The 115,343-nt window shown below is 45.6% G+C and carries 106 protein-coding genes (2 of these 106 cut by a window edge); 42 read left to right on the top strand and 64 right to left on the bottom strand.

The annotated features are described in order from the left end of the window. The 8 genes from ABMY42_RS15890 to ABMY42_RS15855 form a co-directional block, all read right to left on the bottom strand. Window positions 1-340, bottom strand: the beginning of a protein-coding gene (locus ABMY42_RS15890) for a ketoacyl-ACP synthase III (RefSeq protein WP_050932724.1). It extends 728 nt beyond the left edge of the window; the window shows 340 of its 1,068 coding nt (coding positions 1-340); its start codon is at window positions 338-340; its stop codon lies off the left edge, out of view. Between the two features lie 3 nt (window positions 341-343). Beyond that, complete coding sequence (locus tag ABMY42_RS15885; RefSeq protein WP_161782023.1) at window positions 344-538, bottom strand: phosphopantetheine-binding protein; 195 nt, start codon at window positions 536-538, stop codon at window positions 344-346. Window positions 539-575: 37 nt separating this feature from the next. Then, complete coding sequence (locus ABMY42_RS15880) at window positions 576-2,111, bottom strand: amino acid adenylation domain-containing protein (RefSeq protein WP_256902009.1); 1,536 nt, start codon at window positions 2,109-2,111, stop codon at window positions 576-578. A gap of 27 nt (window positions 2,112-2,138) precedes the next feature. Then, window positions 2,139-3,224 carry a DegT/DnrJ/EryC1/StrS family aminotransferase gene (locus ABMY42_RS15875; protein ID WP_322851252.1) on the bottom strand — a complete coding sequence of 362 codons (1,086 nt, stop codon included), beginning with the start codon at window positions 3,222-3,224 and terminating at the stop codon, window positions 2,139-2,141. A gap of 30 nt (window positions 3,225-3,254) precedes the next feature. Next, entirely contained in the window at window positions 3,255-4,127 is an 873-nt protein-coding gene (rfbA, locus tag ABMY42_RS15870; RefSeq protein ID WP_050936155.1) for a glucose-1-phosphate thymidylyltransferase RfbA, read from the bottom strand. Then, the gene (gene rfbB / locus ABMY42_RS15865; protein ID WP_009698947.1) at window positions 4,127-5,191 is read right to left on the bottom strand and encodes a dTDP-glucose 4,6-dehydratase; all 1,065 of its coding nucleotides are present in this window, start codon (window positions 5,189-5,191) and stop codon (window positions 4,127-4,129) included. Before rfbB ends, rfbA begins: the two co-directional genes overlap by 1 nt. A 146-nt stretch (window positions 5,192-5,337) precedes the next feature. Further along, a complete protein-coding gene (locus ABMY42_RS15860; protein ID WP_349266534.1) occupies window positions 5,338-6,048 on the bottom strand; it encodes a 3-deoxy-D-manno-octulosonic acid kinase in 711 nt (236 codons plus the stop codon). Between the two features lie 24 nt (window positions 6,049-6,072). Beyond that, complete coding sequence (locus tag ABMY42_RS15855) at window positions 6,073-6,477, bottom strand: diacylglycerol kinase (protein ID WP_005449346.1); 405 nt, start codon at window positions 6,475-6,477, stop codon at window positions 6,073-6,075. Window positions 6,478-6,581: 104 nt separating this feature from the next. Between ABMY42_RS15855 and ABMY42_RS15850 the strand changes: the two genes are divergently transcribed. Genes ABMY42_RS15850 through ABMY42_RS15840 form a run of 3 tightly spaced genes read left to right on the top strand, consistent with a single transcriptional unit; the run spans window position 6,582 to window position 9,258 of the window. After that, the gene (locus tag ABMY42_RS15850; RefSeq protein WP_349266533.1) at window positions 6,582-7,667 is read left to right on the top strand and encodes a glycosyltransferase family 9 protein; all 1,086 of its coding nucleotides are present in this window, start codon (window positions 6,582-6,584) and stop codon (window positions 7,665-7,667) included. Window positions 7,668-7,705: 38 nt separating this feature from the next. Next, the gene (locus ABMY42_RS15845; RefSeq protein ID WP_009698950.1) at window positions 7,706-8,473 is read left to right on the top strand and encodes a glycosyltransferase family 2 protein; all 768 of its coding nucleotides are present in this window, start codon (window positions 7,706-7,708) and stop codon (window positions 8,471-8,473) included. Next, a complete protein-coding gene (locus ABMY42_RS15840; protein ID WP_005535598.1) occupies window positions 8,470-9,258 on the top strand; it encodes a glycosyltransferase family 2 protein in 789 nt (262 codons plus the stop codon). The genes ABMY42_RS15845 and ABMY42_RS15840 overlap by 4 nt, the downstream gene beginning before the upstream one ends. Window positions 9,259-9,306: 48 nt before the next feature. Here ABMY42_RS15840 and ABMY42_RS15835 read toward each other — a convergent pair whose 3' ends face one another. The 9 genes from ABMY42_RS15835 to ABMY42_RS15795 form a co-directional block, all read right to left on the bottom strand. After that, window positions 9,307-10,242, bottom strand: a complete 936-nt coding sequence (locus tag ABMY42_RS15835; RefSeq protein WP_069686759.1) for a glycosyl transferase family 90 — start codon at window positions 10,240-10,242, stop codon at window positions 9,307-9,309. Continuing rightward, window positions 10,229-10,711, bottom strand: coding sequence for a pantetheine-phosphate adenylyltransferase (gene coaD / locus ABMY42_RS15830; RefSeq protein ID WP_005449352.1), 483 nt, complete (start codon window positions 10,709-10,711; stop codon window positions 10,229-10,231). Before coaD ends, ABMY42_RS15835 begins: the two co-directional genes overlap by 14 nt. Before the next feature lie 96 nt (window positions 10,712-10,807). Next, a complete protein-coding gene (gene mutM / locus ABMY42_RS15825; RefSeq protein WP_349266532.1) occupies window positions 10,808-11,617 on the bottom strand; it encodes a bifunctional DNA-formamidopyrimidine glycosylase/DNA-(apurinic or apyrimidinic site) lyase in 810 nt (269 codons plus the stop codon). A gap of 103 nt (window positions 11,618-11,720) precedes the next feature. Further along, complete coding sequence (locus ABMY42_RS15820) at window positions 11,721-12,197, bottom strand: hypothetical protein (RefSeq protein WP_349266531.1); 477 nt, start codon at window positions 12,195-12,197, stop codon at window positions 11,721-11,723. A gap of 69 nt (window positions 12,198-12,266) precedes the next feature. Beyond that, complete coding sequence (locus tag ABMY42_RS15815; protein WP_017817195.1) at window positions 12,267-13,799, bottom strand: phosphoethanolamine transferase; 1,533 nt, start codon at window positions 13,797-13,799, stop codon at window positions 12,267-12,269. An 87-nt stretch (window positions 13,800-13,886) separates the two neighbouring features. Continuing rightward, entirely contained in the window at window positions 13,887-14,057 is a 171-nt protein-coding gene (gene rpmG, locus ABMY42_RS15810; RefSeq protein ID WP_004410866.1) for a 50S ribosomal protein L33, read from the bottom strand. A gap of 13 nt (window positions 14,058-14,070) precedes the next feature. Further along, the gene (gene rpmB / locus ABMY42_RS15805) at window positions 14,071-14,307 is read right to left on the bottom strand and encodes a 50S ribosomal protein L28 (protein WP_005384783.1); all 237 of its coding nucleotides are present in this window, start codon (window positions 14,305-14,307) and stop codon (window positions 14,071-14,073) included. A gap of 303 nt (window positions 14,308-14,610) precedes the next feature. Further along, a complete protein-coding gene (radC, locus tag ABMY42_RS15800) occupies window positions 14,611-15,285 on the bottom strand; it encodes a DNA repair protein RadC (protein WP_005449356.1) in 675 nt (224 codons plus the stop codon). 113 nt (window positions 15,286-15,398) lie between these two features. Continuing rightward, window positions 15,399-17,072 carry a methyl-accepting chemotaxis protein gene (locus tag ABMY42_RS15795; protein WP_029788917.1) on the bottom strand — a complete coding sequence of 558 codons (1,674 nt, stop codon included), beginning with the start codon at window positions 17,070-17,072 and terminating at the stop codon, window positions 15,399-15,401. A 207-nt stretch (window positions 17,073-17,279) separates the two neighbouring features. Between ABMY42_RS15795 and coaBC the strand changes: the two genes are divergently transcribed. The 3 genes from coaBC (at window position 17,280) to ABMY42_RS15780 (ending at window position 20,185) form a co-directional block, all read left to right on the top strand. Beyond that, a complete protein-coding gene (coaBC, locus tag ABMY42_RS15790) occupies window positions 17,280-18,482 on the top strand; it encodes a bifunctional phosphopantothenoylcysteine decarboxylase/phosphopantothenate--cysteine ligase CoaBC (protein ID WP_005449360.1) in 1,203 nt (400 codons plus the stop codon). Between the two features lie 156 nt (window positions 18,483-18,638). Then, the gene (slmA, locus tag ABMY42_RS15785) at window positions 18,639-19,229 is read left to right on the top strand and encodes a nucleoid occlusion factor SlmA (protein WP_005449362.1); all 591 of its coding nucleotides are present in this window, start codon (window positions 18,639-18,641) and stop codon (window positions 19,227-19,229) included. 5 nt (window positions 19,230-19,234) lie between these two features. After that, window positions 19,235-20,185: a Kdo(2)-lipid IV(A) acyltransferase gene (locus ABMY42_RS15780; RefSeq protein ID WP_009701742.1), complete on the top strand. Its 951-nt coding sequence runs from the start codon at window positions 19,235-19,237 to the stop codon at window positions 20,183-20,185. 188 nt (window positions 20,186-20,373) lie between these two features. Here ABMY42_RS15780 and pyrE read toward each other — a convergent pair whose 3' ends face one another. Beyond that, window positions 20,374-21,015, bottom strand: coding sequence for an orotate phosphoribosyltransferase (pyrE, locus tag ABMY42_RS15775; protein WP_005379384.1), 642 nt, complete (start codon window positions 21,013-21,015; stop codon window positions 20,374-20,376). 224 nt (window positions 21,016-21,239) lie between these two features. After that, complete coding sequence (gene rph / locus ABMY42_RS15770) at window positions 21,240-21,956, bottom strand: ribonuclease PH (protein ID WP_005430192.1); 717 nt, start codon at window positions 21,954-21,956, stop codon at window positions 21,240-21,242. 174 nt (window positions 21,957-22,130) lie between these two features. Here rph and ABMY42_RS15765 point away from each other — a divergent pair, with 174 nt between their 5' ends. From ABMY42_RS15765 to ABMY42_RS15755, 3 genes are all read left to right on the top strand, one after another. Next, window positions 22,131-22,997, top strand: a complete 867-nt coding sequence (locus ABMY42_RS15765; RefSeq protein WP_009698958.1) for a YicC/YloC family endoribonuclease — start codon at window positions 22,131-22,133, stop codon at window positions 22,995-22,997. A 126-nt stretch (window positions 22,998-23,123) separates the two neighbouring features. Next, on the top strand, window positions 23,124-24,542 hold the full coding sequence (locus tag ABMY42_RS15760) for a winged helix-turn-helix domain-containing protein (protein WP_349266530.1): 1,419 nt from the start codon (window positions 23,124-23,126) through the stop codon (window positions 24,540-24,542). Between the two features lie 186 nt (window positions 24,543-24,728). After that, window positions 24,729-25,205 (top strand): hypothetical protein, encoded by a 477-nt coding sequence (locus tag ABMY42_RS15755; RefSeq protein ID WP_009698961.1) that lies wholly within the window; start codon window positions 24,729-24,731, stop codon window positions 25,203-25,205. Between the two features lie 54 nt (window positions 25,206-25,259). On the opposite strand, the gene ABMY42_RS15750 is transcribed toward ABMY42_RS15755, so the two are convergent. From ABMY42_RS15750 to ABMY42_RS15715, 8 genes are all read right to left on the bottom strand, one after another. After that, window positions 25,260-26,213, bottom strand: a complete 954-nt coding sequence (locus ABMY42_RS15750) for a DMT family transporter (protein ID WP_349266529.1) — start codon at window positions 26,211-26,213, stop codon at window positions 25,260-25,262. A gap of 199 nt (window positions 26,214-26,412) precedes the next feature. Continuing rightward, window positions 26,413-26,784: a hypothetical protein gene (locus tag ABMY42_RS15745; RefSeq protein WP_005449376.1), complete on the bottom strand. Its 372-nt coding sequence runs from the start codon at window positions 26,782-26,784 to the stop codon at window positions 26,413-26,415. Window positions 26,785-26,958: 174 nt separating this feature from the next. Next, window positions 26,959-27,384, bottom strand: a complete 426-nt coding sequence (locus ABMY42_RS15740) for a phosphate-starvation-inducible PsiE family protein (protein ID WP_005449378.1) — start codon at window positions 27,382-27,384, stop codon at window positions 26,959-26,961. Between the two features lie 161 nt (window positions 27,385-27,545). Further along, complete coding sequence (locus ABMY42_RS15735) at window positions 27,546-28,385, bottom strand: ABC transporter ATP-binding protein (protein WP_005449380.1); 840 nt, start codon at window positions 28,383-28,385, stop codon at window positions 27,546-27,548. 36 nt (window positions 28,386-28,421) lie between these two features. After that, a complete protein-coding gene (locus tag ABMY42_RS15730) occupies window positions 28,422-29,279 on the bottom strand; it encodes an ABC transporter ATP-binding protein (RefSeq protein ID WP_005449382.1) in 858 nt (285 codons plus the stop codon). A gap of 9 nt (window positions 29,280-29,288) precedes the next feature. Continuing rightward, on the bottom strand, window positions 29,289-31,115 hold the full coding sequence (locus tag ABMY42_RS15725; protein ID WP_017817187.1) for an extracellular solute-binding protein: 1,827 nt from the start codon (window positions 31,113-31,115) through the stop codon (window positions 29,289-29,291). Window positions 31,116-31,153: 38 nt separating this feature from the next. Continuing rightward, window positions 31,154-32,197, bottom strand: coding sequence for an ABC transporter permease subunit (locus ABMY42_RS15720; RefSeq protein ID WP_005449386.1), 1,044 nt, complete (start codon window positions 32,195-32,197; stop codon window positions 31,154-31,156). A gap of 1 nt (window position 32,198) precedes the next feature. Next, a complete protein-coding gene (locus tag ABMY42_RS15715; protein ID WP_005434432.1) occupies window positions 32,199-33,224 on the bottom strand; it encodes an ABC transporter permease subunit in 1,026 nt (341 codons plus the stop codon). Between the two features lie 821 nt (window positions 33,225-34,045). On the opposite strand from ABMY42_RS15715, the gene ABMY42_RS15710 reads away from it, so the two are divergent. The 14 genes from ABMY42_RS15710 to ABMY42_RS15645 all read left to right on the top strand — a co-directional run bounded on the left by ABMY42_RS15710 (window position 34,046) and on the right by ABMY42_RS15645 (window position 51,903). Further along, window positions 34,046-36,529 carry a TonB-dependent receptor gene (locus ABMY42_RS15710; protein WP_005448453.1) on the top strand — a complete coding sequence of 828 codons (2,484 nt, stop codon included), beginning with the start codon at window positions 34,046-34,048 and terminating at the stop codon, window positions 36,527-36,529. Window positions 36,530-36,598: 69 nt separating this feature from the next. After that, window positions 36,599-37,363 carry a DUF3450 domain-containing protein gene (locus tag ABMY42_RS15705; RefSeq protein WP_005448454.1) on the top strand — a complete coding sequence of 255 codons (765 nt, stop codon included), beginning with the start codon at window positions 36,599-36,601 and terminating at the stop codon, window positions 37,361-37,363. A 3-nt stretch (window positions 37,364-37,366) separates the two neighbouring features. Further along, window positions 37,367-38,728, top strand: a complete 1,362-nt coding sequence (locus tag ABMY42_RS15700; RefSeq protein WP_005448456.1) for a MotA/TolQ/ExbB proton channel family protein — start codon at window positions 37,367-37,369, stop codon at window positions 38,726-38,728. A 9-nt stretch (window positions 38,729-38,737) separates the two neighbouring features. Next, entirely contained in the window at window positions 38,738-39,265 is a 528-nt protein-coding gene (locus tag ABMY42_RS15695) for a MotA/TolQ/ExbB proton channel family protein (RefSeq protein WP_005448458.1), read from the top strand. Window positions 39,266-39,290: 25 nt separating this feature from the next. Continuing rightward, complete coding sequence (locus ABMY42_RS15690) at window positions 39,291-39,698, top strand: biopolymer transporter ExbD (RefSeq protein WP_005430119.1); 408 nt, start codon at window positions 39,291-39,293, stop codon at window positions 39,696-39,698. Between the two features lie 4 nt (window positions 39,699-39,702). Continuing rightward, on the top strand, window positions 39,703-40,332 hold the full coding sequence (locus tag ABMY42_RS15685) for an energy transducer TonB (RefSeq protein ID WP_005430078.1): 630 nt from the start codon (window positions 39,703-39,705) through the stop codon (window positions 40,330-40,332). A gap of 11 nt (window positions 40,333-40,343) precedes the next feature. Continuing rightward, window positions 40,344-41,558: a hypothetical protein gene (locus ABMY42_RS15680; protein ID WP_005448461.1), complete on the top strand. Its 1,215-nt coding sequence runs from the start codon at window positions 40,344-40,346 to the stop codon at window positions 41,556-41,558. Between the two features lie 364 nt (window positions 41,559-41,922). Continuing rightward, window positions 41,923-42,546, top strand: coding sequence for a guanylate kinase (gene gmk, locus ABMY42_RS15675; RefSeq protein WP_005430186.1), 624 nt, complete (start codon window positions 41,923-41,925; stop codon window positions 42,544-42,546). Window positions 42,547-42,709: 163 nt separating this feature from the next. Then, entirely contained in the window at window positions 42,710-42,982 is a 273-nt protein-coding gene (rpoZ, locus tag ABMY42_RS15670) for a DNA-directed RNA polymerase subunit omega (RefSeq protein WP_005379346.1), read from the top strand. Window positions 42,983-43,021: 39 nt separating this feature from the next. Next, window positions 43,022-45,142 carry a bifunctional GTP diphosphokinase/guanosine-3',5'-bis pyrophosphate 3'-pyrophosphohydrolase gene (gene spoT / locus ABMY42_RS15665; RefSeq protein ID WP_005434453.1) on the top strand — a complete coding sequence of 707 codons (2,121 nt, stop codon included), beginning with the start codon at window positions 43,022-43,024 and terminating at the stop codon, window positions 45,140-45,142. A 53-nt stretch (window positions 45,143-45,195) separates the two neighbouring features. Further along, window positions 45,196-45,879 (top strand): tRNA (guanosine(18)-2'-O)-methyltransferase TrmH, encoded by a 684-nt coding sequence (gene trmH / locus ABMY42_RS15660; RefSeq protein WP_005448464.1) that lies wholly within the window; start codon window positions 45,196-45,198, stop codon window positions 45,877-45,879. Between the two features lie 131 nt (window positions 45,880-46,010). After that, the gene (gene recG, locus ABMY42_RS15655; protein ID WP_349266528.1) at window positions 46,011-48,092 is read left to right on the top strand and encodes an ATP-dependent DNA helicase RecG; all 2,082 of its coding nucleotides are present in this window, start codon (window positions 46,011-46,013) and stop codon (window positions 48,090-48,092) included. 205 nt (window positions 48,093-48,297) lie between these two features. Beyond that, window positions 48,298-50,259 (top strand): S9 family peptidase, encoded by a 1,962-nt coding sequence (locus ABMY42_RS15650; protein WP_272759136.1) that lies wholly within the window; start codon window positions 48,298-48,300, stop codon window positions 50,257-50,259. 252 nt (window positions 50,260-50,511) lie between these two features. Then, the gene (locus ABMY42_RS15645) at window positions 50,512-51,903 is read left to right on the top strand and encodes a uracil-xanthine permease family protein (RefSeq protein WP_349266527.1); all 1,392 of its coding nucleotides are present in this window, start codon (window positions 50,512-50,514) and stop codon (window positions 51,901-51,903) included. A gap of 243 nt (window positions 51,904-52,146) precedes the next feature. On the opposite strand, the gene envZ is transcribed toward ABMY42_RS15645, so the two are convergent. Further along, a complete protein-coding gene (gene envZ / locus ABMY42_RS15640) occupies window positions 52,147-53,439 on the bottom strand; it encodes a two-component system sensor histidine kinase EnvZ (protein ID WP_010445027.1) in 1,293 nt (430 codons plus the stop codon). A 125-nt stretch (window positions 53,440-53,564) separates the two neighbouring features. Continuing rightward, window positions 53,565-54,284, bottom strand: coding sequence for a two-component system response regulator OmpR (ompR, locus tag ABMY42_RS15635; RefSeq protein WP_005430151.1), 720 nt, complete (start codon window positions 54,282-54,284; stop codon window positions 53,565-53,567). 476 nt (window positions 54,285-54,760) lie between these two features. Here ompR and greB point away from each other — a divergent pair, with 476 nt between their 5' ends. After that, complete coding sequence (gene greB / locus ABMY42_RS15630; RefSeq protein ID WP_005448472.1) at window positions 54,761-55,246, top strand: transcription elongation factor GreB; 486 nt, start codon at window positions 54,761-54,763, stop codon at window positions 55,244-55,246. 72 nt (window positions 55,247-55,318) lie between these two features. Here the strand turns inward: greB and ABMY42_RS15625 are convergent, their stop codons facing one another. Then, the gene (locus tag ABMY42_RS15625) at window positions 55,319-57,202 is read right to left on the bottom strand and encodes a RimK/LysX family protein (RefSeq protein ID WP_009698971.1); all 1,884 of its coding nucleotides are present in this window, start codon (window positions 57,200-57,202) and stop codon (window positions 55,319-55,321) included. Window positions 57,203-57,411: 209 nt separating this feature from the next. Here ABMY42_RS15625 and ABMY42_RS15620 point away from each other — a divergent pair, with 209 nt between their 5' ends. Continuing rightward, complete coding sequence (locus tag ABMY42_RS15620; protein ID WP_258455677.1) at window positions 57,412-59,733, top strand: Tex family protein; 2,322 nt, start codon at window positions 57,412-57,414, stop codon at window positions 59,731-59,733. Window positions 59,734-59,837: 104 nt separating this feature from the next. Here the strand turns inward: ABMY42_RS15620 and ABMY42_RS15615 are convergent, their stop codons facing one another. Together ABMY42_RS15615 and bioH are read right to left on the bottom strand one after the other, a co-directional pair. Then, window positions 59,838-60,302 carry a hypothetical protein gene (locus ABMY42_RS15615; protein ID WP_009698973.1) on the bottom strand — a complete coding sequence of 155 codons (465 nt, stop codon included), beginning with the start codon at window positions 60,300-60,302 and terminating at the stop codon, window positions 59,838-59,840. A 136-nt stretch (window positions 60,303-60,438) separates the two neighbouring features. Next, window positions 60,439-61,203, bottom strand: a complete 765-nt coding sequence (bioH, locus tag ABMY42_RS15610) for a pimeloyl-ACP methyl ester esterase BioH (protein WP_005448476.1) — start codon at window positions 61,201-61,203, stop codon at window positions 60,439-60,441. An 84-nt stretch (window positions 61,204-61,287) separates the two neighbouring features. Here bioH and ABMY42_RS15605 point away from each other — a divergent pair, with 84 nt between their 5' ends. The 4 genes from ABMY42_RS15605 (at window position 61,288) to cysQ (ending at window position 64,312) form a co-directional block, all read left to right on the top strand. Continuing rightward, window positions 61,288-62,013 (top strand): ComF family protein, encoded by a 726-nt coding sequence (locus ABMY42_RS15605; protein ID WP_033007443.1) that lies wholly within the window; start codon window positions 61,288-61,290, stop codon window positions 62,011-62,013. A 97-nt stretch (window positions 62,014-62,110) separates the two neighbouring features. Then, window positions 62,111-62,695: a Fe-S biogenesis protein NfuA gene (gene nfuA, locus ABMY42_RS15600; RefSeq protein WP_005448480.1), complete on the top strand. Its 585-nt coding sequence runs from the start codon at window positions 62,111-62,113 to the stop codon at window positions 62,693-62,695. A gap of 175 nt (window positions 62,696-62,870) precedes the next feature. Continuing rightward, on the top strand, window positions 62,871-63,437 hold the full coding sequence (nudE, locus tag ABMY42_RS15595; RefSeq protein ID WP_009698975.1) for an ADP compounds hydrolase NudE: 567 nt from the start codon (window positions 62,871-62,873) through the stop codon (window positions 63,435-63,437). A 47-nt stretch (window positions 63,438-63,484) separates the two neighbouring features. Next, window positions 63,485-64,312, top strand: coding sequence for a 3'(2'),5'-bisphosphate nucleotidase CysQ (gene cysQ / locus ABMY42_RS15590; RefSeq protein WP_349266526.1), 828 nt, complete (start codon window positions 63,485-63,487; stop codon window positions 64,310-64,312). A gap of 289 nt (window positions 64,313-64,601) precedes the next feature. Here cysQ and ABMY42_RS15585 read toward each other — a convergent pair whose 3' ends face one another. Genes ABMY42_RS15585 through gspC form a run of 12 tightly spaced genes read right to left on the bottom strand, consistent with a single transcriptional unit; the run spans window position 64,602 to window position 75,969 of the window. Beyond that, a complete protein-coding gene (locus ABMY42_RS15585; RefSeq protein ID WP_005448490.1) occupies window positions 64,602-65,363 on the bottom strand; it encodes a type II secretion system protein N in 762 nt (253 codons plus the stop codon). Between the two features lies 1 nt (window position 65,364). Beyond that, the gene (locus ABMY42_RS15580; RefSeq protein ID WP_005448492.1) at window positions 65,365-65,856 is read right to left on the bottom strand and encodes a type II secretion system protein M; all 492 of its coding nucleotides are present in this window, start codon (window positions 65,854-65,856) and stop codon (window positions 65,365-65,367) included. A 7-nt stretch (window positions 65,857-65,863) separates the two neighbouring features. Further along, entirely contained in the window at window positions 65,864-67,066 is a 1,203-nt protein-coding gene (gspL, locus tag ABMY42_RS15575; protein ID WP_050902608.1) for a type II secretion system protein GspL, read from the bottom strand. Continuing rightward, window positions 67,035-68,045 carry a type II secretion system minor pseudopilin GspK gene (gspK, locus tag ABMY42_RS15570; RefSeq protein WP_009702503.1) on the bottom strand — a complete coding sequence of 337 codons (1,011 nt, stop codon included), beginning with the start codon at window positions 68,043-68,045 and terminating at the stop codon, window positions 67,035-67,037. The genes gspL and gspK overlap by 32 nt, the downstream gene beginning before the upstream one ends. After that, window positions 68,038-68,757, bottom strand: coding sequence for a type II secretion system minor pseudopilin GspJ (gspJ, locus tag ABMY42_RS15565; protein WP_009702504.1), 720 nt, complete (start codon window positions 68,755-68,757; stop codon window positions 68,038-68,040). Before gspJ ends, gspK begins: the two co-directional genes overlap by 8 nt. Next, window positions 68,744-69,139, bottom strand: a complete 396-nt coding sequence (gene gspI, locus ABMY42_RS15560) for a type II secretion system minor pseudopilin GspI (protein ID WP_017189958.1) — start codon at window positions 69,137-69,139, stop codon at window positions 68,744-68,746. Before gspI ends, gspJ begins: the two co-directional genes overlap by 14 nt. Continuing rightward, entirely contained in the window at window positions 69,120-69,725 is a 606-nt protein-coding gene (locus ABMY42_RS15555) for a prepilin-type N-terminal cleavage/methylation domain-containing protein (protein WP_005448497.1), read from the bottom strand. Before ABMY42_RS15555 ends, gspI begins: the two co-directional genes overlap by 20 nt. A gap of 31 nt (window positions 69,726-69,756) precedes the next feature. Then, entirely contained in the window at window positions 69,757-70,200 is a 444-nt protein-coding gene (gspG, locus tag ABMY42_RS15550; RefSeq protein ID WP_005434493.1) for a type II secretion system major pseudopilin GspG, read from the bottom strand. Between the two features lie 60 nt (window positions 70,201-70,260). Then, the gene (gspF, locus tag ABMY42_RS15545) at window positions 70,261-71,481 is read right to left on the bottom strand and encodes a type II secretion system inner membrane protein GspF (protein ID WP_009698980.1); all 1,221 of its coding nucleotides are present in this window, start codon (window positions 71,479-71,481) and stop codon (window positions 70,261-70,263) included. Next, a complete protein-coding gene (gene gspE / locus ABMY42_RS15540; protein WP_005448500.1) occupies window positions 71,481-72,983 on the bottom strand; it encodes a type II secretion system ATPase GspE in 1,503 nt (500 codons plus the stop codon). The genes gspF and gspE overlap by 1 nt, the downstream gene beginning before the upstream one ends. Further along, window positions 72,976-75,009, bottom strand: a complete 2,034-nt coding sequence (gene gspD / locus ABMY42_RS15535) for a type II secretion system secretin GspD (RefSeq protein WP_239210475.1) — start codon at window positions 75,007-75,009, stop codon at window positions 72,976-72,978. Before gspD ends, gspE begins: the two co-directional genes overlap by 8 nt. A 36-nt stretch (window positions 75,010-75,045) precedes the next feature. Further along, window positions 75,046-75,969: a type II secretion system protein GspC gene (gene gspC / locus ABMY42_RS15530; RefSeq protein ID WP_009701537.1), complete on the bottom strand. Its 924-nt coding sequence runs from the start codon at window positions 75,967-75,969 to the stop codon at window positions 75,046-75,048. Between the two features lie 256 nt (window positions 75,970-76,225). On the opposite strand from gspC, the gene hslR reads away from it, so the two are divergent. The 4 genes from hslR to ABMY42_RS15510 all read left to right on the top strand — a co-directional run bounded on the left by hslR (window position 76,226) and on the right by ABMY42_RS15510 (window position 81,869). Then, window positions 76,226-76,612: a ribosome-associated heat shock protein Hsp15 gene (hslR, locus tag ABMY42_RS15525; RefSeq protein ID WP_005448506.1), complete on the top strand. Its 387-nt coding sequence runs from the start codon at window positions 76,226-76,228 to the stop codon at window positions 76,610-76,612. Between the two features lie 31 nt (window positions 76,613-76,643). Beyond that, window positions 76,644-77,519: an Hsp33 family molecular chaperone HslO gene (gene hslO, locus ABMY42_RS15520; RefSeq protein WP_017817173.1), complete on the top strand. Its 876-nt coding sequence runs from the start codon at window positions 76,644-76,646 to the stop codon at window positions 77,517-77,519. A gap of 337 nt (window positions 77,520-77,856) precedes the next feature. Then, window positions 77,857-79,485: a phosphoenolpyruvate carboxykinase (ATP) gene (pckA, locus tag ABMY42_RS15515; protein ID WP_005448514.1), complete on the top strand. Its 1,629-nt coding sequence runs from the start codon at window positions 77,857-77,859 to the stop codon at window positions 79,483-79,485. A 164-nt stretch (window positions 79,486-79,649) separates the two neighbouring features. Continuing rightward, entirely contained in the window at window positions 79,650-81,869 is a 2,220-nt protein-coding gene (locus ABMY42_RS15510; RefSeq protein ID WP_349266525.1) for an AsmA family protein, read from the top strand. Here the strand turns inward: ABMY42_RS15510 and ABMY42_RS15505 are convergent. The 3 genes from ABMY42_RS15505 to ABMY42_RS15495 form a co-directional block, all read right to left on the bottom strand. Next, window positions 81,855-82,772: a bifunctional GNAT family N-acetyltransferase/hotdog fold thioesterase gene (locus ABMY42_RS15505; protein ID WP_005448516.1), complete on the bottom strand. Its 918-nt coding sequence runs from the start codon at window positions 82,770-82,772 to the stop codon at window positions 81,855-81,857. The two genes, ABMY42_RS15510 and ABMY42_RS15505, sit on opposite strands and share 15 nt — an antisense overlap. 108 nt (window positions 82,773-82,880) lie before the next feature. Then, window positions 82,881-83,315: a D-aminoacyl-tRNA deacylase gene (gene dtd, locus ABMY42_RS15500; protein WP_005434513.1), complete on the bottom strand. Its 435-nt coding sequence runs from the start codon at window positions 83,313-83,315 to the stop codon at window positions 82,881-82,883. Continuing rightward, on the bottom strand, window positions 83,287-84,231 hold the full coding sequence (locus ABMY42_RS15495; RefSeq protein ID WP_005448517.1) for a virulence factor BrkB family protein: 945 nt from the start codon (window positions 84,229-84,231) through the stop codon (window positions 83,287-83,289). Before ABMY42_RS15495 ends, dtd begins: the two co-directional genes overlap by 29 nt. A 35-nt stretch (window positions 84,232-84,266) precedes the next feature. On the opposite strand from ABMY42_RS15495, the gene ABMY42_RS15490 reads away from it, so the two are divergent. Further along, window positions 84,267-84,908, top strand: coding sequence for a DUF2959 domain-containing protein (locus tag ABMY42_RS15490; protein ID WP_026138173.1), 642 nt, complete (start codon window positions 84,267-84,269; stop codon window positions 84,906-84,908). A gap of 97 nt (window positions 84,909-85,005) precedes the next feature. Here ABMY42_RS15490 and ABMY42_RS15485 read toward each other — a convergent pair whose 3' ends face one another. Further along, window positions 85,006-85,554 (bottom strand): AAA family ATPase, encoded by a 549-nt coding sequence (locus ABMY42_RS15485; RefSeq protein WP_349266524.1) that lies wholly within the window; start codon window positions 85,552-85,554, stop codon window positions 85,006-85,008. 75 nt (window positions 85,555-85,629) lie between these two features. Then, window positions 85,630-87,459, bottom strand: coding sequence for a translational GTPase TypA (gene typA / locus ABMY42_RS15480; protein WP_005448526.1), 1,830 nt, complete (start codon window positions 87,457-87,459; stop codon window positions 85,630-85,632). Between the two features lie 530 nt (window positions 87,460-87,989). Between typA and glnA the strand changes: the two genes are divergently transcribed. The 6 genes from glnA to add all read left to right on the top strand — a co-directional run bounded on the left by glnA (window position 87,990) and on the right by add (window position 96,630). Then, window positions 87,990-89,399, top strand: coding sequence for a glutamate--ammonia ligase (gene glnA, locus ABMY42_RS15475; RefSeq protein ID WP_005448527.1), 1,410 nt, complete (start codon window positions 87,990-87,992; stop codon window positions 89,397-89,399). Window positions 89,400-89,595: 196 nt separating this feature from the next. Then, window positions 89,596-90,177: a DUF4124 domain-containing protein gene (locus tag ABMY42_RS15470; RefSeq protein WP_009698989.1), complete on the top strand. Its 582-nt coding sequence runs from the start codon at window positions 89,596-89,598 to the stop codon at window positions 90,175-90,177. A gap of 166 nt (window positions 90,178-90,343) precedes the next feature. After that, a complete protein-coding gene (gene glnL / locus ABMY42_RS15465) occupies window positions 90,344-91,354 on the top strand; it encodes a nitrogen regulation protein NR(II) (RefSeq protein ID WP_230844640.1) in 1,011 nt (336 codons plus the stop codon). A gap of 60 nt (window positions 91,355-91,414) precedes the next feature. Continuing rightward, a complete protein-coding gene (gene glnG / locus ABMY42_RS15460) occupies window positions 91,415-92,818 on the top strand; it encodes a nitrogen regulation protein NR(I) (RefSeq protein WP_005448532.1) in 1,404 nt (467 codons plus the stop codon). Between the two features lie 112 nt (window positions 92,819-92,930). Further along, entirely contained in the window at window positions 92,931-95,477 is a 2,547-nt protein-coding gene (locus ABMY42_RS15455) for an EAL domain-containing protein (RefSeq protein WP_009698990.1), read from the top strand. A gap of 148 nt (window positions 95,478-95,625) precedes the next feature. Further along, a complete protein-coding gene (gene add / locus ABMY42_RS15450) occupies window positions 95,626-96,630 on the top strand; it encodes an adenosine deaminase (protein ID WP_005448535.1) in 1,005 nt (334 codons plus the stop codon). Between the two features lie 67 nt (window positions 96,631-96,697). Here add and hemN read toward each other — a convergent pair whose 3' ends face one another. The 5 genes from hemN to ABMY42_RS15425 all read right to left on the bottom strand — a co-directional run bounded on the left by hemN (window position 96,698) and on the right by ABMY42_RS15425 (window position 101,315). Then, entirely contained in the window at window positions 96,698-98,089 is a 1,392-nt protein-coding gene (hemN, locus tag ABMY42_RS15445; RefSeq protein WP_349266523.1) for an oxygen-independent coproporphyrinogen III oxidase, read from the bottom strand. A 185-nt stretch (window positions 98,090-98,274) separates the two neighbouring features. Continuing rightward, window positions 98,275-98,763, bottom strand: coding sequence for a DUF2489 domain-containing protein (locus ABMY42_RS15440; RefSeq protein WP_005448538.1), 489 nt, complete (start codon window positions 98,761-98,763; stop codon window positions 98,275-98,277). Window positions 98,764-98,770: 7 nt separating this feature from the next. Further along, complete coding sequence (yihI, locus tag ABMY42_RS15435; protein ID WP_005448540.1) at window positions 98,771-99,316, bottom strand: Der GTPase-activating protein YihI; 546 nt, start codon at window positions 99,314-99,316, stop codon at window positions 98,771-98,773. Beyond that, window positions 99,316-99,954, bottom strand: coding sequence for a class I SAM-dependent methyltransferase (locus tag ABMY42_RS15430; protein WP_050907069.1), 639 nt, complete (start codon window positions 99,952-99,954; stop codon window positions 99,316-99,318). Before ABMY42_RS15430 ends, yihI begins: the two co-directional genes overlap by 1 nt. 743 nt (window positions 99,955-100,697) lie before the next feature. After that, a complete protein-coding gene (locus ABMY42_RS15425; protein ID WP_005448544.1) occupies window positions 100,698-101,315 on the bottom strand; it encodes a c-type cytochrome in 618 nt (205 codons plus the stop codon). A gap of 159 nt (window positions 101,316-101,474) precedes the next feature. Between ABMY42_RS15425 and yihA the strand changes: the two genes are divergently transcribed. Further along, complete coding sequence (yihA, locus tag ABMY42_RS15420) at window positions 101,475-102,134, top strand: ribosome biogenesis GTP-binding protein YihA/YsxC (RefSeq protein WP_009698995.1); 660 nt, start codon at window positions 101,475-101,477, stop codon at window positions 102,132-102,134. Window positions 102,135-102,891: 757 nt separating this feature from the next. Here yihA and polA read toward each other — a convergent pair. The 3 genes from polA to hemB form a co-directional block, all read right to left on the bottom strand. Further along, entirely contained in the window at window positions 102,892-105,684 is a 2,793-nt protein-coding gene (polA, locus tag ABMY42_RS15415) for a DNA polymerase I (RefSeq protein WP_050907070.1), read from the bottom strand. Between the two features lie 606 nt (window positions 105,685-106,290). Then, complete coding sequence (locus ABMY42_RS15410) at window positions 106,291-106,725, bottom strand: GNAT family N-acetyltransferase (protein WP_009701602.1); 435 nt, start codon at window positions 106,723-106,725, stop codon at window positions 106,291-106,293. Between the two features lie 125 nt (window positions 106,726-106,850). Further along, window positions 106,851-107,912, bottom strand: a complete 1,062-nt coding sequence (gene hemB / locus ABMY42_RS15405) for a porphobilinogen synthase (protein WP_005448548.1) — start codon at window positions 107,910-107,912, stop codon at window positions 106,851-106,853. Window positions 107,913-108,098: 186 nt separating this feature from the next. Here hemB and ABMY42_RS15400 point away from each other — a divergent pair, with 186 nt between their 5' ends. Further along, a complete protein-coding gene (locus tag ABMY42_RS15400; protein ID WP_349266522.1) occupies window positions 108,099-108,863 on the top strand; it encodes a TatD family hydrolase in 765 nt (254 codons plus the stop codon). A gap of 779 nt (window positions 108,864-109,642) precedes the next feature. Here the strand turns inward: ABMY42_RS15400 and tatC are convergent. The 7 genes from tatC to rmuC all read right to left on the bottom strand — a co-directional run. After that, window positions 109,643-110,389: a twin-arginine translocase subunit TatC gene (gene tatC / locus ABMY42_RS15395; RefSeq protein WP_005448551.1), complete on the bottom strand. Its 747-nt coding sequence runs from the start codon at window positions 110,387-110,389 to the stop codon at window positions 109,643-109,645. Between the two features lie 68 nt (window positions 110,390-110,457). Continuing rightward, entirely contained in the window at window positions 110,458-110,856 is a 399-nt protein-coding gene (tatB, locus tag ABMY42_RS15390) for a Sec-independent protein translocase protein TatB (RefSeq protein WP_005430029.1), read from the bottom strand. Between the two features lie 3 nt (window positions 110,857-110,859). Then, window positions 110,860-111,108, bottom strand: coding sequence for a Sec-independent protein translocase subunit TatA (gene tatA / locus ABMY42_RS15385; protein ID WP_005429959.1), 249 nt, complete (start codon window positions 111,106-111,108; stop codon window positions 110,860-110,862). A 48-nt stretch (window positions 111,109-111,156) separates the two neighbouring features. Beyond that, complete coding sequence (ubiB, locus tag ABMY42_RS15380; protein WP_005434553.1) at window positions 111,157-112,791, bottom strand: ubiquinone biosynthesis regulatory protein kinase UbiB; 1,635 nt, start codon at window positions 112,789-112,791, stop codon at window positions 111,157-111,159. Further along, entirely contained in the window at window positions 112,788-113,423 is a 636-nt protein-coding gene (locus tag ABMY42_RS15375) for an SCP2 domain-containing protein (protein ID WP_349266521.1), read from the bottom strand. The genes ubiB and ABMY42_RS15375 overlap by 4 nt, the downstream gene beginning before the upstream one ends. A gap of 11 nt (window positions 113,424-113,434) precedes the next feature. Next, window positions 113,435-114,214: a bifunctional demethylmenaquinone methyltransferase/2-methoxy-6-polyprenyl-1,4-benzoquinol methylase UbiE gene (gene ubiE, locus ABMY42_RS15370; RefSeq protein ID WP_005434558.1), complete on the bottom strand. Its 780-nt coding sequence runs from the start codon at window positions 114,212-114,214 to the stop codon at window positions 113,435-113,437. Window positions 114,215-114,292: 78 nt separating this feature from the next. Continuing rightward, window positions 114,293-115,343: the 3' portion of a DNA recombination protein RmuC gene (gene rmuC, locus ABMY42_RS15365; RefSeq protein WP_005434560.1), read on the bottom strand. 482 nt of this gene lie beyond the right edge of the window; only the last 1,051 of its 1,533 coding nucleotides appear in the window; the start codon falls outside the window, past its right edge — the gene reads right to left on this strand; its stop codon occupies window positions 114,293-114,295.

The raw sequence follows: 115,343 nt of genomic DNA, 5'->3' as shown, positions 1-115,343 counted from the left end.
AGTAACAATCGGTTTTAAAGTCAAAAGCGCCATGTACTATCGAAGCTGTTGACGGAATAGGATAATCAGGTGTTTGAGTTACCACAAAAATACCATCAACATCCTGATAGTCACACCCAAGAGTAGTTGGCAGGTCCTCAAGCAGCGGAAAAATCATATCAGTAAGCGCCGTTTCTTTTGAAACAACATGATGTTGATTGTATCCCATCAGCTTCTTCAACTTTTTAGAGCTCTGCTCTGTGTGTGAGTAGTTTTTTATCTCATCATCAAAGTAAGAAATATGCTTTGGAACGGCTGCGACTATCCCTTTCAGTGAGATATTGCCAATATCACTTTTCATAAATTAACCTTGAATCGTTTTAAGATACTCACCAATAACATGCGGCGAAACAAAATTCTCAGGAACCAAACCTTCACCAGGAATTGAAATAGCTAGCTGAGCTTCAATCTCACTTACTAGGACTAACAAATCAAAAGAGTCCAGCAGACCTGATTCAAAAAGCTCAGTATCTTTAGCAAACTCATGTTCTGGTTTCATTGTGGTTAGGATTGCTATAATTTTTTCACACATACTACTATTTAACCTTTACAAATTCTTGTAGCGCTTTCTCTGAAAAAGCTTTTCTATTTAGCTTACCATTTGGCGTAAACAGCATTTCTTGTACAAAGCCAATCTTGCTTGGAATCATATACTTCGGTAAGCGTTTCGTCAGTGCAACTTTAAGCTCAACTTCACTCATCGAACTACTGCATTGAACAAAAGCATAAAGCACTTTATCTTCTGATAGATAACCAACAACACACTGCTCAACAGCATCTAATTCCATGACTTGAGACTCAATTTCACCAAGTTCTATACGGTAGCCATTGTGCTTAATCTGGAAGTCTTTTCGACCGATATAATAAATTAAACCATCAACAAATCTAACTAAGTCCCCAGTACGATAGATCATGTCAATGTATTTATCTTGAAGAGGGTTTTGACAAAATACCTCTTCCGTTTTCTCTGAGTTAGCCCAATACCCAAGCGCTAAGCTAGAACCTCGAACGCACAATTCACCTTCATCACTACGCTGGTCATTTTCATCTAGGATTAAAATACCTGAATTATGGCAAGGGAGCCCTATCGGTAAGCTATCACCCTCCCAGTCTGACGGCACATCATAGTAGGTACAATCAACAGTAATTTCTGTTGGTCCGTACAAGTTAGAGTAATGAGCTTTAGGATGCTTATCTAGCCAGTACTTAATCGTCTTCGCTGGCATTACTTCCCCAGCAAACAATACATTTTTCAAGTCTGGCAATTGAAACTGATCGAGTAACTTCAGATTAGCAATATTTACAAGCAATGAAGGAACCCAGAAGATCGTCGTTATTGCTTTTTCTTTTAAATATTCAAGTGTTTTCTGAGGAAAAATAAACACGCTTTCAGGGATAACGTGCAACTCTGCCGCATTCGACAGCGCCAAATAGATGTCTAGAGTCGAGTTATCAAAGAATAGTGGTGCTTGACTACCAATAATATCAACCTTGCTCACTTCATAGGCAGAATTAGCCCAGTCAATATAATCAATAACACTAGAATGGCAAATAGTGACACCTTTTGGTGTGCCCGTAGAGCCTGAAGTAAAAATTATATAGCATGGGTCTCTATCAATAACGGCTTGATTAAACTTTTCGATATCAACCCAAATATCTTGTGTAGGTAGCTTAGATGCCGGTATTTCATCGATATTAATAGTTGAAATTGAACTATCTAGTTCTAATGAATTTAATACATTTCCTGACGTTTCATCATAAAGAACAATACAGTCTTGAAGGTTAGATAAGATCTTTAGTAGTCGCTCTTTAGGCGAGTTAATGTCTACTGGACAGTAAATTCCTCCAGCCATTGTCGCAGAAAAGATCATGGACAGTGCGTTTACAGACTTTTTCGCAAACACGACAATCGGCTTGTTTAAACTTCCCTGTTCTCTTAGTTGCAATGAGATAGCATATGACTTTGCTGTACTTTCTGCATAAGTCAAAGAGTGGCTCGAATCCGAAACACAATTATTTTCTGGATATTTCAGCGACGATGCTTGTAGATACTTCAGGATGCTATTTCTCATCTTATACTCTCTTTTTGCAACCATTCATTATTTTTTAAGTATTTGTTTTATTGTACTTACCATTGATTCACGCAAATCAAAATATATAGGCAAGCATAAGATTCTTTTACTGATCGAGCGACTAACCTCACATGGAGTTCCTTCATGACCATAACTATCAACGAGATCTAAACTCGGATAAAAGTACCTTCTTGGAAAGATGTTATTCGCTTCCAAATCAGCCTTAGCTTTAAGTAATGACTGCTCCGAATCAAACACAATTGGTACATACGCGCCATTAGGTTTTGAGCTATCCAACCAATTTTGCATTTGGAAAACATCAGAAAGATGAGTTTGATAAGTTTGCCATAAGCTTCTTCGCTTGGTCATGATACTTTCTATGTCATCTAGAACACAGTGACCCATAGCTGCTTCAAACTCATTCATCTTGGCATTGGTTCCAACACCTTCTATCGAATCCGGTCCCGTTATTCCGAAGTTAATCATGGAGCGTACTTTCGCTGCTAGGTCATCACATTGCGTAATCACAGCCCCCCCCTCTATCGTGTGGAATAACTTTGTAGCATGGAAACTTAATGTACTAATATCACCGTACGTTAATACACTTTCATTATTTAGCTCCACACCAAAAGCATGAGCGGCATCATAGATAACTTTTAAACCATACTTGTTTGCGATAGCTTGAATTTCATTGACGTTACATGGGTTACCAAACACGTGCACTGGTACTATTGCAGACGTTTTTTCTGTAATAAGGGCTTCTATTAAATCAGGATTAATATTGAAGCTATCATTTTCAATATCGCAAAAAACGGGGGTTAAGTTTTCCCAACTAAGCGTGCTTGTAGTCGCAGCAAAAGAGAAAGGTGTTGTGATCACCTCTCCTGTAAGATTTAATGCTTTATAAGCAACCTGAAGTGCTAATGAGCCATTTGCGACTAATATAACATGCTTAACACCAAGGTATTCAGCTAGTCGAGATTCTAACTCATTAACAAGAGGACCACTATTGGTCAACCACCCACTCTCGTACACCCGGTCAACATACTGTTTATATTTATCTTTTGATGGTAAATATGGTTTTGTTACAGGAATAATTTCACTGCTCATCATTTAATATCTCATTGCAATTAGCGACCAGTATTATTTTTGCTCAATCACTAACTCGGAAAGGTAACGCCCGTAATCATTTTTTTGCATTGGTTTCGCAATAGCGAGTAGTTGGTCGTTTGTTAACCAACCATTACGCCACGCAATCTCTTCTAGACATGCAACTTTTAGACCTTGAACATTCTCAATGGTCTGAACGAATGAAGATGCTTCATGAAGGCTCTCGTGCGTCCCTGTATCTAACCAAGCGAAACCACGACCTAGTAATTGAACATTCAGGTTGCCTTGCTCAAGGTACATCTGGTTGAGAGTCGAAATTTCTAACTCCCCTCTCATGGATGGTTTCACCTTCTTCGCTAAGTCTACAACTTGGTTATCATAAAAATACAAGCCTGTAACGGCGTAGTTTGATTTCGGTACTGCTGGTTTTTCTTCAATCGAGATTGCATGCATATCAGCATCAAATTCTACTACACCAAAGCGCTCAGGGTCTTTGACTTGATAACCAAATACTGTCGCTCCATGATTTTTCATCGCAGCTTGCTGTAAGATCGGCGTGAAGCCCTGTCCATAAAAGATATTGTCGCCTAGTACTAAGCACACAGAGTCATCACCGATAAACTCTTCTCCAATAATGAATGCTTGAGCTAGACCATCTGGCGTGGGTTGGATTGCGTATTGCAGTTCGATACCAAAGTCAGAGCCATCACCAAGCAAGCGCTGAAAACCTTCTTGGTCTTCAGGAGTGGTAATCACTAAAATCTCACGAATACCAGCAAGCATAAGTACTGACAGTGGGTAGTAGATCATTGGCTTATCGTATACAGGCAGTAACTGCTTAGAAACGCCTCGTGTGATTGGGTATAAACGCGTACCAGAACCACCAGCAAGAATAATACCTTTCATTATTCACCCGCTCCTAGTCGTTCAAGACTGTATGAGCCATCAAGCACACGTTGCCACCATTGCTGGTTGTTTAGATACCATTCAACGGTTTTTCGAATGCCACTTTCAAATGTTTCTTCAGGCGTCCAGTTCAGCTCTCGAGCAATTTTTGTTGCATCAATTGCATAGCGTACATCATGACCTGGTCGATCTTTCACATACGTGATCAACGATTCATAAGATTCAACACCTGCAGGTTTGTTTGGTCGAAATTCTTCAAGTAGCGAGCAAATGGTTTTCACGACTTCAATATTCGCTTTTTCATTGTGACCACCGATGTTGTATGTCTCGCCAATTTCACCTTCTGTCACGACTTTGTAGAGTGCGCGAGCATGATCTTCGACGAACAGCCAATCACGGATTTGCATACCATCACCGTACACAGGCAACGGCTTGCCATCCAAGGCATTCAAAATCATCAGTGGGATCAGTTTCTCTGGGAAATGGTAAGGTCCATAGTTGTTCGAGCAGTTGGTCACCAACGTAGGAAAACCGTAAGTGCGTTGCCACGCTCGAACAAGATGATCGCTGGACGCTTTAGAAGCGGAGTACGGGCTACTTGGCGCATAGGATGTAGTTTCAGTAAACAAATCATCCGTACCTTCTAGGTCACCATACACTTCGTCGGTAGAAATATGATGGAAACGGAAAGCGGCTTTGCGAGTCTCATCCAGTGTCGACCAATATTGACGAGCCGATTCAAGAAGGTGATACGTCCCCATGACATTGGTTTCAATAAATGCCGCAGGTCCATCAATGGAACGATCTACGTGCGATTCAGCCGCAAGGTGCATCACGAGATCAGGTTGATGCTTTGCAAATACGCGATCAAGCTCGTCACGTTGACAGATATCAACATGCTCAAAATGGTAACGTTCACTATCCGATACTTCCGCTAAGGACTCTAAATTGCCAGCGTAAGTCAATTTATCTAGGTTAATGACGGTATCTTGGGTATCACGAATGATGTGTCTTATGACTGCAGAGCCAATAAAACCAGCACCACCAGTTACTAGTATTTTCATTATGAACGTTACCTGCTTAATATTGTGCTCACGTAAAGCACGAGAAATCTTGTTTAATTGTAGTTAAATGTGCGCTTAAACTACGCCACTTGGCTTACCTTAATAAGATAGCCAAGTCTAAATTTTTGATTGTTCGTCGTTGGCACCTAACGACTTAAAGAGTACGCATTTTCAAGCACAGCGAAGTCGCTTTCTTGCCAATGTATTTGACGTTTGTTCAGCTCTTTCAGAAACGAGCGCTTCAAACGCTCTAAGTTGCCTTGCTTCCAATCACCATCCGGTTGCTGAGAGCATTTATCAAAATCGATGATCCATACCTTTTCTTGCTCATCAATTAAGATGTTGTGAATGTTCAGATCGGTATGGTTCACGTTGACGTTGTGCATCTTGGCAATTTCTTGCCCTACCTTCTGGTACATCGCTTCCGGTAATGGGTTTTCTTGCAAAATACTGACCAAGTCTTTGGCATTGGGAATTCTTTCGCTCAAAAGATCCGCTTGGTAAGTTAAGCCAGTTTTAACTGCGCGCGCAGCAATCGGTCGAGGGACATTCACACCAGACTCAATCAGTACTCTGAGCAGATTAAACTCTTGTAGGCTACGAGTCTGCTCCCATCCAGTAAACCAATAGTGATCTTCAACCAACTTGCCAAATAAACCACCACGGCGATAATGACGCAAAGCAGCTTGCATAGTATCAAGTTGAACAAACCATGTGGTTCCACGTCCGGATGCGCTGCCCACCACTTTATCTTGCTCTTGCCAATATTGGGCATCAAACAACGCTTGGCTTGGGTCAGTGATGATTTCATCATCAAACCACACCATGCTATTGCCTTGTTGATAACTCTGAGTCATGTCTAAAGTTGCCGTTAGGTTTTATTAAAAGTAGTGGCTGATAAGAATATACAGCCATGTAAAGCCAGCAAAAAATAGCGCAACCATCACTGCGGCTGAGCCAATGTCTTTTGCTCGCCCACTCAGTTCATGATGCTCGACACCAATTCTATCAACAACGGCTTCAATGGCAGAGTTAATCAGTTCAACGATAAACACTAACACTACAACGCCTAACATGAGAATGCGTTCTACAACACTTAAATCAAATACACACACCAATGCAATCGCAAGTACCAGCATGGCTAATTCTTGCCTGATGGCTGCTTCATGTTTAAACGCCGCTTTCAGCCCTTTTGCAGAATATCCAGCCGCTTTGATGACGCGCGTCAAACCCGTGTTTCCAGGTTTACCTGAGTTCAATGATTGGTGTTGTTTTGTCTTTGACATTAAGAGGGGCTCGTCAGTACTCATTATAGAAGCGGTGTATTTTACATTTATTGGGGATGTCTGCATAATTTACCTGCATCTATTTATCTTATCAGACAATAACTATGTTCACTTCTGCCCCTTCTTCACTCTGTATATTACGTTTATCCGCCATCGGCGACGTTTGTAATACCATCGCGACGGTTCAAGCGATTCAAAAACAATGGCCTGATACCCATATCACTTGGATTACTGGCAAGCTTGAAGCTCAATTGCTGCAAGCGATAGATGGTGTTGAAGTGATTGTGTTTGATAAAAAAGCAGGTCTTGATGGTTATAAGTCATTGTGGAAGCAGCTCAAAGGACACAAGTTCGATGCTTTGCTTCATATGCAATATGCCATTCGAGCGAGCGTGGCGACGTTAGGTATTAAAGCGAAGTACAAACTTGGGTTCTCTTCTGACCGTAGCCAAGACTTTCAAACTTTGTTCACCAATGTCAAAGTTCCTTCACCAAGCTCTTTGCATGTTGCGGATGGTTTAATGGCGTTTGCCCATCAAATTGGTGTGCCTCAATCAGAACTTACTTGGTCATTGTCGTACTCAGAGCAAGATGCTCTCTGGGCAGAAACTAAGATTTCAGAAACTAAGGTCTCGAAAACTCAGCGCCAAGCTGATAAACCGAATCTATTGTTGGTCCCGGGGGCAAGCAAAGCTTATAAGAACTGGAACGCAGAAGGTTATGTTGATGTTATCAACCACGCTCGAGAGAAAGGCTGGAATGTCATCTTAGCGGGTAGCCCAGCGAAAGTAGAGGTCGACTTAGCTGAGCGCATTCAATCTTTACTTACAGAGCCTTGCTTAAACTTAGTTGGCGAAAGCTCCATCATGCAAATGCTGGCACTGATTGATAAGGTTGAGATGGTGATTGCACCAGATACTGGTCCTGCTCATATGGCAAGCGCGATGCAAACCCCGATTATTGGCTTGTATGCTCACCATAACCCTGTCCGTGTTGGTCCTTATAACTATTTGAAATACGCCGTTTCAGTGTATGAAGAGACCATTTTTGCAGAGACTGGAAAAACCAGCCAAGAGCTAAGCTGGCGAACGCGAGCAAAAGATGAAAAAGCGATGAACCGTATCACGAGTGATCGTGTCATGGTTATGTTTGATCAAGTCGTAGAAGATTTGTATCCCCAATATCAGTAAACTCCCCCTATATAAGATTGTTTAAGAAGGAAACCAACTTGTCTAAACCAACTTTAGCCGTTGCCTTAATCGTGAAAAATGAAGAGAAGCACCTACAAGCTTGTCTAGACACAGTGAAAGATTGGGCTGATGAGATTGTCCTTCTTGATTCAGGCAGTACTGATCGCACTGAAGAAATCGCCAGACAATATACCGACAAGTTTTACACCAACTTGGAGTGGCCAGGATTTGGCAAACAGCGCCAACTTGCTCAGCAATACGTAACCGCAGATTATGTGCTTTGGTTGGATGCCGACGAACAAGTCACGCCAGAGCTGAAAGAAAGCATTTTAAAAGCCGTTGAGAATGACGAGCCAAACACACTGTACAAAGTGAATCGTCTGAGTGCCGCGTTTGGTAAGTTTATCTACCACTCAGGATGGTCACCAGATTGGATCGTTCGTCTCTACCGCACCAGTTATACCCACTATAATGATGCTTTAGTGCATGAAAAAGTCGAAGATAAAGGCTTTGCAATCAAGAAACTGGATGGCAGATTACACCACTATACGTACGAACACCTCCATCATTACATCAACAAAACCACAGGTTACCTCAAAGCTTGGACAGACGAGCGAGAAGGCAGGAAAAAATCCGGTCTCAGCACGGCAATCATCCATGCATTAGCCAGCTTCTTGAAGATGTACATTCTTAAGCGTGGTTTTCTTGATGGTAAGCATGGCTTCATCCTTGCGTGGTTAAGCATGCATTCTACCTTCGTTAAATACATCGACTTATACTTACGCGAACAGGCGAAAAAACAATGAAAACGACTTTAATTATTACCACTTATAACTGGAAAGAAGCCTTAAAATCCGTGTTAGAAAGTGTAAAGCGCCAAACCGTTTTGCCTGATGAAGTTATTGTGGCAGATGATGGTTCTCGTGAAGATACCAAAGCAATGATTGACCAAATGCGTGAAGGTTTTCCGGTTCCACTGGTACACAGTTGGCATGAAGACAATGGCTTCCAGCTTTCTATGAGTCGAAACCGTGCAATCGCTAAAGCATCAGGCGATTACCTAATCATGATCGATGGCGACATGGTATTGTCACAAACCTTTATTGAGTCCCACAAACGCGTGGCAAAACCAAATTGGTTTGTTCAAGGTGGTCGAGTTCTGACTGACGAAGCGTGCAGCCGTGAAATTATGGAAAACGGATTGGTTCCTTCTGTATTTAGCAAAGGGATCCGCAACCGCAAGAACTGCATCACAAACTCGCTGCTATCGAACTGGTTCTCATACGAACGCAACAACGATAAGGCGACTCGCGGCTGTAATATGGCGTTTTGGCGACAAGATGTTATCGAGGTGAATGGCTTCAACCAAGATTTTGTCGGTTGGGGACGTGAAGACAGCGAATTTGTTCATCGCATGCTTAACTCAAACAAGTCACGTCTTTACCTAAAATTCGCCGGTGTGGGTTACCACTTATATCACGTAGAAAACTCTCGTGCGTCATTGGGTCAAAACGATGAGATCTTAGATAACACCATTAAAAACAAACTTAAGCGTTGCGAAAACGGTGTTGACCAATTTCTAGAAGCGTAAAAACTTTAGAAGCTTATAAAAATATGAAAGGGGCGTTTCGCCCCTTTTTTATTGTTGTTGAGATAAGGTGAAGTACTTATCGGCAACCATCAATGAGATCAAACGCTCTTTACGTTTATCTTTAAACTGCTCAACCCATTGGTGCGCATTCTCAATGATCGCTAATGCTTCTTGCTCATTCGCTAAGTAATAGTCCATCTTTTCAGGCAAATCCGAATAATCATCCTTCACTTCAACATAGTGGATGCCAGCTTCTAGCTTACCTTCCATAAACCATGTTTCGTACTTAGGCTTTGACATAATAACCAATGAGTTCGAGGACATTGCCCACTTCAGGTTGGTTGCAACATCATTGCCTTCAATACACAACAAGAACTTGTATTGAAGCTGCTCCTCAATACTCATAAAGCCTTTTTCCCAAGGCTGTCCTTCTTGTGGTCGAGTCTGACCAATATTGCACTGCGGATGATCGTAGAAAGCATGAATTACCGTTTGACGGTGAGGCTGAAAACCGACGCCTCGCCACGCCACCATGTCTTTCTTATCTCGGTAGCTCATTTCGTCATCCACAAATTTAAAGTGACGAATTTGATTCAGCTTTAAAACGATAGAATTCTGATTGTCACCATGGATAGGACGACTTTTAATAAAGCTCGGCACATTAGGAATATGCGTCACATCACCATTGATGTAGTTAAACGTAAACTCAGATGGGAAATAGCGTATAACTTGGCGCGTATCGAAAAAATAAGTCCAACCTTTTGTTTTTTTGAACTCACCAATCTTAGCGTAACTCTGCTCTCGGCTATCGACCGAAAACAACTGTTCACACTTGTTGTAATAATTCACTCGCTCAAGACAGTACTGCTTCTCCACTTCATTCAGAGTCGAAAGTAAACGCTTTGCTTGCGCTCGATAGACAAAACGAGGGATCAGCATCGAGAGAGCGTTTGAGAAATAATAAGGAAACTTACTGTCTTTCATTTACTTTCTTCTCGATAGCCTTAGCCACTGCCGCAGGAACAAATTGCTCAATACTGCCACCATGGATGGCAACCTCACGTACGATGGTCGACGATAAAAAAGCAAACTCTTCTTCAGGGGTCAAAAATACACTCTCAATCCCAGGCAATAACTTGCGATACATGTTGGTCAAGCCAAACTCATACTCAAAATCGACCGTCGTTCTTAACCCACGAATCAATACTTTAGCCTGCTCTTGACGAGCAAAGTCCACCAGTAACCCAGAAAAGCCTTTCACTGTTACACCAGGTAAATGCGCCACTACCTCTTCCATCAAAGCAACGCGTTCTTCCAATGTGAACATCGTATTCTTTGAAGGGCTTGCTGCGACTCCGATAACGACTTCATCGAACATTTCATGGGTGCGCTCGATAAGATTTAAGTGACCATTGGTAACTGGGTCAAATGTTCCTGGGTAAATGACTTTCATAGGATGTACTGATTTATTCAAAACTGTATGAATTATTGAAGGAAAGGTCGGCGATTACAACTGCTTGATAGAAATACACCGGAGACGATCTTATTTCTACTGCTGACACACATTGCAAAAGAAGGTATTACGTTGCCCTATTTTCTGCTCTTGGAGCACTTCACCGCATTCTGGACATGGCTCTCCGGCTTTTCCGTAAACTAATAACTCTTGTGCAAAGTAACCAGGTTTGCCGTCCGCTTGGGCGAAGTCTTTAAGTGTAGTTCCACCTTGCTGAATCGCGATTTCTAACGTAGCTTTGATGTTCTCCACCAGTAATCGCCACTCTTTCTTAGTTAGTTTTCCTGCTGGGCGAGTTGGGTGAATGCGGGTTTTAAACAAAGACTCATTGGCGTAGATATTCCCAACGCCAACCACCACTTTATTGTCCATAATGAACTGTTTAACCGCAACACGCTTACCTTTGGCTTTGTCTGCCATATATTCAGCGTTGAACTCCTCGGTTAAAGGCTCAGGTCCCATATGATCTAATACGGTGTGAGACTCATTAGGAGCGCTCCAAAGCCAAGCACCAAAACGACGCGGGTCGTTGTAGCGTAGCACTTTGCCATTGGTAAGTTTAAGGTCAACATGATCGTGCTTTGCCGCAGGGAAGTCAGCGTCGAGTACACGCAATGATCCAGACATGCCAAGGTGAACAATCGCTGTACCTTGGTCAGTATCAATCAATAAGTACTTGGCACGACGACGAATATTACGAATAACCTGCCCTTCCAAAAGCTTAAGCTCTTGAGGAATATCCCAACGTAGCTTCGGAGTACGAAAAACAAATGCCTTGATCGCCTGCCCAATCATATGAGGGCTGATCCCCATTCGGCTTACTTCAACTTCTGGTAATTCAGGCATTTAACTCTCCTTAACAGCGTCAGAAACAACATTAGTGAGCGCTTAGCATAATAGAAAAGCAGCATGACAAACACAGTTTCAGCGAAAGGTTATTACGCAACTTTTACTTAGGCATGATGTAGTTGCCATCAACAGAAATGGCGATCCACTTGTCTTGCCAATTTTTAAATAGCCAAAAATCGTCAAGGCGGTAAAAGGTGATACGTTGTGGCTCTTCCAAACCTTGATACCAGACTTCGATGCTTTCCGGCGATGAAAGACGAGGCTTTAACTGTTCATACTGCTGAGAGTTGAGTTCTGTGCCTTCAAGTGATTGCCAGCGAGTCACTATTTCTTGTACGGGGATATTGGCTTTAATGTTGGATTGCCACTGTCCATTTTGCTTGTCTAATTCCCAACCAGCATAGTAAATGGCACTGACATCATGATCGGAGCGCAACAAGTTTGGATACGGATCCACTTGTTCATCGATAAGGTAGGTTTTGATCCAAGTTGGCACATTAAGGATCACCATGAACACGATGATGCCTAAGATTAGAATATTGTTCCAACGACGGCGGCGGTGCACCTTTTTAGACATAATTCACCTCATCGCGTAAATCAGCAGCAGCTTAACCAAGCTGCTGCTATTTAGAGAATCTACATTAAACTATGATTGAATCGGATCATCTTTTAACGTACTTAGCGGAACCAATTTACCTTCTCCATTATTCACTTCCGGCACATCCGCATGTGAAGAGAAGAAAGAAGGTAACGCATCCAACCTCTGACTGGAGACACCCATCAATTCAGAGATTGCTTTGATCATTGTGAAGCCATTACGTGGATAATCAACTACTTTTCGTTCATTGAAGTCCGAACCAATGACAAACAAAGGCACTTCGTAAGATTGTTTTACCGATGGATCATGACGCAAGTTTTCACCACTATTGCGATGCCCAAGTCCGTGATCGGAAACATAAATCAAGTTGTATGGCAGCGACTGCTTCCCAGCAAGTTGGTTAATTTTCTCTAGCATTGTGTCTGTTTGCTTTATCGACTCAATGTAACAAGAGATCTTGCTGCCATTGAAGTCAAACTCAACATCACCTTCCACACGATCACAGAAACCTGGGTGTGAGCCAATTAAGTGGATCACAATCAATTTTGATTTATCGTCACTCGACAGCGCTTTTTGAATGCTTGGCAGCAGTGTGCTGTCATAAACGTTCGAGTCTCTAAAGCTACCGCTGCGTGTAAAGGAAACATGCTCAGCATAGTTAGCAATTGAACTGATCCCGGTATCGAATTCTCCCATTCGACCCTGGTTAGAAATCCAATAGGTTTCCACACCAGCCATTTGCGCTAAGGTGTTGATGTTGTTATTCAGCTCAATATCAAGACCATCATTCATGGTGACGTAGCGCATTACCGAAGTGAACGTGTTCGGACCTGGGGACAAAAAGTTTGTCCAAAGCTGCCCTTTAGCCGTCGACATAAACGGCGTGTTTTCCATCGGCAGACCATACGCATTCATGTAGTCTTTTCGTACGCTTTCACCAATCACAAAAATGGTGTTCTTAGCCTCGCTCGGTGTTTTAGTAATTTGCCAAGAGGCTGGGATTTCACGTTGAGCCATGATCTCTGCATTGTATTGATGGTACATGTTGTACGAATCAAACCAATCAAAGATAAATCGAACTGGTGGGTAACGCATGTAAGAGAGCAATGCATGCGTGTAGTCGCTATTAACATTACGGTCTTTAATGGTGCGAATAGGCTTATCTAAGAGTAAGAACGAAAACAAGATCAGACAGAACACTGATGTTTTACGACCTTTAAGTTGTGGTACCCATTTGAACAGATAAAAGGACGCTGCAGCAAAAAGTGCCGCGACTGCCAACGTTTTGAGCTCCAAGTCATTAAAGAACTCAAGCGCTTCTGAAGGGTTGGTCTCAATCAGTGAAGAAATGATGGTCAAATTAGGATGACCATAATTCCAAGAAACAGGAATATAGAAAGTCGCAGTCACAGCTAACAAGGCATATACCCAGTGACCAATACGATGAGCTTTAAGAAAAGCAATCGTAATCGACATTAAGATAAGACAGTCCGCTTTTATTTCATAACCCAGTGCGGCACTAAACATCACAGCTAAGATAATTAATGCAACAAACTTCAAGGCTTGTAACCCTAAATGCATACTTACTTTACTCCTATAACTACAGCAAATAATAAAAAACCCAGCTCGAGAGCTGGGTTTTTTAAATCGTCAAAGAGACAAAATCAATTATTTGATTTTCGCTTCTTTGTACATAACGTGCTGGCGTACAACTGGATCAAATTTCTTGATCTCAAATTTGCCTGGCATGTTACGCTTGTTCTTATCAGTTGTGTAGAAGTGGCCTGTACCTGCTGAAGATACTAGACGGATTTTCTCACGAACGCCTTTCTTTGCCATTGCCTATTTCCTCTTAAACGTTTTCGCCACGTGCACGCATATCAGCAAGAACAGTATCAATACCCTTCTTGTCGATGATACGCATACCTTTTGCAGATAGGCGTAGTTTAACAAAACGTTTTTCGCTCTCTACCCAGAAACGATGAGTTTGTAGGTTCGGCAGAAAACGACGCTTAGTAGCATTTCGTGCGTGTGAACGGTTGTTACCCGTTACTGGACGCTTACCAGTTACTTGGCATACTCGTGACATGAATGTCTTCTCCAAAATCGTTTCAGCTCGATATCAACCTTGGTGGCCGAACCTCTCTATTTCTTGGAAAGAAGTTAGAGGTTAAGAACCGCTATGGAAAATCCATACAAGGCTATCAAAGGTCGCGCATTATACTAACTTGATATGCATTGCTCAAGACCCGAACAGATCCTTTTTACAGGTTTTCGTGATCTTTTTTTAGACAGCAGGTTTTTTCTAGCAGTCCAAGCTGAATTCAGTTAAAAATTTAGTGGCGAGGATGATAGCAGATTTTTAGCAACTAACAACCTAAAAAACGCACAGTTATATCCAACCTCTTTCGGCAAAAGAGACGCTTTCCCCATCTCCGATAACGAAATGGTCCAAAATCCGAATATCCACCAGTGCTAATGCATCAACTAAACGCCGCGTAATCCTTCTGTCTGCTTGGCTCGGCTCCGCTACACCAGATGGATGGTTGTGTGCCAGAATTAACGCAGCGGCATTATGGTGCAAGGCGCGTTTGACCACTTCTCTTGGATAAACTGACGCCGCATCGAGTGTGCCTTCAAATAAAATCTCATCTTTTATCACTCGATGCTGGTTATCTAAGAAAAGAATGTAAAAAGCCTCTCTTTGACGGTCTCTTAATATAGAGGAAAGGTAAAGTTTGGTTTGTTCTGGACTGGTTAACGCATCACCACGCTTTAATGTCTCAGCTAAATAGCGTTGCGTCATTTCCAAAACAGCTTGCAACTGCACATACTTGGCTTGCCCTAACCCTTTATGCTGGCAAAACTCTTTCTCTGAAGCCGAAAACAACTGGCGCAGTGATCCAAAGTCTTGAATAAGAAAGTCAGAAAGCTCTATTACGTTCATGCCTTGCGTGCCTGTACGTAGGAAAATTGCAAGTAACTCCGCATCCGATAGCGCTTGCGGACCGCGTTGCAGCAACTTCTCTCTTGGCATGGACTCATTAGGCAAGGTTTTCAGTGTCATTAGTCGGCTCGATTGATGAGTGAGCGCCTATTGCACAAAATAAAAAGCGAAAGTCGAACCTGACTTTCGCTTTTTTCGTTAGTTACTGCTTTTCTATGTAATCAAGCGATCCATCAAAGCTTGAAATTTCCAACCAGATCGTGAATTTCAGATCCTGACTGTGACAACTGAGTACTGATGCCTTCCGCATGCTGAAGTGTGTCATTAATACGATTCACGATTTGCTGAATCGCCACTAGATTCTGGTTGATGTCTTCAGCAACAGCACTTTGCTCTTCAGCCGCAGAAGCGGTTTGAATGCCCATATCTCGAATTGTTCCGATAGAATGGTGCACGCCGGACAGCGATTGCTGAATCATTGATGACTCTTCAACGGTCTTCGCGCCGCGCTCTTGGCTAGCCGACATAGTGGTCACCGCTCTCGAAACACCAGTTTGTAGTTGCTTGAGCATATCGCCAATTTCATGGGTGCTGTTTTGCGTTCGACTAGCTAACGAGCGAACCTCATCAGCCACCACAGCAAAACCTCGACCTTGCTCGCCAGCACGTGCAGCTTCAATCGCAGCATTCAATGCGAGTAAGTTGGTCTGCTCGGCAATTTCACCAATAACATCGAGCACCTTAGTAATCTGCTCAGTTTGTTGGCTCAGTTCTGCAATCGCATCAGAAGTACTGTTCACTTCATCGACCAGCTTGCTAATGCCATCAATCGCTTGATCGACTTCGCGCTGCGCCTCGGTCACTTGTTCGTTCGCATCGTCAATCGCCTGAGCAGTAGCATTGGTATTACTTGCGACCTCTTTTGCCGTCATGCTCATTTGTGTTACTGCTGTTACCACCTTATCAGTTTCGAGGCAGTGGTTTTGCATTTGAGCACTGGCTTGAGACGTTTGCTGATCCAATTGTCCAGAGACGCTTTGTACTGTATTGGCAGAGCGCTGAATGTCCTGCATTAGCGGATGAAGCTTATCCATAAACTCATTAAATGCCGATGCCACCTCACCGACTTCATCTTTACTTTCAATTTTCAGACGAGCCGTCAAGTCGCCGCCACCGGCAGCCACGTCTTGTAAAGAAGCGGCAATGTGTTGCAACGGAAGAATTCCTTTGGAGACGATGATGCTGGTAAGTACGCTAGTAATAATAAGCCCGATAACCGAGATTGTTACCGCTGAGATCGTATGTTCATTCAACTCTTGTGTACGCAGTTCACGCTGCATTGCCACTTGCTGATCAATATCATCAATATAGATGCCCGTACCAAGCACCCAGTCCCACTTAGACAAGTACTCGGCATAACCTAATTTTGGAGCTTGCGCATCAATAGTTGGTTTATGCCAAGAGAAATAAAGGAAACCATCTCCGTTCTTAGATGCATCAATCAGTCCGCCAATCACTGCTACGCCATTTTCATCTTTCAAGCCGATAAGGTTTTTACCTTCTAGGGATGGCTTAATCGCATGCAGCGTGTTGACCCCTTTCGAATCATAAGCAAAGAAATAACCGTCGCTTTCAAAACGCATCGCTTTGAGAATTTCTTTTGCCGCTTCTTTGTTATTGCCGTTTACGTCCGTATCGTAAAGCGGCTTTATCGCTGTAACACCCATCATCATGTAGGCTTGCAGCTCTTTTTTACGTGTATCAATCAGCTCTTGTCTATCTCGAGCTAATTCCGCTTCTAAGCTATTACTACCATTGATGTAATACACCACCGAGATCAATGTGGTGATCAACAACAAAGGGATCAGAGTCACCAGCAGCAATTTACTTCGACTTTTCAACACCATCTTATTCCACTACCTCATTATTGTTATTTTTCCCTTTCTATCTTGCAGAGCAAACAGAGATTGTCTGTGAAGTAAGCAAAAGTTTTATATAAGGCTCAGCAATTAATATTCGGTAGTTTGATATGGATTAGCTTCTGATCAGATTTGCGTGGGCGGTGAGAGATTCAGTTGTGCTAAACTCGTCGCCAGAAAAATTGGAGATCTCACATGCAAACACTAGCAGGAAAGAAAATTCTACTCGGCATCAGTGGCGGTATTGCCGCGTATAAATGTGCGGAGCTAACCCGTCGCCTAATAGAAAGAGGCGCACAAGTTCAAGTAGTGATGACCAAAGCGGCGAAGGAGTTCATTACTCCCTTAACCATGCAGGCAGTCTCTGGGCGTCCGGTGTCGGACAGCTTGTTAGACCCTGCGGCAGAAGCATCAATGGGTCACATTGAACTGGCAAAATGGGCAGATTTGGTTCTTCTTGCACCTGCAACTGCAGATTTGATTGCACGTATGTCGGCAGGCATGGGCAATGATTTGCTCACTACGTTAGTACTTGCGACAGATTCTCCTATCGCTGTTTCACCAGCAATGAATCAGCAGATGTACCGTAACGTCGCAACCCAAGAAAATATCGCAACACTGGCACGCCGTGGTATGCATATCTGGGGACCTGCGGCAGGTGAACAAGCATGTGGTGACATTGGTCCTGGTCGTATGCTAGAGCCAATGCAACTTGTCGGTTTGTGTGAACAGTTCTTCCAACCAAAACTGTTAGCAGGAAAATCAGTACTGATCACCGCGGGTCCAACTCGTGAAGCGATTGACCCAGTACGATACATCTCTAACCACAGCTCAGGAAAAATGGGCTTTGCATTAGCGAATGCCGCAGCACAGTTGGGAGCCAAAGTAACGCTTATCAGCGGACCTGTAAGCTTGAATACGCCAGCAGGTGTTGAGCGTATCAACGTTGCGAGTGCTCAAGAGATGCATGCTGCTGTGACAACTCACGCGCCTAACCACGATGCTTTCATTAGCTGTGCGGCAGTGGCGGATTACCGCCCAGAAAATGTAGCGTCTCAAAAGTTAAAAAAGACTGAAAACAACGACCAGATGACCATCAATATGGTGAAAAACCCTGATATCGTAGCGACCGTTGCCAATATGACTGAGCAACGTCCATTCACGGTTGGCTTCGCAGCCGAAACCAACGATGTCGCTACCTACGCTCGTGGCAAACTGGTGAAGAAGAACCTCGACATGATTTGTGCGAACGATGTATCAGTTGAAGGTCAAGGCTTTAACAGTAACGACAACGCCATCACCCTGTTCTGGTCGCAAGGCGAACTGGCGTTAGCATTGGAATCAAAAGAAGCATTGAGCTTCAAAATCTTAGAAAAGATGCATGATTTAATGCAATAACCCTTTCGTTTTCATCGAAAACTGGCACAAATTTGGTACAAACATGACAACTGAGGGTGTTAAAGCTCCCATTACACCCTCGCTAGTCTAGTTTGATGCCAAATAGCGTCTTATAATCCCCTCCGCTCAACTTTGTATTTTGAAAGGAAGTAACTAATGGCCGGCAGTAAAAAATCCAATCGTCGTGAAGAAATCTTGCAAGCTCTCGCACAGATGCTTGAATCTACAGAAGGCGCTTCACGCATTACTACGGCAAAATTGGCTAAGCAAGTCGGTGTTTCAGAAGCGGCACTTTACCGTCACTTCCCAAGTAAAGCTCGCATGTTTGAAGGCTTGATTGAGTTCATTGAAGAAGCACTCATGACACGTATCAACCGTATTTTGGATGATGAGAAAGACACGCTAGAACGCATTCGCTTGGTTATGCATCTTATCTTGGCATTCTCAGAACGTAACCCAGGTTTGACACGCATTCTTTCTGGTCATGCTCTAATGTTTGAAAATGAGCGCCTACGCGATCGCATCAACCAGTTGTTTGAGCGCATCGAAACGCAACTTCGTCAAATCCTGCGTGAACGTAAGATCCGTGAAGGTAAATCTTTCCCCGTTGAAGAGCGCATTTTAGCCGCTCAGATCCTAGGGCAAGTTGAAGGTAGCTTGAACCGCTTTGTTCGCAGTGACTTCAAATACCAACCAACGGCAAACTTTGACGAGTACTGGGCACTTCTTAGCGCACAAATTAAGTAGAGATTATGAGTAAAGACAAATTCACTAAGCCGGAGTTTTCTCTTTCCCTTCTCCACCCTCGCAACTGGGGCGTTTGGCTCGGCTTTGGCTTTTTGGCTATCGTAGTTAATATTCTTCCATACCGCATGCTACTATCGTTAGGTCGTACGCTTGGCCACATCGGCATGCGCTATGGTAAAAAGCGTGTGCATGTTGCAACGCGTAACCTAGAGTTGGCATTTCCAGATAAGCCAGCAGAAGAGATTCAACATATTGTTGAAGAGAACTTCAAAAACACCGGTATGGCGTTAATTGAAACGGGCATCACTTGGTTTTGGCCAACGTGGCGTTTCAAAACGCTGATCATTGAGAAAGACCTAGTCGCACTTCGTGAGAAAGCCGCAGAAGGCAAAGGTGTCCTACTGTGCTGTGTTCATGCTCTTAACCTTGAGATCACAGCACGCGCTTTTGCGGTTCTTGGCGTGGCTGGGTACGGTGCGTTCCGTCCACATGACAACCCTGCGTACAACTTCATCCAGTATTGGGGGCGCACACATAACGGCAACAAACTGATTGACCGTAAAGACGTTAAACAGATGATTCGCGTTCTACGCAGCGGTGAGCGCTTGTTCTACCTGCCGGACCACGATTACGGTCGCAACAAATCTGTATTTGTGCCGTTCTTTGCGGTCGAAGATGCATGCACAACAACTGGCACTAGTATTTTGGCTTACACATCTAAGTGCTCGATTATTCCGGGTTCTGGTTTCCGCAATAAAGATGGCAAGTATGAAATCATTGCTGATAAGTGCATTGAAGCCGACTATCCGAAAAAGGATGAAGTCGCAGCAGCGGCTTATATGAACACCTTTGTAGAAGAAGTGATTCTGCGCGCACCAGAGCAATGGATGTGGCTACACAAACGCTATAAAACAATGCCTGACGAAAGCACGCCGAAGGGCATTCGCTACAAATAGGCAACGTCGACAGATTAAAAAGGGGCTGATGGATAACCACCAGCCCCTTTTTCTTTCAGGTCAAACCAGACTCCCAATTCATCGTTCTTCCTCTTGAAAATGACGATGAACAATGAACAATCTCATTAACGTCATTTCCTACAGTGAGGAGCAAACGCGATAGGAAATCTCGCTTTCCAAATTCAGAATTAAATGCCGTATTCTGCGCGGTACGCTTTGACTGCTTCTAGATGCTCTTTGTCTGTACCTTTCTCTTCAAGGAAAGTCACAAGGTCAGTCAGGCTAACGATTGAGATGATTGCACAACCAAAGTCACGCTCCACTTCTTGAATCGCAGACAGCTCACCTTTGCCTTTTTCTTGGCGGTCAATCGCAACCAACACACCAGCAAGGTCAGCGCCATTTGCTTGAATGATTTCCATCGATTCACGAATCGCAGTACCTGCTGTGATTACGTCATCCACTAGCATAATACGACCTTCAAGCGCAGAGCCTACAAGGTTACCGCCTTCGCCGTGGTCTTTCGCCTCTTTACGGTTGAAGCAGTAAGGCGTGTCGATATCGTGGTGATCCGCTAGCGCTACTGCTGTTGTCGTGGCGATTGGAATACCTTTGTACGCTGGACCAAACAGCACATCAAACTCAATGCCTGAATCCGCAAGCGCTGCGGCATAAAAACGACCAAGACGCGCTAGGTCACGACCAGTATTGAAAAGACCAGCGTTAAAGAAGTACGGGCTTTTACGGCCAGATTTCAAAGTAAACTCACCAAACTTAAGAACTTCTTTCTCAAGTGCAAACTCAATAAATTCACGCTGGTATGCTTTCATTATTTTCTCTCTAAATGCAGGCTTGGTATCCATATTCCCAAGCAGTTAATAAACACTAATGCGTTATCTCCTAAGTAGATGGATTTACAGCTAGGCAGCAAGTTTTTCTATCCCTATGAGCATAGTTTTCTATGTGATTAGGGTAGAAAAATGAAGCGAACAACGCTGTAGATTCATATACGACGGAGATAAAAAAATAGCCCCCATAATGGGAGCTATCTAAATCAATTGGCTAACGCCGCCTTCTGCGCTGCGACAATTTCCGTAATGCCGACTTTCGCCGACTCTAACAGAGCCATCAGTTGCTCATGACTGAACGGTTCACCTTCTGCGGTGCCCTGAATTTCAATCATCTTGCCTTCTTCTGTCATCACAACGTTCATGTCTGTGTCTGCCGCTGAATCTTCAACGTACTCAAGGTCACACAGAACATCATCGCCTAGCAAACCAACTGAAACTGCCGCTACGTGACCTTTCATTGGGTTTGCTTTCAGCTTGCCGCTATCCACTAGGTGTTGGAACGCGTCTGCCATTGCAACGCTTGCGCCGCTGATAGATGCAGTGCGAGTACCGCCGTCTGCTTGGATAACATCACAGTCAACCGTGATCATGAACTCACCCATCGCTTGTAGATCAACCACTGCGCGTAGGCTACGTGCGATCAAGCGTTGGATTTCCATTGTACGACCACCTTGCTTACCGTTTGCCGCTTCACGACGAGTACGCGAGTGAGTTGCACGAGGTAGCATGCCGTATTCAGCCGTTACCCAGCCTTTACCTTGACCTTTTAGCCAACGAGGCACAGATTCTTCAACGGTCGCATTACACAACACTTTGGTGTTACCAAATTCAACTAACACTGAGCCTTCAGCGTAAGCTGTGTAGTTACGAGTAATTTTGATTGGGCGAACTTGGTCCGCCTTGCGATCGTTTGGACGCATGGGCATCTACCTTAAGTAATGAGGAGAAGACGATTTGGTTGGGCGCAGATTATAACGGAATCGATTAAATAAAGCTATCTGGACAATCTCGACTCAGAATAGCAAAGCCACTGCCATTTGGCTGTGCTACTATTGCGGGGTAATTTTCAGCAAATTAGAAGACAGGAAAATTCAATGATTTACAGTATGACAGCGTACGCGCGTAAAGAAGTGAAAGGCGATTGGGGTAGCGCAGTGTGGGAAATCCGCAGTGTAAACCAACGCTACCTAGAAACTTATTTCCGTATGCCAGAGCAGTTCCGTGCTCTTGAGCCAGTACTGCGTGAGCGTTTTCGTAAGCGCCTAGCACGCGGCAAAGTAGAATGTAGCCTGCGTTTTGAAGCTAACCCAGCAGCAAAAGCTGAACTAAGCATCAATGAAGCACTGGCAAACCAAGTGATCAAAGCCGCTGAGCAAGTGATGCACATGACTGGCGAGCTAAGCCGCATTAACCCATTCCAAGTAATGCAATGGCCAGGTGTGATGGAAACACCAGAGCAAAACATGGATGAAGTAAACAAAGAACTGCTTGCTGCTTTTGACGAAGCAATCAACGAGTTCATCGACGCGCGTGGTCGTGAAGGCGACAATATGAAAGCGCTTATCGAGCAACGCCTAGAAGCGATCACTGCAGAAGTTGTAAAAGTTCGTGCACGCATGCCAGAAATTCTTGAGTGGCAACGTGAGCGTCTGTTCTCGAAGTTTGAAGATGCAAAAGTAGAGCTAGACCCATCTCGCGTTGAACAAGAACTTATCCTTCTGGCACAAAAATCAGACGTAGCAGAAGAGCTAGACCGTCTTGACTCTCACGTGAAAGAAACCACAAACATCTTGAAAAAAGGTGGCGCAGTCGGTCGTCGTCTGGACTTCATGATGCAAGAGTTCAACCGTGAATCGAACACACTAGCGTCAAAATCTATCAGCACAGACATCACCGCATCAGGTGTTGAACTGAAAGTTCTGATTGAGCAAATGCGCGAACAGATCCAGAACATCGAGTAATAAAAGACCTTGATGAGATATCAAAAAGCCTCGCACTGCGGGGCTTTTTATTTGCTGATGCTGAACTTGCTTCCTATTTATAAAACCAATAGTCTTGTGTGGTTACTTCTAAACCATTGAATCGCTATGACTCGCTCGCATTGCTTCATCCTGCAACATGACTCCCCTATTTCTTTCTATCCTGATAAAAATCAGTTGATGATTGATAGTGAGGAGATTCATTTAGAACCATTGCAAGCAAAACTGCTGAGCTACTTTATCGAGAACCGTGGGAAAGTACTGAGTACCCAGCAAATAGCCGCCGATGTCTGGCAAAGAACGCAGGTTTCCGACAACTTGGTGAGACAAGTGATCAGTCTACTGCGCAGTCAGCTTCAGGACAAAACGCGTCCATATCGCATCATTCAAACCATTCCTAAGCAAGGTTACTTATTTGATATCGAAGTGACTGAGCCAAGCATAACGCCCACTCCAATCACTGAAGAAGCCGTTTTACTTACTCGTACCACTAAGCCTAAAAACAAGCGCTTAGTTTTAGCTGTAGCGACAATCCTGACTGTTGGAATTATTGCGGCTTGGGCAGTGCAAAATGGTGATACCATTGATGACACCACGGTAATCACAGCACAACAAAGCGACGTAGTGCCCGTTTATATTCATGATATTACGCTTGATTCCGCAAGCAACTTTGAAATGGCAGAAAGCGTATATAACTATCTCTTCTATGGGCTAAATTCAGCCAAAAACCTATCTGGTTATCACTATTCTCAGCTATCCCAACAAAGTAAGCAGTCTCTTGCCAACCACGGTGTTGAGCTCAAAAGCTGGATTAAGAAAGTAGATAGCAATTATGTGCTTAGCGTCTTGGTGCAAAACAACCATCAACCCAACCAGAGCCAAAAGGTAGAGAAGACGTTTAACCAAGATAACTTCTTCGATGCTATCGGCGATGTAATTTTAGAAATCAAAGCCATCATTGCACCAATGAGTTCCGATTACGAAGTGGCTAGCCATCGCGTGACTTCCATCAGTAACTATGACGATTGGAAAGTGATCTCTGAAGGGATTTCTCTTTTCTATCAAGGTAAAGGTGGTCCTGCTTTTTCGGATATTGCTCAGCAGCTTAATGCGATTCAACAACAAGGGCGAGACAGCTATTTGGTCAGCGCTTTGTTGTCTTACTCTGAATCTTTAGCTTACTTACGCGAGCACAAACAAGAAGATCGCGAACAGGCGCTTCACTCAGCTAAGCAGGCGTTCGAACTGAACCCACGCTGTGATATTGCCAACCTCACTTTGGGGCTTGCTTTGCTTATCAACCAGCACCCGAATCAAGCCTTCCCCTACTTGTTTTACGCAGCAGAAAGCACGCCAAGCCCAATCAGTTTTTACTTGCTCAGTTTGGCTGACAAACTCGCAGATAACCCGAAAGGCTCGCAATACAATTACCAACGCTATACGGAGATGAAAAAAGAGCATAACGGTCAACTGTTTGATCTTATTGAATCTTCACAAAAAGCAAACCTATTCCAAACAGCAGAATAGCCTCAAATAAAGCGAAGTGAAAAATCGCTGCTCTCGCCTATTGTAAAGTCAGCCTCCTCAATGCTGATGGGTATTCTGGATGTTTGATTTTTGTTTGGAGTTCAACTCGCTTGCCTTGCATCAAGCGTAAAAAACGCACCTTCCACATACTTGTAAACCAAATCATTCATTTCTTGGGATACACACATGTTGAAGAAGTTTGCTTTTCAGATCATTCCAATCCAGATCTTTCTGTTCGTCTTTTGGTTCAAAAATGGCTTTATCGATAAAGTGATGGGTGTGCTACTTGGCATCATCACGCCTGATACCGCCTATGCAGGTGATACTTGGGCTGGCTGGAAAGGTTATATCGTTGGAACGTGGGATAAGAGCCAAGTCGGTCATGCACTGCTGAGCCCAACGTTTGACTTTATGTTCCCGATTCTCATTGCTTTGCAGTGCTTACCGTTTTTATTGGTGATTCGCTCGGTGCTGGCAGGCGAGTTTATGGCTGGTAAAGAACGTCCGTGGCTACTCTATGCGGCTTTTGCATCTCTGTTCGTAACGGGTTGTATGGCTTTCACCCAAACCATTACGGGAGCAAGTGATGGGCAATATCTATGGCAATTTATTGGCTTTAGCATGGTTGCCATCATGTATCTGCGTAACGAGCAAGGTAAATAGCATTACGCCAAAAGCCCCAACTAAATGGGGCTTTTTCATGATGTTTAGCCTATGTTAGGCATTGATATTCTTCATACAATGTTCACATAGCACAGGCTTTTTCTCAGCAGGTTTTAGGCGAAAACGCTGCCAGAAAGCAGGCTCGGCTTTAGTCACAAAAATACCGCCCAGTAATGGCAGCAGCAGAGCAACGGAAACTAATGACAAACTGTTACCTGCAATCCATGTTGAAAGGCTAAGCGCTATCAACGGGAAGAACAGGAAACAGATCGAGGCGGTAAACGGCGTCGACACTTGTCCAAGCTTAAAGTACGCCACGATGCCACCGACGCTAGCAAACATACCGAGATAAATCACAGCAGTAATCGAATCCATCGAGAACTGAGAAAGATCCGGCTGTTCGACAATCAGTGAGGTGATAAAGAGCAACGCTGAGGCAACAAAGCTTGGAAAGGCGTTGTAAGTCAGCACTGGAATGCCTTTACAGAACTTTTCAACAAACACATACATCACCGCATGAATCGAGACCGCGCCGCCTAAAGCGAGAAAGCCCAGTATGTAATCCTCGCCACCTAAACTCATCTCTTTAGCCAGAATCAAAACTAAGCTCAGAACCGCCACCAAAAGACCAGCAATCTGAGATTTACGTAACCTAAGCCCAAGGAACAAGCTCGATGTCACCATGACTGCGATTGGCATATTGGCGAAGATGATCGAAGCAAGACCTGATGAAATATACTGTTCGCCAAAAATCATCAAGGTAAATGGAATCGCGAAATAGAAAATCGCGACCACGAACATCCAAAATACTTTTCCCTTAGGAAAGAACAGGGGTTGATTGAGGTGTTTCGCCAACATGATTAATAGCGGCGCAGCGATCAGGAAGCGCAGACCGGTGGCAAAGATGGGCGGAATAGTTTGCACTGCCACTTCCATCGCAAACCACGTGGTGCCCCAAATCAAGCACACAGACACAAACAAGATAATTAGTAGATGCTTATGCGTCATGGCGACCTCCCGCTTGTCGGTTGATAACAAGGTTTGGTAGGCACGCAGCAAGGTGCTCAGTACGAGCAATTAGATTGGTTTTCATTTTTTCATTCCCATCACAGGATGGTGCAAATAGAAAGCTATTTACACGCGTAACAAATTCGCACGGCATTACGTGCAGTAAAATTGTTGGCAGCGAAATGCTGCGAGATAGGAATTAAGCTATCGGAGGACGATAGTGAGAGTGCATGTCTGCACTGGTATAGAGCGCGATTTTGCTTATCGCCAGTTCATCTCTGTAAGGAGCTTCATAAGATCTTGGCTGAGTTTCAACAACAGCCGTCCCCGATGCGTGACCATGAGAACAACACTGCTTTTCAAAGCATGTTCCGCCCGGTTCACAGCAACCTGACTCGTTCTTTTCTACCGAGCCAAAGGTCAAATCACAGTAGCTAATATGCAGAGAATCAGCCATCGCCATGTGATTCGCCGTTGATGGTATTTCTGCACGAGCGATACCGCTTGAAAGCGCAAAAGCAATCAAGACACTCAGCAGAAAGTAAATTGTCGATGTGCTTTTCGCTAGCATCACAATATCTCATCAAACAGGCAGAAAAAAGAAAAGGTTAGTGTGAAGATACTCATCAATAGAGCAAGAAACAAGATGGCTTGAGATGACTTTACACTTTTTTACCCCCCAAGCCATTTGGATGTGATTTCCCTTCACGCAAAAATAAAGCCTCGCACTGAGCGAGGCTTAACATCATTCGTCTTTTTCGGCGGTTTGATTATCTATATACGGCCAATAATGGTGACCAACTCGAATAACCAAGGTTGCCGCAGCCAGAATAAACGCAGCTAAAGAGAGCCATACTATCATCACGGAATCGAGCTCTTTCATACCAAGCGTGATGTAGCGAGCAATGGCCATCATGGCAATATAAATTGGGTAACGAACTGGTATCTTACCATTCATCACAAACTGCCCGACCATGGCGAGCACTTCCAAATAAATAAACATCAATAAGATGTCATCAAGCGATACACGCTTTTGTACATAAATGTGGATAAACTCTTCCACCATCGCCCACACAGTTGCCAAAGTAATGGCGACCAGAAGCACGGCTTCAAGCACATGAAAGATTTTCAGAAATGGACGACTGAATGATTTAGGTAAATGCGACGGCATAGCCAACTATCCAAACAAATCAAAGGAATAAGTTTGCAGTGTAGCACGCTCTTTTCAAGAAGCTGAAGAGCACCCTCTCTCAGCGAGAAAAAACACACATAATAAAAACGCTCCAACCAAGTGGAGCGTTTTTCGATGATGATTTTACTCAGCGGATGGCGTTACGCCACTTGCTGCTTTTTTTCTGCTAAACGCTTTTTCTTGCGATATTTCGGGTGTGTAATCGGAATCGCGGACAAGAGTTTCTTGGTGTAATCATTTTGAGGGTTTGCGTAGATTTCCTTCGCCTTACCTGCTTCCACTACTTTACCAAAATACATCACCGCCACTTTATCAGACACATGTTTCACCACAGACAAATCATGAGAGATAAAGATGATTGCAAGGTTCATTTCTTGCTGAAGTTGCAGTAACAAGTTCAAGATCTGCGCCTGAACAGACACATCCAATGCAGAGACCGACTCATCACAGATTAGCAATTTAGGTTTTAGCGCAATGGCACGAGCAATACCGATACGCTGACGTTGACCGCCAGAAAATTCGTGTGGATAACGGTTTACAGCGGTTTCAGGTAAACCGACTTTTACAAGCAACTCCTTCACCCACTGTTTTCGCTCTGCAGATGTACCAATCTTATGAATCACATACGGCTCTTCGAGAATCATACCAATCGTATGACGTTGATTGAGTGACTCCATTGGGTCCTGAAAGACAATCTGCATGTCCTTACGTAACGAACGCATTTCTTTGACGGAAAACTTGGTAATGTCTTTACCTTCAAAGAAAATCTTACCTTCTGTCGGTTCGTACAGCTTTAGGATCGTACGGCCTAGTGTGCTTTTTCCACAACCAGACTCACCGACGAGCCCAAGGGTCTCGCCCTGACCTACTGACAACGACACACCATCAACAGCTTTAATGGTATATCCCTTCTTAAACAGTCCTTTACCAGATACAAAGTGCTGCTTAAGATTTTCAATTCTTAATACTTCTTTTGCCATAACATCCTCTTTTATGACTTGTTCACTTTGCACCAGTTAGCTAGCAAACATACTGGCATCAATCGGTTTAATGTCGATCATCTGCTTAGGTTCATTATCTAAACTTGGCATCAAGCCCATCAAACGCTCTGTGTACGGGTGTTGCGGGTTGTCAAACAGTTCGAAAATTTCAGCTTTTTCGACAATACGACCGCCATACATGACTGCCACGTCATCGCACACTTCCGCAACAACACCAAGGTCATGAGTAATGAAGATCATCGCCATACCCGTTTCTTCTTGAAGTTCATTCATTAGTTCAAGAATAGACGCCTGTACCGTTACATCCAATGCCGTAGTTGGCTCATCACAGATAAGAATGTCTGGTTTACACGCCAACGCCATCGCAATCATCACACGCTGACGCATACCACCCGATAGATTATGCGGGTACTCATTCAAGCGTTTTTCCGGCATCGGAATTTTCACTTTCGCCAACATTTCTATCGCGTAAGCTTCACGCTCTTTCTTACCAAGTTCAGGTCGATGCAGCTCTAACACTTCACAAAGCTGACGACCGATTGAATGAACTGGATTCAACGCTGTCATTGGATCTTGAAAGATGATTGAGATGCGGTCACCACGCATGGCATACATCTCTTCTGCTGGTAAGGTAACTAAATTAGTACCACGGTAGTCAATCTCACCATTGACGATATTGCCATAAGGTTTTGGCAACAGCCCCATGATAGACATGGAGGTAACACTCTTACCACTACCGGATTCACCTACTAGACCCAGCGTACGACCAGCGCGAACATCAAAATTCACACCATGCAGCACTTTTACCGGACCATCATCAGTAGTGAATTCAACCTCAAGGTCTTTAACACTCAGGATTACATCGTTTTCCATAACACATCCTTACAGCTTATACGTGTCATCAACGACAACAACAGGTTCAAAGGTTTTACCCGACTTCATCGCTTTCTGGGTTTCTTTCTTCACGTCTTTGTCGATCCAATACGTGCCATCACCGATAATTCCGCCACTAAACAACGCTTCTGTCATTCGATTCATTGGTTTCTCTGGCAATTTCAACCAACGCCAGTGTCCATACCGAACGTAAGGAACCATATAGCCAGAAACAATCACATGCGCATCAATAATGTCTCGCTGAATCTCATGACCTAGTTGGATCTTCTTATCCATGTCCATGTTAAAGCGATACGCAATGATCTTTTCATCTAACTCTGGCGTGCTGTAGTTGGTGAATGAGTTCGTTTGCGGTTTGTTGGCGTTCACGGAATGGAAGTATTCCCAGTAAGTTGGGATTTCCGAAGTACCCATATCAAAGAAAGCAAGTTCGTGTTTTTTCTCACGTACATACTTAAACATCGATGAACCATCAATCAGCTTCAGCTCAATATCTAACCCTGCCAATTTTGCCTGTTCACGTAAGAAAGCAATACGCGGTGTATGAACTGGAGAGGAGTACGTCAATTCAAAGCTCAAACGCTGACCTTTATCATTCACGCGAATACCATCGGAACCAATCTTATCGAAGCCTGCAGCTTCAAACGCTGCCGCCGCTTTTTCTGGTTCAAACTTGGGCGCTTTCACATCTGGTAAAGTGTACTTACCATGCCCAAAGCCTGTTGGGTTGGGTTTACGGCTGTAGTCTCCGCGCATAACATTCTCAATCATGCCGTCGAAATCTGTCGCGTAAGTGATCCCTTTGCGAATGTTTAAATCATCAAGTAGAGGCATAGCAGTGTTTATCCACACGCCACCTGCACCAACGGGATATTGGTTGTAACCCCAGAACTTCTCAATGTAACCCTTTTGGTAAGGGGCAGTATTGGATTTATCATGCCATAGACTTGGCAAAACCAACGCAAATGCGTCCAACTTACCTTTTTCAAAGTGCTTCATCGCAATATCACTATCGCGGATAACTGTGATACGAATTTTGTCGACGTTATAGCGATTCTCGTAGTACTTGTTGGTGTAACCCCACCAGTCCTCTCCTACATGCTTAAAGGTAACGCTTTTACCTTTTTTGATGTCCGCTAAGTAATAAGCACTGGTCGTTGGTTCACTTTTAAAGTTGTAGTAGCGCACAAAATCATCATGAATGCCGTCACCGTTCGCGTCTTTCTTCGGATTCGCATAGAAATGAGCAGGACGAGGACGTAGCGCCCCCATTCTCAACAACAACTCTTCTGGGTTGAGCTCTTTCGCAGCCTTCACGGCGAAGGTGTGATCGTCAAATTTGATAACATCAGCTACCGTTTTGTTGTAATAGTCGTTGTACCAAGGCTCTAAAATGTCTTTCGAGCGGTAAAACTTAAGCATAAAAACAAAATCGTCTGCCGTGACTGGCTTGCCATCCGACCATTTAGCTTGTGGGTTCAGTTTGAAATAAACCGTTTTATTGTCACCCGCTAATGCCCACTCATTGGCTAGCTCTGGGATGAATTCAAGCGTATCTGGATGGCGAACCACCAACCCTGGCGTTTCATCGAAGATGAAAGAGCGTAAGCCAGAGTTAGCATCAGGGCCAACACTGCGTAGAGTCTGGGGAAAGCTCGACATATAAGTGCGATAAGTCCCACCACGCTTTGCTTTAGGAGAGCCATATTGCGGCTCATCCCAGTTCGTTTGCCAGTTTAAGTCAGTCGGAAGCGTCGCTGACATCGCACCAAAACTTAGGGCGCTTAGCGTGGACGCTAAAATTATTTTTTTCATAAAACTTCCCTTTTTTATGTTTTGCTCACAATGCATGCTTAAACATAGCGTGTGAATTTTTTCGGGTCGAATGCTGCTCGAATCGCTTCACCGATAAAGGTCACCATAACCAGTACCAGAACAATCGAGCTCACTACTGATGCAACGATCCATGGCGAGTCTAGGTTCGACTTACCTTGTTGCAACAACTCACCCCAACTTGGCGTTGGAGGCATCAAACCAAGACCTAGGTAATCCAGTGCCGTCAGTGCAGTGATGTTTGCAGCGATAGTAAATGGTGCAAGAGTCACAATCATAACCATGGTATTTGGCAAGATGTGGTTGAATAGAATACGTCCAGTGGATGCACCAAGTGCGCGCGCAGCCATCACGTATTCACGAGCTGATTCTTTATAAGTCATGGTACGCATGTACCACGTCATCCCCATCCATCCAAAGAGTACGTTGATGGCAACGAATAAGGTGAATGTGGGCTGAACTATCGAAACTAAAATCATGATGACGTACAAAAACGGCACCATAGACCACACTTCGATCAAACGTTGAACAAACAGGTCAAACTTACCGCCCCAAAAGCCCATCGCACAGCCAACAGCAGTACCAATCGCATACGAGATTGCCATTGTCAGCAAGGCAAACCCCATCGCCGTTCGAAAGCCGTAAACCAATCGAGCTAAGATGTCTCGGCCAATCACGTCCGTACCAAGGTAGTGTTTACTCTCAGCATCTGGAGCCGTTGGCGGGAAGTCACCGCTAAAATCTTGCTCGTACGGGTTCCACGGCACAATCGGCAGAATAACGAAGTTATCACCACCTTCCGCTTCGAAGACTTTTTGCAGCTCGCGGTAATCCGCTTCACTGGAAGACGCTTGACCAAACTCGCTGCCTAAACGCACATCACTCACCACAGGAAAGTAAAAGCTACCGTCGTATTTGACGACAAGCGCTTTACTGTTGATCAACAACTCCGCAAATAGAGAAAGGATCAACATGGTCGATAAGATCACAAATGACCAGTAACCACGTTTGATTTCTTTAAAGTGGCGGATTTTCTTTTGAGTTAACGGGCTAACTTTAATCATATTACGCTCCAAACTTCACACGTGGGTCGACTAAAGCAACACAGATATCTGAAATGATATTACCGATCAGCAGTAATACCGCGTTGATAGCTACGATGCCCATTACTACAGGATAATCGCGCTCCATGATGGACTCATAGCCAAGCAGACCGATGCCATCAATGTTGAAAATTACTTCAATAAGGAATGCACCTGTCATAAAGAACAACAGAGAGTTACCGAAGTGAGAGGCGATAGGAATTAAGCTATTGCGTAGTGCGTGCTTACGTACCGCTTTCTTAAATGGCAAACCTTTCGCAATGGCAGTACGAATGTAATCAGATGATAGGTTTTCCATTAGGTTGTTCTTCATCGTCATCGTCAACGTTGCAAAATCACCGATGAGATAACAGATCAAAGGCAGCACCGCGTGCCACATAATGTCTTTCGCTCGCTCAAAAAAGGTCTCATAGTCATCAAAATCATCACCAACGAAGCCTCCCATCGGGAACCACTCTAGGTGATAACTGAACAAGGTAATAAGGAGGACACCTACCACATACCCAGGCAAGGCGTAACCAACGAAAATAAGAATAGAAGACGCGGAGTCAAACACGGAACCGTGCTTCAACGCTTTATAGTAACCAAGTGGGATAGAGATAAAGTAACTGATAAAGAAGGTCATCCCACCATAGAATAAGGAGACAGGTAAACGCTCCGCAATCATGTCTGATACTGGCTCGTAGTAACGTGTTGACTCACCTAGGTCCAGCGTCACTAAGCGGCTCAGCCATTCAACGTACGCTTCCATAACTGGCTTATCTAAACCGTAGAAAGCATTAAGCTCCGCGATTTGGTCATCGGAAAGAGCGGTGTTACCACCCGCAGAAGTCATTGATGCGGCACCATCACCTTGCGCTTGCATTTGAGACAGCATGCGCTCAACCGGACCACCAGGTACGAATCGCGTGATAGCAAAGATAAGAATGGTAATTCCGAGAAACGTTGGAATCACCAACGCCAATCGACGTAAAAAGTACGACAGCATATACAACTTGCTCCTTGTCTACTGTCCATTATTAGGCGGGGTTGGAGAGGAAAGATCCGGCCCAAAATGGTGCATTTCTATCCCGTAGTAACTAAAGCTGTTGAAACACACTCCCTGAGTTTCAAAAGTCAGTTTTTTCCACTACTGCAATAATTTCAGCGTCATATTTATCTTGAATCCGAGCAAGCTTCAAGTGTTTGAATCCAAAACATGACAAACTTCTTCCGATGTCGAAAAACAGAAATGTTTTTGTAAATAATTATAAAAAACCACAAAAACAATTCATACAGAATATCAATCTAGGCACTTTAGAGCCAAAAGCCTATATAAACATGCAGATATCCAGAATAAATAGACAAAACCACCTAAACGATATTTGACCCAAAAATACGAGTGAGCCCTTTGATAACGGTGGGTATCATATTCTGATACCATCCAGTGCGAGCGAGTTAACATACCTACCATTCCGTAAAAAGCATAGATCAGAATTATTCTCTAGATATACATCCATTTTCAGTGCTAATCGCCCACTTAAAATCCATAGGCGATATAAGTCATTAGTGTTTACAAGAAACACAAAATACGGTGTTTTATTAAGATTTGATCTCGATTTATAAACGTCATGCAGTAAATTATTCTGTGATTTAGGTCACTTTTGGTTTTTTACATCTTTTTTACATTTCTTTATCTCTGTTTACCACTGGTTTGACTTCCTTTTTTCATCTCAGGTATACATGTTCCGAACGTTAACGAAATATTAACGTCACAATTGGTCGTTATATGGCCAGACATAGGAAATAATAATAATCGGAGCAACAAGGATGTATAAAAACACAACCGCTTTATCTGTTGCGATCAGCCTTGCACTGGGAACCGCAGCAGTGGCACCTCTAGCAGCACAGGCAGAAGAGCAGCAAGTTGAACAACTTCAGAAGATGAAGGTAACAGGTTCACGTATCTCCACTACGGACATGGAAGGTCCAAACCCAGTAGACGTATATACAGCAGATGACATCGCTAAGATGGGTGCTGTAAGCGTAGATGATGTTCTACGTGGACTAACACAGAATGGTGCAGGCAGCTACGGCAGCTCATTTACTAACAGTTTTGCTGCAGGTACTTCTGGTGTTTCTCTTCGTGGTCTTGGTGCGAGCCGTACTCTAGTTCTACTTAACGGTCGCCGTGTAGCAAACTACGCGTTTGCACAAAACCTAAACGACACTTTCGTTGACCTAAACTCAATCCCACTTTCAGCTGTTGAGCGTATCGACGTTCTTAAAGATGGCGCATCAGCAATCTACGGTTCAGATGCTATCGGTGGTGTAGTAAACGTAATCCTTAAGCGTGACTACGAAGGCTTTGATGTTCGCCTAAACGGTGGTCAAACATCTTACAGCGATGGTGAAGACCTAGATGTTACGCTAACTGGCGGTAAAACATTCAATGACGCAACAAACATCATGGCGTCTCTAAACGTTGTCCAAAAAGGCAACATCATGATGAAAGATCGTCCAAACACGAAAACTGCTGACCACTCTTCTCAAGGTGGTTATGACTGGCGTAGCTCTGCAGGTACACCAGGTCGTGTTTACAAAGAAGATGGTACATGGGAATCACTATGTACTGGTGGTAGCGCAGAATGTAACTACAACTACAACGAAGAAATTGCAATGATCCCAGAAAGTGATCGTTACAACTTCCTAACTAGCCTTAACCACCAACTAAACGAAGATACCAACCTGTTTGCGGAGCTAAGTTTAAACCGAGTTGAGTCAACAACTATCTCGGCACCGACGCCAGACTTCCAAAACGTGACTATCTCGAAAGACAACCCGAACAACACGTACGGTGAAGACGTCACTATGCGTCACCGTATTCTTGAAGCTGGTAACCGTATCAACGAAATCACAACAGATTCTATCCGCGTTGTGGCAGGTGCAGAAGGTTACGCAAACTGGTTTGATACTGACGTAGACTGGACAGCTGATGCTGGTTACCACTACACAGAAACCGAAAACGTAGGTAAGAACTACCTAACAATCGCAGGCTACCAAGCGGCGATCGACAGCGGAGCTTACAACCCATTCGTTACGAACAACCCATCATCATCACTAGACGGTGCTCGCGTTGAAACAAAACGTAAGGGTGAATCTAAACTTGGCTTCATCAACGCTGGTGCTTCTTTCCCAGTATTCGAGCTATCAGGCGGTGACGCATACGTTGCTGTTGGTGGTGAGTTCCGTTACGAAGCAGGTTCTGATACGCCAGACGCAAGTGTTGAAGCAAACCAAATCGTTGGTAGTGGTGGTACAAGCTCTGATGGTGACCGTACTGTATTTGCAGGTTACGTAGAACTTGTTGCACCGGTTATCGAAGAAGTGGAAGTACAGCTTGCTGGTCGTGCAGAGCACTACAGCGACTTTGGTTCAGCATTCAGCCCGAAAGTGGCAGTTCGCTACCAACCAATGGATGAAGTGCTATTCCGTGCATCATACAGCCACGGCTTCAAAGCACCGACTCTACCAGAAGTTAACGCGGGTGCATCTACAAGCTACCAAACACTTTACGACCCGCAAACTGACACTCGTGGTCAATACCGCGTTGTTAGCCAAGGTAACAAAGACCTAGATGCGGAAACAGCACAGTCATTCAACATCGGTACTGTAATCGAGCCGCTTGAAGACCTATCTGTAAAAGTTGATTACTTCTACATTGTGAACGATGACAAGATCGACACACTAGGTGCACAGAAGCTTATCGACGAAAACAGCCCTAATGTTGTTCGTAAAGCGAACGGTGATATCGACTACATCCTAGATGAGTACGTGAACGTTGCTAAGCAACAAGTAAGCGGTATCGATAGTGAAGTGAAGTACGACCTATCAACTGATAGCTACGGTGACTTCCTAGTGAAACTAGCTGGTACTTACAACATTGAGTACAAGCAAAGTGACTCAGACGGCAACCTAGAAGATTACATTGGTACTTACTTCGGTGGTCCTCGCTTCAAAGGTAAAGCAACGCTTGGTTACGGCTACGAAGACTTCGCATTCACAAACATCGTGAACTACACGCACTCTTACGACACTCGTTACGAGACTGCAGAGCACTCTGAAGTTGACGCTCTAACAACTTGGGATACACAGCTTGCGTACACAGGTATCGAAAATGCAACGATTGCTGTTGGTATCCGTAACGTAACTGACGAATTGGCGCCATTCTACAATGAAGCAGAAGGCTACCACTTCGCATTCCACGACAACACAGGCCGTTTCTACTACCTACAACTTGAATACGGCTTCTAAAAACCTTTTTGGCGCGGGGCTTTCCCGCGCCCTTATCGACTGACTTTATACACTGACAAGGATGCTACTATGACGTTAAAGAGATTTGGCGTGAGTGCTATTACCGCTGCACTGCTGTCTGTAAGTGCTGGTTCTATAGCGGCAGATTCAGGTTCGGTAATTTCTACTCAAGCAAAAACCAACACCTCTGCACAAGTTTCTCAACAAAAAATCGACGGATATGCTGAAAGCGCGGAAAGCATGCTAGCTGAATACAAAGGCTTGCTTCGCCAAATCGACAGCATGAAAGTCTACAACGAGCAAATCAATCGTATGGTTCAATCGCAACAAGGCGAGTTGGATTCATTAAACAACCAGATTGCTCAAATCGACCAAACAGCGACAGAAGTTGTACCTCTAACGCTTAAAATGATCGATGCCCTAGATGAGTTCGTTACTCTTGATCTTCCATTTCAAAAAGAAGAGCGCACCAAACGTGTTACTGAGCTGCGTGACCTAATGGATCGTGCAGACGTAACGACTTCAGAAAAATTCCGTAAAGTGATGGAAGCGTATCAAATCGAAGAAGGCTTCTCTCGCTCCATTGAATCTTACAAAGCTAGCCTAGAGCGCAACGGTGAAACCGTGACTTACGACTTCCTACGTATTGGTCGTACTGCGCTTCTATTCCAATCTCCGGATGGCGGTGAAACAGGCATGTGGAATCAACAAACCCGTCAATGGGAATCACTACCTGAAAACTACCGTATCGCTGTACAGCAAGGCCTTCGTATCGCTAAGAAACAAGCGCCACCAGCGCTGATCAAACTGCCTGTATTTGCTGGGGAGGAATAAGAAATGAAAGGATTCAAAACTCTAGCCGCTGGTTTGCTAGCGAGCTTATTCATGATTTCTGGTGCGCAAGCTGAAGCACCTAAAAACCTATCTGAGCTACTGAAAAACGTAAAATCAGAAAGTATTGTTGAATCAAAAGAGAACAAAGCTCGTGAAGCTGAGTTCAAAAACAACCGCGACAAGCAAGCTGCATTGCTACAACAAGCTCGTGACGAGCTAGCTGCCCAACAAGCACTTGGTGATGAGCTAAAAGCAACATTTGATGAAAACGACAAGCAGCTAACTGAGCTAACTGAAACACTTCGCGTTCGTTCAGGGACTTTAGGTGAGATGTTTGGTGTGGTTCGCCAATATGCGGGGGAATTTAAAGGTCTATTTGCAGCTTCGCAAAACGCCGTTCTTTTCCCTGAGCGTGACGTACTACTTTCTAAACTAGCGGAAAGTAAAGAACTGCCATCTACGCAAGAACTTGAAGCGTTTTGGCACACAATCCTACAACAAGTAGTCGCATCAGGTGATACAACAACAGCTCAAGCGACCGTTGTATACGGCGAAGGTAAAGAAGCGGTACGTGACGTAACCCTAGTGGGTGAGTTTAACGCAATCGCAGATGGCAAATACGTAACTTACGTACCTCAAACTGGTAAGTTCGAAGAGCTATCACGTCAACCGAGCAAGAACATCACTCGCCTAGTTGGCGGTTTTGAAGCAGCAGAAGGCACATACGAACCACTATTTATCGACCCATCTCGTGGTGTGATTCTGTCTCTACTAGTACAAAGCCCTACCGTTCAGGAGCGTATTGACCAAGGTGGTATCGTTGGTTACGTAATCCTAGCTATGGGTGCAATTGGTGCACTGATCGCACTCGTTTGTTACCTACGCCTACTCGTTATCGGTGGCAAAATGCGTAAGCAAGCGAAATCAGACACTGTTATTCCTGGCAACCCTCTGGGTGAAGTTATCCAAGCTTACCAAGAACACAAAGGTGACAACCTTGAAGATCTTGAAGCGAAACTGGACGAAATCATCCTACGTAACGCACCGAGCATTGAACGCTTTATCAGCTCAATCAAACTGTTCGCTTCTGTAGCACCACTTCTAGGTCTACTGGGTACGGTTATGGGTATGATCGGTACGTTCCAAGCAATCACACTATTTGGTACAGGAGATCCTAAGCTAATGGCTGGCGGTATCTCAGAAGCACTTGTTACTACGATGCTTGGTCTGGTTGTCGCAATTCCTCTACTGTTCCTGTACACCATCGTACACAGTAAAGGTCGTCGTTTGGTTCAAACTCTTGAAGAACAGAGTGCAGGCTTCATCGCTCGCTATCAGGAAAAACTGCATAAAGCCGAAAGCTAAGGAGGCGTTATGTGGTGGTTAGTTGGAGAACTTGAATCAATCAGACGCTTCTTGGGAATGGGTGGTGATGTACTCGTCGCCATCTTTATCCTCAGCTTCATGTTGTGGGCAGTATTGCTAGAACGTTGGTTTTACTTCGCTGCCGTCGCTCCAAAAGCAATGAAAAAAGCCGTTGGCTTTTGGGAAGAGCGCTCAGAACATAAAAGCTGGAACGCTAAGATGATCCGACAAGAAATCGTTTCTCGTCAGGATATTGAGAATAAAAAGGGACTACCAATCGTTAAAGTACTGATTGCGCTTTGTCCCCTACTTGGTCTACTCGGCACCGTTGTCGGCATGATTCAAGTATTCGATATCTTAGCGGTTACAGGTACAGGAAGCCCTCGAGCAATGGCCTCGGGGATCTCAAAGGCAACAATCCCAACATTAGCGGGAATGGTGGCTTCACTATCAGGACTGTTCTTTAGTACTCGTCTTGATCATTTAGCCAAAGTCACCACGCAGAAGCTTGAAGACAAGCTAAAGCACATTGCCTGAGTAAACGGAATTAGAGGTATAGGTCATGAAGAGACGCTATAGCAATGACAGCAGTGATGAAGCTGCTATCGATATGACACCGATGCTCGACATCGTCTTCATCATGTTGATCTTCTTTATCGTAACAACATCGTTCGTTAAAGAAGCCGGTCTAGAAGTAAATCGCCCAACGGCTAGCTCAGCGCAAACCGTGAAGAAAGGTAACATCATGGTTGCCATTGGTGCCGCTGGTGACGTTTGGGTTGATAAACGTCGCATCGAAGTAGACGCCGTACGTGCAAACATCGAACGTTTACGTGCAGAAAGCCCAGATGGTGCAGTTGTTATCCAAGCGGATACTGAAGCTAACGCTGGTGTAGTCGTGAAGGTTATGGACCAGATTAAGATGGCAGGTGTAGAAAGCATCTCCATTGCCGCAACCAATAAGGATTAAGCCTATGCGGTATCTGGCCTCAATTGCACTGGCGCTCATTGTCTCCCTCGGATTGTTCTGGGGGATGGACAAGCTAGTAAACAAAGAGCGCCACGAGCTAGTGTCGAATGATGATCTACGTATGGTTGAATTCATTCGCATTAAACCGGACGAAAAAATACAGGAGAAAAAGCGCGAACTACCAAAACCACCACCGCCGAAGCGTCCGCCACCGCCACCTGAAATGAAGGTGACGTCAACGGTCAAACCGGTGATGGATCAAATCCCGATGGACATGCCGAAACTTGATCTACCAGTTAATGTTACGGGTGGCTCAGTACTTGGTCACTACTCTCAGGGCGGTGGTTCAGTTGCGGGATCGGGTGGTCCAGTACCATTGGCGACTTTCCAACCTCAAATGCCTCGTAAAGCGGCGAAGTCAGGTCTAGAGAAAGGCGTGGTATTGATTGAATTCACCGTTAACGCTCGCGGCGCGGTTGAAGACATCAAGGTAGTAAAAGAGACACCTCGTCGACTTGGTTTAGGTAAAGCAGCAAGAAAGACCGTATCGAAATGGACTTTCAAACCTAAGATGGTTGATGGACAACCGGTGGCCTCGCGCATGGCTCAAGAAATTGAGTTCACCACCAACTAGGGAGTCACAATATGAAATTACTCAAGACATTGCTGGCTTCTGTTGCGTTAACAATGGGTGTGCTTAGCACACCTGTTGTTGCCAAAGATTCGCCACAGCTTTCTGATAAAACATTTAAAGTCGTTAACAAAGTTCAAGAACTGATTGCGACTGAGAAATACTCTGATGCAATCGAAAGGTTGAACAAGGCACTCGGTAAAACTTCAAAGAAGTATGACCGTGCAGTACTGCTGCAACAGATGGGCTTCTTGTACTCAATGAGAGACGACTATGTAAAGGCATCTAAGTACTTTGCAGAAGCGCTTTCTCTGGATGCTCTTCCAGTACCCGTTGCACAACAAGTTCGTTACAGTCTTGCTCAGCTATATCTTGCTGAAGAACAGTTTAAGAAATCGGTTAAAACCATGGAAAAGTGGTTTGCCGTAGCTGAAACAACGAAAGAAAAGCCACAAGCACACGCTTACATCACGCTAGCAAGTGCTTACGTTCAAATGGAAGACTACCGTAAAGCAATCGCACCAACTAAAAAAGCGATTGCAATGACGAAGAATCCAAGTGAATCGTGGTACATGCTTCTGATGGCTTCTCATTACGAGCTAGGTCAAATGAAGAGCGTTGCAAGTGTTCTTAAGATCCTAACCACTAAGTACCCACAGAAAAAGCGCTACTGGATGCAACTTTCTGGTACTTACATGGAGCTGAACCAAGACAAGAATGCACTTTCTGCTTTAGAAATGGCGTACAAACTGGGCTTGTTTGAAGAAGAGAAAGAGTACTTACGTCTAGTCAACTTCCTTGCTTATCAAGAGATACCTTACCGCGCGGCGAAGATTCTAAAAGATGAAATGGCAAACGGTAATATCGAAACAAACCAAGAAAACTTAGAGCGTTTAGCGTCATTTTGGCAGCAGTCGAAAGAGCTTGATAATGCGATTGATACCTATCAAACCGCTTATCAATTGGCTCCTAAGACAAAAAGCCAGCTAAAAATTGCCCGTTTGATGATTCAAGCGAAGCAATACCAAGCTGCTTCTAAGTTTGCTGCGACGCCTGCCTCTGACGCATCGCGCTCGCAAGCCGCAGAATTGCAATACATCCGCGGCATGGCTTTCTTTGAATTGAATCAGCCAACTCAGGCGCTTAAATCAATGAAGAAAGCAGCACAATCGGATTCGATGAGACAAGTAGTGAGTCCATGGATCAACTACCTAGAGTCGCAAGGCTAATAGGCGCTCATCATCTGCAAAGTAGTAGCCAAAGTGGTTGTGGTTGCTCCGAAAATTAAGTGTGAGTCAGTCGCACGCCTGGGGAAGTGAAAGCTTCCCCTTTTTTCGCTTCTATATATAGAGGGGGAATTCATACCACACCTCAAAGATCCAAAAGATCGGCTAGCAACATCTGGGAGATCATGATACTCTTCGCCTCCATTTTTCTGGCGGGTTTATCACCAATCTCAAGCAGTTTGATGAAGAAATCATCAACGCCAGTGCTATCGTTATACCAATCTCGTGAATAAACGTCGTTGGCATGACAACAAGGTCGAGACTTCTTTCGGCATTCACTCAATCCAACCAAAAGTGGAACAGTACAATGGGCAAAGGTACTCTCTATATCGTATCTGCACCTAGCGGCGCAGGTAAATCTAGCTTGATCTCAGCAATGTTGGAACGTAACCCAACATATGCAATGAAAGTGTCTGTGTCTCATACTACTCGTGGCATGCGCCCTGGCGAAGAAAACGGTATCCACTACCATTTCGTTGCAAAAGAAGAGTTTGAAGCTCTGATTGCACAAGGCGACTTCCTAGAATACGCAGAAGTGTTTGGTAACTATTACGGCACATCACGCGTATGGATTGAAGAAACGCTAAACAAAGGCATCGACGTTTTCCTAGACATCGACTGGCAAGGTGCACGTCAAATCCGTGAGCAAATGTCAGAAGCGAAAAGCATCTTTATCCTGCCACCATCAAATGGTGAGCTAGAACGCCGTCTAAACACTCGTGGTCAAGACAGCGAAGAAGTGATCGCAAAACGCATGGCAGAAGCAAAATCTGAAATCTCACACTACAACGAGTACGATTACGTAATCGTAAACGATGATTTCGATACTGCATTAATGGACTTTAAAGCCATCCTACGTGCGGAAAGATTGAAGGAAGAAAAGCAAGCTGCTAAATATAAAGGTATGCTTGATGCGCTTCTAGCAGAGTAATTCTGCACTGAAACACAAATTTTCGCTTCTTTATTACGGTAAGGAAGCTTATATTGCTTATATAGAAAGTCATTGTTGTTGCACGTCTTATCGCTAGTAAATATTACGCTGAGACTGTATACTTTCTCGTCATTCAAAATTTAGTTAACTATTTGGAGTCCTCATGGCACGCGTAACTGTTCAAGACGCTGTTGAAAAAGTTGGCAACCGTTTCGACCTAGTACTGATTGCGGCTCGCCGCGCTCGTCAAATGCAAACTGGCGGTAAAGATGCACTAGTGCCAGAAGAGAACGATAAGCCAACGGTTATCGCTCTACGCGAAATCGAAGAAGGTTTAATTACTAAAGAAGTTCTAGACGCTCGTGAACGTCAAGAACAGCAAGAGCAAGAAGCGGCAGAGCTAGCGGCAGTAAGCAGCATCGCTCACAACCGTTAATTCTGACTTTAGAATTCAACAACCTCCCGGGCCTATAATTTGTATCTATTCGATAGCCTCAAAGACGTTGCCCAAGAATACCTAACAGAGCCTCAAATTGAGGCTCTGCGTCAATCTTATGTGGTAGCAAGAGATGCCCATGAAGGGCAAACCCGCTCAAGCGGTGAACCATACATCATCCACCCAGTCGCTGTGGCTCGAATCTTGGCCGAAATGCGCCTCGATATCGAAACCCTCCAAGCTGCTTTGCTGCATGACGTCATCGAAGACTGTGACGTTACAAAAGAAGATCTCGAAGAGAAATTCGGCAATACCGTCGCTGAGCTGGTTGATGGTGTATCTAAACTGGACAAACTCAAATTCCGCGATAGGAAAGAGGCTCAAGCCGAGAACTTCCGTAAGATGGTTCTGGCGATGGTGCAAGACATCCGCGTTATCCTGATCAAACTGGCTGACCGTACGCACAACATGCGCACGTTAGGTGCCCTGCGCCCCGACAAAAAACGCCGTATTGCTCGCGAAACACTGGAAATCTACGCGCCGCTGGCTCACCGTCTTGGTATTCACAATATCAAAACGGAACTTGAGGAGCTTGGCTTCGAAGCGCTTTACCCGAACCGCTACCGCGTTCTAAAAGAAGTGGTAAGAGCGGCACGTGGTAATCGTAAAGAGATGATCCAACGTATTCACAGCGAAATTGAAGGTCGACTCGAAGATGTTGGCTTGAATGCGCGCGTGTTAGGTCGTGAAAAGAACCTGTTCTCCATCTATAACAAGATGAAAACCAAAGAACAGCGTTTCCACACCATCATGGATATCTATGCTTTCCGAGTGGTTGTTGATACTGCCGATACTTGTTATCGCGTTCTAGGCCAAGTACACAGCTTGTATAAGCCACGTCCTGGTCGTATGAAAGATTACATTGCGGTACCAAAAGCGAACGGCTACCAATCGCTACATACTTCTATGGTTGGCCCACATGGCGTGCCAGTTGAAGTTCAGATCCGTACCGAAGATATGGATCAAATGGCGGACAAAGGTGTCGCTGCGCACTGGTCATACAAAGACAAGGGCGACAAGTCTGGCACAACAGCGCAAGTGAAAGCTCAGCGTTGGATGCAAAGCCTGCTTGAGCTACAACAAAGCGCTGGTAACTCATTCGAATTCATTGAAAACGTAAAATCGGATCTTTTCCCAGATGAGATTTACGTATTCACACCAAAAGGTCGTATCGTTGAATTGCCATTAGGCGCAACGGCTGTCGACTTTGCCTACGCCGTACATACTGATGTCGGTAACTCTTGTGTTGGTGCTCGTGTTGACCGTAACCCTTACCCACTAAGTAAGGCACTGAAGAACGGTCAGACAGTAGAAATCATCAGTGCACCAGGTGCGCGTCCAAACGCGGCTTGGTTAAACTATGTCGTGACTTCTCGCGCTCGCACTAAGATTCGTCAAGTATTGAAGACCATGCGTCGTGAAGAATCGATTACCTTAGGTCGTCGTCTACTGAATCACGCTTTAGGTCGTCATTCGATTGATTCAATCTACCCAGAAAACATCCAAGAAGTGCTGACTGATCTGCGCCTAGAAAGCGTCGATGATCTGCTAGCAGCCATTGGATTGGGTGAATTGATGAGTATCGTCATCGCACGTCGCTTATTGGGTGACACTGATGAATTGACCACCACAAGCTCGATTCCAAACGAATCTAACAAGAAACTGCCAATCCGTGGTGCAGAAGGTCTGCTACTGACTTTCGCAAATTGTTGTCACCCTATCCCGGATGACCACATTATCGCTCACGTATCGCCAGGTCGTGGTCTTGTGGTTCACCGTGAAACGTGTCCAAACGTACGCGGATACCAGAAAGAGCCGGACAAATACATGGCTGTCGCTTGGTCTGAAGAGTACGACAAAGAGTTCATCGCGGAACTGAAAGTCGATATGCTCAATAACCAAGGTGCGTTAGCGGAATTGACCAATGTGATTTCGAAAACCGGTTCGAACATTCACGGTCTTTCAACCGAAGAACGCGACGGTCGCTTGTACACCGTTACCGTTCTGCTAACCACCAAAGATCGTGTTCACCTTGCTGGCATCATGCGTAAGATTAAGACCATGCCACAGGCGACTCGAGTCAGACGAAGAAAGAACTAAACTCTATCGCCACCCACACTCTGGGTGGCGATTTTTTTATATCCCTATTTATTATGAATTTAGAACGTTACAACCGCATCCATCAGGTGTTAAAAGCACGCCAAACCGACCTCACCCTGTGCCTTGAAGAAGTTCATAAGCCGAACAACGTTTCTGCAGTGATCCGTACCGCTGACGCAACAGGCTTACACAAAGTTCATGCGATTTGGCCCGATAAAATGCGCACACTGACCCACACCTCAGCAGGGGCACGCAACTGGGTTGAAGTGGATACTCACGATTCGATTGAAACTGCGATTACCGAACTCAAAGCACAAGGCATGCAAGTTCTGGTCACCAACCTTTCGGACACCGCGGTCGATTTTCGTGAGATCGACTACACCAAGCCAACGGCAATCATTCTGGGTAGCGAAAAAATTGGCGCTTCAGAGCAAGCGAAGAAACTCGCAGACCAAGACATCATTATTCCAATGATCGGTATGGTGCAGTCTTTAAATGTCTCAGTCGCCAGTGCTGTGATTCTTTATGAAGCGCAGCGTCAGCGTGAAGCCGCTGGTATGTACGAACGTGATGAAAGCGCACTGCCAAAAGAGACCATCAACCGCATTCTGTTTGAGCGAGGACATCCGGTCTTAGCAAAAGTAGCGAAACGCAAAGGGCTAGAATATCCACAACTTGATGACGAAGGCCAAATTGTGGCTGACGAATCGTGGTGGAAAGAGATGCAAAGTAAATAATCAACTTTTGTTATCCTGAATAGCGGCGAAGGAGCGAAATTCGACTCCTCACGAAGCTGTATTTTTCCCTGTACAAAAACACAGCTTCGTGGTTAACATACTGCTATGTTAACTATTTTCTTGAGCCCGCTATGTCTGCCCAAATGTTATCTGCTATTCCTTTAACCTCTCTGTCTGGAGTTGGCGCCAAAGTCGCAGAAAAACTCGCCAAAGTTGGCTTGCATAGCGTTCAAGATCTACTGTTCCACCTTCCTCTTCGTTACGAAGATCGCACTCGCATTTACCCAATAGCCAAGCTGCATGCTGGGCTCTGGGCAGCGGTACAGGGCAAAGTCATGGCTGTCGATACTACTTTCGGCAAACGCAAAATGCTGACAGTAAAAATCAGCGACGGCAATGGCACCATTACTCTACGCTTTTTTAACTTTACTGCCGCGATGAAGAACAATTTCTCGAATGGTAAGTTAGTACACGCTTACGGTGAAATAAAGCGTGGTGGTATGGGCTTAGAGATTGTTCACCCTGACTACAAGTTTTATGTAAGTAAACAAAAGCCGGATGTGGAACAAAGCTTAACCCCCGTTTATCCAACCACCGATGGGTTACGTCAAATCACTTTGCGTAACCTGACGGAACAAGCCTTATCACTCCTCGATAAAGCCGCAGTGCAAGAGTTGCTGCCTTCCGGTTTGTACAATCACCAGATCACTATGTCGCAAGCGCTGCATACGATTCATCGACCGCCTCCAACCATTAATTTGGATGAATTTGATGAAGGTAAACACCCAGCTCAAATTCGTTTGATCATGGAAGAATTACTGGCGCAGAACCTCTCTATGTTGGCAGTGCGCAGCAAAGGACAACAGGACGTTGCATTGCCTTTGGCGTCGTGTGACTCGCTGAAAAAGCAACTACTGGCTCAATTGCCCTTCTCGCCGACCAATGCTCAAGCACGAGTCGTTAAAGAAATTGAAGCTGACTTAGAAAAAACGCACCCAATGATGCGCCTTGTTCAAGGTGACGTAGGCTCGGGGAAAACTCTAGTTGCTGCGCTTGCTGCCGTCAGAGCCATTGAACACGGCTATCAAGTCGCTTTAATGGCACCGACCGAGCTGCTCGCCGAACAGCACGCGATTAACTTCGCTAATTGGTTTGAGAAAATGGGCATTCAAGTCGGTTGGCTGGCGGGCAAATTAAAAGGTAAAGCCAAAGAAGCCGAATTGGCGCGTATTGCCAGTGGTGAAGCGCAAATGGTCGTGGGCACTCACGCCCTCTTCCAAGAACATGTTGAGTTCCATCATCTTGCTTTGGTCATTATTGATGAACAGCACCGCTTTGGTGTCCACCAGCGCTTAGAGCTACGCGAGAAAGGCGCAAAACAAGGCGCTTATCCACATCAGCTCATCATGACAGCAACGCCAATTCCGCGAACATTAGCCATGACTGCTTATGCCGACTTAGAAACGTCGGTGATTGATGAGTTACCGCCAGGTCGAACACCAATCCAGACCGTCGCGATTCCAGACACCAAACGCGATGATATCGTCGAACGAGTGCGCAATGCCTGCTTAAACGAAGGCAAACAAGCGTATTGGGTATGTACCTTAATTGATGAGTCCGAAGTCTTGGAGGCTCAAGCTGCTGCCGACACTGCAGAAGAGCTGCAACGTAAACTGCCTGACGTAAAAATTGGTCTCGTGCACGGACGAATGAAGCCAGCTGAGAAGCAAGCGGTGATGCAGGATTTCAAAGACAACAAGCTGCATTTACTGGTCGCAACGACAGTGATTGAAGTAGGCGTAGACGTACCCAATTCCAGCCTGATGATCATCGAGAACCCAGAGCGTTTAGGTTTAGCTCAGTTGCACCAGCTTAGAGGTCGTGTTGGTCGAGGTTCAGTGGCGAGCCATTGTGTGTTGCTGTATCACTCGCCACTATCAAAAACCGCCCAAAAACGTTTAGGCGTATTACGAGAAAGCAACGACGGCTTCGTGATTGCACAGAAAGACTTAGAGATTCGTGGACCGGGTGAGCTTCTTGGTACCAAGCAAACTGGCTTGGCAGATTTTAAAATTGCCGACTTAGTGCGAGATCAGCGCTTAATTCCGGAAGTTCAACGCATTGCACGTTACATTCATGACAACTACCCGACAAATGCGACCGCAATTATTGATCGTTGGTTAGGCGAGCGTGACATTTATTCTAAGGCGTAAACGGGCTGCGCCTTAGTAGTAAGACGTTTCTTTCACCAATTCGATAACTAAATCACATCTAAATTCCTATTCTATTGATTTTAAATATGTAAAATCAATAACGTTTTATTAACACAACACACAGATGCGTTGTGCTATCGGCTAGGTTAGTTAAGCACTACTGCTAACCTCCACTCTGATAATAAATACGTTTCAAGGAGTAGAAATGAAGAGTACCTGCCTTAGGCTGTTGGCTTCAGCCTGTATTCTAAGTAGTGGTTCAGCATTTGCTGACACCTCAGATATGGCGAAATTGTTCGCTAAAGGATCGAGCTTTTTTAACCCAAAACTCTCCCCTGATGGTAAATACCTTGGGGTCGAATCCAAAGTGGATGGTAAAGATGCGCTGGTTATTCTCGACGCACAAACAATGAAGCCAACCAACATGCTTCGATTCCCAGACAACGAGCAAGTCGCCGATTATTACTGGGTCAACAATGAGCGCGTTGTCGCTTCAAAAGAAACCTTCACGGGCTGGTTTACTCAACCCTCACCCACAGGTGAATTTGTTGCCGCGAATGTCGACGGTTCTAAAACCGCCTACCTGTTCGGTCCTCAACCACCACAAAGCGGCAGCAGCGTTTCTAAACGAGGCAAAGCAACTCGCGCCTTCGGCATCATGTTAGACCCAATGCCAAATGACGAAAAGCACATGCTGATTGCTGCGATTCCATACAACCGCTCATTTGACATGGAAGAGGAAAAAGACGTCTACAAAGTCAATATCTACAACGGTCGCACGACCAAGCAGATGTCCGCCCCTATCAGAAATAGCTATTTCCTAGTTAACCATGATAACCAAGTCGGCTTTGTAACGGGCTCTGGTGATGATCTCAAACTCAAGTCTTTCTATCGCAACGGCAACAAGTGGCAATCCATCGCGACATTAGACAAACTCAATTTAGAAGAACTAACCCCCATTTCCTTCGCCGAAAACAACCATTCGATTTATGCCGCAGCAAGTAAAGACGGCTCACCCCAAGCGATTTACCATGTTGATTTAAAAACAGGAAAATACAAAGAAGTGGTTGCTGGCGAAAAGGTTTCACCACATAACTTTTGGCTTGATCAGCAATCCAAGCAACTGTACGCCATTGAATATGAAAAAGACTATCCAACCTATGCCTTCGTGGACGACAAGCACCCGCTGAGCAAGCAGTTGAAGCAACTACTGGCGACATTTGAAGGTCATCAAGTCCGTATTCTTAGCCAAACAGAAAATGGCGATAAATTCATTGCTCTGGCATTTAATGACCGTAATCCCGGCGATTATTACCTATTCAACACCGATCCTGTCGAAGGTCGATACCTCTTCTCTGCACAGAAATGGCACGACCCGAAAAAAATGGCAGAAGTTCGTCCATTTGCTTTCACGGCAAGAGACGGGCAGGAAATCAATGCCTTGCTAACACTTCCACCGGGTAAAGCGGAAAAGGACCTACCTTTGATTGTGAACCCGCACGGTGGACCTCACGGACCGCGTGACTGGTGGGAATTCAATCCAGAGAACCAGTTCTTAGCTCAAAAGGGCTATGCTGTTCTGCAAATCAACTTCCGTGGTAGTGGTGGCTTTGGAGATAATTTTGAAGAACTTGGATACCGTAAATGGGGTACCAATATTCAATACGACATCATTGATGCCACTCGCCATATCATCAAGCAAGGTATTGCCGATGCCGATCGTATTTGTATTTCTGGCGGTAGTTTTGGCGGCTACAGCGCGCTTCAAAGTGCCATCGTCGAACCGGATCTATTCCAGTGTGCAGTAGGCAGCTTTGGCGTCTATGACCTTGAAATGCTTTACACTGAAGGCGACGTAAAAGACCGCAAGTCAGGCGTTAACTATCTAGAAGAAGTGATCGGTCGTGATAAGAAAGAGCTTCAATCTATGTCACCCGTTCATCATGTCGACAAGCTAAAAGCAGACATTATGTTGGTCCACGGAGCCAAAGATGAACGAGCACCAATTGAACAATTTGACGCCTTAGTGGAAGCGCTCAAAGCGATCAATTATCCGCACAAAACAATGGTGATCGGCGATGAAGGGCACGGATTTTATAATGATGAGCACCAAGCCAAGTACCTTACTCAAATTGGTGAGTTCTTCGATAAACACTTAAAAAACTAACCTCCCAACGTAAAACCTTAAAGGCGATAACCATTCCGTTATCGCCTTTTCTTTTTAGCCTAAAGCAAACGTTTGCTTTTTGAATAAATCCCTCTATAATCGCGCTCAAAATTTATGGTGTGCACCTTGTCACATCAAACCAACCTGAGTTGACACTGATTAACAGCAATCACAGGTCATAACGTCAACTCCACCCAGCACTCCCATTCAGCGAGCTCTGGGGCAAGAATTATTGCGACTAGCGAGACAAACATGACAACTTCAAACCGAACTTCGGAACTGGTCTATCAGTTAAACGATCGTCCACCACTACCGCAGACCATTTTTGCTGCACTTCAGCACTTATTGGCGATGTTCGTAGCCGTTATCACCCCTTCTCTGATCATTTGTCAGTCTTTGGGTGTGCCTGCTGACCAAACTAACACCATCATCAGCATGTCGCTGTTTGCATCTGGCGTGTCTTCCTTTATTCAAATTCGTACCTTTGGTCCTATCGGCTCTGGCTTGCTTTCAGTGCAAGGCACCAGCTTCAACTTCCTTGGTCCAATCATTGGTGCGGGTCTTTCTCTTAAAGCCGGCGGCGCGGACATTAGCACCATGATGGCAGCGATTTTCGGTACTATCTTGGTAGCGTCTTTTGCTGAAATCCTGCTATCTCGCGTCCTAGAACACGCACGCCGCATCATCACGCCATTGGTGTCTGGCATTGTCGTGACGCTTATCGGTCTGACGCTTATCCAAGTGGGCTTAGTCTCAATGGGCGGTGGCTACGCGGCGATGGGCGATGGCTCTTTCGGTAGCCTAGACAAGTTAGCACTCGCTGGCACAGTACTTGGCTTGATCGTAGTTCTTAACCGTTCAAAGAACCCATACCTACGTGTTGCATCAATTGTAATTGCAATGCTGGTTGGCTACGTCATGGCGTACTTCATGGGCATGGTCGACACCTCAACACTGGGCGAAACTGACCTCATCGCACTGCCGATCCCAATGCAATACGGCTTGAGCTTCGACTGGTCGCTGTTTATTCCACTGGTTCTGATTTTCTTCATTACGGCACTAGAAGCAATTGGTGACATTACCGCAACGTCTGAAGTTTCCGGCGAGCCTGTAAAAGGTCCGGTTTACATGAAGCGCATCAAAGGTGGCGTATTGGCAGATGGTCTAAACTCAGCCATTGCTGCGGTATTCAACAGCTTCCCGAACTCTACCTTCAGCCAAAACAACGGCATCATCATGCTCACTGGTGTAGCAAGTCGTTATGTGGGTTACTTCATCTCAGGCATGCTAGTAATTTTGGGGCTGTTCCCGGGCGTGGCAAGCTTTGTTCAACTGATTCCTGAGCCAGTTCTGGGCGGCGCGACTATCGTGATGTTCGGTACCATTGCTGCAGCGGGCGTACGCATCATCTCTCGTGTCGACCTTGATCGCCGCGCAATCCTAATCATGGCACTGTCATTCTCGATGGGTTTGGGCATTGCACAAAAACCTGAAATTCTGCAATTCATGCCTGAGTTTATTAAGAGCATTTTCTCAACAGGTGTGGCAGCAGGCGGCATCACCGCTATCGTATTGAACCTACTGCTTCCTGAGAAATTGGAAGAGGAAGATGAGCTGGTAGCTCAAGAGATAAAAGAATCCTAATACCAATTACGTTAATTAGATGTTCAAGAAATTGCGCCGGTAAAATCACTTAGAACAAGGCAAAGATTGCAGCTAGCTAGTTACTCTACCTACAAAATCTTTAACACTGTTATAAGTGATTTTAACCAGCAAGAATGAGCAGATAATTGATGGAATTGGTATAATCTTGCACTAGGATGATCGGGGAGCCCAACCTAGTCATAGGTTGGGCTTTTTTATTGGAATCAGTTGAGCGAAGAAAGCTTACTTGGTTGGGAAGCTGATTTGCGCACTTAACCCACCTTCACTGCGGTTACGTACCACAACCGAGCCAGAGTGTTGACTGACGATGCGCTTAACAATGGCTAAGCCCAAGCCTGTCCCTTCACTGCCACGAGCAGTATCACCACGAGTAAAAGGTTCAAACAAGCGTGCGATTTGTGATTGCTCAATGCCTGGACCATTGTCTTCAACGCAAACCCACACCAACTGTTTATCGGCGGTGACGCCCGTACTGATTTTCACCCAGCCATTACCATAACGCAGAGCATTAACCACAAGGTTACTCACCGCGCGTTTAATCGCGATTGGACTGCCTTTCGCGGTTGGCATCGTAAGGTTGAGGTCAGTTTCGATTTCGACTTCATAACCCCCTTCCGACGTTGCTACATCGCTGGTAATGGTATTGATGTCCACCTGCTCAAACGACTCTTTATTTACTGGCTTGAGGTAGTCCATAAACTGACTGATGATCTCGTTACACTCTTCGGTATCACTGATGATGCCTTCGGCTAAGTAACTGTCTTCAGGTGACATCATTTCTGTCGCAAGGCGAATACGCGTCAGTGGCGTGCGTAAGTCGTGACTGATGCCTGCCATCAGTAGCGCACGATCTTCTTCTAGCTCTTGAATACCTTTCGACATCTGGTTGAATGCGCGAGTTACAGAGCGGATTTCTGAAGCACCTTTCTCTGGCAATGGCGGCGGAATTTCACCTCGACCTACTCCTTTCGCGGCTTTTTCTAGCGCAATCAAAGGTCGGTTTTGCAAACGGATAAACAACCAGCCACCAGCAATGATCAGAAGCGCCATGATCAAGCTGTTACGGAACAGCGGAGCAAAATCTTCTTCTTGCAGTTCAGAGAGCGGAATACGGATGATGGAGTTCGGCAACTGATCGATACGCATCCACAGAATGTAGCTTTCACTGCCAAGCAGCAAACGCACTTCCGTTGGTGAGCCGAGCTCTTGCGTCATCTCTTCCGACATCAAATCAATCGACATCGCATGATTGAACTCATTCATCATCTCGCTATCGACGCTATGTACCGTCACGCCCAGGTTTTCCAGCAGTTGATGACGGAGTGGCGCATCGGACTTGAGTAAACCATCTTCATCGAGCACTAGATTCAATTCGTGAGCGAGAATTTTGTTGAACTGCTGCAAACTTGGCATCAACGCGTAGTTAAAAACGGCGTAGTAAGAAAAGACTTGGCTAGCGAGAAGCAAAGAGATGAACAGCAGAATGGATTGTGTAAATGAACTTCGGATTCGCATGGAGAGTTCCTAATGGACTGTTCCTAGTGAACAACATTAATTGCGAGTTTCCAGCCCTCAAACAGGAAGGGGGTTTGAGGGTGGAATATGAGCAGCCGAGTATTATCGGCAGACCTTAGAGGTAATTACGCTTCTTTGCCGTCTGGGACGAACACGTAACCTAAGCCCCATACCGTTTGGATGTAGCGCGGCTTGCTTGGATCATCCTCTAGCATTCGGCGTAGACGCGAGATTTGAACGTCGATAGAACGCTCCATCGCTGAGTATTCACGACCACGAGCCATATTCATCAGCTTATCGCGCGACATCGGCTCACGAGCGTTGGTCACAAGCGCTTTCAGCACCGCGAATTCACCCGACGTCAGTGGCATCGCTTCATCACCACGGAACATTTCACGCGTACCGAGGTTCAGACGGAAGTCACCGAACTCAACCACTTTCTCTTCCGTGCTTGGCGCACCTGGCAGTTCAACCGTTTGGCGGCGAAGTACTGCTTTAATACGAGCTAGCAGTTCACGCGGGTTGAACGGCTTTGGTAAGTAATCGTCTGCACCTACTTCAAGACCAACGATACGATCAACTTCATCGCCTTTCGCCGTCAGCATAAGGATAGGCAGCATGTTGTTGGCGTGACGTAGACGACGACAAATCGATAAGCCATCTTCGCCCGGCAACATTAAATCCAGCACCATAAGGTGGAAGTTTTCACGGGTCAGAAGACGATCCATCTGCTCGCCGTTAGCGACACTTCTCACCTGAAAACCTTGCTCAGAAAGGTAACGCTCCAAAAGAGCACGCAAACGAGCATCGTCATCAACCACTAATATTTTATGATTTTCCTGCATTGAAACATCCTTTCAGAGGCATCTATAGTCAAAAATGTATCACTGTTTTTTCAAACGTGCTTGTGCAAATTGTTACTCTTTTTATCTTAGCCACGGTTTTGATGATTTATTTCGACGTTTCGCATTATTTTTCTTCTCACCACAACAATTTACAGTCAGACAAAATCAAGGCTGCTATACCCAAGTGACATCAAGATACAGGATTCAGAGCGCTGTCATTGATTCGAGGTCAAGGAAAACAACGCAGTGTAACCAGCTCTTCCCAAGTTGTTTGACGCAGAAGTCGGGTCAATGACACGCTCCCGAAGGGCGAGTTGTCTTGGCTTGTATACTTTGTTGCCGATTCTTGGTTTAGGCCCACTAGACCTTTAAATCGCCGCCGCGTCTACAAACCAAGTCATTCTCGCTGAACCTAGCATCTTGAGGTTACTTGGGTATATGATCAACAGAATCCAATAACGGCTGATTTACTTCTAATGAAAACCAATTTAATTACCCGTGAAGGCTACAATCGCCTAAAAACCGAACTCGACTTTTTATGGCGAGAAGAACGCCCAGAAGTCACCAAAAAAGTCACTTGGGCAGCAAGCTTGGGCGACCGAAGCGAAAACGCAGATTATCAGTACAACAAAAAACGCCTGCGTGAAATTGACCGTCGTGTCAGATACTTACGTAAGCGCCTAGAGCAAGTCAAAGTGGTGGATTACTCACCTCAGCAAGAAGGCAAAGTGTTCTTTGGTGCTTGGGTGGAAATTGAGAATGAAGCGGGCGATGTGAAGAATTTCCGCATCGTTGGTCCCGATGAAATCTATGGTGATGCGAAAGGCTATATCTCGATTGATTCCCCAATGGCTCGTGCACTACTAAAAAAAGAAGTCGATGACGAATTCGCAGTAAGAACGCCGGAAGGCTACAAAGAATGGTTTATCAACAGCATTCGCTACCAAGCCGAAGAACATTGATTCTGCGACCGGATAAAAGAAAGCCGCACTTTTTAGTGCGGCTTTTGCGTTTTAAGGTACCAATCTTGAAGATTACTCTTCGTAGTCTGGCTTCTCGGTCACAATGTAGTTGGTATCGCTGGCAACGATCGCACCGTGCTTCAAGAAGTTCTTACCTAGAATCATGCTGTAATGGAAGCGGCTACGATCTTGCAAGTTAACGCGAATCTTCTTCTCTAGTTCGCCCAGCTTAACGTGCATTTCCACCACAGGGCGTACGTTGGCTTTCTCACCTTTCTTGGCTTTGATGCGCATCACGTCGACAACGGGCTTGGTAAATTCTTTCTTCATGCCGCTGTCGTTCTCGTAAGTGAAGCTCACCATGTCTTTACCATCTTTCTCGAACTGCTTGATGTTATGAGCATTAATTGAGCTCACATCCGCGCCCGTATCCAATTTCACAGGGAAAGACATGCCTTCCACTTCCGCCACCTCAATGTGACCCGCTCTAAACAACGGGCGCGCATCTAGTAAGTGGTCTGCACGTGTATTTAGCAATACGCCGCCTTTCGCCATGTTATGCCCAAAGACAAAGAACGGCTGTGCTTGATCGTCTTTCTCCAGTACATCAATGGCAAATTCGATACTCTTCTCTTCATCACCAAACAGGAAGTCACCTTCGACGACTGGTCGAACCGAATCTCCCACTTTGAGCTTCTTCAATACGCGTTTAGTGATTTTCTCTTCCTTGCCGTTCGCGCTTGGCAGGTAGAAGGTCACCACTTCTTTCTTGTCTTTTTCCGTCAATTCAAAGCCATCGACACGCAACAGCGGAGTTTTCACCGCGAAAGTTGGATACGCAGGCAGTACATGACCATCAATGTTGACTGACTCTTCTGGTGAGATAACCAATGGCTTAGATTTCAGAGCATTCTTAAATGACTTTTCAACACCACCGAGCAAGTTCTCTTTGTCGGTATCGATCACGAAGTGCTGGCTTGCCACGTCTTTGCCCAGACGGATTTGTGAGCTGAAGCCGCTGCGATCACGCAGGTATACCAGCCATTGTTGCGTCTCGGTTTCGCTCACTTGCACCGGAAGGTAAACCAAAGGGCGCTCACTCTTGCTGGTTTTCAACATACGCACGAGTGGCAATGTCATTGGGTGACGCTTACCGTTTTCGCCTTCAAGGGTGAAAGAAACTTGTTTTTTCTTCTTATCGACTTTGATGTTCAGCGCATGTACGTTGGTGTAACGACTGGTGGTCGAAATGCTTACCTTGTATGGCACCCCTTCCACTTCCACCGTTTCTTTCTTGCCGATCATCTGCGCCTTTTGTTGCTCTTGCAGGTAATCGTAACCAGCAAACACCCACGCGTTGTTATCGAGGTAAGTCTTACCAATCAAGATAGGTGCTGAGAATTGAGTGCGCTTGGTCAGGTTGACCACGGTGTCCACAGTGTGCCCTGCAATGGTCATCGGCATTTTCACTGTCGGACGTAAAATTGGTTTTTCACTGGTACGGCTACGGATCGCACTGATGCGTTCAAGATCATCAGTGATCTTAATTTCTTTACCTGTGTATGGATGATGAATAGTGAAGCTCACGGTGACTTGATACGGCTCGAAGCTATCGGCATCCCATTTGGCTTTGGTGCCGCCAAGATCATCAATGATGGCCCACATCAGCTTGTCATCTTTAAGGCTCTTGTATTCAGGATTACTACTGCTAACGTGGATGTTTTCTGCGTGCATTGAGGTGGTATCTGCACCGGTATCAATCTTACCGATAAAAGGCACATCGCTTAGCTCAGGAATTTCGCTGTAGTAAACACTCTCTACTCGCCCCAATACGACTTTATCATCAAGTTGGTAAATCGGATTTTGAGTGGTCGCGGAAAGTGTTTGCGACCAAGCGAGCGGCGTCGCCAATAAGGCACCAGAGAGCGCCAAAGCCAAAGACATTTTCTTCATCATTATTTTCCGTATGAGCTAAGGTACAGGGTTAGTCGATAACCAAATGTATAAGTTCTCAATTTACTTACAGTTTTGACACAAATCTGACTGATGTCCACCAGCGCTCGGTAAATTTTCGCGTGACTAGTTTAAAACATTGCAAATTCCATGAATGACCCCAATGTTCTATACACAACCAATACCTAAACAGAATTAAAGAGAATACACGGATGAGCCAAGCTATCTGTCGCATGATTGCTCAAGAGCTGAATGTTCGCCCTGAGCAAGTCAACGCTGCTGTAACCCTTATCGATGACGGTAACACGGTCCCATTTATTGCACGTTACCGTAAAGAGGTAACAGGCGGACTTGATGATACCCAACTGCGTACTCTAGACAGCCGTCTGTCTTACCTTCGTGAGCTTGACGATCGTCGTCAAACCATCCTGAAGTCGATCCAAGAACAAGGCAAACTTACACCAGAGCTAGAACAAGAGATCACTCAGGCAGACAGCAAAACTCGTCTTGAAGACTTGTACTTACCTTACAAACCAAAGCGTCGCACCAAAGGTCAGATCGCGATTGAAGCGGGTCTTGAGCCACTTGCAGACCAGCTTTGGAATCATCCGCAAACTGAGCCAGAAAGCGAAGCAAGCAAATACCTTGATGCAGACAAAGGCGTGGCAGACACCAAAGCCGCACTGGATGGCGCTCGCGCAATCATCATGGAACGCATCGCGGAAGACGCAAACCTACTGGAGAAAATCCGTGGTCACCTAAACCGCAATGCGGAAATGGGTGCTCGCGTCGTTGAAGGCAAAGAGCAAGAAGGTGAGAAGTTTAAAGATTACTTCAACCACAACGAACCATTAAGCAAAGTACCATCGCACCGCGCACTGGCAATGCTACGTGGTCGTAACGAAGGCTTCCTGACATTGGCAATGAATGCCGATCCAGAACAGGAAGAAGGCGCGCGTCAGTCTTACTGCGAAACGATTATCGCTGACCACTACGGCGTGACACTTAGCAGCGCACCTGCGGATACGTGGCGTAAGCAAGTGATCAGCTGGGCATGGCGCATCAAAGTATCGATGCACATGGAAACCGAGCTAATGGGCGCAATGAAAGAGCGCGCAGAAATCGAAGCGATTGAAGTATTTGCCACTAACCTAAAAGACTTGTTGATGGCAGCACCGGCAGGTCCTCGCGCAACACTTGGTCTCGATCCGGGTCTGCGTACAGGCTCGAAGATCGCTATTGTCGATCCGACTGGTAAGGTGCTTGCAACCGAAACCATCTACCCTCACCCACCACAAAAGCAATACGACAAATCAGCGCAAATCGTTGATCAGTTGGTACGCAAGTACAATGTGGATTTAATTGCGATCGGCAACGGCACGGCTTCACGTGAAACCGACAGCTTTGTCGCGGACGTCATCAAACGTGGCAACTTGAAAGTTCAGAAAATCATCGTGAGTGAAGCGGGAGCATCGGTTTACTCAGCGTCTGAGCTTGCAGCAAAAGAATTCCCAAATATGGACGTGTCTCTGCGTGGTGCGGTGTCGATTGCCCGTCGCCTGCAAGACCCACTGGCTGAGCTAGTGAAAATCGATCCTAAATCAATTGGCGTGGGTCAGTACCAGCATGATGTTAGCCAATCTATGCTGGCAAAACGCCTAGATGCGATTGTGGAAGACTGTGTAAACGCGGTCGGCGTAGACGTGAATACCGCTTCTGCAGCGCTACTGACGCGCGTAGCGGGCTTGTCGAGCACCATCGCGCAGAACATTGTCGACTTCCGTGATGAAAACGGTCGTTTCGATGCACGTACGACCTTGAAGAAAGTGCCTCGCTTGGGTCCTAAGGCGTTCGAGCAGTGTGCAGGTTTCCTACGTATTATGGATGGTAAGAACCCTCTTGATGCGTCTGCGGTTCACCCAGAAGCGTACCCAGTGGTAAAAGCGATTTCTGAGAAGAACAACAAAGACATTAAAGCACTGATTGGTGATTCAAGCTTCCTAAAAGGTCTGCATGCGGTCGATTACACCGACGATAACTTCGGTGTGCCAACCATTACAGACATCATCAAAGAGCTGGATAAACCAGGTCGTGACCCGCGTCCAGAATTCAAAACGGCGACGTTTGCAGAAGGCGTAAACTCGGTATCTGACTTGGAGCCAGGCATGATTCTAGAAGGCGTGGTGTCTAACGTAGCCAACTTTGGTGCTTTCGTTGATATCGGCGTTCACCAAGATGGTCTTGTGCATATTTCTTCACTGACAGATCGTTTTGTGTCTGATCCACGAGAAGTGGTGAAAGCAGGCGATATAGTAAAAGTCAAAGTGATGGAAGTGGACGTGCAGCGTAAGCGCATTGGTCTATCGATGCGTTTGAACGACGAGCCGGGTCAAGACAACCGCAGCCAACGCTCATCAGCAGCGCCGCGTCGTAATGACCAACCGCAGCGTCGTCAGCCTCGCCGTGATGACTCGTCATCGAACAGCGCAATGGGCGGTGCTTTTGCAGCAGCGTTTGCTAAAGCGAAAAAGTAATCTCGCCTAGGCTTCACCGCTAACTCGTTTTCATAGCTAAAAAGAAAACGCTCCAATCAGTTATTCTGCTTGGAGCGTTTTTATTTGAGTAGGATATTGAGTCGTCATAATACTGCTATCACTTCTGACGGTGTATGGGGCGCGACCGAGTGACCATAATGAAACTTAATCACCTTCCTGCGCTTTTCCATCAATCCCTCTTTGACCGCAGCATCCAAAATGCGCTTAGGTAATCGAAAGCGTATCGCGTAGCCCTTACCCTGATCTTCACTGTAACTCTTGAGCGCTAGCAAACCGAAAAGACGTTCTAGCGTGTCTTTCGGTTCTTCGTGATAACGGGTATCCACCTCGGGTTCCACTTCGTAGTCAGGATGCTCCGATGGGTCCCACGAGGATTGGCGTCGCCGTTTCTCATCACTTTTTACTTTGCGCTCCGCATTGGTTTTCGCCAGTGCGACTGTTGGCGTCACAGGTTCTCGGACTTTATTGTCACGAGCAGCTTGTTCCGTCTGCACATTAACGGATGGGGCGATCAGTGGCACGCTTACGTTAGCCGGTGACACAATCATTGCGAACCCTCCTCAGAGTCGCCCAACTCGTCAATACAGCAAACTCCTCCCACAAGAAGAGTTCGCTAAAACTTATATCGACCAATTTTTAATCAGCTTTAGGAGTTTTATTCGTTTAGATGTGCAGGCCTAACCGTTAAGCGGCAAATTCTCTCACTTGGAGGCAAAACGCTTCATGTTCGGTCATGAACGGCGCATGAGAGGATTGATTGAAAACAAACTGCTGAGTGCTTGGCAACTGCTCGCTTAAGTCACTTGCCACTTTGATTGGCACTAAGCCATCAAGTCGACCATAAAGGCGCAGCATCGGCATAGAAAGGGAAGTCAGCGCATCGCGCAGATCCACATCGGCAAGAATGTTCAAACCCACCAACAACGAATCAGGGTTCGGCTGCGGACGCGATAGCACCGCTTGTTTGAGTTGTTTAACGTCTTTGCGTGCTGACGGACTGCCCATCGCTTGCAGCGCCATAAAACGCTCAATAGTGACAGAGAAGTCTTCCAGCAATTGATCGGTGAATGCGGTTAACACGTTAGGTTGAATACCACGCCAAGGACGCTCAGCAGCAAATTTTGGTGAACTTGCTACCGTGATTAACTTGCTCACACGTTGCGGAGCATTAAGTGCAATGTGGGTTGCCACCAAGCCACCTAATGACCAGCCAAGCCAAACTGCTTTCTCTGGTGCGTCTTGCAAAACAAGGTCAGCGATTTTTGCTAAATCTTCAGCGTGAGATTCTGCGCTGTGTCCGTACCCCGGAAGATCGACCACATGCACTCGGAAATAAGGTTGAAGAGACTCGACGGTCTGCTGCCATACCGCACCATTCATACCCCAACCATGAAGCAACACCAAATCTGGTCCTTGACCAAATGACTGCCAGTGTAAATTCGTGCTCATGCTCTCGTTCTCTCCCACTTATCTTATTCCTTACAACGCAATCCAAGCTTTAGTCTGATGGCTCGCTCACCTTGGATGGATTGTATGTTATCTCATCAATGGCAAAACATCATGCATCGCGTACTCAGTAGCCAATGCGGATTATGCCGATTTCCCATACCTCACCGCCAAACGCCCAACCTAATGCGTTGGTGTGACAGCTGTTTTGACCACCTCACACCAATCAAACGCTGCTCACGTTGTGGTTTAAAAATGACAGAAGAGGAATCACAATCCTCCGCAGAGTGCGGAGAATGCTTGAAAGAGCCACCACCATGGCGGCGTTTGTATACCTTAGGTGACTATGACTTTCCGCTCTCTCAACAAGTACAGCGCTTTAAAGATCACGGCGAGGCATGGCAGGTGAGTACGCTTACTCAACTATTAGCAGAACGAATTGAGCAGCCTGCCCCCGTCATCACCAGCGTGCCCGTTCACTGGCAGCGCTACATAAAACGAGGATTCAATCAGAGCCATATCTTAACCAAACACCTCGCCCGCCATTTAGATGTGCGATATGAAAGCAAGATATTTAAACGTGTCAAAAGCGCTCAGTCGCAGCGAGGAAACAAAAAAGCCAGTCGCGAGCAAAATCTGCAAGGGGCATTTGCCCTACAAGGTGAGGTGGACTTTTCCCACGTCGCGATTGTGGATGATGTGGTTACAACAGGTAGTACGGTCCGACAATTATGTCATTTACTACTTGAAGTTGGCGTAGAAAGCATCGATATTTACTGCATCTGCAGAACTCCTGCCCCCGGCTCAATCTAGATCGCTTCGCCATGTCTTAGCATCAAAAAGACTAGACCGAGGCGTCAACAGGAGTAGAATAGCAGCAATAGCCTACAAAATTACTCAGGTATTCGTCGTGTCAAATATTACTATTACAGAAACTGCGCAAACGCATTTCGCCAACCTTTTAGGTCAACAGCCTGAAGGCACAAACATTCGTATTTTCGTCGTGAACCCAGGAACACAAAACGCGGAGTGTGGCGTGTCTTACTGCCCACCAGAAGCCATTGAAGGAACTGACACTGAAATCCCTTACAGCGGTTTTTCAGCTTACGTTGACGAGCTAAGCCTACCGTTTCTAGAAGACGCTGAAATCGACTTTGTGACAGACAAAATGGGTTCTCAGCTAACACTAAAAGCGCCAAACGCAAAAATGCGTAAAGTGGCGGACGACGCTCCACTTGTAGAACGTGTTGAGTACGTAATCCAAACTCAAGTGAACCCACAACTTGCAGGTCACGGTGGTCACGTAAATCTAGTTGAAATCACAGACGATGGCATCGCAATCGTAGCATTCGGCGGCGGTTGTAACGGCTGTTCAATGGTCGATGTAACGCTAAAAGAAGGCATTGAAAAAGAACTTCTAAACCAATTCGTTGGTGAACTGACGGCAGTTCGCGATGCAACAGAGCACGATCGTGGTGATCACTCTTACTACTAAGTCGTTCATGGCTTGTTAGCGATGCATATCGACGAGAAATGGGAGGCGTTTGCCTCCCATTTTTGTTTTCAATTGAGTTAAGCTGAATCATCACGCTAGAAACTCGAGCTTTCTTCTCATATATTAAGAAATCTCATTTCTCTCGCTGAGTAAACGACACTAAGGAGCCAGCGCTATGTCGAAAAGGACCCCACCAGAGATACTCTCTTGTCAGACGGTCGCACAATCTAAGCTGTTTGCAGTGGAAGCCCTCGACCTTCGCTTCTCTAATGGTGAACTGCGTACTTACGAGCGCATGAAACCAAGTGGTCGCGATGCCGTGATGGTAGTGCCTATCACTGAGCAAGGTGACTTACTGCTAGTACGTGAATACGCGGCGGGCACAGAACGCTACGAACTCGGCTTTCCGAAAGGTCTTATCGACCCTGGAGAAACACCGATAGAAGCAGCAGATCGAGAGTTAAAAGAAGAAATTGGTTTTGGTTCTCATGAGCTAACCCCCTTAAAACAAGTGATCCTTGCGCCTTCTTACTTCTCGAGCAAAATGACGCTGTTCTTGGGACAAAACCTATACCCAGAGAAACAAGAAGGTGATGAGCCAGAACCATTAGAAATCGTTCGCTGGCCATTAGCGCAAGCGGAAGAACTATTAACGCACTTAGATTTTTGTGAAGCACGAAGCATCACAGCGTTGATGTTGGCACTGAAACACTTACAAAACACCACTCACAAACAAAATTAATCACAGCCGAAGAGCTGGACCATAATCGTGAGAAAGGACCATTACTTATGCCAATGACAAAAGATTTATCTCACCTGCTTCCGCAAGTCATCGAAATTGCTCGCAGCGCAGGACAATTGATTCTCGATATTTACGAGAAAAAGCAGTACGAAGCATACACTAAAAGTGACGAGACCCCAGTCACCAGCGCAGATATCGCGGCGCACAAGCTGATCACCGAGCGTTTAAATGAGTTGACGCCAGATATCCCGGTGCTTTCTGAAGAAGCTGCAGATATCAGCTTAGAGCAGCGTGCACAATGGGAACGCTACTGGTTAGTCGACCCACTTGATGGCACACAAGAGTTCATCGCACGCAGCGGCGACTTTGCAACCATTATTGCGCTTATCGACAACAACAAACCCACCATGGGCGTAGTCTACGGTCCGGTTTCTGGTGTTACGTATTATGCATACAACGGTAAGGGCGCGTGGAAGATTCCAGACATGTCTGAAAGTGTAAAAATCCACACTCATAAACATGAGCAACCTGGACAAAACATTGCTATCGCGATCAGCCGTCGTCAAGACATTAACCGCATCACGAGCCGCATGAGTAGCGCTTGGAATTACGATTTGATTCCACTTGGCTCTGCCGCACTCAAAGCGTGCCTTGTTGCTGAAGGTGCAGTGGACTGTTATTTACGTCTAGGTCCAACTGGCGAGTGGGATACCGCTGCTACACAATGCATTGTAGAAGAAGCGGGCGGACGAATTCTCAGTACGCAACTTGAACCTCTATCTTACAATGAGCGCGAGACGTTGGAGAACCCAAACTTTATCGTACTTGGCGATGCTGATTTGCCTTGGAATGAGATTCTACAACACAAAGATTGATCGCCACTCAACCTGACTATATCAATGAGAAAGAAGGTCACGAATTCACTTCGTGGCCTTTCTTTTTGCCTTTTGTACAGCGTTAGGAGCATTTGGTCTACTATGATCTAAATGCTTACCAACCTGCACAAAGCAGCATTATTTACATAAAAATCATAAGGTTAAAGATTAAGCTAATAACCAACTAAGTTTTCGTACAGCAAATAGAGGGTTTAGCCTACCATGATCCAAAAGCAAAAAGAGCTGCACACTGGCAGCTCTTTGATAATGTTCTGAATGACAGATTTGGCTAGAAACGCCCTTTGTAATCAAACTCGTATTGACCTTGCGAGTTAGGGTTACCCAGCCATTTTAGTTGGTCGCTCATACCCGATGGGAACTCCGCTCCTGGTTTAAACCAAGCTTTCGTTGAGTAACGCTGATTTGGCATGAGCTCAGCGGAAAACGCCGCTGATACTTGTTGACTCTTCTGTTCGCCAGACGCTGATAATACGCTGTCTTTACAGTTTAAATCGGCAATGACAGGTCCAAGTTCAAGGCTACCTAGCGGGCTTTGAATACCACTCGCACTCCAAACTAACGTGCCTTCCGCAGTCTTACACCAAGGTGCTGCGTATGTCGCATGGCGGATGTTCAGTTCAAGTTGCCCTTCCACCCCAACAGGAACTGGAAGGCGTGCCTGTTCAACCACTTTTGCCGCAGGAATAGATGCGACTAAGTTTTCAGCATACGGACCACTGGTAAGGCTGTAGCCAACCAAACCTCGTCCACGAACGTCCATATCGCTACCGCGACCAAAACGTACCGCAAACTCGGCTTTACCGGTAAATAACCCCGACAGTTGGAAGTCCCAGTTCAATTCTCCCAGGTTTTGACGCTGCCAACGCACATTGGATGCGCTACCTTGCCAAACCGTGCCTTGCGCACCTTGAATATCTAAACCTCGCACCATAGGCACTTGTTGTAGTACCCAAGAGATTGGCAAACCAGCAATTAAACTAGTCGAGAAAAAGGCAATAAAAATAACAACGTAAAGAACAGCTTTTTTCACCTTAACCTCGCTTAAATTGCAGGCGGTTTACGTCGATCATACCTGCTTGCTCAGTACGGTCGATGTCTAGGAATTCCACCTCAATCCCTTGTTGTTCTTTTAGATAACGCAACCAATCCACCATCTGATTGAATGCCAGAGGCTTAATCCACACCTGAACGCTATCATTACGCGGTTGTACACGGATCAGTTCAACTTTGTAGCGGCGCGCAGATGAAGACACCACTTGGTTCAATGGTTGATTGGAAAAGCTAACACCGCCACTTTTACGTAGTGCGGTAATATCATCGGCTTTATCTTGTACCCAAGTTAGCAGTTGTTTCTCACTTTGAATTCGAGACTGTGCTAATTCAGCTCGTTGATTCATTGGCTGTAAAAGACCCCAGTAAATGATGCCAAGAACAGCAATAATGCTACCGCCCATCACCAGACGTTGCTCACGTTGCGAGATGCTGCTCCACCAAGCTTGAGCTTGTGCGATTAAATTCTTCATCATCACCTCACTGACGCTTCAACACAAAACTGCCCATCACAACGTTGCCGTTGCGGTTCAGTTGACCTTGTTCGACGTTAAACTTCTCCGCCAGTTTCACACGTGCTTGTTCAAATGGCTGGAAGTCAGAGCTGCTCGCTTGAATACGAACTTCGCCACGTTGACCGTCATATTTAAAGCTGGTGATTTGCAGATCATTCACCTGTCCCAGAGTCGTTGGCAGTGCCGCGATCCAAGACAGCATCGCCACATCACTCGAACCACCAGATAAACGGCGTTCTTCATCGGTCATTTGACGCTTCAAGTAGCTGACCGTCGGGATACGACGCTTATTCGGGAATATTTGACGGAAAATACGTTCACTTTCTTCGCGATACGCTTGTGCTTGCGCTTCGTATTTATGAACCATCAACAATTGTTGACCAACAAGTACTACCAACAACACACCTGCGGCAATCGCCGTTTTCTGCCACACCTTAACGTACTTGCCCCACGAGGATTTCGGTTTAAAAGCGCCAGTAAGGAGATTGATTTTGCTCTCTGCAACCCCTTTCGCCAGCAGTGCCATGGTCATTTCTTCTGGTTTTGCTACCCAGATATCTGGCACCGTTGATTCTGGTACAGAGCTGTAGCAATCAAGCTTCCAACCTTCATGACTTTGAAGGTAAGCGGATAAATACAGATCGAACCAGGATGCATCCACCACAGCACCTTGAGTGTCAGAATGACGAATTAACCATTGTTCGCCTAGCATTGCAGCCGAACTGTTTTCATCATTCGCAGGCATTGCCAAAACATCAGGCAACATACGCTTGATCACAAGACCTTGGCTGGAGAAACGCTGCAAAATGGTCTGAATCCAAGCTCGCTCCACTGCACACACTTGTGCTGTTTCTGCTTGCTTGTTTAATACTGTGAAATGCAGGTTGTCCACGTCTTGCGCGACTTCGTCTTCCACCAGATATGGCAGCATGCTGTCAAACTGACGCGATGCGCCTGGTGGGATATCTACTTCTGTTAACACAACATCATTACTGGCTAATAGCGCAACAATTTGGCGCTGATCAGCGTAGGCTACCAGTTCGTCCAGATGTTCCCATCCGGCAATTTCACCACTGGCAATCACTTCTTGCTGTTGTGTCGACCACACCAACCATGGAATGGTACTTTGTTGTTCGCTACTCAGCCGAACGGTCAGAAACTCGCTCACTGATTCCTCCAAAACGACGGCGAACGACAGTCACCGTTTCTCTATTTGTACTTTGCAAAAGGCTTCGAATACGTACTCGGGATTCATCCACCAGCACCTGTGCATCCAGCTCAAAGAAGGAGCTGTCTACTCCCAGATAACCTTTGGCATTTTTCTTTACATCACCACTTAAGCCAGCTAATTCCGACTCAGCTAAAAATTCATCAACGCTATCCCAACCATCAAAAGGACGCTTTTCTATCAGTTGCACCGCATCGCTGCTACTCAAGCCGGGCGTAAACATCGCAACTAAGATCGGTGCTTGTTCAACGTCAATTGTGTTTACGTTCAAACGCCAATCATCGTTTGGGAGCGCACAAACCATTGGGGCTATCTTCTGATAGATATCGCCACTCACTTGGTAAACCGCACGTAACTCACTCGCATCCGCCATCCATCCATTTGGTGGCAAGTATTGGGGTTTCATCGCTTCATAGGTGCTGTCTTCCACACCTGCCGTAGAACGCACTGTGCTATCACTATCAACATATTCCCATGTTGAATCGGCAATCACTTCAGCTTGGTAAGGTTCAACGTCCATTTCTTCCATCAAACGTTGAAAGACTTGCACTAAGTATGGACGAGTTGCTTGCGCGCCGTTAGGTTGGACACTTGCCAATACGTTCAAGTTAAAGCATGCCTGTTTATCGATAATACGACCAGCGGCTTGACCATAGTCGAGCGGATAAACCTGCTCTTTGATCGCCCACGGCTGACTTAAATTAATGGTATCGCTGTCTTTGTAACTTTGCTCAATACCAATTTCGGCTAGAGCCTCTACCCCTAAGCTGTACCAATACGCCTGCTGATAATTAATCTGGTTTGAAGCGCGTTGAAACTGCAAAAACAGTCGCTCTGACATACTTGCGGCGACTGTCGTCATGATGGCAAGTAGCATCAAAACGATAAGGAGCGCGACCCCACGTTGACGACTAGCCATTATTACCTCCAGAGGAGTTGTTACCCCCAGACGAGTTGCTACCGCCAGAGTTATCTTGGCTACTTGACGCAAGTTTTCCATCCGGCGTCAGATAGGTGCGAGTGATCTCACCATAGTCTTTTAGCTTCAAAATAACCGATACCGCTTTAGGTAACTCACTGCTACTTGCCCATTCTTTCTTCCATGACTTTCCATCATAAAAGCGCATATCGAATTCTTCGACCTGAGTGAGTAAAGGCGTCACGATCCCTTCTTGCCCTGTTGGCGTATCTGGGTATCGCCACCACACACGTTGCAGCACTTCATCTTTAATGCGATAGCCCACTTTCGTGACTTCACCACGTGGAAATTGCTGTTGTGGGTTGTGCCAACCTAGACGAGCAAACATCACGCCTTTTGCATCTGAATCAAGCAGATAATCTGACCAAAACAGTAGTTGCTTTGATGGTTCTTCGCCATTGGTACGCATCTGACGCATTGCCATTTGGCGAAAATCGTTATCCATCATCACCATCGCACGTTGCAGCTCATTAAGGCGCTGAGTACGTTCTTGGGACAACACATTGCTGCGCTGCACTTGTGACACGACTTGGTAAGCAGCAACACTCATGCTGGCAAAAATGGCAATCGACACCAGTACTTCAATCAAAGTAAAACCACGTTGATTGCGTTTGCGGTGTTTGTTGATACGTTGAATCTTACTGCGCAACATAACTTCTCACCGTAACCACTGGGCTCGCGTTTTTCTCAGTCGCGACACTGACATCAAATGCTTTCAGCAATGGCTGCGTGGTGGCAACGGGTGTGATTTTCCAATACCAAGTGCGCCCTGCTAGCTCTTCAGTACCGTTCTTTGCTTTAAGCTTTTCCGTTGAGAGCATCACATTCGCCATTTGGTTATCCACAACCATAGCTGCAAACATTTTTTCTTCTAAATAACTGACCGTATTGATGTGTTGGCTCACAGAGCGGATCACACTGATCGCGGCTGTGGCAAAAATCGCAAGTGCGACTAACACCTCAAGTAATGTCATACCTCGAGTATTGCAGTGCGATGTGCCAATACGATTTGGCTTAGAATTTCGTATTGTCATCGTCTTCTGCTTCTTCTCCTGGCGCTAATAACTCTATCTCGCCAGTCTCTTTACCAATGATCCGCCAGCCATCGTTAAATGCATCTCCCTCTTCAGGGAAGAATGACAGGGTGAAAGGCGTAATCTCTGCACTAGAGAAAATGAACACTTGAGGTGGCTTCACTTTCTTTTTCTTTTTGTCCTCTTCCTCGGCAAACATGTCTTCATCAAACAAGGAGCCAGGTTCGAACAGTCGATCGTCTTTATCCCACGCACCACCACCTAAATCCAACTGCAGAGAAATATCCCCCTCAAGCTTGGTTTCACTTGGGATCTGCTTTAATTCCAGTGGTTGCCAGCCATCTTGGGTCAAGCTCAACAAAGTGTAGGTAGATTTAACGTCATCAACACGCAAACCAAAATCTTTGCCACTTAGTACTGCTTCTTCATTAAGCAGTTGTAAGCGCTGAAAAAAACTGTGCGCGTATTGTTTGGAAAGGTCTTTTTGACTGGTAGGCAAAGTTGCGATCACCGCGACAGCGGTAAGGGATAACAAAACCAGCACCAATAGAATTTCTATCAATGTAAAACCGAGGTGTTTTTGCATTTTTTTCATTAGTGCTGGTTTAAGCGAGGGCTTATTGGAAATCTTGCATGTTCCAGTTGCCGATATCTGCAGCCGGACCTTCGCCGCCTTCTTGACCATCAGCGCCTAGAGTAAAGATATCAATCGTGCCATTGTCACCAGGGCTTAGGTACTGGTACTCGTTGCCCCATGGATCAGATGGTAGACGCTTGATGTAACCACCGTCACGGTAGTTACGTGGCTCTGGGTTAGAAGGCTTATTCACCAATGCATCTAGACCTTGGTCTGTCGTTGGGTAAACGCTGTTATCCAGCTTGTACATGTCCAACGCGTTTTCCAATGCCACGATGTCTGTGATCGCCTTTTGTTGGTCTGCTTTTTCTTTGTTACCTAGTAGGTTAGGAACAACAACACTCGCCAAAATACCTAGAATAACAACAACAACCATTACTTCTAATAGAGTGAAGCCTTGTTGCTTACTGCGCTTAAATTTCATTATTTTCTCCGAAAGTTAGATTCAAGCCGTGCCATCAATAGACACGACTTAACTCGAATTTTATCCGCTCATCAAGTTATTCATTTCCAACATTGGCATCAATGTCGCCATTACGATGAAAAGAACGAGACCAGCCATCAGTGCAATTAACACTGGAGTGAAAATCCCCAAAGCGATATTCACTGTAGATTCAAAGTTTTGGTCTTGGTTGTCAGCCGCACGGGTTAGCATGCTCTCTAGTTCACCACTCTGCTCACCACTAGAAATCATGTGCAACATCATTGGTGGAAACAAGCGAGTTTGATCCAACGCTTTGCGCAGACTTGCACCTTCACGTACGTTGTCAGCCGCCACTAAGACCTGTTGTTTCACGTATCGGTTTGACATAACGTCCACCGCGACGCGCATACCTTCAAGAATAGGAATCGCACTTGAAGTACAAATCGATAATGTGCGCGCAAATCGAGACGTATTAAGACCTCGAGAGATTTTGCCTAGCAAAGGCAGACTGAGGATTTTTCTGTCCCATGCTAAACGGAAATTGGGTCTTTGCAGTGCGAGCTTCAAGCCATAGAAAAACACCACCAACACAACAAAGATGATTAAACCCCATTCTTGGACAAATTCACTGGCTGACAACAATACTTGCGTCGACTGTGGTAGCTCTTGCCCCATTTGAATGATTGGTTCGATGATTTTCGGCACCACAGAAGAAAGCAGTAACGACACGATACCCACCGCAAACACCACAAGTACCACAGGGTAAATCATGGCTTGAAGCAGTTTATTACGCATCTTCTGGCGGTTTTCTACGTATTCCGCTAGTCGCTCCAATACCGCATCTAAGTGACCGGATTTTTCACCAGCAGCCACCATAGAACGGAATAGCTCATCAAACACATGTGGGTAATCACCCAAACTGTCTGCCAGCGGATAACCTTCCGTCACTTTTGAGCGCACTGCTGCGATCATCGAACGAATGCGCGGCTTTTCAGCTTGCTCAGAAACAGCTTTTAAACACTCTTCCAAGGGCATACCAGATTGTACAAGCGTTGATAGCTGACGCGTAATCAAGGCAAGTTCTGCGGTTTTGATACCACGTTTGAAGCCAACCGAACCACCTGAAGACTTAGCGGCTTTCGCTTTGGCTTCCATCACCTCAACAGGGATCATGCCCTGCTCTTTTAGGCGTTGGCGCACCTGACGGGCGTTATCCCCTTCAATAGTGCCTTTCTTTTGTTTGCCTTTCGCATCCAGCGCTTTGTATTCAAATGCTGCCATTACGCTTCCTTGGTCACTCGCATGACTTCTTCAAGAGAAGTGATACCACGATGGACCTTACTTAAACCATCACTACGAATGCTTGGTGTGTGTGCACGTACGGCTTTTTCAATTTCTTGCTCACCCGCTTCACTGTGGATCAGCTCTTGAACCTTCTCATCCACCATCAGCAGTTCATGAATACCAGTACGTCCACGGTAACCTTTCTGGTTACACACTTCACAACCTTTAGCACGATGCAAAGTCAATGATTCGTGTTCTTCTAAACCAAACAGCTTCTTCTGTTCTTTATCCGCTTCGTATGGTTCTTTACAGTCAGAACAAAGTGTACGAACTAGGCGCTGAGCTAGCACGCCCAATAGCGAAGAAGAAATCAGGAATGGTTCGATACCCATATCGCGCAGACGCGTGATTGCGCCAACTGCGGTATTGGTGTGTAGCGTTGACATTACTAAGTGACCAGTCAAAGACGCTTGTACAGCAATCTGTGCGGTTTCTAAGTCACGGATCTCACCGACCATCACGACGTCTGGGTCTTGACGAAGAATCGCACGCAAACCACGCGCAAACGTCATGTCGACCTTCGGGTTCACTTGCGTTTGACCGATGCCATCGATATCGAATTCAATCGGGTCTTCAACGGTAAGAATGTTGCGCTCGTTGCTGTTGATCTCTTGTAAGCCAGCATACAAGGTGGTCGACTTACCCGAGCCTGTCGGACCGGTCACCAATATGATGCCATGAGGACGACCAATCAAATGACGGAAGTTATCATGCACAGACGGCGTCATACCTAAGCTGTGTAGATCAAGACGAGTCGCGTTCTTATCCAACAGACGCATTACGACACGTTCACCATGTGATGAAGGCATGGTCGATACACGCACGTCTACTGCACGACCACCAATACGCAGCGAAATACGACCATCTTGAGGTACGCGTTTTTCTGCAATATCAAGCTTCGCCATTACCTTCACACGAGAAACCAGCAAAGGAGCGAGCTTACGGCTTGGGGTTAAGACTTCACGCAATACACCATCAACACGGAAACGAATCGAAAGGGTTTTCTCAAACGTCTCGATATGGATATCCGACGCCCCTTCTTTGATCGCTTCACCAAGCATGGCGTTAATCAACTTGATGATTGGTGCATCATCTTCAGACTCCAACAAGTCTTCATCGTGCGGCAATTCTTCCGCTAAAGAGAAGAAGTCATCACTGTCTGCACCAATGTCTTCCATCAACTGACGAGCTTCCGAAGAGTCTCGCTGATAAGCTTCAGTGAGCTTTTTGTCGAACGCTTCTTTGTCCATCGCTTGAGGGATAAAGTTTTGTTTTAGAACTCGGCGTACTTCAACGAGAGCCGCAGGATTGAGCGGCTCTACGTAATACAGAATTGGAGGGCGCTCAGGGTGCTCCGTCTCCAATACCAGTTTAAAGCGGTTGGCAAAACTGAATGGCAGACGGCGCATACTTGGTGCAGTGTCTAACATATCAACCATTATTCTTTACCATCTGATCGATGAAGGCTTGGATTTCAGCAGGGTGCTTACGTTCCTGACCAAATTCAGGCATCACTGGAACTTTTGAGTCATCCATCAGTTTCAAACCTTCTTGCGCTTTGTATAGCTGCTCAGCACGGATGAAGTTGTACTTACGCTGCGTAATGCCATCGGCCGTCATACCATCACGGATAATGGTCGGCTTGATGAACACCATCAAGTTACGCTTTACTGTTTGTGTGCTGGTTGATTTAAACAGATGACCAAGCACTGGAATATCGCCCAGCAGTGGCACTTTAGACTCGCTTTCTTGTGCCTGCTCATCAACTAGACCACCAAGAACCAGCATTTGACCGTCTTGAATGATTACTGAGGTGTTTAGTTGGCGCTTACCAAAACGTACGTCAATTGCACCATTTGGGCTCAATACGTTAGAAACTTCTTGTTCAATGTTCAGTTGAACAGAGTCACCTTCGTTGATCTGAGGAACCACTTTCAGTTTGATACCCACTTCCTTACGCTCCACTGTTTGGAATGGGTTGTCATTATTTGAGCCTGCAGTAGAACCAGTAATTACTGGCACTTCCTCACCAACAATGAATGACGCTTCACCGTTATCCATTACAGTAATGCTTGGAGAGGATAGAATGTTTGAGTTTGAGTCCGATGACACTGCCGTAATCAGTGCTGTCCAGTCACCCATCATGATGCTCATTGCAGCACCGTTAACACCACCAAGAGCGGATGCTAGGGTCGAATAGTCACCTTCTTCGGTGTACTCCCGAGTTTCAAACTTATTGCTGTCACTGTTCCAGTAACTTTCTGTTTTAGTGACGTCTTTCGCTTCTTCCAGACCAACCATCACCTGACCAATCGGTGCACCAGTGTTGCCGTATTGGATAACCGCACCCGTTTCCAACGAGCCCCATTGAACGCCAAGGTTAATACCGTCCCCCTCAGACATATCGACAATCAGCGCTTCAATCAATACTTGCGCACGACGGATATCCAACTGAGAAATCACGTCCTGCAGTGCCATCATGATATCTGGCGGAGCCGTCAGTACGAGCGAGTTAGTTGCCTCATGAGCTGCAATCACCACTTCACCACGTTTTGCAGAAGATGAACCACCTTTTTGACCTGCTTGCTTCTCAGCCTGTAGGTTGTCAGAGACACCTTTTAGTACATCAACTAGGTCTTCTGCTTTAGCGTACTTAAGGTACACCACGCGGTTGTTACCTTTAGTCGCCATTTCGACATCAAGTTGACGAATCAAACGCTTCAGACGAGCACGTACTTTTGGATCACCAGAAATCAGGATTGAGTTGGTACGCTCATCCGCTACGATTTTTGGTTCTAGGAATTCAGGTGTGCTTTTTTGGTTCGTCGTTTTGTTCAGGGCATCAACGATACGAACCATTTCAGAAGCAGATGCATTACGCAGCTCAACCACTTCGATCTCTTTGTCACCCGCTTGGTCAACACGCTTGATGATTTCAGCAAGGCGGTTAACCACCGCAGCACGACCTGTGATCAAAATGATGTTAGCAGGGTCATAGTGCACGACGTTACCCGCGCCCGCATTATCGATAAGTTGACGCAGTAGCGGCGATAATTCACGAACCGATACGTTACGCACCGCTACCACACGTGTAATCACGCTGTCGCCTTGCGCACTGTCATCACCCAAAACTGGAATCGCAGAGGTTTTTGAATCTTTCGCCTTGATGACTTTCAGTACGCCGTTGTCCATTTCAACAACAGCATAGCCATACACCTCAAGAACGTTAAGGAAGAAGCTATAGTATTGCTTTTCGTTAAGAACGTCGTAGCTGCGTACGTCGATTTTGCCGCGTACCGATGGGTCAACGATGATGGTCTTCTCTAGGTTACGACCAACAATGTTGATGAATTCTTGAATGTCTGTGCCTTTGAAGCTAGCACTAAACTCGTTCGCCATCGCACCCGGTGCGCAGAGTAGTGTACCTGCTAGTAACCAAGCACTTTTGCTAAACCAATGTTTCACGTATGTCTCCCTGAACTTACGCTGGTTGCCTAAGTATTACAATTGGATATAGATGTCGTACTGTTGGCCATCACGCTCAACAGTCAAATTCAATTCTTGCGGATCGTTCATCACTTGCATCAGTTCTACTGAAGATGATGGATCACTTAAATCGATCCCGTTTAATTGCACCGCAATATCACCAGCTTTTAGACCGACATCATTAAACAGTGCCGCATCACGTCCTGGTGAAACGCGATAGCCGACAATCCCTCCGTCTTTCTTAACCGGAGAAATGTTGATGTACTTGAATACGCTTTGCGGATCTTTAGCAATTTCCGCGCGGATTTGATCAACCTTTTCACTCACTGCGGATGAGTTATTTGCTTTTTGAGCTTTGGGTTGATTAACCGGTCGACTTTCAGACAGTTTGCTGTACTCAATGCCTTGTAGCATCAAGGTTTCGTCTCGACCTTGGTTGTCAATGATCACGCGATCGACCAATACCGCTTTTAATTCTGCTCGTGTGCCGTCAATTTCTTCGCCAATACCATATGTCGCTTGCTTACCTCGATTGGCAATAACCGCCAAACTCGTTTTTGCGTTGCTGCTCGCAACTGCACCAACAAGTGTTAGGTTTAAGCGGGTTTTAGGCGCATCTTGCACTACAGGTTGTTCTATTACGACCGGCTTTTGCTCAGTGTACTTCCCGAACAAATTGGCATTTTGGAGGGCGTTAAAATCAATCGCGTCTTTTTTACTCGTTGACGCAACAGCACTTGCTGACGGCTTCCATTGAGCCACATCAGAAGTTTGAGGCATTGCTAGCCACACCACTTTGCCAAGTATCCAACCCGTCATTGCTATAAATAGACAAGTAAGAAGCACACTAAGTTTCGCTTGAATGGTGTGATTGTTGGACTTAATCTGAGCCAGTAGCGGGCTGCTTGCTAATCCTGCACTTAGCTCTAAACGCTTCACTGAATTGATTCCTTTATTCTTACGTCCGTCGACCTTAAGTATAAGTCAAAGAATGTCGACCCTATCTTGCTAAAATTGCAATAAAATTACTACTCAACAAAGAGCAGTGAACTATATCACAAGTTCCTTTTCATACCTTTTTCTTATGCCGTTTTTGCCAACTCCCTTGAAAAAAAACAGCCTTGGCACCATCTGTAGGTGAATAATCCACCAGTCACTGCGCCATTAATGCAGTGATTAGATTGCACAGAGTTCTATGAGTTCCGTAAATGAAGCCGTAAGGCTAGATAAATGGCTGTGGGCTGCCAGATTCTATAAAACCCGCTCTATCGCTCGTAATATGGTCGATGGCGGTAAAGTCCACTATAATGGGCAACGAAGCAAACCAAGCAAAATCGTTGAATTGGGTGCTGAGATTCGCCTTCGTCAAGGTAACGAAGAGAAGACGGTGATCATCGAGAAAATCTCTGATCAACGCCGAGGCGCACCTATCGCTCAAACGCTATATCGCGAGACTGAATCAAGCATCAGCCAACGTGAAGAGCATGCGATGCAGCGCAAACTCAACGCCCACAACCCAAGTCCGGAACGCCGCCCAGATAAGAAGCAGCGCCGCGACATCATCAAGTTCAAACACCAATAAAAGCCGGAATTACCGACGAGGAAAGCACTCCATGGCAAATAATGTTTTAAACCGCTACCTATTCGAAGATCTTTCAGTACGTGGCGAGTTGGTTCAATTGGATGAAGCATACCAACGTATTATCTCCAGCAAGGAATATCCGGCAGCACTGCAAAAACTGTTGGGTGAGCTACTCGTTTCAACCACTCTTTTAACTGCAACTTTGAAGTTCGAAGGCTCAATCACTATCCAACTACAAGGTGATGGTCCTGTATCACTAGCTGTCATTAACGGCGACCACGATCAGAAGATCCGCGGCGTTGCACGTTGGGAAGGCGACATTGCTGAAGACGCAAGCCTGCACGACATGATGGGTAAAGGCTACCTGGTGATCACCATCGAACCTAAAAAAGGCGAACGCTACCAAGGCGTGGTTGGTCTGGAAGGTGAAACGCTAGCTGACGTTATCGAAGGTTACTTCGCAAACTCAGAACAGCTAAAAACACGTCTTTGGATCCGCACTGGTGAACATGAAGGCAAAAAACACGCAGCAGGTATGATGATTCAGGTAATGCCAGATGGTACGGGTACACCTGAAGACTTTGAGCACCTAGAGCAACTGACTGCGACAGTGAAAAACGAAGAGCTGTTCACACTACCAGCAAATGAACTGCTTTACCGTCTATACAACCAAGATTCTGTTCGCCTATACGAACCGCAACCGGTGGAATTCCACTGTGGTTGTTCTCGTGAGCGTAGCGGTGCAGCGATCATCACTGTTGATAAAACTGAAATTTATGACATTTTAGCCGAAGAAGGATCAATTTCTTTACATTGTGATTACTGCGGCACGTCATACACGTTCGACGAATCTGAAATTACCGAACTGTATACGCAGGCAACTTCAGACAATAAAACCGTGCATTAATTTTCATAGCTTAACAAGCATGTAATTTACCCTTCAAAAGGCCAGCGCAACGCTGGCCTTTTTGTGATCAAACCCTCGTATAACTTGGCTTTCCACGTAATAAAGCAACCGCTTAATTTTAAATAATTAATAATTCTTTTGCCCTAGCGCAAAGGTTTGCGCCCACGATAAACTATTCGCACCAATATGTGACGGGTTACCTAAAACCACATTGAAATCATGGATAATTTTTGAACTATATCCCTGTTTTCTCCCCGCCCCGTTGCTAGCATGGTGAGCAGATAAAAATTAAAACATTCTTACAAAATCCCTACAAAAATCCTTATAAGGAGCACCTATGACCGTTATGGAACATACAAAGGCTGCAACACTTGATCTAACCAAACACGGACTGCATAACGTTAAAGAGGTTGTTCGCAACCCAAGCTACGAAATGCTGTTTGAGGAAGAGACCCGTGCTGACCTAACAGGTTATGAACGTGGTGTGGTTACAGAACTCGGCGCGGTTGCCGTAGACACTGGTATCTTTACTGGTCGCTCACCAAAAGATAAGTACATTGTTAAAGATGCAACGACAGAAGAGCACATGTGGTGGACTTCTGACGCAGTGAAAAACGACAACAAACCAATCAACAAAGAAGTATGGGACGACCTAAAAGAGCTAGTGACCAACCAGCTTTCAGGTAAGCGTCTATTTGTGATTGACGGTTATTGTGGTGCAAACCCAGACACTCGTTTGAGCATTCGAGTGATCACAGAAGTTGCATGGCAAGCGCACTTCGTGAAAAACATGTTCATCCGTCCAACAGAAGAAGAGTTGGCAACGTTTGAACCTGATTTTGTGGTAATGAACGGTGCGAAGTGCACCAACGAGAAGTGGGAAGAGCATGGTCTGAACTCTGAAAACTTCACTGTGTTCAACCTAACAGAGCGCACTCAGTTGATCGGTGGTACTTGGTACGGCGGCGAAATGAAGAAAGGCATGTTCGCAATGATGAACTACTTCCTTCCGCTGAAAGACATCGCATCAATGCACTGTAGTGCAAACATGGGTGAAGAAGGCGATGTAGCAATCTTCTTCGGTCTGTCTGGCACAGGCAAAACTACCCTATCTACTGATCCTAAACGTGCACTAATTGGTGATGACGAGCATGGTTGGGATGACGACGGCGTATTCAACTTCGAAGGCGGCTGTTACGCGAAGACCATCAAGCTATCTAAAGAAGCTGAGCCTGATATCTACAATGCTATCCGCCGTGATGCGCTATTAGAGAACGTAACGGTTCGTAGCGATGGTTCTATCGACTTTGATGATGGTTCTAAGACTGAAAACACTCGTGTGTCTTACCCACTGCATCACATCGACAACATCGTTAAGCCAGTATCGAAAGGTGGTCACGCAAACAAAGTGATCTTCCTATCGGCTGATGCGTTCGGCGTACTTCCTCCGGTTTCTAAACTGACGCCTGAGCAAACGAAGTACCACTTCTTGTCTGGCTTTACCGCTAAGCTAGCAGGTACTGAGCGTGGCATCACGGAGCCGACGCCAACGTTCTCAGCATGTTTTGGTGCAGCATTCCTAACTCTACACCCAACTAAGTACGCAGAAGTGCTAGTGAAACGCATGGAAGCAGCAGGTGCAGAAGCTTACCTAGTTAACACAGGCTGGAACGGCAGCGGCAAGCGTATCTCTATCCAAGATACACGCGGCATCATCGATGCAATCCTTGATGGATCAATTGAAGATGCGAAGACTAAGCATATTCCTATCTTCAACCTAGAAGTGCCTACTTCACTTCCTGGCGTGGACCCAAGCATCCTTGACCCACGTGATACCTACGTTGACCCACTACAATGGGAAAGCAAAGCAAAAGACTTGGCAGAGCGCTTCATCAACAACTTTGATAAGTACACTGACAACGCAGAAGGTAAATCACTAGTGGCTGCAGGTCCTCAACTCGACTAGACCACTCGCTAACTCTTCGTGACTTAGCTACAAAAATAATCGACAAGCCCCTCTTTTGAGGGGCTTTTTATTGAATCTGCCTCAAGATTGATACAAGCTTAAACCTATCTTAGTAAGTCGAGACTCTCACACTTACTTCATATTACTTACAGGTTTTGGCAGGGATGAAAACAGCAGTTCGAGTTCTACTTCTTATACTCATAGTGACGATTGCAATTCCGGTTGTCTTTGTGGGGATGCTGACCACCTCTTATTCTCGCCAAACATGGAATCTATTTTCTGATCTAGTCGACCTACCGCTGCATGCAGATAACGTGCAATACGAATTTCCTTATCACCTCACCCTCAATGGAGTGGCGACAAAACAAAAAAACTTGCCGTTCATTGAGCAAGTCGATCTATGGCTGAACCCCGATGTTCGTCGTGACGGAAATTGGATTGTCGACAGTCTGTTGATTGATGGTCTGAGCCTGCAACACGGCATGCCAACATTGCCGACGCTCAGCAATGTTTATTTCCATCAAATCGCGTTAAAGAACATCGATTACGCAGATGATGCATTCAGCATTAATGGCTTGAATGTACAGATCCAAAACCCAATTTGGTCGAGCGATGCTCAGCAAATACCTTATGGTGAGGTTCAACTTTCGGCTGATCAATTGTATTGGAATGGCGAAGCTTTCGATAAGTTGCTTATAGACTTGGATTACAAAGCCCAAGACAGCACGCTTTACGGCGCTTCATTTAACTGGCGTGGCAGTGAAGTCTCAGGACAAGGCGAACAGTACCCACAAGGCTGGTCACTGGTGAATGTGACCCTTGATAAGCTGAAAATCGATAACCTACAGTTGCAATCTTTACTCGCTAAACCATGGCAAGCGTTGCCAATTAATATCAACCATATCAACAGCCTCGATCTCCTGAATGCAGATATTGAGTACGGAGATTGGCATTGGCACAACCTTGAGTTATCAGTAGAAAACGCCTCTCTGCCACTGTCATTTTGGAAAACAACAGCACAGGTTTCTTTGCAAGCTGACAGCGTCAGTTTCCAAGACCAAACCGCAGTTGAGCCTCGTTTGAACGCCCAACTCAAGCCGGAGTCAATCCAACTACAAGAGCTAAGCTTTGATTGGCAGCAAGGTAGTGTGCAGGTATCTGGTGAGTTCGAGCCACAGCATTGGAAAATCAACAGCGCAACCATCAATGGATTGAAATGGGCTATCCAACCTGACGATAAGACCGACTGGTGGCAAATCGCCACAGAAAGGCTCCAGCAAGTCGATGTGAAGCAGTTAGAGATTGAACGCAGCCAAGTTATCCAGTTATCTAAACAACCTTACTGGCAGCTTTCTGGCTTGAATTTGGAAGGTGACCAGCTCGAAGTAAAACACCGCAATGGTCATTGGGGAATTTGGAACGGTAAGCTTGATGCTAGCGTGGTAAACGCAAGTTACGATCAAGTAATCACATCACACGCAGCCATTTCTACACAGAGTGACAATGGCTTGTGGCAACTGACACGTTTGTTTGCACCGTTAGAGCAAGGCTATATCGAAGGCTTAGGGCAAATCGATCTCAGCACCACCAGCCAACCTTGGGCGTTGAGCCTCAACGCCGATGGGATTCCCTTGCAATTGCTTCACCCCTATTTGCCAACGGTGCTCGCGGTCAATGGCTTCTCAGATCTAAGTCTCGACTTAAAAGGCTTAGCCGGCGATCAAAACATGCTTGCTTACAGCTTATCGGGCGAAGTGGAAGCCAACTTACGTGATACCACCTTAAAGTCACAAGCGGATGATTCACTCACAGCGATCACTTTGAGCCCTTTGCGTTTGGCAGCTCAACGTGGTGCTGTTGAGCTTCAACCAGTGACCATTTCAGGCGAAGCCATCTCGGGCAATCTGTCTGGTGAGTTTGATATGGCGAACAACCCGTTAAGTGGCGTGATTTACCAACTCCAAGAAGCGTGTGGTTCAATCCAAGGTGATGTGCTAAGTGGCGAAGTCAAAACAAATGAATGCACAAATACATCAAAACAGACTGAATCAGTAAAACCAGCAGAATCAGAACAGAGCTCGTCAAAAACAACAAGCCGCACCAGTATTGATCCCATCAACTTAGAACAATATGAGGAAGAGTTAAGTGAGATTGTAGAGGAAGAACAAGAATCAGCCGTAGCGCCGCATTCAGAAGAGCAACTTATCTCAGAACAAAAAGACTTAACTAAAGATTCAAGCCTTGAAGCGCAGACCTCAGAAGAAAAGGTCTCCGAAGAACGTGCCAATCTAGCAACAGATAAAACCAAGACAGAACTAGGCGCATCAGAAAACCAAGATGCGCCACAAGAAACACCAGCGCCTAATAATCTAACAGCTGAGTAGCTTAGAGTAATTTGGCAGCAGCATGTATGTGCCTACAAAATCCACGGCAGGCACATCTCCACTGTAAATCACTACGTGGATAACGATACGCGCTTTACGACCTGAAGCAAGTCTATCCAAGTCACCACTGATACCATCTAACGACGTGCTCGCGACTGGGTTCTCTTCAACAGGATGACGATAACGAATTGAACTGTCTGCTAATACGATGTCACCGTGCAAACCACGCTCTTTCATCAACAGCCACGTCATGCCCCACCCAGTCAGTGTCGCCAGAGTAAAAGCAGAACCGGCAAACATGGTATTATGTGGATTCAAGTTTGGGTTAAGCTGCGCGCTACACTCAAACTGGTAACCTGTGTATTGGTTGATTTTGATCCCCATTTTATCCGCGATCGGGATCTGCGCTTCCCAACGTTGTTGCAACTCGGTACACCAATCAGGGCGACGTAGCACATCCGCCATTGGGTCAAGCTGTTTAACCATTTGTTGGTGACGCACGGGACCACGTTCATCGGTCAGCTCACCGCGACGCTCAAAACCATTCTTCTCATAGAAGGCAATCGCGTCTTCACGGGCATTACACACCAGACGCTTCGCCCCTTCTTGCCGAGCTAACGACTCAAGCGCCACCAGCACTAATGAGCCCATGCCTTTGCTGCGACGGTTGTTCTTCACCGCCATATAGCGGATCTGACCATCGTTATCTGGGGTAATGTACAACCGACCAATCGCCATCGGACGACCACGGCTGTCGGTAATCATGCGGTGATGACTCATGCCATCGTACTCATCACGCTCAGAGCCTACAGGCATACGCCAAGGTTCGCGTAGCAACTGCCAACGAAATTGATAGTACTTGTTGAGCTGATTTTCTGTTTTTGGAGTTATGAGTTTGAACATATCAATCCTTTGAAAGTACAAATCAAATGAAAGCCTTAGGAGAAAATACCCAAGCAAATTCAATTTACTTGGGCTTAAAGCTTAGACCATGATGTTGTGGTTGCCAGATTAGACCTGTAGCCAAAAAGTCACTGGACCGTCATTAATTAATGACACTTTCATATCTGCCGCGAAGCGACCGCGTTGTGTTGGCAGTTCTTGCTCACACAAGTCCGAGAAGTAGTCATACAGACGTTCTGCATCCGCAGGGTGCGCGCCACGAGAAAAGCCTGCGCGAGTGCCTTTTTTGGTATCCGCTGGTAACGTAAATTGAGACACCACCAAAACCTTACCGTTCACTTGTTTGACGTTAAGGTTCATTTTGCCTTCATCGTCTTCAAACACACGATACGTGGTTACGCGCTCCATCAAACGTTTTGCTTTTGCTTCATCATCGTCCTTCTCTACACCAAGTAGGACAAGTAGACCTTGGTCGATTTCACCGACAACTTCACCGTCTACACGAACGGCGGCTTCACTGACTCGTTGAATTAGCGCTATCACGACTCTCGCTTCCTTCATCTGTTAATTGCAATTCAGCGGTCGAGTGTATCATTTCTAGGTCGTCACTCCAGTGCTCTCTTTCCCCCAGAGCAGCAGTCACTTCTGCGCCAATCAATACGATCAGCCAGCACAGATACACCCACACAAACAGGATCGGAATCGCAGCGAGCGCACCGTAAATCAGCTGATATGACGGGAATTGAGTAATGTAGAAAGCAAAGCCTTTCTTACTCAGTTCAAACAGCACAGCGGCAATGGCAGCACCAACCGCACCATGGGATAGATAAACCTTTTTGTTTGGCACTAAGAAGTACAACCCCATGAACGCAAAGAAGGACAACAGTAAAGGTAACCAACGTAAAAACAGGTTATAAGCGCCCGATAAGGTTTCGTTTTCAATCAGCTTTAGCGATGTCACGTAGGAGGTCGCTGCAATACTCGCGCCGACTAGAATCGGACCAAGGGTCAACACCATCCAATACATGGAGAAAGAAAACACAGGACGACGTTTATCTTTCACTCGCCAAATGTAGTTTAAGTTCTTGTCGATATTCGAAATCAGCATCAAAGCGGCAACAAACAAGAACGCACCACCTACGGCGGTCATCTTGCCTGTGTTTGAGACAAACTCTTGCAACGCAACTCTGACTGCATCACCAGAAGCAGGGACAAAGTTATCAATGATGTAACCTTGCAAGGTTTCGCCCACATTCTCAAATACCGGAAACTTCGACAATATCGACAGCAATACCGTCAACATCGGCACAATAGACAACAAAGTGATGTAAGCTAAATAGCCTGCATTAACGTTGACGCGATCGTGCGTCATACGCTTGAGCAAATATTTGAAAAACGCGACGCTCCCCGGCACGAGCTTGCTCAATCTCACCTTGTAACTCTCTGATAACTGGTTCATAGTTCATCCCATAAATTAGCGTCGAGGACATAAGAATGCCTTATTTATTAGCAATTGTACTATCAATTTTCACTTTGACAGGATGTCAGTCCGCATATTATTCAGCAATGGAACAAGTGGGTTACCACAAACGTGACATTATGGTTGATCGTGTGGAAGACGCCAAAGAATCGCAGCAAGACGCACAAGAAGAGTTCACCAGCGCGCTAGAAGCTCTTTCTGCGTTGACTAACTTTGACGGCGGTGAGCTAGAAAGCGTCTACAACAACATTAACGACAAATACGAAGACAGTGAAAAAGCGGCGCAAGATGTACGCGACCGGATTGCTGCAATTGAAGATGTGTCAGATGCTCTGTTTGATGAATGGCAAGGCGAGCTAGACCTATACACCAGTGCGAAACTGCGTCGCTCTAGCGAACAGAAGTTGCGTGAAACCAAAGCGTCTTACAAAACCATGCTTAACGCTATGAAGCGTGCAGAAGACAAAATGACGCCAGTATTGAATACGCTGCGTGACAACACGCTTTATCTAAAGCATAACTTGAACGCAAGCGCGATTGGTTCATTGAAAGGTGAATTCTCTAGCCTAGAGAAAGACATTCAATACGCAATCAAACAAATGAATGCCGCGATTACTGAGTCAGATAAGTTCTTACAGCAGCTGAACCAAAAGTAATTCGATAAAGCCTCCTCCTCGTGAGGAGGTTTTGCTATCTAGCGACCAAGCTATCCCTCGCTCCGTCAGTTACCGGCATACCTACCAAGCTCTATCTTTACTCCCCACCTTCTACCTCAGCAACTAAGCCCATTACTTGTCGAACAAACGCCACCCGTTCAGCTACTCTTCCCCATGGCACTTCAACCACTTCATACCCCAGTTCAGTATAGGTATCGACTAAGGTTTGATGGATTTGTAGCGCCTCTTCAAAACTGTGTGGACGCACATCATCTTGAACATAAATAGAGGCTTCAGGTCGACATGTAAGCACCTTACTCTGGTACCCTGCACTCTCAATCAAGAAGGCTTGTTCAACGGGACAGCCGCCCACTTTTAGGTATGCCACGATGTCTGGGATAGCACGGTCAACAAAAGCGACCGGATGATTCAGCGCTTCTCGCTTTTGCTTGCCCATTAACTCAAGGCATAAGTTGGCAAACTCAGGTAAATTCGTCCAAGGCAAAATACCATTGTCCAATTGGCTTTGCTGCTCAATCAAGGTACGTGAACCTTCAGCAAAGGCGGCGTACCCCAACTCGCCTAACGCATTCAACAAGGTGGTTTTACCTGCACCCGGACCACCAGTGATAACAATTGGCGCCATCGTCTTATTCCTTCAGATACAAAAAGCCCCGAGCATAACTCGGGGCTTATTCTTAATCGAATCCGTTACAGCAAATTATTTTGCTGAACGTGAAGCTCGTTTACGATCGCTTTCCGTTAGGAATTTCTTACGGATACGGATGCTTTCAGGTGTTACTTCTACTAGTTCGTCATCATCGATGAACTCTAGTGCTTGCTCAAGAGTCATCTTGATTGGTGGAGTAAGAACCTGTGCGTCATCTGTACCAGATGCACGAACGTTGGTTAGCTGCTTACCTTTCAGTGCGTTTACTGTTAGGTCGTTGTCGCGGCTGTGAATACCGATAACCATGCCTTCGTAAACTTCAACACCGTGACCGATAAATAGACGACCACGTTCTTGAAGGTTGAATAGTGCGTTAGTTAGCGCTTTACCCATTGCGTTAGCAATTAGTACACCGTTTACACGTTGACCGATGTTACCGCCTTTGTGTGGCGCGTAGCGATCAAACGTATGGTATAGAAGACCAGAACCAGAAGTCAGCGTCATGAACTCAGTTTGGAAGCCGATCAGACCACGAGATGGCATTTCGAAGTCCATACGTACACGACCTTTACCATCTGGAGACATGTCTTTCAGCTCACCTTTACGTAGGCCGATGTTCTCCATGATGCCGCCTTGGTGCTCTTCCATAACGTCGATAGTTACCGTTTCGAACGGTTCCAATAGCTGACCATCTTCTTCTTTGATGATTACTTCTGGACGAGATACAGCAAGCTCGAAGCCTTCACGACGCATGTTTTCGATCAGGATAGATAGGTGAAGCTCACCACGACCTGATACGCGGAATTTGTCTGGATCGTCTGTTTGCTCTACACGCAATGCAACGTTGTGTACCAATTCCTTCTCTAGACGCTCAAGGATGTTACGTGAAGTAACGAACTTACCTTCTTTACCCGCGAATGGAGACGTGTTTACTTGGAACGTCATTGTTACTGTTGGTTCATCAACAGACAGCGGCGGTAGTGCTTCTACTGCGTTTTGCGCACAGATAGTGTCAGAGATTTTTAGCTCGCCAAGACCTGTGATTGCAATGATATCACCAGCGTTAGCTTGCTCAACTTCGTGACGCTCTAGGCCAAGGTAGCCCATTACTGTACCCACTTTACCGTTGCGAGTTTTACCGTCAGCACCGATAACTGTTACTTGTTGGTTTGCTTTCACGCTACCACGAGTTACACGAGCAACACCGATAACACCAACGTAAGAGCTGTAGTCTAGCTGAGAAACTTGCATCTGTAGTGGACCATCTAGGTCAACTTCTGGAGCCGCTACTTCTTCAACGATAGTTTCGAATAGAGGTTCCATGTTTTCGCCAGTTTCGCCTTCTTCTAGAGAAGCCCAACCGTTAAGTGCTGACGCGTAAACAACTTTAAAGTCTAGCTGTTCGTCAGTTGCACCTAGGTTGTCGAATAGGTCGAAGACTTGGTCCATAACCCAATCAGGACGTGCACCAGGACGGTCAATCTTGTTGATTACAACGATTGGTTTAAGACCGTGAGCAAATGCTTTTTGAGTTACGAAGCGAGTTTGCGGCATTGGACCGTCAACAGCGTCAACGATAAGTAGAACTGAGTCTACCATCGACATGATACGTTCTACTTCGCCACCGAAGTCCGCGTGTCCCGGAGTATCTACGATGTTGATGCGGTAGTCATTCCAGTTAATTGCTGTGTTCTTAGCAAGAATGGTAATGCCACGCTCTTTTTCAATGTCGTTCGAGTCCATGACTCGCTCTTCAGCTTCACCGCGAGACTCAAGCGTGCCTGATTGTTGTAGCAGCTTGTCAACCAACGTTGTTTTACCGTGGTCAACGTGCGCGATAATCGCGATATTTCTTAATTTATCAATCTGTGGAGTAGCCATGGATATTGATTCACTTAGATAGATGAAATGCCCTCATGCTGAGAACGGGTGCTCTCTGACGACATTTACTGATTAAAAAAACGGCCATAATGTACCAGATTCTAGCAAAAAGCATAGAGATATGTGATCTACTCCCGAGCATTTCTGTCAAATTTACGCTTAACACCCGCTTTAGAGCGCCATGCGAATTGATTCAACGCAACTTTATTCCAATCGCGCATATTACAAATTGACTCTTGCTCAAAAACTGGGCTGAATAAGCAACGTAGTTGTCACATTGTGGTGCAATAATAAAATAATGCACCATAACGGTGCACCTACAGATCATTTTGGTGCAATCGTTTGCACCAAACTAGCGTATAAAAACGCAATCCATTGAAATTAATGGAATAATTTTTTTGGCACGGTTTTGGCTTTAGAGAAACCAGCATCGATTAATAAAATGTCAAACAGATTAATCAATGCTGGATTTAATTAATGTTTCATAAATCGAGCTTTTACCGCTTTATTAACACTGGAGGTTATCCAAGATGTCAGTAGAAAACGTTTTATCACTGATCCAAGAAAACGAAGTTAAGTTTGTTGACCTACGCTTCACTGATACAAAAGGTAAAGAGCAGCACATCTCTATCCCTGCTCACCAAATCGACGCAGACTTCTTCGAAGAAGGTAAAATGTTCGATGGTTCATCAGTTGCTGGCTGGAAAGGCATTAACGAATCAGACATGGTTATGATGCCAGACGCATCTTCTGCAGTGCTTGACCCATTCACTGAAGATGCAACGCTAAACATCCGTTGTGACATCCTTGAGCCTGCAACAATGCAAGGCTACGACCGCGACCCACGCTCTATCGCTAAGCGCGCAGAAGACTTCATGCGCTCTACTGGTATTGCAGACACCGTTCTTATCGGTCCTGAGCCAGAGTTCTTCCTATTCGACGACGTTAAGTTCGCAACTGACATGTCTGGTTCTTTCTTCAAGATTGATGACGTAGAAGCAGCATGGAACACAGGTTCTGATTACGAAGAAGGTAACAAAGGTCACCGTCCAGGCGTTAAAGGTGGTTACTTCCCAGTAGCTCCAGTAGATTCATCTCAAGACATCCGTTCTGCAATGTGTCTAGTAATGGAAGAAATGGGTCTAGTTGTAGAAGCGCACCACCACGAAGTAGCAACTGCGGGTCAAAACGAAATCGCAACTCGCTTCAACACGCTAACAACGAAAGCTGACGAAATTCAAATCTACAAGTACGTAGTACACAACGTTGCTCACGCATTTGGTAAGACGGCGACATTCATGCCTAAACCACTAGTTGGCGACAACGGTAGCGGCATGCACGTTCACCAATCTCTAGCAAAAGATGGCGTAAACCTATTTGCTGGTGACAAGTACGGCGGTCTATCTGAAACTGCACTTTACTACATCGGCGGTATCATCAAGCACGCTCGCGCAATCAACGCATTTGCGAACCCATCAACTAACTCGTACAAGCGTCTTGTACCAGGCTTCGAAGCACCAGTAATGCTAGCTTACTCAGCGCGTAACCGTTCTGCTTCTATCCGTATCCCAGTGGTACCAAGCCCTAAAGCGCGTCGTATCGAAGTTCGTTTCGGTGACCCAGCGGCTAACCCATACCTATGTTTCGCAGCAATGCTAATGGCTGGTCTTGACGGTATTAAGAACAAGATCCACCCAGGTGAAGCGATGGATAAAGACCTTTACGACCTACCAGCTGAAGAAGCAGCAGAAATCCCAACTGTTGCATACTCACTAAAAGATGCACTAGAAGAACTAGATGCAGACCGTGAGTTCCTAACTGCAGGTGGTGTATTCTCTGACGACTTCATCGATTCTTACATCGGTCTTAAGTCTCAAGACGTAGAGAAAGTAAACATGACAACTCACCCACTTGAGTTCGAACTTTACTACTCTGTATAAGGTTTCAGCTGTGTAAAATGTAAACGCAGTTACAAAATATTAGGCTCGCCTCGCAGGCGGGCCTTTTTTGTATTCGCTCACTCTATTTGGGCGTTTAACATGGAGGGATAACTAAAATACGCTCAGACTCTTTTGCTTGATAAGTCAAAGAGCTAAGCACCTAAACGTGAAATCATCTATCAAAAGAAGGTGAGCAATGAAAGTTCAGCTTTTACCATCACTATGCGCCCTCAGTAGTGTACTGATTGCAACGACAGCCTTAGCTCAAGTCGCGTACACTTGGGTGGATAAAGACGGTGTGGTGCACTTCAGTGACACACCAAACCAAGGCGCAAAGACCATCTCTCTGCCAAATCTTGAATCCAGCGCTCCAGCCCCTAAAGTGGAGAGCACCGAGTCTCTCGCTCCACAAGCAAATGCAGCTCAGGAGCCGACCACAGAGAAAAAAACTAAAACGGATAAACCGTTACCCCTTTCCCTCACTATGCTCACCCCACAACACGATGAAACCATTCGCAGTAACTCTGGTGTCATCAATATTCAGCTCGAAGCAAACCGCAAATTAGGCATCGGCGAACAACTGCAACTCATCCTTGATGGTAAGCCTTATGGAGCTCCTCAAAGCCGCTTAACTTGGCAGTTAAACAATATCGACCGTGGCACGCACACCCTTGCGGTAAAAGCCAAAAGAAGCGGCAAGCTTATTGCATCTACTAGCCCTATAACGGTGCATTTACATAGAGCGAGTATCAAGCCGACCATTAAAGGGGCAAAGTAGAATATTAAGTGAAAAAAACCGCACTCTGATGGCGCTTTTCACTTTTTCTTCTTAGATTTATTCGCCATACTTACGTTCTATTGCACCAATATAGTGCAACGCACAATCACAACGCAAACAAGGACGTAATGTGGATACCAGTCTCTCCAGTGCCATTCTCAATAATATGGTGACAGCTACGCTGATTCTTGATGATGGGTTAGCGGTACGTTACGCCAATCCCGCGGCTGAGTTGTTGTTCTCACAAAGTGCTAAACGCATTGTTGAACAGTCGTTATCTCAGTTAATTCAGCATGCGTCACTGGATCTCGCCCTGCTCACTCAACCATTGCAGAGCGGACAAAGCATCACTGACAGTGACGTCACTTTTGTCGTCGATGGGCGTCCTTTGATGCTCGAAGTTACCGTCAGTCCTATTACATGGCAAAAACAGCTGATGTTGTTGGTTGAGATGCGCAAAATTGATCAGCAACGCCGCCTAACTCAAGAGCTCAATCAACACGCTCAACAACAAGCGGCGAAACTGTTAGTTCGCGGTTTGGCGCATGAAATTAAAAACCCACTCGGCGGTTTACGCGGCGCAGCACAACTATTGGAAAAAATGCTGCCCGACCCTTCCTTGACGGAATACACACACATCATCATTGAACAAGCTGACCGATTGAGAGCCTTGGTTGATCGTCTTCTTGGACCGCAAAAGCCGGGTAAGAAAGCACAAGAAAACCTGCACCAAGTGTTGGAGAAGGTACGTCAATTAGTCGAATTGGAGTCACAGTATTCGCTCGTCATCGAACGAGACTACGATCCGAGCTTGCCAGAGATTTTGATGGACGCGGACCAAATCGAGCAGGCAATGCTCAACATCGTCAGCAATGCGGCACAGATTCTGTCCCACCAAGAACACGGTAAAATCACCATACGCACCAGAACGGTGCATCAAGCCAACATTCATGGTCAGCGTTGCAAACTCGCGGCTCGCGTTGAAATCACTGATAACGGACCAGGAATTCCACCCGAACTGCAAGACACGCTTTTCTACCCTATGGTCAGTGGACGCGAAGGCGGAACCGGACTTGGGCTATCTATTTCACAAAATTTGATCGACCAGCATAACGGCAAGATTGATGTCGAGAGTTGGCCAGGTCACACCACTTTTACTATTTATTTGCCAATCTGACTTGGTTAATTGGCTTTGCTATTCGTCAGTTTTTAGGCTTTTGCTGCAAGGATTTATTACATGAGTAAAGGATATGTTTGGGTCGTCGATGACGACAGTTCGATTCGTTGGGTCATGGAGAAAACCCTCTCCTCAGCCGACATCAAATGCGAAACCTATGCGGATGGGGAAAGCGTTTTAATGGCGCTAGAACGTGAAGTACCAGACGTTTTAGTTTCTGACATTCGCATGCCGGGTATCGATGGCTTAGAGCTATTAAAACAAGTACAACGCGACTACCCAGATCTCCCCGTCATCATCATGACGGCGCATTCCGATTTAGATGCGGCAGTGAACGCCTACCAAAAAGGCGCTTTTGAATACTTGCCCAAACCGTTTGATATCGACGAAACGCTCACATTGGTAGAGCGCGCCATCGCTCACAGCCAAGAGAACAAGCGCGAGCAACTTCTACCGGACGATATCCCTACTGATACACCTGAAATCATTGGTGAAGCACCAGCAATGCAAGAAGTATTTCGTGCTATCGGTCGTTTATCGCGCTCTTCTATTTCTGTTCTGATCAACGGTGAGTCGGGTACCGGCAAAGAATTGGTTGCTCATGCCTTGCACCGCCACAGTCCGCGCGCCAACAAACCTTTTATTGCCCTCAATATGGCTGCGATCCCAAAAGACTTGATTGAATCGGAACTGTTTGGTCACGAGAAAGGCGCATTTACTGGTGCCAATAGCGTCCGTCAAGGTCGCTTTGAGCAAGCCAATGGTGGCACGCTGTTTTTGGATGAAATCGGTGACATGCCATTAGATATTCAGACCCGATTATTGCGCGTGTTGGCGGATGGTCAGTTTTATCGCGTTGGCGGGCACTCTCCAATCCGTGTCGACGTTCGTATTGTCGCAGCCACCCACCAAAACCTTGAAAAATTGGTCCATGAGGGTGATTTCCGCGAGGATTTATTCCATCGTTTGAACGTTATTCGCGTGCAAATCCCCGCACTGAGAGAACGTAAGCAAGACATTGAAAAGCTCACCCAACACTTCCTCGTTCGAGCGGCTGATGAACTCGGTGTTGAAACCAAAACCCTGCATCCATCTTCGGTGGAAATTCTTAATCGCCTTGATTGGCCGGGTAACGTTCGCCAACTGGAAAACATCTGTCGCTGGTTAACCGTTATGGCCAGCGGAAGTGAGGTGCTACCTAGTGATTTGCCTGCCGAATTGCTGGAAGAAAAGAAAATCATCACTGAAACCACCAGCGGCAGTTGGCAAGAACAATTGGCGGATTGGGCACGCCATGCGCTAGAAGCTGGGGATAAAGAACTGCTTTCCTACGCTTTACCAGAATTTGAGCGCATTTTATTGGAAGCCGCATTAGAACATACTAAAGGTCATAAGCAAGATGCCGCTAAAGTATTAGGTTGGGGACGCAATACCCTAACCAGAAAATTGAAAGAACTGTACTGACCTTAAGCGGCAACGAGTTTGACAAAAGGTTATCAAGCGCACACTTTTGCTCTCGCTTGATAACCTAAGTATCAGTACAATTATGGTACGACACCCCTTATATGGCTAGGCAATGTCAAACGCAACGACTCAAATTACACTACGCACCGCTGTACTCATCCCTTTTGTGATGATTTTTTTGCTGGCTATCAGTGTGATTGTTTACGTCCAGAAACAGAGCTATGAAGAGGTTGTTACCGACATCAGTGACAAACAGCTTTCTGTATTAACAGAGAGTGTCCACGATCATCTGAATGATTACCTGCGCAAGCCTTTCACTGCAGTGACTGCGCTTGGTCACAACGTTAGTTACCACAATCTTTATCGCCCGCACGACACCAAAGAAATCCAAGACTATCTGTTAAGTGCCTTTAAGGATTTGTATCATTCGATCCCACAGTTAGATGTCATTGCATTCGGTTCAGAATCTGGGGACTTTACAGGTTTTCGTCGTGAATCTGATGGCGCCTATACACTGATGCTTCAAGACCATCGAACCAATGGCAACTTAGTGATTTACGGTAGTGAAACCATCAGTGATGACATTCGCACCATCATCGAGCCTTACGATCCTCGCACTCGTCCTTGGTACCAACCCATCGCTCAAGACAACAAACCTCGTTGGTCGAGCATCTATGCTAATGCCGACGAACGTCAAGACATCACTCTGTCAGCGATGACGCCTATCTATGAAATGGGTGAGTTTGCTGGTGTGTTGGTAACCGATGTGCGCATCAATACGTTTAACTTATTTTTGCAAAAGCTTAAGCAAGATACGAATGCCTCGGTTTACATCATGGACCAAGAGCAACGCTTAGTGGCGCACTCTGGACAAGGTAGTGTCATTTCTTGGGGGACAAAGTTCTCAGATAAAGGTCAGCGCTTATTCGCTTCAGAAAGCGCAGATCCAGTCATTCAGATGAGCGCGGCTCGCGTCAGTGGCAAAAACCTAAGCTACAGCGATAAGCCTTATACTTTTGAGTTCGACTTCAACGGTCAGCGCACCTTTAGCCGAGTCACACCATATCATGATGCTAACGGTTTAACTTGGTTTATTGGCACTTCGATCTCTGAGACAGAACTGCTTGGCACCCTACCAAAGAACCAGCAAAGAAGCTGGATGGTGGGTATTTTCGTTAGCTTAGTTGGCATCGTCATTAGCATGCTTATCTTCAGCCGAGTTACTCGCCCCATCAATGCCACAGCGACAGCAGCCCAACACCTTGCGAAAGGCGATTGGGATAGCACTATGCCTCGCCCTGGTTATGTGTACGAGACGACTATTCTGGTGCAAGCGTTTAACGAGATGGCAAGCAATCTCAAAGCGTCCTTTAAAGCACTGCGTGAACAACTTGAGTTTGATTCTCTAACCCGCCTGTATAGCCGCCAAGGGCTAATAGAAGTGAGTGACAGCTTACCTCACTCAGGGCAAGGGAGTTTGTATCTTATTGGGATCAACAAATTTAGAGATATCAATGACAGTGTTGGTCATCACAACGGCGATAAGCTTCTGATACACATCGCTGAACGCCTTAAACAGCAACTGCAAGATGAAGCGACACTAGCGCGCATCGGTGGTGATGAGTTTGCCGTATTCATGCCCAACACAAACAGTGATAGCGACATCAGCTTAGTTGAGCGCCGTTTACACCAACTATTGGCAGCACCATTTGTTCTTGATGGTGAAACGGTCGTCATTAAAGTTTCTATTGGCGTCGTACGCACTCAGCCCGATCAGACAATGTCTTTATGGCTGCGTAATGCCAGTATTGCGTTGAGTTACGCGAAACAAGATTCTCGCACCAGCGTCTGCCACTACAGCCCTGAAATGGCGAGCGCGTCTAAATTCCGAACTCAGATGATCGCTAAGATTCAAACAGGCATCGATAACCGTGAATTTGTGCCTTTCTACCAACCTATTATTGATCTTGCATCAGGCAACATTTGTGGCGCCGAAGCACTCGCACGCTGGCACAGTGATTCGGGAATGGTATCTCCGTTAGATTTCATCCCAATCGCCGAAGAAAGCGGCATGATCAAGACCATTGGTCAACAAATCTTATTCCAAGCGTGTAGTGATACTCGTAAAGCAATCGACAGTAGACGTTGGCCTGAAGACTTCCAATTACACGTTAATGTGTCGGTTCATCAGCTTTCAAGCCCTAACTTTGTTGAATCCGTGGCGAAAGTGCTGCGAACAACGGGGCTGCCTGCTACCAATGTGACGCTGGAGATCACCGAGTCGCGCATCATCGACAGCGCACCAACGACACTAGATAATTTGCTCAAACTGCGAGAAATGGGACTAGGTATTGCTATTGATGACTTCGGCACAGGTTACTCATCTCTGGCTTACTTACACGCATTACCGTTTACCTGCTTGAAGATAGACCGCACCTTTATTAATCGTCTGACTAAAGAGAACCTCGACAGCTCTGTTGTATCAGCGATCATCAATATCACCAAAGGCATGAAGACCAATGTAGTAGCAGAAGGCGTGGAAACGGCTGCGCAAGCACAACTGCTCAGTTCACTTGGCTGTAATCAGGTTCAGGGTTTCTACTACAGTCGCCCAATGCCGATGGAAGAATGGCCAACACATTTGGTTAACATGAAGTAGAAAACAGCTGAAATCGTTGATTTCCTAGTCATCCTCTACTGACAACTTGCCTAACTGTTATTTATACTTAACTGCAAATCTTCCCCATGTATTGTCATTGATAATGTTTGGGCTGAGTTCCTGTTCACAACAAACCCGGATCGCCATAATGATAACTAAGAATCTTCCCCTAACTGATTTGCACCGTCACCTTGACGGCAACATTCGTACTAAGACTATTCTTGAGCTTGGTCAGCAATTTGGTATTGCGCTACCTGCTTACGACATCGAATCACTAACACCACACGTTCAAATTGTTGAAGCTGAGCCATCTCTTGTTGCTTTCCTTTCTAAGCTTGATTGGGGCGTAGCAGTGTTGGGTGATCTAGATGCGTGTCGCCGCGTTGCTTACGAAAACGTTGAAGACGCACTAAACGCGCAAATTGATTACGCAGAACTGCGTTTCTCTCCATACTACATGGCGATGAAACACAAACTACCAGTCGCAGGCGTAGTAGAAGCAGTAGTTGATGGCGTGCAAGCGGGTATGCGTGATTTCGGTATCAAGGCAAACCTAATCGGTATCATGAGCCGTACTTTCGGTACTGATGCGTGTCAGCAAGAGCTTGATGCAATCCTTAGCCAAAAAGACCACATGGTTGCCGTTGACCTTGCTGGTGATGAGCTTGGTCAACCAGGTGACCGTTTTGTGTCTCACTTCAAACAAGTGCGCGACGCAGGTCTGAATGTAACGGTGCACGCAGGTGAAGCGGCTGGCGCAGAAAGCATGTGGCAAGCTATTCAAGAGCTTGGAGCGACACGTATCGGTCACGGTGTGAAAGCAATCCACGATCCTAAACTGATGGATTACCTTGCAGAAAACCGTATTGGTATTGAATCGTGCCTAACGTCAAACTTCCAAACTAGCACTGTTGAATCATTAGCAAACCACCCACTGAAACAGTTCCTAGATCACGGCGTACTTGCGTGTCTAAACACGGACGATCCAGCAGTGGAAGGTATTGAACTGCCTTACGAATACGAAGTGGCGGCACCAGCAGCAGGCCTAACTCAAGAACAGATTCGCCAAGCGCAAATCAACGGTCTAGACATCGCTTTCCTATCAGATGCAGAAAAAACTGAACTGAAAGAAAAAGTGAAAGATCGCGCTTAATTGCCGCAAAAACATAAAAAAATGCCAGCATTTGCTGGCATTTTTTATATCTAGAATCGGCTAAAGATTAGATAACGCGCGAGAATTGCTGCTGACGCGCTTTCGCTCTTAGGTATTTATCGAAGCTCATGCAGATGTTACGGATCAACAGACGACCACGAAGCGTAACGCGCATTTCACGGTCATCCACTTCCACTAACTCGTCATTAATGAAGGTTTGTAGTAGCTCTAGGTCTTCTTTAAAGTATTGCTCAAACTTAACGCCAAATTCAGACTCAATCGCCTTCTTATCCAGCTTAAAGTTACAGATAAGCTGTTTGATCACTTCACGACGTAGCAAATCATCCGCATCCAGTGATACACCTTTCCACAGCGCGTGGCGAGATTCATTCACTTGTGCGTAGTACTTTTTCAATTCTTTTTGGTTTTGTGCGTAGGCATCACCAATCATTGAAATTGCAGAAACACCAAAGCCTACCAAGTCACATTCACCTTGCGTCGTGTAACCTTGGAAGTTGCGGTGCAAGATGCCTTCACGTTGAGCAACAGCAAGCTCATCATCTGGCATAGCAAAGTGGTCCATACCGATGAACTGGTAACCAGCACCTGTTAGCGTAGCGATAGTGTCTTGCAGAATCGCCATCTTCTCTTCCGCTTTTGGCAAATCTTCGTCTTTGATCTTACGCTGCGCAGCAAACAGTTGTGGCATGTGCGCATAGTTAAACACAGACAAACGACCTGGCTGCATTTCTAACACTTGCTCTAGTGTCTTCGCAAAAGATGCCTTAGTTTGCTTCGGTAAACCGTAAATCAAATCAAGGTTGGTTGAGCGGAAACCAAGTTCTTTTGCACGAGCAACCATCGCAAAGATAAATGCTTCATCTTGCTCACGGTTCACGAGCTGTTGAACTTCTTTATTGAAATCCTGCACGCCAATGCTCAGACGGTTGAAGCCTTCACCACGCAAGTGATCCAGCATAGTGAGCTCGATTTCACGTGGGTCAACTTCAATACTGATTTCCGCATCCGCACTAAACGTAAACTCTTGGCGTAGCAAGTTCATCACACGCGTGATTTGCTTTTCAGATAGGAAAGTTGGTGTACCACCACCAAAGTGCAATTGAGTCACCTGGCGTTCACCCAATAGTGACGCGCGTTGACGAATCTCGTGCTCAAGTACATCCAAGTATTCGTCAGCCTTATGCGAATGGCGAGTAATGACTTTATTACAGCCACAGTAGTAGCAAAGCTTATGACAAAACGGAATGTGAACGTACAGAGATAGCGGACGATCTGGGTACTGAGTGCATGCCATATCGTAGTCCGAAATGGTAAACGCTTCATGAAACTCCAGTGCTGTCGGGTACGACGTGTAGCGCGGGCCAGAGTAGTTGTACTTATCCAATACCGCTTGATCCCAGACGATTTGCTGTTTCGATTCAGTGTGTTGATTCGACATGGTGGTACTTTCCGTTAAATGCTAGGGAGACGAAAGCCGTCGCCCGATATTCAGAAACCGTTATTTTGCCATACGACGATGACAACTACGGTAGTCGCTGTCGGCTTTTTAAGTATAAAACCAAAGAAGTGCTAGCGTGATCACGATACCCCCATTGGTTATAAGGAAACCATCGGGGGCACCAATTAGATCATCTGAATATTGATTTGGTTATTCAGTGGCTGAACGTCTTTTTGCAACACTTTGAGCTCTTCGATGATCGCGTCCGTTAAGCGCTGTTCAGCTTTGTGACGCGTCAGGTTCTGTTGCATACGTTCTTTTTTGGCAAGCTGCTGGCGATCTTCGCCGCGCGCCATATCTTTCACGGTATGGTACAACTCAGAAATCGCAGGGTATGTGGCATCAAAATCGATACGGTCTTCACCTTGGACATAATCCATGATGTTGTAAACACGAATACTGATTTCCGACAAGTCACATTGCCCTTGGATGCCCGCCTGACACAAGGTATGCACGTTCTCAAAAATGTTGGCGTTACGCTTATCGATCGCCAATTTTTGATGCTTCAGCTGCAATTCCTTTTGCTTTTTCAATTGAAGCAGAAGGTAACCTGCATAAGAAGCCAGCGCGATAATAATCACTGCACCCGCAATCGCTAATAAGGTTACGTTCATGGATTACTTATCCTTTGTAGTCGTCGAAGTTGATATCGTCGAAGTCTGCAAGTAGATCGTCGTCGTTACGAGACCCTTTTACTGCTGGCGCAGTAAAGTCTTCGTCGTCTTCTTCCGGCTCTAGTAGACCTAGTTGATCCATTAGCTTCTCGATGCGATCTAGCTTCTCGTCTACATATTTCTGTAAACCAGTACCTAGGTTCTCACCCGCTTCGATACGATCCAACAACACGTTCAATTGCGCATCGTTTTCTAGCATCTCTAGCTCTTGCTCAGCAGATAGACGACGCTCTTGTTTAGTTTGCTTCTTCGCTGGCTCAACAATCAGAGGAATCTTCTTCTTGCTGCCTAAGCGAGGATCGCGTTTTTGCGCTGCGGCTTGTTTCTTCTGCTCTTCCGCATCAGAGTTGCGGCTACCAGTCTTCAAGCCTTTACGCTTTTTCGCGCGCTTACGTAGACGACCTTCTACATCTGATTCTGTACGGTTACGAGTTACTACAAACTCAGGTGCGCCAGAGGCACCTGGCTTTCTTGATTTCTTTTTACGGCTCATTACTGGGTCTTCCTCAGTAAAATTACATCATTACCAATAAATTCGAGTTCGAGCTTATCCCGCTCTGCTAGGAACTGGAACGTATCACGGCTAAAGAACACCACATGCGTTGGATCGTTCTTATAGTGCCATGTCCGAAAGGCTTCTACATCGATGACCATTTTCGTCATCAGGCCTATCCAGCCACCTGGCTTAACTAAATTCAACCATTGCTTCCACACCATATCTGGGTGGTAGAGGTGTTCGATCACCTCTGTTGCTGTCATGAAATCGTACTGCTTTTCCAACACACAAGTATCTGGGTGATAGTAAAGATCGTACAACGCCATGTTGTGCCCCGCTTCTTCTAACATTAAGGAAAGCGTAGGGCCCGGACCACAACCAAAGTCGATTCCGTTCGATTGTGGTGAAATTCGCTCTGTGATTGGGTCAGCAATTCGTGCCAAAAAACGGCGATATCCCATATCTTCAGGATTGTTCTCATGCAGATCATAATGAGCTTTTTCAGTTTCCGCATCCAAACGTTGGTCTGGATTGACGAATACCAAACTGCACTGCTCACATTGAAGATACTCGCGTTGCTTATCTTCAAAAAAGTGGTGAGTGCGCTGATTCTGGCATAAAGGACAGGTGTGCATGCTGACTTCCTCAAACAGGGATGCGAAACATACCAGAAAGTGGACTCAGATTGGAGTGTTACTGGATACTTTTTCAGCAGTTTTTGTTAAAAAAGTTTTTATCGGAATTGAAGGTATAAAAAAAGCGACAGTGAGACTGTCGCTTTCTGAATGCCACCAATAGTGGCGAAACTGTGTTGCACTCATTTGGTGCACCAAGAATCCTTTTGTTTTTCGAGCTTTCCTTGCCAAAAAGTGTTGTTCTTCATCTTCCTGATGAGTTTTGGCTATCCGTTTACTTCCTGTCTACTGAGCTACTTCCTGAGCTTGATCCGTTTCGCTGTCTTAACCGTTAGACTAGATGACCATCCATATCTGATAGGCTCCTTGCCTACCTAAGTCCCTTTTCCGACTATCAAACGTCCTTCGTTTGCGTCCTTGGAGACCTTATATCCATGGTCTAAATTCCTGTCATTCACTCCTTGTGAACAGCCTCTACTTTACGGACTGGATAAAAACCGACAAGTCATTGAAAAAAATTATTGATAGTTTTTTTGGGTCAAAAATAAATAGTTCAATCTATCAATAACTTAAAGAACAAGATGAGAAATAGTATCGAACAAGTATGGCAAATGTCTCACAAAGCACCTAGCTAACTATCACTTGTGAATGAAAATCCATATGTGATCAAGATCACTAACAAAAATGCCCCAGCAAAAAAGCTAGGGCATATTTGTATAACTGTGCTCGAACTATGTAGGGGTTTAGTGCAGACCGCCAACGTATTTCGACAGAACTTCGATGTCTTCGTCTGTCATTTTTTTCGCGATGTCACGCATCATGGCGTTCATATCGTTACCACGGTTACCATCACGGAACTTTTCTAGCTGAGCTTTGATGTAGTCAGAGTGCTGACCAGAAATTTTAGGGAAACCTGAAAGCTCAGTGCCGTTACCACGAGGGCCGTGACATGCGATACATGCGGTTAGACCGCGTTCTGCGTTACCAGCGGTGTAAAGTACTTTACCTTTGTCAACAACATCTTCTGGTGTTGAACTCTCTGAGATTGGTAGAGAGGCATAGTATGCAGATAGATCAGCGATGTCTTCATCGCTCAGTGGCATTGCCATACCACTCATCACAGGGTCGTAACGACCTTGCTTACCACCACTAGTCATACCTAGTTTTAGATCTTTTAACTGCTTCTCAAGATACTTAGCGTGTTGGCCTGCAAGTTTCGGGTACATTGCGATTGCACTGTTACCGTCCGCTCCGTGACAGGCGACACAAGTTTGTGATTTTGCTTTACCAGCTTCAATATTACCTTGGGCCCATACTGAGCAACTGGCTAAAAGACTCAAAATTAGCGCTAATTTCTTCATGACATTCCATTATAATTATCAAGCTTCCAGTACCACGGAATGTGAACATACCGCGTACACTCATGGTACAATAGGCGACCTTATGCCGAGCACGGTTATTTTACACAATTTCACAAAAAAGTAATCAATCGACTACACAAAGTCGAGATGGAGTTAACAGTGAGCGTAAAAATTCATTACCAAAACACGCATTTCATCACCAGCGCACCCGATATTCGTCACTTACCTGAGGACGAAGGTGTCGAAATTGCGTTTGCAGGACGCTCAAACGCTGGTAAATCGAGTGCACTTAACCGTCTTACTAACCAAAAAAGCTTAGCAAAGACATCAAAGACACCAGGTCGTACTCAATTGATCAACCTTTTCAAAGTGGAAGAAGGTTGTCACATTGTCGATTTGCCAGGATATGGCTTCGCTCAAGTACCGGTTGAGATGAAGAACAAATGGCAAAAATCATTAGGTGAATACCTACAGAAACGCGAGTGCCTAAAAGGCTTGGTGGTTCTGATGGACATCCGTCACCCAATGAAAGATCTCGACCAACAAATGATTTTCTGGGCAATCGACAGCCGCATCCCTGTTCAAGTTCTTCTGACTAAAGCAGACAAACTGAAAAGCGGTGCTCGCAAACAAACGCTACTGAAAATCCGCAAGCAAGTGGAAACATTTGGTGGTGACGTATCGGTTGACGTGTTCTCTTCACTGAAAGGTCTAGGTGTCGATCAGCTACGTGCCAAACTGGACACTTGGTTTGCACCAGCATTTGCACACTTGATTGAAGAAGACGAGCAAGGCGCTCCAGAGAGCGGCGAAGAATAATTAACAAAATTTGTTAAATTTTTTCGACACAGCCCTGCCTTTTGGTGGGGCTTTTGTTTATCTGTCATCTAAAAACGTGAATTTCAGGCAATAAAAATCCCCACCTTCCTGGCAGGGATAACGGGAGAGAAAAATTGGTAATTATTGTTATGTGGCGAAGCATTACTGAACTGAGATTCGATTTCAATAGGTTAAAAAGCAATCTTATTTCCTGCTCACCGACAAATATCCCCACCCAAACCATCCAATAGTCTTAACATTCAGATAGTTAAGTTAAACGAAGTATCAAAAAGACGTAACTTAGTTTCTTTCAAGAAAAAATAATAGTGTGACTGGCGTAAATTTACAGCATGAATAACGCAATAAATTTAAAGGAAAAATCGAGATTTTGCAGTGACTTAGAGAGGTCAAAAAAGAAGGTTTTTGAGGATTTAGCTTAACTTACTGATCAAAAAGAAAATTTTTCTTTCGCCCAATAAAAAACGCCCCAGTCAAAAACTGACTGGGGCGGCTGAATCAGCCTAATCCAATAACGTGAAACAAAAGGTCTGAAAGATAGAACATCTTACCTCTGTACCCTACGAGAGATAATGTACAACAATTGGTCAGATTTGCAAAGAACTTTTGTAGTTTTTTTTCATGAAAGTTTTATTAAGCAACATTAAATCTCAGATCTGATTTGCTTTTTTAATGACACAAAAAAGCCAGCGTTTGTGCGCTGGCTCATACTAAATAGGCTAAATTGGCTTAAAAATGACTAGTGTGCTTGATCCCAGTTGTCACCATGACCTGCTTCTGCCACTAGAGGCACTTTCAGCTCTGCTGCAGATTCCATCAAATTCTGTACTTTACTTTCAATTTCGGACAAAGACGACTCTTCAACTTCAAATACCAGTTCATCGTGTACTTGCATCAGAAGTTTCACTCGACCGTTGCCTTCTTCTTGAATCCACTGATCAACTAACAACATCGCTTTCTTGATGATGTCCGCAGCGGTACCTTGCATCGGTGCATTGATCGCTGCACGTTCTGCCGCCTTACGACGCATGCCGTTACGAGATTGAATTTCAGGAAGGTGTAGACGGCGACCAAAGATGGTCTCGACGAAGCCTTGCTCTGAAGCCGCACTGCGCGTGTCTTCCATGTACTGCATCACGCCTGGATAGCGCTCGAAGTACTTGTCCATGTACGCTTGAGCTTCACCACGAGGAATACCCAGTTGCTTCGCCAAACCAAATGCACTCATGCCGTAGATTAGACCGAAGTTAACCGCTTTCGCACGGCGACGTTGCTCACTTGAAACGTCTTCAATAGAAACGCCCATGATTTCTGCTGCCGTTGCTGCGTGGATATCTTTACCATCACGGAACGCATCAAGCAGTGCTTGGTCACCTGATAGATGCGCCATAATACGCAATTCAATCTGAGAGTAGTCGACTGCCAGAATCTTGTAACCCGTAGGAGCAACGAATGCCTGACGAATACGACGACCTTCTTCATTGCGAATTGGGATGTTCTGCAAGTTAGGATCGGTTGAAGATAGACGACCCGTTGCTGTCACCGCTTGGTGGTAAGAAGTATGCACACGACCCGTTGATGGGTTGATCATCTTCGGTAGTTTGTCGGTGTACGTTGATTTTAGCTTCGCCAGACCACGGTATTCCAAAATCAGTTTTGGTAGTGGGTAATCCAAAGCCAGTTCTTGCAGCACTTCTTCATTTGTAGAAGGTGTGCCTGATGGCGTCTTCTTGATAACTGGTAGACCCATTTTTTCAAACAGAAGCGCTTGCAGTTGCTTCGGTGAGTTCATATTGAACTCTTGTTCTGCAATCTCGTACGCCTTTTGCTCAAGCTCGTCCAGACGTGCAGCAATTTCTACCGACTGTGCGCTAAGCTTCATGTCATCAATCAATACACCAGTACGTTCAATGCGAGACAGCACTGGCACGAGTGGCATTTCGATTTCTTCGTATACGGTTTTTAGCTTTTCATCTTGTTCGATGTTAGCAAACAAACGGTTATGTAGACGAAGTGTCACATCTGCATCTTCTGCAGCATATGGTGAAGCTTCATCCAGATCGATTTGGTTGAAGGTCAGTTGGTTTTTACCTTTACCTGCGATTTGCTCGAATGAAATGCAGCTGTGCTGTAGGAAGCGCAGTGCCAAGCTGTCCATATCGTGCTTGCCGCCTACACTGTTGTAGACGTAAGAAGCCAACATAGTGTCGTGCTTGATGCCTTTCATCTCAATGCCGTAGCGAGCCAACACAGATGCATCGTATTTTAGGTTTTGACCGACTTTCGCTTGAGCGTCGTCTTCAAGAATCGGCTTCAGCTGTTCAAGTACCCAATCACGATCCAGCTGCTGAGGCGCATCTAGGTAGTCATGAGCCACTGGAACATAAGCCGCAATGCCTTCATCGGTCGCAAATGATAGACCGACTAGATTTGCCACCATGTAGTCTAGGCTGTCGGTTTCGGTATCAAACGCAATTAATTCAGATGCCTTTAGTTTGTCTAACCAAGCATTAAATGAAGCTTCATCTAGGATGGTTTCATACTGGCTACGGTCGATTTTTACTGCTGAGGTATCCATATCTGCTTTAGATGAAGCAGAACCACCACGCGCAGCGCCGGTTGATTCATCCGCTTCTACTACACCTGTGCCGCCTTCTAATAGCTCATTCAACCAAGACTTAAACGTCAACTGACCGTACAGTTTGATCAGTTCATCTGTGCTTGGTTCTGCTTTTAGCAATGATTCTGGCGTCTCCTCCAGCTCCACATCCAACTTGATGGTCGCTAGCTCGTAAGACAGCATTGCGTTGTCTTTGTTGTCGACTAGCTTCTTCGCCATGGTTTTTGAACCACGGAAGCCAAGCGCAGCGATATCGTCGAGGTTTTCATACAGCTTAGTCAGACCACCAATGCCTTGTAGCAAAGCAGTAGCGGTTTTATCACCCACACCCGGAACGCCAGGAATGTTATCAACTTTATCACCCATCAATGCTAGGTAGTCGATGATCAATTCTGGTGGGATACCAAACTTCTCAACCACACCTTCACGATCCATCACGACGTTCGTCATGGTGTTGATCAACGTAACGTTGTCATCCACCAACTGCGCCATATCTTTATCGCCAGTACTGATCAAAACAGGCATGCCTTGCTGCGATGCTTGATAAGCCAGAGTACCAATCACGTCATCGGCTTCTACACCTGGAATACAGATCAATGGCAGACCCATAGCACGAATAACGTTATGCAGAGGTTCAATCTGGCAACGAAGATCGTCCGGCATTGGTGGACGATTCGCTTTGTATTCCGGGTACATATCGTCACGGAAGGTTTTACCCTTCGCATCGAAAACCACTGCGATACGATCAGAAGCAAACTGACGCATCATGCTGCGTAACATGTTGACTACACCGTAAACTGCGTTAGTTGGAATTTCACCGTTACTCATCGTGCCTGGGTAAGCGTGAAAAGCGCGATATAGATAAGAAGAGCCGTCGATCAGAATCAACGGATTTTCAGGAATACTTGCCATAATTGTCTGTATCCAAATCAGTACTTAATAGATCTGCTTAGAATGCCATGACTGCTGATCCGAATCTATCTTGTTCGCTCGATCAAGGTCGCGGAAATTTTCCGATGTTATTCACGAAATTTGCACATTCTTGTGGATAACTCTGTTTATAGAAATTATCCACTGGTTATCCAACGGAAATAAAACCAACAAAACACCAACGTAAGACATTGTTTTTAATAAAAATAAATACCAACAGGCGAGAAGATCAACGATCCTAAAATGATCATGACATGTGGAAAAGTTGCCAATAGAGGCGTCAATTAGAAATCTCAGAAAAGAAAAAAGCGACCCAATTGGGTCGCCTAGCAGAAGTGGTGAAGCTATTTCCATTTATATGGCAGCTTAACCAAGAAGCTATAAATTACACTGGAAGCAATGTGAGCAATGTCGTGTCAAAAAGAATTCGTGCAAGTTCTGGGGAAAATGTTTCATTACCTTCTCAACACTCAGTTAATTAGCAACTCAACGTCCTTGTGAACTTTCCTCATTCCCTAAGACAGGTTTAATAATAATGATTCTCATTTAACAGTCAATACCTAAATGAGAAAAAATCTCATTTATTTTTTATAGCGCCTTAATGAAGTGGACTCGAGACTCACGCAAGTTGGTTTTTTCTTCAAACTTTTCAATGATATAGTCGTTTCTTAGCAACAAACGAAGCATGGCAGGAAATTGATTGCGTGATTTCACTTTTAACGTTTTGTAGCCCTGCTCTGCGACCCATTCTTCTTGCGCTTCCAATAACATCTGAGCCACACCCTCATTGCGCGCTTCTGGCGCAACGCCACCAAACCAGCTGTAAAAGGTGTAATCATCTAACTCATAGCCGATTTTAAAGCCAAGGATAGCTCCTGCTTTCTCAGCGACTAAGATTAAGCTTTTTTTATCCCCAAGACGCTCTGCCATGGATTCAACCGTCTCACCACGTGCAAACTCAGTAACACGAGCCACCACTTGGATCGCTTCTTCCAGTGTGCCTTCACGAATCAGCATTGTCATTGTCTTACTCTCCAGAAATAAATATACCCAAGTAACTTCAAGCCGTGTGTATTCCGTCTTGAGGGTACTTGGGTATATTCAGACCGACAACAATTGTCGGTCTGGTTTTTCTCATTGAGCGATAATTACTCGTCTGTCGCTTCTTGAGTCTTTACTAGGTGCTCTGCAGCTTGTGCGTTTTCTTCCGCTAACCACTCTGCTACATCTTTCGCGAAGTAAGTCAGGATGCCATCCGCGCCTGCACGTTTGAAGCAAAGCAGAGATTCCATCACGGTCTCGCGCTCTTTTAGCCAACCATTCATGATGGCTGCTTTATGCATCGCGTACTCACCAGAAACTTGGTAAGCGAACGTTGGAACTTGAAGCTCAGTCTTAACACGACGAACCACATCAAGGTAAGGCATACCTGGCTTAACCATCACCATGTCTGCGCCTTCATTGATATCAAGAGCCACTTCATGTAGCGCTTCATCCGTATTCGCAGGGTCCATTTGGTAGTTTTTCTTGTTGCCACCTTTTAGGTTCGCTGATGAACCAACTGCATCACGGAATGGACCGTAGTAGTTTGATGCGTATTTCGCAGAGTAAGCCATGATTTGAGTATGGATGTGACCCGCTTCTTCTAGTGCTTCACGGATTTTACCGATACGGCCATCCATCATGTCTGATGGTGCAACCACGTCTGCACCCGCTTCTGCGTGAGACAGCGCTTGTTTTACGAGAACTTCGGTTGTCTCATCATTCATCACGTAGCCATCTTCGTCGATGATGCCGTCTTGACCATGAGTAGTGAACGGGTCAAGTGCCACGTCTGTGATCACACCGATTTGAGGCACGTGCTCTTTTAATGCACGTACTGCGCGCTGAACCAAACCTTCAGGGTTGTAAGCTTCAGCAGCACATAAGCTTTTAGCGTCTTGGTTTACGACAGGGAAAAGCGCGATTGCTGGTACGCCTAGGTTTGCTAGGTATTGTGCTTCTTCTAGCATTAAATCAATCGACAAACGTTCTACACCCGGCATCGATTCAACACTTTCACGACGATCTTTACCCATCAGAATGAACATTGGGTAAATCAAATCGTTTACTGAAACTTGGTTTTCAGCCATCAAACGACGACTAAAATCGTGCTTACGCATACGACGCATACGGCGTGCAGGGAATGGACCTTGAATTGATACAGACACCACTTTCTCCTTGTCTGGAAGGTTACGATGATCAAATCATCTGGTGGCAAAATCATATCACTCTTGATACACCTTGCGAGCAGCAATATGGAAAAACGGCATGAAAAAAACCGAAAATGACCCCGCACTCACACTCAAGTATACTTCTCACTAATTCCATACACCGATAAACCATAGAGACCAACCATGATCGATACTCACGCTCATATTTACGCTAGCGAATTTGATAACGACCGCGACGAGGTAGTGAAGCGCGCTTTAGAACAAGGCATTGATAAAATTCTGCTGCCGAACATCGATCTTGAGTCTATTGAGCCGATGCTAAAAACCGAAGCGGCTTATCCTGAGGTTTGTCGTTCAATGATGGGGCTGCATCCATGTTACGTCGATGGCAATGTCGAGCAAACACTGGAAATCATCCATGGCTGGTTTAAAAAGCACAACTTTATTGCAGTGGGTGAAATCGGTATCGATCTGTACTGGGATAAAACCTTCCGAGCAGAGCAAGAGATGGCGTTTGTGACTCAGTTAACCTGGGCTAAAGAGATGGATTTGCCTGTCGTTATCCACACTCGTGATTCAATTGAAGAAACACTGACCTTACTTCGTCAAGAACAAGATGGTCGCTTGCGTGGTGTATTCCATTGTTTTGGTGGCAGTTTAGAAGAAGCACAGGCGATCAACGAGCTTGGGTTCCACTTAGGTCTGGGCGGAGTATCAACCTTCAAAAACGGCGGTATGGATAAGGTCATCCCGCATTTGGATATGAACTGGATAATTCTAGAAACAGACTGCCCGTACCTTGCCCCTGTTCCACATCGTGGGAAACGTAACGAACCAGCTTACACTTCTTTAGTGGCGGCGCGCGTGGCGGAACTACGCGGAGAAAGCCTTGAAGCGATTGATGCTCTGACGACCAAAAACGCAGAAGAGTTGTTTAGCCTGAAGTGATGTAAGTACTTACATAATTTAAAATCAAACATTTCCTTATAATTCAATAAATTAACATTAAATATATAAGTAACATGCTATTGAGATATAAGCGCTTCTCTCCCTAAACTATTGCCCATATATTCAATGATATGGGCTGCTCATGAACACTTGCCAGCACGGTATTTACTTACAGCGTCAAAAACGCACCCTATTGCAAAAACTAATGGGCATCAAAGAGGTATACATCTGCTCAAGGTGCGGATACATCCGCAAAATTACATAGTCTTGGTATACCCAAGTAACCTCGAGATGCTAGGTTCAGCGCGACTGACTTGGTTTGTAGACGCGGCGGCGATTTAAAGGTTTAGTGGGTCTAAATCAAGAATCGGCAACAAAGTATACAAGCCAAGGTAGGTCGCCCTTTGGGAGCGTGTCATTGACCCGATTGCTGCGTCAAACAACTTGGGTATATAGATAATTTAGTGCTACAAACCAATTATTTCATAATCATATAGTTGTACTCTTAACTATATAGTTAGTCCCATTGAATTATGTACATGATTTCACATAAAATGCCCGCCGGCTTATAAAATAAAAAAGATAGGATTCGCAATGTGTAATCACGGAGTGTATTTACAACGTCAACAACGCAGTTGGTTTCAAAAATTGATTGGAATTAAAGAAGTATATGTCTGCTCTAAATGCGGTCACGAAATCAAGCTTCGATAAACTGTAGATACCAAAAAGCGGCTCCATGAGCCGCTTTTTTAATACTAAATGGTGGAGTTGGAGTTACTTTACTCTTCCACTTGCTCTTCTTCATCTTTACGTGTGTAGAAACGCGCGAAGAACAAACCCACCTCAAACAGCAAACACATAGGGATTGCCAGTAGGGTCTGAGAAATCATATCCGGCGGCGTAAGTAACATACCGACAATAAATGCACACACGATGATGTATGGACGCTTCTCTTTCAGATCTTGTGGTGTGGTTGCGCCAGTCCAACATAGCAAAATGATCGCCACAGGTACTTCAAACGCGATACCAAACGCCATAAACAGCGCCAGCACAAAGTCGAGGTAACTTGAGATGTCGGTTGCGAACTCTACCCCACCAAGAGAGATAGCGGTAAAGAAGCCAAACACCAGTGGGAATACCACGAAGTAAGCAAAGGCAACACCGCAGTAGAACAACAGTGAGCTAGAGAACAGCAATGGCATGATCAATCGACGTTCATGCTTGTACAAGCCTGGCGCAACAAATGCCCACACTTGGTACAAGATAAACGGCACCGCAATAAACACCGAAGCAATCAAGGTTAGCTTCAAAGGCGTGAAAAACGGTGAAGCCACATCGGTAGCAATCATCGTGGCACCTTCAGGTAAGCGTTCTACCAAAGGGGCTGAGACAAACTCATAGATGTGGTTAGAGAAGTAAATTAGTCCAACAAACACCACCAATACTGCAGCAATGGCTTTGAGCAGTCGGTTGCGAAGTTCTAATAAATGACTAATTAAAGGTTGTGTCTGCTCGACGGTAGACATGGCAAACCTCTTTTTTAAAACCTGATCAAAAAGGAGCTACCAATCACTAGTAGCTCCTCCTAATGAGACTATTCGGCTTTCTTATCTGCCGCTGTAACCTTAATCTCTTCCGCTTTCTCAACGGTTTCAGTCGCAGGTGCCTCTTGTTTAGGCTCCGCTTCTGATTTGGTTGGTTCCGCGTAAGGGCGGTTTACAGATTGCGCCGCTTTCTTCAATTCTTCGACCGAAGATTTCAGCTCAGGAGATAGATCATCCATCCCCATTTGCTCAGCTTTGCGCAAGTTTTCTTGCAGTTCTTGAACTTTCAGCTCGTGTGACAACTCGTCTTTGACGCTATTTGCCATACTCTTCGCTGCTCCGACAAAACGAGAGACACTGCGGATGGCATGTGGCAAACGCTCTGGACCAAGAACAACCAGACCAACAACAGATATTAATACCAGTTCCCAAAAACCGATATCAAACACGTTTTACGCCTGCTCTTTGTCTTTTTTCGATTCAGGAGCTGCTTCTTTCTTTTGCTGCTCTTCTAGACTTTTTGGCTCGAAGTCTGCGTCTTTGTCGTCTTTCTTCGCAGGCTCATCTTCGCTCATTGCTTTTTTGAAGCCCTTAACGGCACCACCCAGATCGCCACCGATACCGCGTAGTTTCTTAGTTCCGAATAGCAATACAACAATTACAGCAATGATTAGAAGTTGCCAAACACTGATACCACCCATTCTTTTTACCTCGGGTCTTTAAACAAAATTATTTCAAGAGTTTAACGTCTATCGACGATAAGCTCGCCAACTAAGCAACCAAAATGTGACCCCTGCGATACCGCTAGCGATCGATAGCTGCTCATAAGCGTTATCCACCAATATTGCCGAGCATACGACTAAAGTGGCTCCAACGCCAAATAAAAACTTTCCTGTCGCCTGCTGACGCTTGCTGTGACGGTAACCTTGATAAAGCTGATCCATGCGTTGATTCATGGCTTTACCTTGTTTAAGGCTATCGTAAAGCAGCTCCGGCAGTTCCGGTAACTTCTCTGCCCAAAACGGCGCACGGTCTTTAATGGCATTCACTAAAGCTTGCGGACCGACTTGGTTCATCATCCATTCTTCAAGGAAAGGTTTCGCGGTCTCCCACAAATCTAGTTGCGGGTACAACTGGCGACCCAGTCCTTCGACGTACAACAGCGTTTTTTGTAGCAATACAAGCTGCGGCTGCACTTCCATATTGAATCGACGCGCAGTATTGAACAGGTTCAACAATACGTGACCGAAAGAGATTTCACACAGTGGTTTAGCAAAGATTGGCTCACACACAATGCGAATCGCAAATTCAAATTCATCGACATTGGTATCGGCAGGTACCCACCCCGAATCAACGTGCAATTCCGCTACGCGGCGGTAGTCACGATTGAAGAATGCGAGGAAGTTTTCCGCCAGATAACGTTTGTCTTCACTATTAAGTGTACCAACGATCCCGCAATCCAGCCCTATCCACATCGGATTCTCTGGATGCTCCGGTTTAACGAACACGTTGCCCGGGTGCATGTCGGCATGGAAAAAGCTGTCTCGGAACACCTGAGTGAAGAACACACTCACACCACGTTCCGCGAGCAATTTCATATTGGTGCCATTCGCTTCCAAGCCTTCAATATCAGAGACTTGGATGCCATATATTCGCTCAGAAACCATGACAGTTTCATTACTAAAGTCAGGAAAAACTTCTGGTACGTAAAGCTCTTCACTGCCTTCGAAGTTGCGACGCAGTTGAATCGCGTTCGCCGCTTCACGACGCAAATCGAGCTCATCAAGTAAGGTTTTTTCGTACTCGCGAACCACTTCAACTGGTTTCAAACGACGTGCTTCAGGCATCGCTCCGGCGACTATACGCGCCATTCGGTGCATCAGTTTTAGATCTGAATCAATGACCGGACGAATATCTGGACGGATGACCTTTAATACCACTTCTTGGTTAGTGTCTTTTAATCGCGCTGTATGCACCTGAGCGATCGACGCAGACGCTAACGGTTTGATATCAAATTCAGTAAACCAGTTTTCTAATGGACCGCCCAGAGCGAGTTCCATTTGTTCTTTCGCTAACTGCCCATCAAATGGCGCAACTTGGTCTTGCAAAAGCGCAAGAGGATCAGCGATATGCGGAGGAAAAAGGTCACGGCGAGTCGACATCATCTGACCGAACTTAATCCAAACCGGACCAAGTTCTTGCAGAGCGAGACGAAGGCGTTCACCCAGAGGTTTTTCTGGGTGCTTGTTCTTCATCCAGAATAAGCTTTTGCGCATCAAAAGCGGCGCTTTGGTCAGTTGATGATCAGGCAACAACTCATCCAAGCCGTATTCCAGCTGAACTTTAATGATGTGGTATAAGCGCTTTATTTCTGCTGGCGTCATGAGTTCTCCAGCGCAGACTTATCCGAATCGAACTTGTTTAGTAATGCGTTTAGACGTGCTTCAACGCGAGAAGCTTGGCTACGAACGTCATCCACTTGGTCACAGAAGTGGGCAATTTCTAGCGGTGCTGGCGCCAGTTTCCACTCTTCTGTTACCACTTGAGCAAGATAACGCTGGTGTTTTTCTGCTTGAGAAGCAAAGAAACCGCCGACGTTTTTGGTGCCTTGCACAAAAGTATGTGCCACGACATCACCTGTCACGCGAGACAGCCACTCTTCAATATCTGGCTTGCAATCCACCATCAATTGAGAGAATTTCTGTGCCAATTGGATGTCACCTTCAAGTTCAAGCTTGTCTTGTTTGATAAGGCGAGTGATGTTGGCTTGATCGCGCAACTCAGGCAGGACGCTTAGATTCAGCGACAGATAACAATCTGGCTGACCTTCGTAATTACCCAAAACATCAATTTGCTGGCTAAAGATGAACGTCAGTGTCTTATTGATTTCTTTCAGGTGAATTTGAATCACCTGACCTTTAAGACGTGACAAACGACGACCCAATTCAGGATCGTCTTTAATCAGAGTATTTAGTGTCGTTTCAATAACGGCAGTGATAAGAGGTTCAAATGGCATACCGCTTATCCTTAGAATTTGTAGCCGCGGTGCAGCGCCACAATACCACCCGTAAGGTTGTAGTATTTGGTGTTTTCGAAGCCCGCTTCTTTCATCATGCCTTCCAGCGTGTCTTGGTCTGGGTGCATGCGGATAGATTCAGCTAGGTAACGGTAGCTGTCTGCGTCGTTCGCTACTAGCTCACCCATTTTTGGCAATAGGTGGAATGAGTACGCGTCGTACACTTTTGATAGCGGGTCTAGGATTGGTTTTGAGAACTCAAGCACCAACAAACGACCACCTGGCTTCAACACGCGGAACATCGAGCGCAGCGCTTTGTCTTTATCGGTGACGTTACGTAGACAGAAGCTAATCGTGATCACGTCAAAGTAATCATCTGGGAACGGCAGTTCTTCTGCGTTCGCTTGAACGTAATGTACGTTACCAACAATGCCGTTGTCGCGTAGTTTGTCACGACCCACATTTAGCATTGAGTTGTTGATGTCCGCTAGGATCACGTGACCTTGGTCGCCAACAATGCGCGAGAATTTCGCCGTCAGGTCGCCAGTACCACCACCTAGGTCAAGAACACGTTGTCCCGGACGAGCGCCACTGCAATCAATAGTAAAACGCTTCCAAAGGCGATGAACGCCACCTGACATCAAGTCATTCATGATGTCGTATTTTGCTGCCACTGAGTGGAAAACTTCGGCAACTTTGGTCACTTTTTCGTCTTTTGCCACTGTGGTAAAACCAAAGTGGGTAGTGTCGTTATCTAACGCTGTATTTGATTGCACACTTGTGTCCGTCATTCTGATTCCTCTTGGGCAGCACTTTCTCACTTCGGGGCGGTTGATAACAAATAGGGTCGCCCACTGTACTGCGGGCGATTAGTTTACTTTATCCTCAGCCGGATGTCTTTCTACTAAAGAAGCATTTTCCGAAAATGACTCTGTCTGCGCCAACTGAGCAAGATCTGGCGAGATTGGACGTTTTACTTCCACTCCTAATTGCTTGAAGCTTTCCGCCTGACGAATCACGTTGCCACGCCCTGTTGCCAGTTTATTCATCGCCCCTTGGTACGTTTGGTTCGCTTTGTCTAATGCGCCACCCAGCCCTTCCATGTCGTCAATGAACAAGCGCAGTTTGTCGTACAACTTCGCCGCTCGTTCCGCGATCAATTGGGCGTTTTCGTTTTGGCGTTCGTTGCGCCACAAGTTATCTATCGTACGTAGCGCCACCAGCAAAGTGGTAGGGCTGACCAAAATAATGTTTTGTTCCATCGCATCTTTAACCAAGCTTGGGTCGGCTTGAATCGCAACTTGGAATGCAGGCTCCACTGGAATAAACATCAATACGTAGTCTAAGCTCTGGATGCCTTTTAGCTGATGGTAATCCTTAAGACTCAAGCCTTTGATGTGGGCGCGCAGCGCGGCTAAGTGATCGCTCAGCGCCTGCTCTCGTTGAATGTCGTTCTCTGCGTTGAAGTAGCGCTCGTACGCCACCAGCGCCATTTTCGAATCGACCACCACTTGTTTGTTTTGCGGTAAGTGAACAATCACATCAGGTTGATAGCGTTTGCCCGCTTCGTTTTGCAAGCTCACCTGAGTTTGGTACTCGTGCCCTTCACGCAGACCAGATTCTGCCAATACACGAGCCAGAACCACTTCACCCCAGTTGCCTTGCTGCTTGTTGTCACCTTTCAGAGCTTGAGTCAGATTGACTGCTTCTCGGGTCATATGCTCGTTCAAGCGTTGCAGGTTCTTCAACTCATGCACCAAGGTGTGACGCTCTTTGGCTTCTTGGCTAAAACTGTCGTTAACTTGTTTTTTGAACCCTTCCAGCTGCTCTTTGAGTGGAGACAGCAAACCTTCCAAGCTCTGACGGTTTTGCATGTCGACTTTGGCGGTTTTCTCTTCAAACAACTGATTCGCTAAGTGT

Origin of the sequence: Vibrio sp. SSH13-20 (assembly GCF_040104475.1) — a bacterium.
In the GTDB taxonomy this organism is placed as follows: domain Bacteria; phylum Pseudomonadota; class Gammaproteobacteria; order Enterobacterales; family Vibrionaceae; genus Vibrio; species Vibrio harveyi.
This window is presented reverse-complemented; position numbering and strand designations above follow the sequence as displayed.

Bases quoted from the DNA above. Each gene is read 5' to 3' on its own strand.
- ABMY42_RS15885 (WP_161782023.1), bottom strand. From the start codon at position 538: ATGAAACCAGAACATGAGTTTGCTAAAGATACTGAGCTTTTTGAATCA.
- ABMY42_RS15880 (WP_256902009.1), bottom strand. From the start codon at position 2,111: ATGAGAAATAGCATCCTGAAGTATCTACAAGCATCGTCGCTGAAATAT.
- ABMY42_RS15875 (WP_322851252.1), bottom strand. From the start codon at position 3,224: ATGATGAGCAGTGAAATTATTCCTGTAACAAAACCATATTTACCATCA.
- rfbA (WP_050936155.1), bottom strand. From the start codon at position 4,127: ATGAAAGGTATTATTCTTGCTGGTGGTTCTGGTACGCGTTTATACCCA.
- rfbB (WP_009698947.1), bottom strand. From the start codon at position 5,191: ATGAAAATACTAGTAACTGGTGGTGCTGGTTTTATTGGCTCTGCAGTC.
- ABMY42_RS15860 (WP_349266534.1), bottom strand. From the start codon at position 6,048: ATGACTCAGAGTTATCAACAAGGCAATAGCATGGTGTGGTTTGATGAT.
- ABMY42_RS15855 (WP_005449346.1), bottom strand. From the start codon at position 6,477: ATGTCAAAGACAAAACAACACCAATCATTGAACTCAGGTAAACCTGGA.
- ABMY42_RS15850 (WP_349266533.1), top strand. From the start codon at position 6,582: ATGTTCACTTCTGCCCCTTCTTCACTCTGTATATTACGTTTATCCGCC.
- ABMY42_RS15840 (WP_005535598.1), top strand. From the start codon at position 8,470: ATGAAAACGACTTTAATTATTACCACTTATAACTGGAAAGAAGCCTTA.
- ABMY42_RS15835 (WP_069686759.1), bottom strand. From the start codon at position 10,242: ATGAAAGACAGTAAGTTTCCTTATTATTTCTCAAACGCTCTCTCGATG.
- coaD (WP_005449352.1), bottom strand. From the start codon at position 10,711: ATGAAAGTCATTTACCCAGGAACATTTGACCCAGTTACCAATGGTCAC.
- mutM (WP_349266532.1), bottom strand. From the start codon at position 11,617: ATGCCTGAATTACCAGAAGTTGAAGTAAGCCGAATGGGGATCAGCCCT.
- ABMY42_RS15820 (WP_349266531.1), bottom strand. From the start codon at position 12,197: ATGTCTAAAAAGGTGCACCGCCGCCGTCGTTGGAACAATATTCTAATC.
- ABMY42_RS15815 (WP_017817195.1), bottom strand. From the start codon at position 13,799: ATGCATTTAGGGTTACAAGCCTTGAAGTTTGTTGCATTAATTATCTTA.
- rpmG (WP_004410866.1), bottom strand. From the start codon at position 14,057: ATGGCAAAGAAAGGCGTTCGTGAGAAAATCCGTCTAGTATCTTCAGCA.
- rpmB (WP_005384783.1), bottom strand. From the start codon at position 14,307: ATGTCACGAGTATGCCAAGTAACTGGTAAGCGTCCAGTAACGGGTAAC.
- radC (WP_005449356.1), bottom strand. From the start codon at position 15,285: ATGACACTGAAAACCTTGCCTAATGAGTCCATGCCAAGAGAGAAGTTG.
- ABMY42_RS15795 (WP_029788917.1), bottom strand. From the start codon at position 17,072: ATGGTGTTGAAAAGTCGAAGTAAATTGCTGCTGGTGACTCTGATCCCT.
- coaBC (WP_005449360.1), top strand. From the start codon at position 17,280: ATGCAAACACTAGCAGGAAAGAAAATTCTACTCGGCATCAGTGGCGGT.
- slmA (WP_005449362.1), top strand. From the start codon at position 18,639: ATGGCCGGCAGTAAAAAATCCAATCGTCGTGAAGAAATCTTGCAAGCT.
- ABMY42_RS15780 (WP_009701742.1), top strand. From the start codon at position 19,235: ATGAGTAAAGACAAATTCACTAAGCCGGAGTTTTCTCTTTCCCTTCTC.
- pyrE (WP_005379384.1), bottom strand. From the start codon at position 21,015: ATGAAAGCATACCAGCGTGAATTTATTGAGTTTGCACTTGAGAAAGAA.
- rph (WP_005430192.1), bottom strand. From the start codon at position 21,956: ATGCGTCCAAACGATCGCAAGGCGGACCAAGTTCGCCCAATCAAAATT.
- ABMY42_RS15765 (WP_009698958.1), top strand. From the start codon at position 22,131: ATGATTTACAGTATGACAGCGTACGCGCGTAAAGAAGTGAAAGGCGAT.
- ABMY42_RS15760 (WP_349266530.1), top strand. From the start codon at position 23,124: ATGACTCGCTCGCATTGCTTCATCCTGCAACATGACTCCCCTATTTCT.
- ABMY42_RS15755 (WP_009698961.1), top strand. From the start codon at position 24,729: ATGTTGAAGAAGTTTGCTTTTCAGATCATTCCAATCCAGATCTTTCTG.
- ABMY42_RS15750 (WP_349266529.1), bottom strand. From the start codon at position 26,213: ATGACGCATAAGCATCTACTAATTATCTTGTTTGTGTCTGTGTGCTTG.
- ABMY42_RS15745 (WP_005449376.1), bottom strand. From the start codon at position 26,784: ATGCTAGCGAAAAGCACATCGACAATTTACTTTCTGCTGAGTGTCTTG.
- ABMY42_RS15740 (WP_005449378.1), bottom strand. From the start codon at position 27,384: ATGCCGTCGCATTTACCTAAATCATTCAGTCGTCCATTTCTGAAAATC.
- ABMY42_RS15735 (WP_005449380.1), bottom strand. From the start codon at position 28,385: ATGGCAAAAGAAGTATTAAGAATTGAAAATCTTAAGCAGCACTTTGTA.
- ABMY42_RS15730 (WP_005449382.1), bottom strand. From the start codon at position 29,279: ATGGAAAACGATGTAATCCTGAGTGTTAAAGACCTTGAGGTTGAATTC.
- ABMY42_RS15725 (WP_017817187.1), bottom strand. From the start codon at position 31,115: ATGAAAAAAATAATTTTAGCGTCCACGCTAAGCGCCCTAAGTTTTGGT.
- ABMY42_RS15720 (WP_005449386.1), bottom strand. From the start codon at position 32,197: ATGATTAAAGTTAGCCCGTTAACTCAAAAGAAAATCCGCCACTTTAAA.
- ABMY42_RS15715 (WP_005434432.1), bottom strand. From the start codon at position 33,224: ATGCTGTCGTACTTTTTACGTCGATTGGCGTTGGTGATTCCAACGTTT.
- ABMY42_RS15710 (WP_005448453.1), top strand. From the start codon at position 34,046: ATGTATAAAAACACAACCGCTTTATCTGTTGCGATCAGCCTTGCACTG.
- ABMY42_RS15705 (WP_005448454.1), top strand. From the start codon at position 36,599: ATGACGTTAAAGAGATTTGGCGTGAGTGCTATTACCGCTGCACTGCTG.
- ABMY42_RS15700 (WP_005448456.1), top strand. From the start codon at position 37,367: ATGAAAGGATTCAAAACTCTAGCCGCTGGTTTGCTAGCGAGCTTATTC.
- ABMY42_RS15695 (WP_005448458.1), top strand. From the start codon at position 38,738: ATGTGGTGGTTAGTTGGAGAACTTGAATCAATCAGACGCTTCTTGGGA.
- ABMY42_RS15690 (WP_005430119.1), top strand. From the start codon at position 39,291: ATGAAGAGACGCTATAGCAATGACAGCAGTGATGAAGCTGCTATCGAT.
- ABMY42_RS15685 (WP_005430078.1), top strand. From the start codon at position 39,703: ATGCGGTATCTGGCCTCAATTGCACTGGCGCTCATTGTCTCCCTCGGA.
- ABMY42_RS15680 (WP_005448461.1), top strand. From the start codon at position 40,344: ATGAAATTACTCAAGACATTGCTGGCTTCTGTTGCGTTAACAATGGGT.
- gmk (WP_005430186.1), top strand. From the start codon at position 41,923: ATGGGCAAAGGTACTCTCTATATCGTATCTGCACCTAGCGGCGCAGGT.
- rpoZ (WP_005379346.1), top strand. From the start codon at position 42,710: ATGGCACGCGTAACTGTTCAAGACGCTGTTGAAAAAGTTGGCAACCGT.
- trmH (WP_005448464.1), top strand. From the start codon at position 45,196: ATGAATTTAGAACGTTACAACCGCATCCATCAGGTGTTAAAAGCACGC.
- recG (WP_349266528.1), top strand. From the start codon at position 46,011: ATGTCTGCCCAAATGTTATCTGCTATTCCTTTAACCTCTCTGTCTGGA.
- ABMY42_RS15650 (WP_272759136.1), top strand. From the start codon at position 48,298: ATGAAGAGTACCTGCCTTAGGCTGTTGGCTTCAGCCTGTATTCTAAGT.
- ABMY42_RS15645 (WP_349266527.1), top strand. From the start codon at position 50,512: ATGACAACTTCAAACCGAACTTCGGAACTGGTCTATCAGTTAAACGAT.
- envZ (WP_010445027.1), bottom strand. From the start codon at position 53,439: ATGCGAATCCGAAGTTCATTTACACAATCCATTCTGCTGTTCATCTCT.
- ompR (WP_005430151.1), bottom strand. From the start codon at position 54,284: ATGCAGGAAAATCATAAAATATTAGTGGTTGATGACGATGCTCGTTTG.
- greB (WP_005448472.1), top strand. From the start codon at position 54,761: ATGAAAACCAATTTAATTACCCGTGAAGGCTACAATCGCCTAAAAACC.
- ABMY42_RS15625 (WP_009698971.1), bottom strand. From the start codon at position 57,202: ATGATGAAGAAAATGTCTTTGGCTTTGGCGCTCTCTGGTGCCTTATTG.
- ABMY42_RS15620 (WP_258455677.1), top strand. From the start codon at position 57,412: ATGAGCCAAGCTATCTGTCGCATGATTGCTCAAGAGCTGAATGTTCGC.
- ABMY42_RS15615 (WP_009698973.1), bottom strand. From the start codon at position 60,302: ATGATTGTGTCACCGGCTAACGTAAGCGTGCCACTGATCGCCCCATCC.
- bioH (WP_005448476.1), bottom strand. From the start codon at position 61,203: ATGAGCACGAATTTACACTGGCAGTCATTTGGTCAAGGACCAGATTTG.
- ABMY42_RS15605 (WP_033007443.1), top strand. From the start codon at position 61,288: ATGTTATCTCATCAATGGCAAAACATCATGCATCGCGTACTCAGTAGC.
- nudE (WP_009698975.1), top strand. From the start codon at position 62,871: ATGTCGAAAAGGACCCCACCAGAGATACTCTCTTGTCAGACGGTCGCA.
- cysQ (WP_349266526.1), top strand. From the start codon at position 63,485: ATGCCAATGACAAAAGATTTATCTCACCTGCTTCCGCAAGTCATCGAA.
- ABMY42_RS15580 (WP_005448492.1), bottom strand. From the start codon at position 65,856: ATGAAGAATTTAATCGCACAAGCTCAAGCTTGGTGGAGCAGCATCTCG.
- gspK (WP_009702503.1), bottom strand. From the start codon at position 68,045: ATGGCTAGTCGTCAACGTGGGGTCGCGCTCCTTATCGTTTTGATGCTA.
- gspJ (WP_009702504.1), bottom strand. From the start codon at position 68,757: ATGTTGCGCAGTAAGATTCAACGTATCAACAAACACCGCAAACGCAAT.
- gspI (WP_017189958.1), bottom strand. From the start codon at position 69,139: ATGACAATACGAAATTCTAAGCCAAATCGTATTGGCACATCGCACTGC.
- ABMY42_RS15555 (WP_005448497.1), bottom strand. From the start codon at position 69,725: ATGCAAAAACACCTCGGTTTTACATTGATAGAAATTCTATTGGTGCTG.
- gspG (WP_005434493.1), bottom strand. From the start codon at position 70,200: ATGAAATTTAAGCGCAGTAAGCAACAAGGCTTCACTCTATTAGAAGTA.
- gspF (WP_009698980.1), bottom strand. From the start codon at position 71,481: ATGGCAGCATTTGAATACAAAGCGCTGGATGCGAAAGGCAAACAAAAG.
- gspE (WP_005448500.1), bottom strand. From the start codon at position 72,983: ATGGTTGATATGTTAGACACTGCACCAAGTATGCGCCGTCTGCCATTC.
- hslR (WP_005448506.1), top strand. From the start codon at position 76,226: ATGAGTTCCGTAAATGAAGCCGTAAGGCTAGATAAATGGCTGTGGGCT.
- hslO (WP_017817173.1), top strand. From the start codon at position 76,644: ATGGCAAATAATGTTTTAAACCGCTACCTATTCGAAGATCTTTCAGTA.
- pckA (WP_005448514.1), top strand. From the start codon at position 77,857: ATGACCGTTATGGAACATACAAAGGCTGCAACACTTGATCTAACCAAA.
- ABMY42_RS15510 (WP_349266525.1), top strand. From the start codon at position 79,650: ATGAAAACAGCAGTTCGAGTTCTACTTCTTATACTCATAGTGACGATT.
- ABMY42_RS15505 (WP_005448516.1), bottom strand. From the start codon at position 82,772: ATGTTCAAACTCATAACTCCAAAAACAGAAAATCAGCTCAACAAGTAC.
- ABMY42_RS15495 (WP_005448517.1), bottom strand. From the start codon at position 84,231: ATGAACCAGTTATCAGAGAGTTACAAGGTGAGATTGAGCAAGCTCGTG.
- ABMY42_RS15490 (WP_026138173.1), top strand. From the start codon at position 84,267: ATGCCTTATTTATTAGCAATTGTACTATCAATTTTCACTTTGACAGGA.
- ABMY42_RS15485 (WP_349266524.1), bottom strand. From the start codon at position 85,554: ATGGCGCCAATTGTTATCACTGGTGGTCCGGGTGCAGGTAAAACCACC.
- typA (WP_005448526.1), bottom strand. From the start codon at position 87,459: ATGGCTACTCCACAGATTGATAAATTAAGAAATATCGCGATTATCGCG.
- glnA (WP_005448527.1), top strand. From the start codon at position 87,990: ATGTCAGTAGAAAACGTTTTATCACTGATCCAAGAAAACGAAGTTAAG.
- ABMY42_RS15470 (WP_009698989.1), top strand. From the start codon at position 89,596: ATGAAAGTTCAGCTTTTACCATCACTATGCGCCCTCAGTAGTGTACTG.
- glnL (WP_230844640.1), top strand. From the start codon at position 90,344: ATGGTGACAGCTACGCTGATTCTTGATGATGGGTTAGCGGTACGTTAC.
- glnG (WP_005448532.1), top strand. From the start codon at position 91,415: ATGAGTAAAGGATATGTTTGGGTCGTCGATGACGACAGTTCGATTCGT.
- ABMY42_RS15455 (WP_009698990.1), top strand. From the start codon at position 92,931: ATGTCAAACGCAACGACTCAAATTACACTACGCACCGCTGTACTCATC.
- add (WP_005448535.1), top strand. From the start codon at position 95,626: ATGATAACTAAGAATCTTCCCCTAACTGATTTGCACCGTCACCTTGAC.
- hemN (WP_349266523.1), bottom strand. From the start codon at position 98,089: ATGTCGAATCAACACACTGAATCGAAACAGCAAATCGTCTGGGATCAA.
- ABMY42_RS15440 (WP_005448538.1), bottom strand. From the start codon at position 98,763: ATGAACGTAACCTTATTAGCGATTGCGGGTGCAGTGATTATTATCGCG.
- yihI (WP_005448540.1), bottom strand. From the start codon at position 99,316: ATGAGCCGTAAAAAGAAATCAAGAAAGCCAGGTGCCTCTGGCGCACCT.
- ABMY42_RS15430 (WP_050907069.1), bottom strand. From the start codon at position 99,954: ATGCACACCTGTCCTTTATGCCAGAATCAGCGCACTCACCACTTTTTT.
- ABMY42_RS15425 (WP_005448544.1), bottom strand. From the start codon at position 101,315: ATGAAGAAATTAGCGCTAATTTTGAGTCTTTTAGCCAGTTGCTCAGTA.
- polA (WP_050907070.1), bottom strand. From the start codon at position 105,684: ATGGCAAGTATTCCTGAAAATCCGTTGATTCTGATCGACGGCTCTTCT.
- ABMY42_RS15410 (WP_009701602.1), bottom strand. From the start codon at position 106,725: ATGACAATGCTGATTCGTGAAGGCACACTGGAAGAAGCGATCCAAGTG.
- ABMY42_RS15400 (WP_349266522.1), top strand. From the start codon at position 108,099: ATGATCGATACTCACGCTCATATTTACGCTAGCGAATTTGATAACGAC.
- tatC (WP_005448551.1), bottom strand. From the start codon at position 110,389: ATGTCTACCGTCGAGCAGACACAACCTTTAATTAGTCATTTATTAGAA.
- tatA (WP_005429959.1), bottom strand. From the start codon at position 111,108: ATGGGTGGTATCAGTGTTTGGCAACTTCTAATCATTGCTGTAATTGTT.
- ubiB (WP_005434553.1), bottom strand. From the start codon at position 112,791: ATGACGCCAGCAGAAATAAAGCGCTTATACCACATCATTAAAGTTCAG.
- ABMY42_RS15375 (WP_349266521.1), bottom strand. From the start codon at position 113,423: ATGCCATTTGAACCTCTTATCACTGCCGTTATTGAAACGACACTAAAT.
- ubiE (WP_005434558.1), bottom strand. From the start codon at position 114,214: ATGACGGACACAAGTGTGCAATCAAATACAGCGTTAGATAACGACACT.